The sequence below is a fragment of the Enterobacter sp. RHBSTW-00318 genome (assembly GCF_014101375.1).
Lineage (GTDB): Bacteria > Pseudomonadota > Gammaproteobacteria > Enterobacterales > Enterobacteriaceae > Enterobacter > Enterobacter ludwigii.
In genome coordinates, this window is the sequence record NZ_JABXQH010000001.1 from 4,357,648 (window position 1) to 4,472,193 (window position 114,546).

The following is a 114,546-nucleotide window of genomic DNA, read 5'->3' on the forward strand; positions in this document are numbered from 1 at the left end:
TCGAGGATCACGAATTTACGCGCCAGGGCGATCAGCCCGATCAGGATCACCGTCTTGACCTGGATGATGCTGTCGCGCCGCAAGGCCACCCTCACGATGGAATGCTTGAACTCCATGGCAATGAGCAGCGTCATGATCATGCCGAACACAGTCTGGAAGACCTTGTGATCGAGCGGATTGAATGCATCAATGATCAGCAGGCTGAAGACGATCGAGATCAGCTGCAGCAGCGAGACCACGATGATAACGGCAATGATTGCGGACAGCGCGAGCGCGATCACCTGTTCAAAGCGCTCGTAGAACGTCATCACTGCCCATTGGGCGCGAAATGTTTTGATCGGGTCTGCTTGCTTTTCCTTCATCGCCACTCCTCTCAATTCTGAAATACTTGTGCGCCCACAACTTGGTTGCACCCTCGTCTTTTTTGCCTGGTAGAGCGCGCTGTCCGCCTGCAGCATCACCTGCTCGACAGAGTGCAAACGGGGGTCAAGGAGAGCCACCCCCATGCTGGCGCTATAGCTGATCGACACCTCTCCACACACCACCGCTGTCGCCGCAGTGTCCTGACGAAATCGCTCCGCCCATACTTGGGCGCCTTCTATCGATACCGCTTCCAACAACACAGCGAATTCCTCCCCCCAATCCGGGCAGCCATGTCGGTTGCGCGAACATGTTCCCTCAACCGTGAAGCAAAGGGGTCGGTGATCACCATACGCAGCAACTGCTGCTCTATTTCCTTGCGAGAAGAGATGTCGAACAGAGTACCGACTATCAGTTGCCTGCCCGCGTCACCCAGCCATGGGCCTTGTTCCTCGAAAGTCGAGTTGCCAGAGGATCAGGTGAACAGATGGGCCGCGCCGTCACGCGAACGGATGGCCAGCGAGCGGGAGGGCAGTGCCGCCGCTGATGAGCAGTCCCCACGGCGTGGCCGACTGCTCATCACGCTTGTAGACGCCCGCGTGACCTGCGGCCACGACCGCCACCGCGATCGAGGCCAGGGAGGCTGCCCATGCCAGTGCCAGGCCGATGGGGTCGGACACGGCAGCCTCGCCCGCCATCAAGATGCGTCGCTCGCCTTCGCGGCATCCGGCTGCTCCGGCTCGGCCGGGGTCTGCGGTGGCTCTTTGCGTTCGAACACCACGCGTTCGGCCTTGTCGTCCCAGCGTGCGCTGGCGTGATCGCCCTTGCCGATACCGCCGCCGAGCATCTCGCGCGCCAGCGCAGTTTCCAGCTCGCTGCGGATCAGGCGCTTGAGTTCACGCGCACCGAACTCGGGCTTGTAGCCTTCTTCCGCGAAATGGTCGATCAGCGTCTGATCGAAAGTGAGCGTCACGCCCTGGCTGGCGGCGCTGCGCGCCACGCGATCGAGCTGCAGGCCGACGATGTGGCGGATCTCCTCCTTGCCCAGCGCATGGAAGACGATGATCTCGTCGATGCGGTTGAGGAACTCGGGCCGGAAATGGCCGCGCAGCACGTCCATGACTCCGGCCTTGGTCTTTTCGTACTCCTCGCCGGCCGCCCCGCGCGCCTTCAGCCGTCGCTGGATGATGTCCGAACCCAGGTTGGACGTGGCGATGATGATGGTGTTGGTGAAATCCACCACCCGGCCCTTGCCGTCGGTGAGGCGACCGTCGTCGAACACTTGCAGCAGGATGTTGTATACGTCAGGGTGTGCCTTCTCGATCTCGTCGAGCAGCAGCACGCTGTAGGGCTTGCGCCGCACCTTCTCGGTGAGCTGACCGCCTTCGTCGTAACCGACATAGCCCGGAGGCGCGCCCACCAATCGCGCCACGGTATGGCGTTCGCCATATTCCGACATGTCGATGCGCAACAGGGCGTGCTCATCGCCGTAGATCGATTCGGCCAATGCCTTGGCGAGCTCGGTCTTGCCCACCCCGGTCGGGCCCAGAAACAGGAAGGTAGCCACCGGTTTGCTGCCTTCACGCAGGCCGGCGCGGGACAGCCGCACGGCATCGGCCACGGCACGGACCGCCTCGTCTTGTCCCACCAGGCGCTCGTGCAGCCGTTGTTCCAAGTGCAGCAGCTTTTCGCGCTCTTCCACCGTCAACTCGTTGACCGGGATGCCGGTCAGGCGCGAGACGATCTGCGCCACGTGTTCCGCCTTGACCTCGGCACTGCCGGAGGCCCGCTCCCGCTCCCAGTCCTCGACGAGCTTCTTGAGCTCGGCCTCCTTGGCTTCGATGCGCTTCCCGAGCTCGGCGGCCTGGTCGTACTGCTTGCGCGCGGCCACGTAATCCTGTTCACGCCGCAGCTGGTGCAGTTCGGACTCCAGCTCCTGCACGGCCACCGGCCGGGCCGTGGCCGACAGCTTCACGCGCGCGGCCGCCTGGTCGAGCAGGTCGATCGCCTTGTCCGGCAGGAAGCGCGCCGTGATGTAGCGGTCGGACAACTCGGCCGCCGCGATGATCGCGTCCTCGGAGATGCTGACCTTGTGGTGCGCCTCGAAGGTGTCGCGCAGGCCGCGCAGAATCATGATGGCCTGGGCCACCGTCGGCTCGGGCACCGTCACCGGCTGGAAGCGCCGCTCCAGTGCAGCATCCTTCTCGATGTATTTCTGGTACTCGTTCAGCGTCGTGGCGCCGATCAGGTTGAGTTCACCGCGCGCCATCATCGGTTTGAACACGTTGGCCACGTCCAGCCCGCCTTCGCCACCGCCCTGGCCGGCACCGACGATGGTGTGCACCTCGTCGATGAACAAAATCAGCTCGCCCTGGTGCTCGGTCACCTCCTTCAGCACCTTCTGCACGCGCTCCTCGAACTCGCCGCGATATTTGGCGCCGGCCACCATGGCGTTGATGTTGAGTTCCACCAGGCGCTTGTCGCGCAAGGTCTCGGGCACTTCACCCGCCACCATGCGCTGCGCCAGCCCTTCGACGATGGCGGTCTTGCCCACACCCGGCTCGCCGATCAGCACCGGGTTGTTCTTCTTGCGCCGGGCCAGCACCTCGATGGTGGTTTCGATCTCCTGCGCGCGGCCGATCACCGGGTCGAGCTTGCCGTCGCGCGCCATCTTGGTCAGGTCGCGCGAGTACTTGTCGAGTTCTGGCGTGTTGGTCGGCGTCTCAGCGCGGCCATCCTCGGCGCCCTTGCCGACCACCTTGCTGACCTGTTGGCGCAGCGCCTGCGGCGTCAGGCCGTAGCGGCGCAGCAGGTTGGCGGCCAGCCCTTCGCCTTCCTCGGCCAGACCGATCAGGAAATGCTCTGGACCGACATAAGAATGGCCGAGTTCATTGGAGGCCACGAAGGCGCGGCTGAGCGCATCCTTCACGCGCGGCGACACGCCGATCTCGCCCTCGAAGGGCTTGTCCCCGCGCTTGGCCTCAGACTCGATCTGCCGCTTGAGGTCATCGACCTTGATCTTGAACTGACCCAGGATGGTCTTGACCACGTCGCTGTCGGCCAGCGCCAGCAGCAGATGTTCGGTATCCACCTCGGAGCGGCCAAATTCGGCAGCGTGTTTGGCGGCCTCCTGCAACAAGGCTTCCGACTGTTCGCTGATGCGGCTGGCCAGCCCACTGCCGCGACGGCGCGGCGCACCCGAACCTGCGGTGGCGGGCTCGCCAAACGAGGCATCGACCACGTCATCGGTATCGGCGGCAACTGGCGTCGCGTCTTCGCCGATGCGGAAGAAGTCACTGCCGAGGAAGTCCTCGAACAGGCCGCTGCGCGAGCCGAACAAGGCTTCCAGCGGCGAAATGGTGCGCTTTTGCTGGCGCACTAATTGCCGGTAATGGTCGTCGCACAACAGCATGGTGCTGTTACGACCGTTGAGATTGGCTTCCACCCGCACGGTGGCGGGTTGGCCGCAGACCTGGCATTGTTTTCTGGCCATGCTGATGCTCCTGAGAAGGTTGACAAGGTTGAGGAGACGAGGCATCGCGAGCCGCGACTCCTCGTCTCGTGCCGGGTTTTTCTTGTGACGAACGAGCCGGCGACGTCAGCCGTTGATCGGGATCGAGCGTCCCTGCTTCGGCGCGCTGACCTCGCGCTTGTCGATCGTGACCGTGAGCACCCCGTTCTTGAACGATGCCTTGATCGAATCCTGGTTGGCGTCGTCAGGCAGGTTCAAGGCACGCTGAAAGCTGCCGTAGGAGCGCTCCACACGGTGGAAGCCACCTTCCTTCTTCTCCTGTTCCTGGCGCTTCTCGCCACGCACCATCAGCACGTCGTTGTCGAGAGTTATCTGGATGTCCTTCTCCTCGACACCGGGCACTTCCAGGGTAATCTTGTACTGCTTGTCGGTTTCCTGGATGTCCAGGGCCGGCTTCAGCATGCCCGACCAATCGGATGGCCACTGCGGCATGTTCAACGCCGGAAAACCGAAGCCCCGGAATGCGTCATCGAACAGCCGGTCGATTTCCCGATGCAGTTGCAGGATCGGGCTGACTGGCCCGCTCGCCGCTGGCAGGTCATTGCGCTGCACCGGCAGGGAAGAGGCGGTCTGCTGCTCTTGCTGCTCGTTCTTGAACCAGTTCCAGGGAGCCAACTTCTTGAAATCGATGTCCATGTCATACCTCCAGAAAAATTGGAAAACGAGTTACTCAAGCCCTTTGCCTGCTGTGACGGGCAGTGCGCCCAGGCGACACGGGCTGCTCGGATGACTTCTGCTGTTCACGCTTGCGCATCACCTCCTTCTTTGCTGCGGCTCGGGTCTGATCATTGATCCACTGATCGATTTCACTTTGAGGAAACCGCCACGTCCCGCACACCTTGAAAGCCGGAATTTCCCCGTGCGCGGCGAGCCGATAAAGCGTCCGCTTGCCGACTTTCAAGTACGCAGCCAATTCATCGAGCGTGAAAATCACCTGTAGGTGCGCTTTCATCCCTGTAGGTGCGCTTTCATCTCACCCTCTCCAATCGCGTCGCTTTGCGGTTCCGGCCAAGGAAATCCTTGTAATACTTTGTAAGATATTACGCTTACCATGACAGCCTTCAAGAGTCAATGTACAGCGTTCTCCCGCCCCATTGATGCAGGTCAACTGCTCAGGCAAGGCGCAGCGGGGCGGTCTGATCAGGCAATGGACAGCGCCTGGCTCGTCAGCCTGCGTGTACCACAGGCGCCTCGATCAAACACCGATCCTCACGTTGTAGCCGAGTGCCCGCAGCCCCTTGCTCGTCTGCATGTTCCTTGACGGAAACTCGTCTGGGCGCGCCCAGACGACGATTTCCCCGAGGCTGCTCAGGCTAACGTGCGGAATTGCCCAGTCGTCGCTGCGGATCGCGTTCCAGAGTCGGGCCGAAACACTTCCGTTGCCCCAGACAACGTAGTTCAACAGTATCCGTCCGGCCAACACACCTTCCCGACACCGCCGCCGAAGGCCATGGCCCATCAAGCGGATTTTCCATGCGCCCTCAGCGCCGTACCTACAGCAAATCTTTCAAGGCTCAGGTCATTCAGGAGTGTTCTGAACCCGGTGCCTCCATCGCAAACATCGCCTTGGGCTACAGCCTCAATGCCAACCTCGATCACAAATGGATTCGGCTGCCTACCCAGAAAACCACGGCTATCCAGCCAGCGTTCATCCCGTTGCCTTCTCAAATGCTCGGCGTGGGTTCGCATACTCAAGCGCGCTGCTGCGATCATGAGTTTGATCCAGTCGGCCCGTAATAATGGGCACGATCCGTATGCCTATCTCAAGGATGTGCTGACACGGTTGCCGTCCCTGTAACAGCCTGAAGTTGACCTGGGTAATCAAATACCGGTGTAGTGATTAGGAAACAGGGCTCGGATAACATCATGGCGCAGGTCACCCTGATCTTGACCCTCCATCTCCGAACAGCTTTTGTATCTTAAGTTAACGATGTCCGCTGCCGGTATTCCCTCGGGGAGTGATATCCCAGCGCGCTGTGCGGGTGGCTTCCATTTCCATCAGATGTCCTTCCTGCTCCGCTACTGAAGGCGTGGTGCGTAACGGCAAAAGCACTGCCGGACATCAGCGCTATCTCTGCTCTCACTGCCGTAAAACATGGCAGCTCCAGTTCACTTACACCGCCTCTCAGCCCGGTACACACCAGAAAATCATTGATATGGCCATGAATGGCGTTGGATGCCGGGCAACCGCCCGCATTATGGGCGTTGGCCTCAACACGATTTTACGTCACTTAAAAAACTCAGACCGCAGTCGGTAACCTCACGCATACAACCGGGCAGTGACGTCATTGTTTGCGCGGAAATGGACGAACAGTGGGGTTATGTCGGCGCTAAATCACGCCAGCGCTGGTTGTTTTACGCGTATGACAGGATACGGAGGACGGTTGTGGCGCACGTATTCGGTGAACGCACGTTGTCCACGCTGGAGCGTCTTCCGGGCCTGCTGTCGGCCTTTGAGGTCGTGGTATGGATGACGGATGGCTGGCCGCTTTATGAATCACGCCTGAAGGGAAAGCTGCACGTTATCAGCAAGCGTTACACTCAGCGCATTGAGCGACATAACCTGAATCTGAGACAACATCTGGCAAGGCTGGGACGGAAGTCACTGTCGTTCTCAAAATCGGTGGAGCTGCATGACAAAGTCATTGGGCATTATCTGAACATAAAACACTATCAATAAGTTGGAGTCATTACCCTTTTTTCAACTTCTGATGGATGCGAGTGATTGAACTCATACATTAATGTTTTCCCACGAAGTCTTTTTTCAGGTAAGCCTTCGCACATATCGGTAAATAGCTTGCCTGCTTTTATTTTTTCTGTCATCGACATGTTCATTTTTAACATTCCGTCCTGATAAGTTGGTCGGATAAGGCGCTCGCGCCGTATCCGACATTAATTTCTTAAGCGACTTCATTCACCTGGCGACGCAGCAGAGAAAGTGGGCCGGGGCCGCTAAGCGTGAACACGGAAATTAAGGTGAAGCCCAGCGCCACCAGACCCAGCACCAGGTAAGCGCCCTGGAAACCGATGCTTTCATACATATTGCCCGCCAGAATAGACATAAAAATCATCGCCAGTTGCTTAAAGAAGCAGAAACAGACCAGATAAATCGTCGCTGAAAAACGCACTTCAAACTGGCTGGTAATATATTTAAAGCAGCCCACCAGCAGGAACGGTACTTCAAACATATGCAGCGTTTTCAGAATAACCACTTCCAGTGCTGAGGTAGCGAACGATGAGCCAATAATACGTACTGACATAATAGTGCCAGCCAGCAGCAGGGCGTTTTTCCCACCGATGCGATTAATGATCAGTGGCGCAAAAAACATAATCGAGGCGTTAAGTAATTCGCCCATTGTCGTTACGTAGCCAAATACCCGCGTACCCTGTTCACCGGTAGCAAAGAACGAAGTAAAGAAATTAGCAAACTGTTGGTCAAAAACATCGTAGGTGCAGGAAACGCCAATAACATACAGTGACAAAAACCACAGTTTTGGCTGTCTGAACAGTTCCAGCGCCAGCTTAAGGCTAAATGCCGAATGGTTGGCACCTACCGCATTGGCAACCGTGGCAGAAGAGGGCGCATCCGTTTTGGCGAAAAAGAGTAAAACGGCGAGGATGAATGCACAGCCAGAACCCAGCCAGAAAACAAACTGATTATTGATGGTGAACATGATGCCGACAATCGAGGCACACAGCGCCCAGCCAACACAGCCAAACATCCGCGCGCGACCATATTCGAAATTACTGCGACGGCTGACTTTCTCGATAAATGCCTCTACTGCTGGCGCACCGGCGTTAAAACAAAAGCCTAGATAAATACCACCAACAATCGATCCTACTAAAATGTTGTATTGTAACAGTGGCCCGAAGATAAAAATAAAGAACGGCGCAAACATCACTAACATGCCGGTAATAATCCACAGCAGGTATTTGCGCAGCCCGAGTTTGTCAGAAAGCAGACCAAACAGCGGTTGGAATAATAGCGAGAACAGAGAAATAGCGGCAAAAATAATACCCGTATCACTTTTGCTGATATGGTTGATGTCATGTAGCCAAATCGGGAAAAACGGGAAGTAGGCTCCCATGATAAAAAAGTAAAAGAAAAAGAATAAACCGAACATCCAAAAGTTTGTGTTTTTTAAATAGTACATAATGGATTTCCTTACGCGAAATACGGGCAGACATGGCCTGCCCGGTTATTATTATTTTTGACACCAGAGCAACTGGTAATGGTAGCTACCGGCGCTAAGGTGGAATTCCGCCGACACTGACGGGCTCCAGGAGTCGTCGCCACCAATCCCCATATGGAAACCGTCGATATTCAGCCATGTGCCTTCTTCCGCGTGCAGCAGATGGCGATGGCTGGTTTCCATCAGTTGCTGTTGACTGTAGCGGCTGATGTTGAACTGGAAGTCGCCGCGCCACTGGTGTGGGCCATAATTCAATTCGCGCGTCCCGCAGCGCAGACCGTTTTCGCTCGGGAAGACGTACGGGGTATACATGTCTGACAATGGCAGATCCCAGCGGTCAAAACAGGCCGCAGTAAGGCGGTCGGGATAGTTTTCTTGCGGCCCTAATCCGAGCCAGTTTACCCGCTCTGCTACCTGCGCCAGCTGGCAGGTCAGGCCAATCCGCGCCGGATGTGGCGTATTGCTCGCCACTTCAACATCAACGGTAATCGCCATTTGACCACTTCCATCAATCCGGTAGGTTTTCCGGCTGATAAATAAGGTTTTCCCCTGATGCTGCCACGCGTGGACCGTGGTAATCAGCACCGCGTCGGCAAGCGTATCTGCCGTGCACTGCAACAACGCTGCTTCGGCCTGGTAATGGCCCGCCGCCTTCCAGCGTTCGACCCAGGCGTTAGGGTCAATGCGGGTCGCTTCACTTACGCCAATGTCGTTATCCAGCGGTGCGCGGGTGAACTGATCGCGCAGCGGCGTCAGCAGTTGTTTTTTATCGCCAATCCACATCTGTGAAAGAAAGCCTGACTGGCGGTTAAATTGCCAACGCTTATTATCCAGCTCGATGCAAAAATCCGTTTCGCTGGTGGTCAGTTGCGGGATGGCGTGGGGCGCGGAGGGGAGTGTCACGCTGAGGTTTTCCGCCAGACGCCACTGCTGCCAGGCGCTGATGTGTCCGGCTGCTGACCATGTGGTCGCGTTCGGTTGCACTACGTGAACCGTTAGCCAGAGTTGTCCGGCGCTCTTCGGCTGCGGTAGTTCAGGCAGTTCAATCAACTGTTTACCTTGTGGAGCGACATCCAGAGGCACTTCACCGCTTGCCAGCGGCTTGCCATCCAGCGCCACCATCCAGTGCAGGAGCTCGTTATCGCTATGACGGAACAGGTATTCGCTGGTCACTTCGATGGTTCGCCCGGATAAACTGAACTGGAAAAACTGCTGCTGGTGTTTTGCTTCCGTCAGCGCCGGATGCGGCGTGCGGTCGGCAAAGACCAGACCGTTCATGCAGAACTGGCGATCATTCGGCTTATCGCCAAAATCACCGCCGTAAGCCGACCACGGATTGCCATTTTCATCATATTTAATCAGCGACTGATCCACCCAGTCCCAGACGAAGCCGCCCTGTAAACGGGGGTACTGACGAAACGCCTGCCAGTATTTAGCGAAGCCGCCAAGACTGTTACCCATCGCGTGGGCGTATTCGCAAAGGATCAGCGGGCGCGTCTCTCCAGGCAACGAAAGCCATTTTTTGATGGACCATTTCGGCACAGCCGGGAAGGGCTGGTCTTCATCCACGCGCGCGTACATCGGGCAAATAATATCGGTTGCGAAGGTGTCGGCTCCGCCGCCTTCATACTGTACCGGGCGGGAAGGATCGACAGATTTGATCCAGCGATAGAGTGCGTCGTGATTAGCGCCGTGGCCTGATTCATTCCCCAGCGACCAGATGATCGCACTCGGGTGATTACGATCGCGCTGCACCATTCGCGTTACGCGTTCGCTCATCGCGGGTAGCCAGCGCGGATCATCGGTCAGACGATTCATTGGCACCATGCCGTGGGTTTCAATGTTGGCTTCATCCACCACATACAGGCCGTAGTGGTCGCACAGCGTGTACCACAGCGGATGGTTCGGATAATGCGAACAGCGCACGGCGTTAAAGTTGTTCTGCTTCATCAGCAGGATATCCTGCACCATCGTCTGCTCATCCATGACCTGACCATGCAGAGGATGATGCTCGTGACGGTTAACGCCGCGAATCAGCAACGGCTTGCCGTTCAGCAGCAGCAGACCATTTTCAATCCGCACCTCGCGGAAACCGACATCGCAGGCTTCTGCTTCAATCAGCGTGCCGTCGGCGGTGTGCAGTTCAACCACCGCACGATAGAGATTCGGGATTTCGGCGCTCCACAGTTTCGGGTTTTCGACGTTCAGACGTAGGGTGACGTGATCGGCATAACCACCACGCTCATCGATAATTTCACCGCCGAAAGGCGCGGTGCCGCTGGCGACCTGCGTTTCACCCTGCCACAAAGAAACCGTCACCCGCAGCTCATCGCGCAGCTCGCCGTACATCTGAACGTCTGCCTCCAGTACAGCGCGGCTGAAATCATCATTAAAGTGAGTGGCTACATGGAAATCGCTGATTTGCGTGCTCGGTTTATGCAGCAACGAGACGTCACGGAAAATGCCGCTCATCCGCCACATATCCTGATCTTCCAGATAACTGCCGTCACTCCAGCGCAGCACCATCACCGCGAGGCGGTTTTCTCCGGCGTGTAAAAATGCGCTCAGGTCAAATTCAGACGGCAAACGACTGTCCTGTCCGTAACCGACCCAGCGCCCGTTGCACCACAAATGAAACGCCGAGTTAACACCATCAAAAATAATTCGCGTCTGGCCTTCCTGTAGCCAGCTTTCATCAACATTAAATGTGAGCGAGTAACAACCCGTCGGATTCTCCGTGGGAACATACGGCGGATTGACCGCAATGGGATAGGTCACGTTGGTGTAGATAGGCGCATCGTAACCGTGCATCTGCCAGTTTGAGGGGACGATGACAGTATCGGCGTCAGGAAGATCGCGCTCCAGCCAGCTTTCTGGTACCGCTTCTGGTGCCGGAAACCAGGCAAAGCGCCATTCACCATTCAGGCTGCGCGACTCTTGGGAAGGGCGATCGGTGCGAGCCTCTTCGCTATTACGCCAGCTGGCGAAAGGGGGATGTGCCGCAAGGCGATTAAGTTGGGTAACGCCAGGGTTTTCCCAGTCACGACGTTGTAATACGACGGCCAGTGAATCCGTAATCATTGTCATAGTTGTATCCTGCGTGAATTGTTATCCGCTCACATTTTCGCATAACATACGAGCCGGACACATAGAGTGTAAAGCCTGGGGTGCCTAATGAGTGAGCTGACTCACATTAATTGCGTTGCGCTCACTGCCCGCTTTCAAGTCGGGAAACTTGTCGTGCCAGCTGCATTAAGGAATCTGCCAACGTGCGGGGAGAGGTGGTTTGCGTATTGGGCGCCAGGGTGGTTTTTCTTTTCACCAGTGAGACGGGCAACAGCTGATTGCTCTTCACCGCCTGGCCCTGAGAGAGTTTCAGCAAGCGGTCCACGCTGGTTTGCCCCAGCAGGCGAAAATCCTGTTTGATGGTGGTTAACGGCGGGATATAACACGAGCTGTCTTCGGTATCGTCGTATCCCACTACCGAGATATCCGCACCAACGCGCAACCCGGACTCGGTAATGGCGCGCATTGCGCCCAGCGCCATCTGATCGTTGGCAACCAGCATCGCAGTGGGAACGATGCCCTCATTTAGCATTTGCATGGTTTGTTGAAAACCGGACATGGCACTCCAGTCGCCTTCCCGTTCCGCTATCGGATGAATTTGATTGCGAGTGAGATATTTATGCCAGCCCGCCAGACGCAGACGCGCCGAGACAGAACTTAATGGGCCCGCTAACAGCGCGATTTGCTGGTGACCCAATGCGACCAGATGCTCCACGCCCAGTCGCGTACCGTCTTCATGGGAGAAAATAATACTGTTGATGGGAGTCTGGTCAGAGACATCAAGAAATAACGCCGGAACATTAGCGCAGGCAGCTTCCACAGCAATGGCATCCTGGTCATCCAGCGGATAGTTAATGATCAGCCCACTGACGCGTTGCGCGAGAAGATTGTGCACCGCCGCTTTACAGGCTTCGACGCCGCTTCGTTCTACCATCGACACCACCACGCTGGCACCCAGTTGATCGGCGCGAGATTTAATCGCCGCGACAATTTGCGACGGCGCGTGCAGGGCCAGACTGGAGGTAGCAACGCCAATCAGCAACGACTGTTTCCCCGCCAGTTGTTGTGCCACGCGGTTGGGAATGTAGTTCAGCTGCGCCATCGCCGCTTCCACCTTTTCCCGCGTTTTCGCAGAGACGTGGCTGGCCTGGTTCACCACGCGGGAAACGGTCTGATAAGAGACACCGGCATACTCTGCGACATCGTATAGCGTTACTGGTTTCACATTTACCACCCTGAATTGACTCTCTTCGGGTGCTATCATGCCATACCACGAAATGTTTTGCGCCATTCGGAGGGGGCACGCCGAAGTGAGATTCAAAATGCCGACGTCAGTTCACAGGTGGGTAATGATACCAACGTGTTGATTTCGTATTTTCACTGACACCAGGATCATCCTGATGTTACAAGGATTGAATGACTACAGATTAAAATAGTCATCAACAGGTTGACAGCATTACCGGTAACCCGTTTCAGCTCTTTCTGGAGACGGCGGATCTCGGCCTGAGCATCTGACTGTTCTTTATTAGTGGAAGAATCCGGACCGTACTTCTTTATCCATGCATAAAGGCTGTGGGTGGTGATATCGAGACGTGTTGCAACGCTGGAAACAGAATAACCGCGATCAACAACCTGTTTGACTGCTTCAGTTTTAAACTCTTTGAATCGCCACGGATAATCTAGACACTTCCGAGCCGTTGATGGACTGACCCCACCCCAGTAGACGATCCTGCCCTATAGTTTGAGTATAGGGGGAGCATATGGGCACACCACGATTTACACCTGAATTTAAGGAAGAAGCCGTCCGACAGATAACGGAACGCGGTTATTCCGTTGCCGAAGTATCTGACCGTCTGGGCGTTTCTGCCCACAGCCTCTACAAGTGGCTACGGGCTATCAAACCGGATAACAGCGAGCAGCATGCCCGGGATTTACTGGAAGCCAAAAGCGAGATCCTGAAACTACGGGCGCAGCTAAAACGTACCGAAGAAGAACGGGACATCCTGAAAAAGGCCGTTGTAGATTCAATCTGTCAATGCAACACCCCTTTCAATTATCTCTTTCGGTGTTTTGAACTTCAGTGTCTTTCTCGGTCTGTTGTTTAGCTGAGCAGCAACCAGATCTAGTTCATGTTGAGTATATTGGGCAAGACATGTCTTTTTAGGAAAGTACTGCCGAATTAGCCCATTTGTGTTCTCATTTGTTCCCCGCTGCCAAGGACTCTGAGGATCGCAGAAGTAAACTTTAACGCCGGTGCTGACAGTAAATTCTAGATGTCTGGCCAGTTCCATTCCTCTGTCCCATGTCAGTGATTTTCTGAGTTCTGACGGTAAACTCAGGAATTTGTCGGTAAGAGCCTGATTTACTGAGACAGAATCTTTGCCCCTGAGTCTAAGGATGATCGTATAACGTGATTTTCGGTCTACAAGTGTGGCTATATGAGAGTTTTTTGTACCTGAGACTAAATCGCCCTCCCAATGCCCCAGAGAGCGTCTGTTATCGATATTTCGGGAACGTTCGTGAATTGGTGTTCCGTTCACTATGTTAATCGTACCTCTTTCGCCTTTGCGGGTATGACGCCTGCCATGGCGAAGGCTATGCGACCGTCGCAGATGCTGTATATTCAGGTGGTGTAGCGCTTCACGGCTACGAAAGTACAGCGTTTTATAAATTGTCTCAGGTGATATTCGCAGCGTTTTTTGACGTGGTTTTGTTCGCCTTAACCATCCTGATATTTGCTCTGGAGACCATTTCATCTCCAGCTTTTCCAGAACAAGCTTTCGCAATGGTAAATTTTGATCCAGTAAGCACGGTTTTGGCCTTTTCGCCATTCTGTTGGCTCGGTTATTAGCATCAACAGCTTTGTAATAGCGTCTGCCCCGATTACGCTGAACTTCACGTGAGATCGTCGAAGGACTGCGATTCAGCGCAGTAGCTATCGCACGAATGCTCATTTTGGCTGACAAACCAGCTCGTATCTCCTCGCGCTCAGACAGTGTCAGGTGAGCTACAGCCCGCTTACGCTCATGGGGTTTTATGCCGCCAGTATCCCTTAACATAGTGAAGATCGTTCCGGGTTTTGAACCCAGGATATTCGCTATTTCACTGAAGCCTGTTCCGTTCTTCCATAGTTCAAAAACAGAGGCTTTTTCCTCTGCTGTAAATGTTCGTCTCATTCAAAAAACCTCCGCAACCCCATGTTTTCACATAACTGTTGCGTTGACCAATTGAATCTACAGCGCGGTACTTTGCAAGGGAGCCCGACTGAAGTACCGCTTTATCAATGAGCACCGCACTGTATGGGGTGTGATGACAATGTGTCGGGTACTGGATGTCGCCCGGGCCGGGTTCTACGCGTGGCTGCATAACCCGGTCTCGGCACGTGATAAAGATAATCAGCGTCTGCTGACGCTTATCCGTGACTCCTATTCACTGAGCGGAGGCGTATACGGTTACCGGCGGGTTCATGGCGACCTGAACGAAATCGGGGAAACCTGCGGTAAAAACCGGGTGGGCCGTATTATGCAACTGAACCGGATTAAAGCCGTGCGCGGCTATAAAGCGCCGCGTCGTATCGCTGGCAGACCTTCAGTGGTTGCCCCTAATCGCGTGCAGCGGCAGTTTACTGTTGTCCGGGCCAATCAGGTCTGGGTCACCGACATTACTTATAGTGTGCCCGGAGTTCAGGGCGGGCATGGATGCTTAAATGAACCGCGAGTCTGTCTGGAATATTGAACCGGTAACTCACGATGAGAAACCCAACAATCCCACCGGGTGTGACGGTGGAGAACCTGAGCGGCAGTGACCTGCGGCATGCCCGCAGGGTGATGTAACCCGCTGACAACGGGGATTGAGGCGAGATCACTAAGCCGAGATGATCCTCAAGGTTAAGTACTGAAAGGCTGAAGAACATGAACCCGTTAATCCGCCTCTGTGGGTTGAAAACGTCACCACGGCCTACGTGATCTGACAGGCCGTGCAGGAGGAACTGGCAGTGATACGTAAGCACTGCCGGTCGAAGGTGTTTTGACATGTATGCGAAACACCGGGGCAGCAGCGTCTATCACGCTTGCGTTGCTGACTTCTGCCAACTTGCGGCAAGCAAGGATAAAGAGTGCGACGGGCAGCCTCCTCAGTATGCCTGAGTCCAGGCAGGTAAACCGGGGAAGGTCAGCGACGGATGTTAAGGGGGCATGGCTCCGATGACGCGCTGGCTGGCGGAGCTTCCGTAGTAGTCCGCGATGGGGAAAGCCCATTACATGGCGAAGGGAAGCAGTTTGAATGTGTTTGCGACGTGAATTAACTGACCTAACGAGGTGAAGACCTTTGATAATCAGCGAAATGCAACGCAAGCTTGCCACATGGGCAGCCACCGATCCGTCCCTACGGATTCAACGGCTGCTGCGTCTGATAACACAACCAGAATGGCTGGCTGAAGCGGCGCGGATCACGCTTTCATCAAAGGGGGCCCATACCCCCGGCGTTGATGGCGTGAACAAAACAATGCTACAGGCCAGACTGGCTGTTGAGCTGCAAATCCTCAGGGATGAATTACTCTCAGGCCACTACCAGCCCTTGCCCGCCAGACGGGTTTACATCCCTAAAAGCAACGGCAAACTGCGACCACTGGGTATCCCCGCGTTGCGGGATCGTATTGTTCAGCGGGCCATGCTGATGGCGATGGAGCCGATATGGGAGAGTGATTTTCATACGCTCTCATATGGCTTCCGGCCTGAGCGCAGTGTCCACCACGCGATCCGCACGGTGAAATTACAGCTCACAGACTGTGGTGAAACCCGGGGACGCTGGGTGATTGAAGGCGACCTGTCCAGTTACTTCGACACCGTACATCATCGACTGCTGATGAAGGCTGTACGCCGCAGGATCAGTGACGCACGTTTCATGACTCTGCTGTGGAAAACCATCAAGGCGGGACATATCGATGTCGGTCTCTTTCGGGCGGCCAGTGAAGGTGTACCACAGGGCGGTGTTATATCGCCGCTATTATCGAACATCATGCTGAATGAGTTCGATCAATACCTGCATGAGCGCTACCTGAGCGGGAAAGCCAGAAAAGATCGGTGGTACTGGAATAACAGTATCCAACGGGGCCGAAGTACGGCGGTCAGAGAAAACTGGCAGTGGAAACCCGCGGTGGCGTACTGCCGCTATGCCGATGATTTTGTCCTCATCGTCAAAGGCACCAAAGCACAGGCGGAAGCCATCAGGGAGGAGTGTCGGGGTGTGCTCGAAGGCAGTCTGAAACTCAGGCTGAACATGGATAAGACTAAAATCACCCATGTTAATGACGGCTTTATCTTTCTGGGGCACAGAATCATTCGCAAACGCAGTCGTTATGGCGAGATGCGAGTGGTCTCAACGATCCCGCAGGAGAAAGCCAGAAACTTCGCCGCATCGCTGACAGCACTGTTATCAGGCAACTACAGTGAAAGCAAAGTCGATATGGCTGAACAACTCAACCGAAAACTGAAAGGCTGGGCTATGTTCTATCAGTTCGTTGATTTTAAGGCCAAAGTCTTCAGTTATATCGACCGTGTCGTGTTCTGGAAGCTGGCTCACTGGCTGGCCCGCAAATACCGTACAGGTATCGCTTCCCTGATGAGGTGGTGGTGTAAATCACCGAAACCGGGTCAGAGCAAAACGTGGGTTTTATTTGGTAAAACCAATCACGGCAAGCTCAGCGGCGAAATACTGTACCGGTTGGTGGGGCAAGGCAAGAAGCTGTTCCGCTGGCGGCTACCCGAAGGTAATCCCTATCTGAGGACGGAGACCAGAAACACGTATACATCGCGCTTTACAGAAGTGGCAATGGCGTTCGCCAGCATTTAAATGGAGAGCCGGATGCGCTGAAAGGTGCACGTCCGGTTCGGGGAGGAGAGGCAGGGAAATAGTCCGACTACGCCCTGCCTCTTACTCTACTCCGCACCTGGCAGGGCTGGCTGTATCTGGCGGTGGTTATCGATCTCTTCGCCCGTAACGTGGTGGGCTGGTCGATGAAGCCCACTCTCTCACGCGAACTGGCGCTGGATGCACTGATGATGGCGGTCTGGCGACGTAAACCCGGCGGCGAGGTCATCGTGCACTCAGACCAGGGAAGCCAGTACGGCAGTGACGACTGGCAGCGCTTCTGCCGGGCTAATAACCTGGTCCCGAGCATGAGCCGGCGTGGCAACTGCTGGGATAATGCGGTGGCCGAATCGTTCTTCAGTTCACTGAAAAAAGAGCGCATCAGGAAGAGAATATACAAAACCCGGGATCTAGCCCGGGCGGATATCTTCGATTACATTGAAGTGTTCTACAACCGGGCCCGGCGCCACAGTCACCTCGGCGGCGTCAGTCCGGAGGCCTTCGAACAGGCCTCGTCGTGAGGACAGAATTTGTCTACGGGCGTGGGGTCAGTCCACTTCGGGATAACGCTTACCGCTCATGGGCACCTCTCTTTAAGCCATCTTAAATGACTCTGAGGTGTCTGTTAAACCCGTGGCGATTCATTTTAGGCATAAAAAAAAGACCTCAGTTGAGGTCTATTTACATACTGTTGGTGCGAAGGCCGAACTCGAATCGGCTCTTCATTAACTAACTCTGGCAACGTTTCCATCCAATCGCAATCCATCCAAATAGTCCCCATACCACTGCATCATCTCTTTCCTCCCTTCAAGATACTGCGCATGGTTATAGGTCCCGCGAATCGCGTTCTTGTCCACATGCGCGAGCTGGGTCTCAATCCAAGCAGTGTTGAATCCTTCCTCATGCAAGATTGTGCTCATGGTGTGACGAAAACCATGTCCGGTTGCTCTCTTATCGTAACCAATCCTTTTAATAACCATATTGATGCTGGCTTCGCTCATTGGTTTATTAACATCGTTTCGACCTGCAAAGATAAACTGGTAAGTACCGGTCAATTGCTTTAGTTGCCGAAGTGCTGCTAAGGATTGAGCAGAAAGGGGCACTATGTGGGGTCGCCTCATCTTCATTCTACTTTTCGGTATTTCCCAGATATGGTTTTCGAAGTCGATTTCACTCCATTCTGCCATACGTAATTCGACGGTTCGTAAGCCCGTAAGCATGAGTAGTCGGGTCGCCAGAAGCGTTACTAGACTGCCGGTGTATTGTGAAAGCTTTTGTAAAAACTCGGGTAGCTCAGCAGCAGTAAGAAAGGGATAATGTTGTTTCTCGTACCCCTGTAAAGCACTACCAAGATCAGCCGCAGGGTTGTACTCGGCTCGGCCAGTAACAATAGCGTAACGGAACACTTCGCTACAACGTTGGCGCACTTTACTGGCAAGCTCCGGCGCACCTCGCTTTTCCATACGCTGCAATACAGACAGAAGCTCCAGTGGCTTTATCTCATTAACCGGCTGCGATCCAACAAAGGGAAATACATTGTTTTTGAAGGCCCGGTTAACATAGTCAGCGTAGTTTTTTGACCAGCCAGAAACTTTTGCGTTGTACCACTCAACCGCTATCGCTTCAAAAGTATTCGTAACCGATAGTTTTTGGGCAAGTAGTTCGGCTTTTTTAACTTCACCGGGATCTTTATCATTTGCCAATGTTTTTCTCGCTTCATCGCGCTTAGTGCGGGCTTCCGCAAGTGAGATGTCAGGATAGGTTCCGAACGAGAGTTTTTTCTCTTTACCGGCAAATCGATACTTCATTCGCCAGTACTTTGAACCGTTAGTATTGACCATGAGATAGAGCCCTCCGCCATCAGCGAGTTTATAGGCTTTATCTCTGGGCTTTGCAGTCTCGACCTGACGAGCATTCAGTGGCATTTGGGGGCCTCATTTTCCGTTGAACAGGATAAGCCCCCACTTAGGCCCCCAAACGTTTATTGATTCACGTAGATATGGGTAGACTTCAGTTGACGTCGCATAGCCTGAGAAGAGGGGTTATGGCTGATTATAAAAGGTTTTTATTGAATTCGGTAGACATCAGGAGAGTTATATCTGGTGTCCCCTGCAGGAATCGAACCTGCAACTAGCCCTTAGGAGGGGCTCGTTATATCCATTTAACTAAGGGGACAAGGCGGCACGAGTATAGCCTCATTTACACTTTGCGTTAAGCTCATCGCCGCCTGACTGCTCAAAGAGTCACCATTCAGGTCGATTTTTTTGCAGATTTATCATCGTTTTCCCGCGCTTTCTGTTCGGCCTTGCGCTTATTAGACATGTCGTTACGGATTTGCGCATGGCTTAACAGTGCGAAGATAAACGTTCCGCCGCAGATATTGCCTGCCAGCGTCGGCAGGGCGAACGGCCAGAAAAAATCGCTCCAGTGAAGCGTACCATTAAAGACCAGATAGAGGATTTCAACGGTTCCAACCACGATGTGCGTGGTGTCAGCCAGCGCTATCAGCCAGGTCATTAATATGATCACGACAATTTTGGCACTGCCCGCGGAAGGAAACATCCACACCATGGTCGCGATTATCCAGCCGGAGATGATGGCATTCGAGAACATTTCGAACGGCGTGTTTTTCATTACGTCCATACCGATTTTCACGAAGGCATCCCGGGTGGGCTCATCGAATATCGGCATATATTCAAAAGCCCATGCCGCCACGCCTGTACCGATGATATTCCCCAGCAGCACCACGCTCCATAAACGCATCAGTAAACCGAAATTACCGAGGGTAGGGTTTTGCATCACCGGGAGAACGGCGGTAACGGTGTTTTCAGTAAACAGCTGCTGGCGCGCCATAATGACAATCACAAAGCCAAAGGTGTAGCCGAGATTTTCAAGTAAAAATCCACCGGGTACCCCTTCCAGTTGCACATGAAATATGCCCTTGGCGAGGAGTGAGGCACCCATCGACAAGCCTGCCGCGATGGCCGACCAAAACAGAGCCATGGCATCACGCTCCATCTCTTTTTCGCCATCCTGTCGGATATGTTCATGGATCGCCATCGCACGGGAAGGAAGGCGATCTTCATTGATTTCTATCTCCTCACCGCGCTCTTTTTCCTCGCTTTCAATTTCAATTTCCTCATTACTCTCGCCAATTTTTTCTTCGCCCACTTCTTTCATAGCCACTCCAACACGATGATCTTTCTATAAAGCGTAGCGGCTTTTAATGAGATGCCCGTGGGGATGCTCTTAAATTGGCGGCAATGGCAACAAAGGCGATACATCTCATTAAAAGACATTATAAAATTGCCAGCGAAACGAATTCTAAAAGCCAGGCTATGCTGAGATCAGAGTGACGGTGGTTACTGCCCGTAATTGTGCTCGTAGACATCGGTAAACGTGCTGTTACAATCACTTGCACGTTTACAGGCGGAGCAACCCATGCTCCGTTACGGATGGCAATCAACGATAGCCATACTGAACAGGGAGATATTTATGAAACTTCGGCTGTCGGCGCTTGCACTGGGCGCGACGATGCTTGTGGGCTGCGCCAGCTCTGGAGAGCAAACGGGACGCTCCGATCCTCTCGAAGGATTTAACCGCTCAATGTACAGCTTCAACTACAACGTGCTGGACCCGTATGTGGTTCGCCCGGTGGCAGTTGCATGGCGTGATTATGTTCCACAACCTGCGCGTAACGGGTTGAGTAACTTCACCAGTAACCTGGAAGAACCTGCGGTGATGGTGAACTACTTCCTGCAGGGCGATCCGTATCAGGGTATGGTGCACTTTACCCGCTTCTTCCTGAACTCATTGCTGGGGATGGGGGGCTTCATCGATGTTGCCGGTATGGCGAACCCGAAACTTCAGCGTGAGCAGCCGCACCGTTTCGGCAGTACGATGGGGCATTATGGCGTGGGTTATGGTCCGTATGTTCATCTGCCATTCTACGGCAGTTTCACCGTACGTGATGACGGCGGCGACATGGTGGATACGCTGTATCCGGTTCTGTCGTGGCTGACCTGGCCGCTGTCGGTAGGGAAATGGACGGTGGAAGGGATCGAGACGCGCGCGCAACTGCTTGATTCGGACGGTCTGCTGCGTCAGTCTTCTGACCCGTATATTATGGTCCGCGAAGCTTACTTCCAGAATCACGACTTTATTGCCAATGGCGGCAAGCTGAAGCCGGAAGAGAATCCGAACGCGAAAGCAATCGAGAACGAATTAAAAGATATCGACTCGGAATAAAGATATCGACCCGGAATAAAGAAAAAAGGTGAGCCATGCTCACCTTTTTTAATCCCTGCGCGATTAGAACGCGTAGTTGAAGTTCATGCCATACAGCCAGGCTTTACCTTCAGAAGAGAACTCATACGGCCCCTCCTTAAAGTTAACTTTTTGACCGTGCATGTAAGAGATGCCCGCATCGATAGAAGCATCTTTATTGAAGGCATAGGTTGCACCTGCGCTCAGCCAGAAGCGGTCCTGGTCCGGAATGGAGATGGAACGCTTGTCAGCCGGTACCGGACTATCATCGAAGGCAATACCGGTACGGAATGTCCAGTTGTCATCCATATAGTAGGTGGTACCCAGCGCGATACGGTAGGCATCGCGGAAGCTTTCATCTTTATAGAAGAGCGTGTCACCATTGCTGTTGGTCGCTTTCAGCTCCTGGAACTGACTCCAGCTGGTGTAGGTCAGGCTATAGTGAACCGCCCACTGCGGTGCCACTTTGTTATAACCCGACAGTTCCCACATTTCTGGCAAGTGCAGGCTCAGAGAACCGCCAGTGGTACGGCCGTCGGTGCCCATTGGCAGGCCGAAGCTACCCAGAATCTGGTTATAGGCTGAAGGCAGGCTGCTCTTATAATCGCCATCGAAGTCAATTTTCACTTCGGAACGGTAGGTTAAACCGTAGCGGTTATTTTTATCGATTTCATAAAGGATACCGGCGTTCCAGCCGAAGCCCCATTCGTCACCCTTGAGGTAAGCAATCTGGGTATCTGCCGGAATACCTGCAACCTGCTGTGCCAGACCCGGAATCGGCGGCAGAGCGCCTGAGCCAGCAACGACTTTACCCAGGTCACCCGCGTAGCGCTCGATCTTCGCTTTAGCATAAACCGCATCAAAGCCGACGCCGAAGCTCCAGTGGTTGTCCAGACGGTAAGCACCGCTCAGGTTCAGGTTCAGGGTTTCAAGGTCGGTTTTACCGCCATACGCCCCTGCGGCGTAGTTATTATTAAACTCGGTAGCCAGACCGTAGTTAGACGTCACGGAAGCGCCCCAGCCGAACTGGTCATTAATTGGCGCAACGAAGTGGAGGTTTGGCACCCAGGCTGTTGGCGCGATGTTGTCTGCCTTCAGGCTGGCGCCTGTTGGCGAGCGGCCCGAGATATCAACACCCGGATCAACAAAGATTGCACCAGCAGAGAAGGTCGGACGATCGAACATCATGATCAGTGCAGGGTTACGACTCGCGTTGCCCGCATCATCAGCAATTGCGCCTTCCCCGGAATACGCACGGCCAAGGCCAGAGGAAGAAAATTCGTTTAACTGAAAGCCCGCGGACCAGGCGGACGTAGAGACGATTGCCACTGCGACTGCCAGCGCAGTCTTTTTGAACAGGGTTTTCTGGCTCATGACCATAACCTCATTGAGTTATTTTTATTCAATAATTGTTACATACCGTAACAGGAGCGCGAAGTGTAGGGTCTGAGGTATGACATACAAATCAGACCAGTGGCGAGAGTATAGGTCTGACCAGCCAGAATGTTGCAAGTTTGTTTATTAATATTTTCAAACATGTTTCTTGAAACGAGATCTGGTTGGCAAAATTGTGACCATTGCGAATCGTCTGAAAGGGTGATTTTTGTTCTAGATCATTTTTTAGTGTGATATTGGTCACTTATCCGCTTTTGCGCCATTAACGGCTGGAGAGAGCCAGCCCCGGGGCGTAAAATAGCAGCATCGTGTTTATCTCGCGCCTTGCGCGAATACAGAGGAAATTGAGCTATGAGTAAATGCAGTGCTGATGAAACCCCGGTTTGCTGCTGTATGGATGTTGGTACCATCATGGACAACTCCGATTGCACCGCCTCTTACAGCCGTGTATTCAGCAACCGCGCCGAAGCGGAAGAAACCCTGGCCGCGCTGAGCAAACGTGCACGTGAGGTCGAATCCGATCCGTGCGAAATCAAATCCACCTTTACTGACGTGGACGGCGGTGTGAAGCTGGATATCGACTTTGTGTTCGCCTGCGAGGCGGAAACGCTGATTTTCCAGTTGGGTCTGCGCTAACCTCAACGGCGTAATGCCCTCATCCTGGCCCCTCTCTCACAGTAGAGGGTGCACACTAAAACGGTAACCTTCGGGTTACCGTTTTGCTTTTGTTTTCGCAGAGACATTTTCTTTTTCTTCTCTGTGCCTTAGCTCGCACTTTTTCGTTTCCCTGATTGGCTGAATGTAAAAAAATGGTTAAGACTGTTATCAGGTCAGACCACTTTATGTTTGAGTAAAAAATTTTACAGGGGAAGGTTATGAGTCAGGCGTTACCGCTTATTACCCGTCAGGGCGATCGCATTGCCATTGTCAGTGGATTACGTACGCCATTTGCACGTCAGGCGACAGCGTTTCATGGCATACCGGCTGTCGATCTGGGGAAAATGGTGGTGGGGGAGATGCTGGCTCGCAGCGAAATTCCGCCTGAGGTCATCGAGCAGCTGGTTTTTGGCCAGGTTGTGCAGATGCCTGAAGCACCCAATATTGCACGCGAAATCGTCCTCGGTACGGGGATGAACGTCCACACTGATGCCTACAGCGTCAGCCGGGCATGTGCTACCAGTTTCCAGGCGGTGGCTAACGTGGCTGAAAGCCTGATGGCAGGTACCATTCGCGCTGGGATCGCCGGCGGGGCGGACTCCTCTTCGGTTCTGCCGATTGGGGTCAGTAAAAAGCTGGCCCGGATCCTGGTTGACGCCAACAAAGCCCGTACCGTCGGTCAGAAACTCAAACTTTTCTCACGCTTACGCCTGCGTGACCTTATGCCTGTACCGCCCGCAGTGGCGGAGTATTCCACCGGTCTGAGAATGGGCGATACCGCCGAGCAGATGGCAAAAACTTACGGGATCACCCGTGAGCAGCAGGATGCGCTGGCTCATCGCTCACATCAGCTGGCGGCGAAAGCCTGGTCGGAAGGCAAACTGGCTGATGAAGTCATGACGGCGTACATCCCGCCATACCGTGAACCGCTCTCAGAAGATAACAATATTCGCGGCAGCTCGACGATGGCGGATTACGCCAGGCTCCGTCCGGCATTTGACCGCAAACACGGTACCGTCACGGCCGCCAACAGTACTCCGCTGACGGACGGTGCCGCCGCGGTGATCCTGATGACGGAATCCCGTGCCAAAGAGCTGGGCATAAAACCGCTGGGCTACCTGCGCAGCTACGCCTTCACGGCGATAGATGTGTGGCAGGACATGTTGTTAGGGCCGGCGTGGTCCACACCGCTGGCGCTGGAACGCGCGGGACTGACCCTCGCGGATTTAACCCTCATTGATATGCACGAAGCCTTTGCTGCACAAACCCTGGCAAACATACAACTGCTGGCGAGTGAATGTTTCGCGCGCGATGTTCTTGGCCGGGCGCATGCCACTGGCGAAGTGGATCAGAGCAAATTTAACGTCCTGGGTGGCTCCATCGCCTACGGTCATCCATTTGCGGCGACGGGGGCGAGGATGATCACTCAGACATTACATGAGTTACGCCGCCGGGGCGGTGGTTTTGGTCTCGTAACCGCCTGCGCAGCGGGTGGTCTGGGCGCGGCAATGGTTCTGGAGGCTGAATAATGGATATGCCATCTGCATTTAATCTGACGGTACGCCTCGATAACGTCGCCGTTATTACTATCGATGTTCCCAACGAGAAGATGAACACCCTGAAAGCCGAGTTCGGCGTTCAGGTGCGCGCGATGCTAAAGCAGATCCGCGAGAACAAAGCGATTCGCGGCCTGGTGTTTATCTCAGCGAAACCGGACAACTTTATTGCCGGAGCCGATATCAACATGATTGCCAGGGCGCAAAACGCTCAGGAAGCCGAAGAGCTGGCGCGTCAGGGGCAACAGGTCATGGCGGAGATCCATGCGCTGTCTATCCCGGTCATCGCGGCGATCCACGGTGCCTGTCTGGGCGGTGGGCTGGAGCTGGCGTTGGCCTGTCACAGCCGCATTTGTACCGACGATGCGAAAACCGTTTTGGGCCTGCCTGAAGTACAGTTAGGCCTCCTGCCAGGCTCCGGCGGGACGCAGCGTCTGCCGCGTCTGGTTGGGGTCAGCACTGCGCTGGAAATGATATTAACCGGCAAACAACTGCGTGCCCGTCAGGCGCTGAAAGCCGGCCTGGTCGACGAGGTGGTTCCTCACGCCATTTTGCTTGAGGCGGCGGTTGAACTGGCGCTCAAAGGACGGCAGGCAAAACGTCCTCTGCCGGTGCGTGAGCGCGTGCTGGCCGGGCCACTGGGCCGCACACTCCTGTTCAGCATGGCGGGCAAGAAAACCGAACAAAAAACCAAAGGTAACTACCCGGCGGCGAAACGTATCCTTGAGGTTATTGAAGTGGGCTTATCTCAGGGCAGCAGCAGCGGCTATGCCGCAGAAGCAAAAGCCTTTGGCGAGCTGGCGATGACGCCGCAGTCTCAGGCGCTGCGTAACATCTTTTTTGCCAGTACAGAGGTAAAAAAAGACCCCGGCAGCGAGGCGCAGCCTGCCCCGCTGCATGCCATTGGCGTACTGGGTGGCGGGCTGATGGGGGGCGGAATATCTTTTGTTACCGCCAGCAAAGGCAAATTGCCTGTACGTATCAAAGACATCAATGCGAAAGGAATCAATCACGCGCTGCAGTACAGCTGGCAGAACCTTGATCAAAAGGTTAAACGCCGCCATATCAAGGCCAATGAGCGTGATAAAACCCTGGCACTGATCTCCGGCACGACAGATTACAGCGGTTTTGCCCATCGCGATCTGGTGATTGAAGCGGTGTTTGAAGACCTGGCGCTTAAGCAGCAGATGGTGGCTGACGTTGAGCAACATTGCGCACCCCATACCATTTTTGCGTCGAACACCTCGTCATTGCCCATTGGCGATATTGCGGCCAGAGCCCAGCGTCCGGAGCAGGTGATTGGCCTGCACTATTTCAGTCCGGTTGAAAAAATGCCGCTGGCGGAGGTTATCCCGCACGCCAGCACCAGCCCACAAACCGTTGCTACCGTGGTTAAACTGGCCAAAATGCAGGGGAAAACACCGATAGTGGTGGCGGACAAAGCCGGCTTTTACGTTAACCGCATTCTGGCGCCTTATATAAATGAAGCGATGCGGCTTCTGACGGAAGGGGAGAAGATCGAACACGTCGACGAGGCGCTGGTGAAGTTTGGGTTCCCCGTTGGCCCAATCCAACTTTTGGATGAGGTGGGAATTGACACCGGCACTAAAATTATACCTGTGCTGGAAGATGCTTATGGAGATCGTTTTAGCCCGCCTGCAAACATTGTTTCTGCAATTTTGAAGGACGATCGCAAAGGCAGAAAAAATGAACGCGGTTTCTATCTTTACGGCGCGAAAGGGCGTAAAAGCAAGAAACAGGTCGACCCTTCGGTTTATGGGCTTATTCCGACAACCGGTCAGGGAAAACTGTCATCCGTTCAATGTGCTGAACGGTGTGTGATGATGATGCTTAATGAAGCGGCACGCTGCTTTGGTGAGCAGGTGATTAAAAGCGCGCGCGATGGTGACATCGGTGCGGTATTTGGCATTGGTTTCCCGCCGTTCCTCGGCGGCCCGTTCCGTTACATGGACACTCTCGGTGCGGGTGAAGTGGTTGCAATCCTGCAACGTCTGGCCTCGCAATACGGTCCGCGGTTTACACCGTGTGACGAATTATTGCAGATGGCGGAACGGGGCCAGACATTTTGGCCTTCAAGGGAAACTGTCCTCGTAAGTTGAGGTCAAAAAAGGGTAAATCCTGAAGTGTATGAACCTGTTTTGGCGATTTTGTAAACAGAGATTGACTATACTTACGCCATTGAGGTAAAAAACAGCGTTTCATTCACCGAATGGATCAGGCACAATGCCCGACCATCGGGTTTTCTACCTCGGAGCGGTAATCGCGGGTAGTCAACGCCGGTGATTCTGGTTAACAAAAGCGGTGCAATATGCAAGTTTTTATCATGCGTCACGGCGACGCGGCACTCGATGCCGCCAGTGACTCAGTACGTCCTTTGACCGTCTGTGGCTGCGACGAATCTCGTCTGATGGCGACCTGGCTTAAAGGTCAAAAAGTGGACATCGAACGCGTTCTGGTGAGTCCGTTCCTGCGTGCAGAACAGACGCTGGAAGTGGTGGGGGAGTGTATGAACCTGCCAGCCAGTGTGGATGTTCTCCCGGAACTCACTCCGTGCGGTGATGTCGGCCTTGTCAGCGCTTATCTTCAGGCGCTGTGCAATGAAGGTGTCGCTTCCGCGCTGGTCATTTCCCACCTGCCACTCGTTGGCTATCTGGTATCTGAGCTGTGCCCGGGCGAGACGCCGCCGATGTTCACGACTTCCGCCATTGCCAACGTCGCTCTCGACGAAACGGGCAAAGGGGTCTTCAACTGGCAAATGAGTCCGTGCAATCTGAAGATGGCAAAAGCTATCTGATGTGACGTGCGATATGGCGGGGAGCAGAACATGCCTCCCGCCGTCCTGTCAGGGTAATTCTGGCGGCTGCCACTCTTCTACTTCAATCAACACCAGTAATGCGGCATCTCCGCCGTACTCTTTGGGTGCCTGATGAAACGCCATCACGTGGGGATGCTGAGCCAGCCACAGCGGTGTTTGTTGCTTCAGGATATGTTTGCCGTGGCCGTGCATCACGCAGGCGCAGAAAACATGTTCGCGACGACAGGCGGCAATTAACGCCCCCAGCTCCTGCTTCGCCTGCATCTGCGTCAAACCGTGCAGATCAAGAAACAGTTCGGGCGAGTAATCCCCCCGGCGTAATTTTTTCAGCTCAAAGTGGCTGACATCTTCCCGTACGTACTTCACCGCGCCCTGCGTATTGAGCAGCGGCTGAAATTCATCTGAAAAATAGTGGCTATTATCCGCCTGCTCCTGGAGCAATCGCTTGACCGGGACTTCCGTGATTTTTTTGCGCATCGGACGGTGGACAATGATGTCCTGCTTGATTTGACGCGTCCCGGTCATCAGCTGACGGAAGAGCGCCTGATCCTCCTCGCTAAGGGATGTTTTCTTTTTCATGGGTCATTCTCATCTCGTATTTCCGACAGTGTACCCGACTAAACGCATTTTTTAACCTCAAGCGCGACGCGTCATTGCTGATTTATCGCCGTCTTCATGGCAAACTAGCCGCCGAAAATTATGCGAGCATGCCCTGGAGGAAAGAGTGGATAAAATTTTTGTCGATGAAGCAGTAAACGAGCTGCATACCATACAGGACATGTTGCGCTGGTCGGTTAGCCGCTTCAGCGCCGCAAATATCTGGTACGGGCACGGTACCGATAACCCGTGGGATGAGGCCGTTCAGCTGGTACTGCCGTCCCTCTACCTGCCGCTCGATATTCCGGAAGACATGCGTACCGCACGCCTGACCTCCAGCGAAAAGCACCGTATCGTGGAGCGTGTTATCCGCCGCGTTAACGAGCGCATTCCGGTTGCCTATCTGACCAACAAAGCCTGGTTCTGTGGTCACGAGTTCTATGTTGATGAACGCGTTCTGGTGCCGCGCTCGCCGATTGGCGAACTGATCAACAACCACTTTGAAGGCCTGATTAACCATCAGCCAGAGCATATTCTTGATATGTGTACCGGCAGCGGCTGTATCGCGATTGCCTGTGCGTACGCCTTCCCGGAAGCGGAAGTGGATGCCGTGGATATCTCCACCGATGCGCTGGCTGTGACCGAGCACAATATTGAAGAGCACGGTCTGATCCATCATGTTACGCCAATCCGCTCCGATCTGTTCCGCGATCTGCCAACGCTGCAGTACGATCTGATCGTCACCAACCCGCCGTATGTAGATGCGGAAGACATGTCCGATCTGCCAAACGAATATCGCCACGAGCCGGAGCTGGGTCTGGCGTCAGGCTCTGATGGCCTGAAGCTTACCCGTCGCATTCTGGCCTGCGCGCCGGATTATCTGACCGACGACGGTGTTCTGATTTGTGAAGTGGGCAACAGCATGGTACATCTGATAGAGCAGTACCCGGATGTGCCGTTCACCTGGCTTGAGTTCGATAACGGCGGTGACGGCGTCTTTATGCTGACCAAAGCGCAGCTGCTTGACGCGCGCGAATACTTCAGCATTTACAAAGATTAATCCAGCGGGCTTCGGCCCGTTTCACAACGCTCAAACACAAATAACGACATCGGAGCCGTGATGGCAGGAAACAGTATTGGACAATTATTCCGGGTGACCACCTTTGGTGAATCGCACGGGCTGGCACTGGGCTGTATCGTTGACGGCGTACCGCCAGGCATCGAACTGACCGAAGCCGATTTACAGCACGACCTCGACCGTCGTCGTCCGGGGACTTCTCGCTACACCACGCAGCGTCGCGAGCCGGACCAGGTCAAAATTCTTTCCGGCGTTTTCGAAGGCCGCACCACCGGCACCAGCATCGGGCTGCTGATTGAAAATACCGATCAGCGCTCGCAGGATTACGGCGCCATCAAAGATGTGTTCCGTCCTGGACATGCCGATTACACCTACGAACAAAAGTATGGCTTCCGTGATTATCGCGGCGGCGGACGTTCGTCTGCCCGTGAAACCGCGATGCGCGTTGCGGCAGGGGCTATCGCCAAAAAATACCTGCAGCAGAAATTTGGCATTGTGATCCGCGGCTGTCTGACCCAGATGGGCGATATTCCACTGGCTATCAAAGACTGGGATTTGGTCGAGCAAAATCCGTTCTTCTGTGCCGATGCAGATAAGCTGGAAGCGCTGGACGAACTGATGCGTGGCCTGAAAAAAGAGGGCGACTCCATTGGTGCCAAAGTCACCGTCGTGGCTGATGGCGTACCGCCAGGCTGGGGTGAACCGGTATTTGACCGTCTGGATGCGGACATCGCTCACGCGCTGATGAGCATCAATGCGGTGAAGGGTGTAGAAATTGGCGACGGTTTTGACGTCGTTGCGCTGCGGGGCAGCCAGAACCGCGACGAAATCACCAAAGACGGTTTCCAGAGCAACCACGCGGGCGGCATCCTCGGCGGTATCAGCAGCGGTCAGCAGATTATTGCCAATATTGCGCTGAAACCGACCTCCAGCATTACCGTGCCAGGCCACACGATTAACCGCTCTGGCGAAGAAGTTGAGATGATCACTAAAGGACGTCACGATCCCTGTGTGGGGATCCGTGCGGTGCCGATCGCAGAAGCGATGCTGGCGATCGTACTGATGGATCACTTCCTGCGCCAGCGTGCGCAGAATGCGGATGTGACGACCACCATTCCACGCTGGTAAACATGAAAAAAACCGTCATTGCTCTGCTGGCACTGCTTGCCAGTGGAGCCAGTCTGGCCGCGACGCCATGGCAGAAAATCACCCATCCTGTGGCGGGCAGCGCGCAGTCTATTGGCGCGTTCTCGAACGGCTGTATCGTTGGGGCACAGGAACTTCCGCTGCAGTCCGATACCTATCAGGTGATGCGTACCGACCAGCGTCGTTATTTTGGCCATCCGGACCTGGTGCTGTTTATCCAGCGTCTGGGAAACCAGGTGCATAACCTGGGGCTGGGCACGATGCTGATTGGCGATATGGGGATGCCTGCCGGCGGTCGGTTCAACGGCGGGCACGCCAGTCACCAGACCGGTCTCGATGTCGATATCTTCCTGCAACTGCCGAAAGCGCGCTGGAGTTCAGCCCAGTTGCTGAAACCGCAGGCGCTGGATCTGGTGGCGCGCGACGGTAAAAACGTCGTGCCATCGTTGTGGACGCAGGACGTCTTCAGCATGATTAAGCTGGCGGCGAAAGATAACGATGTCACGCGGATTTTCGTTAACCCGGCCATCAAGCAGCAGCTTTGCCTGGATGCCGGCACCGATCGCGACTGGCTGCGTAAAGTGCGCCCGTGGTTCCAGCATCGTGCACATATGCACGTTCGTCTGCGCTGCCCGGCAAACAGCCTGGAATGTGAAGATCAGCCGTTACCCCCGCCAGGCGATGGCTGTGGTGCGGAACTGCAGAGCTGGTTTGAGCCGGCAAAACCTGGAACCTCTAAGCCTGAGAAGAAGACACCGCCTCCGTTGCCGCCTTCCTGCCAGGCGCTACTGGATGAGCATGTACTTTAATGGATAATTTCGTCGAACTGTTTATGGTGTCGCCGCTTCTGCTGGTGGTGCTTTTCTTTGTGGCGATGCTGGCCGGGTTTATTGATGCTCTGGCGGGCGGCGGTGGTTTGTTAACCGTACCGGCGCTGCTGGCCGCGGGCATGAACCCGGCACAGGCGCTCGCCACTAACAAGCTTCAGGCGTGCGGCGGCTCGCTCTCCGCGTCGCTCTATTTTATTCGCCGTAAGGTCGTCAGTCTGGCTGACCAGAAGCTCAATATTCTGATGACCTTTATTGGCTCGACCTCGGGTGCACTGCTGGTTCAGCATGTACAGTCCGATATTTTGCGCCAGATCCTCCCCATTCTGGTTATCTGCATCGGTCTCTACTTTTTGTTGATGCCAAAGCTCGGGGAAGAAGACCGGCAGCGTCGTCTGCATGGCCTGCCGTTCGCTCTTATCGCGGGTGGCTGCGTCGGGTTTTACGATGGCTTCTTTGGCCCCGGAGCAGGCTCGTTCTATGCCCTTGCGTTCGTGACGCTGGCCGGCTTTAACCTCGCTAAATCCACCGCCCACGCCAAAGTGCTCAATGCGACGTCAAACGTCGGCGGCCTGCTGCTGTTTATCATTGGTGGCAAAGTTATCTGGGCAACCGGATTTGTGATGATGGCAGGGCAGTTTTTAGGCGCACGTGCGGGCTCGCGTCTGGTATTAAGCAAAGGACAGAAGCTCATTCGCCCGATGATTGTTGTCGTCTCAGCGGTCATGAGTGCCAAACTGCTTTATGACAGCCATGGACAAGAGATCCTCACGTGGCTGGGAATGAATTAATGAACACAACCCATAAATACGAACAGCTGATTGAGATTTTTGATGGCTGTTTTGCTGATGATTTTAATACCCGTCTGATTAAAGGCGACGACGAACCGATCTATCTTCCTGCTGATGCGGACGTGCCGTATAACCGTATCGTGTTCGCGCATGGCTTTTACGCCAGCGGGTTACACGAGATTTCGCACTGGTGTATAGCGGGGAAAGCGCGTCGTGAGCAGGTGGACTTCGGCTACTGGTATTGTCCGGACGGCCGTGACGCCACCACGCAGAGCCAGTTTGAAGATGTGGAGGTGAAACCGCAGGCGCTGGAATGGTTATTCTGTGTGGCGGCAGGTTTCCCGTTCAACGTCAGCTGTGACAACCTCGAAGGAGAGGTCGAGCCAGACCGTATTGTCTTCCAGCGCCGCGTTCATGCGCAGGTGATGGAGTATCTTGAGAAAGGCATCCCGGAACGTCCGGCACGTCTGATCGAGGCCTTACAGAATTATTACCACACGCCGGAGATCACGGCGGAATGCTTCCCTTGGCCGGAAGATCTTTAACAGAGGAAAGAAGATGATCGCAGAATTTGAATCACGCATTCTGGCGTTAATTGATGACATGGTGGAACACGCCAGTGATGATGAGCTGTTCGCCAGCGGTTATCTGCGTGGTCACCTGACGCTGGCTGTCGCTGAGCTGGAAGCAGGGGACGATCACTCTGCCGAGGCCATTCATGATGAAGTGAGCCGCAGCCTGGAGAAAGCGATCCAGGCAGGGGAACTCTCTCCGCGCGACCAGTCATTAGTGCTGGGTATGTGGGACACCCTGTTCCAGCAGGCAAAAGCCAGGTAGTCATTTTCCTCCCTCTCCCGGTGGGAGAGGGAGGACATCGGCCCGCACGTTACTTCACCCTTTTTCCTTTCAGTAACTTCCGTACCCACAAACGGTTGGGATTGAGTCCCGCAAGCGTAACGCTGTCCAGCGGAACGGGCTCATCACTCATCTGTGCCGCCAGCACTTCGGCCAGCAACGGCGCTGAGCATAATCCCCGTGAACCGAGCCCCCCAAGCATAAACAGCTGCGGATAAACTGGCGCACTCACCGCGGTATCACGGTTTTCAGCAAGATCCTGATAGGCCTCAAGCGTTGCTTCATAGTCAGGCACATTTCCCGCCATCGGCAGATGGTCCCGGGTGGCACAGCGTACGCCACAGCGCGCGTCACCGGCGCTGATATCAACCTCTTTTGCCCAGTCGGCCTGCGGGAAGCAGTTGATCAGGCGCTGGCGGTTTTGCTGCTGATCGTCTTCGCTGTAGCGCATGTCGGTCTCACCGCGATGGTAGCTGGCACCAATGCAGTGGTGGCCGTTGGACGGATTTTGTGGCGTCAGATAGCCGTCGTAGCAGAGTACCTGCTGCAGTTTTTCCAGCACTGGCGAGGTGGGGATATGGCTGACCTGGCCGCCGACAGGGTAAAGCGGCAGCTTTTCCGTCTGGTTGAACTGGCTGATAGGGTGACCGTTGGCCAGCACTACGCAGGTATGCTGCGCCTCTTCGCCCGTGGTGAAATGCAGGTTCCAGTGCTCCGTGTGGTGAAGTGAGGCGACCTGGCGGGAATAGTGCACCGTCAACCCGCGCGACTGCGCCAGCGCAATGGCTGCCGTCGTCAGATCTGCCGGACACAGCCAGCCACCGAGCGGATAGTGGATACCGTCGCAGCCCGTATCGACGCCCGCGGTTTCGGTTATCTGCTGCGCATTCACCGCCCGGGCAATTTCGAGCGGCAGACCCAGCGACAACATGTGCGCGATTTTTTGCTGGCTCTTCTCATCCCAGCCCAGTTGCGTAACGCCACACCAGTCGTGGTCAAACGCCACAGGCAGGGCATCATACAGGCGCCGGGCAAAGGTAAAGGCTACCGGGAAAAACTGGCTCAGCGCCGGATCGTGAGCGCTTAACAGTGGGTAGAGCGCCCCCTGGCGGTTGCCGGAAGCGCCCTTTGCCGGCGCGTCGTCGGCGCAGTAGAGCGTTACCTGCCAGCCACGGTGTAAAAGCGCGAGCGAAAGCAGGGCGCTGGCAATCCCGCCGCCGACAATTGCTACCTCTCGTGATGTGCTGGCGCTGCGTGAAAACCAGGGCGTCTGAGCGGGGATCTCCAGCGTCTGATCCATTCTTCCGACCAGCATGTCGCGCTTGCGACCAAAACCTTTGGTCTTTTGCATAGTAAAGCCGGCCTCCTGCAATCCGCGGCGGACAAAGCCTGCCGAGGTGAAGGTCGCGAGCGTTGCGCCAGGACGCGCCAGGCGTGCCATTGCGTTAAACAGATGCTGGCTCCACATGTCCGGATTCTTGGCGGGGGCAAAACCATCAAGGAACCATGCGTCCACTTTCTGATTCATTGAATCATCAAGCTTATCGGTCAGTTCATTGATGTCGCCGAGCCACAGATCCAGCGTGACGCGTCCGCCGTCCAGCAGCAGACGATGACAGCCGCCGAGGTGCGGCGGCCACTGCGCCTGAAGCTGCTCCGCCCATGGCGCAAGTTCCGGCCAGTGCTGATGGGCGAGACGAAGGTCATGCGCGGTGAGCGGAAATTTTTCAAAACTGATGAAATGTAATCTTTGCAGTGTAGCGTCAGGGTGAGCAGCGTGAAACTGATCGAACATCTGCCAGAGGGTGAGAAAATTCAGACCGGTACCAAACCCGCTCTCAGCGACCACGAACAGACTGCGCGGATGCGTGGGGAAACGGGCGTTTAACTGGTTTCCGTCGAGGAAAACATAGCGGGTTTCTTCCAGTCCGTTATCATTAGAAAAGTAGACGTCATCAAAATCTCGGGAAACAGGTGTACCCTCAGCGTTGAATTCGAGGTTGGCGGGTTGTATAGCGTTTTGTTTCACGTAAGTTACTCGTCTGACAGGCAGTGACACGATCTTAACGATGTGCGTCCATCGGTGCAAATTTCCGCAGAAAATGTCTGATCGGACTTGTTCGGCGTACAAGTGTACGCTATTGTGCGACTCGAAACTTAATATAGTGCGACTTACAGAGGTATTGAATGAAACGTGCAGTGATTACTGGCCTGGGCATCGTTTCCAGCATCGGTAATAACCAGCAGGAAGTCCTGGCATCTCTGCGTGAAGGACGCTCCGGGATCACTTTCTCTGAAGAGTTTAAAGATTCAGGTATGCGTAGCCACGTATGGGGTAACGTCAAACTGGACACCACCGGTTTGATTGACCGTAAAGTGGTTCGTTTCATGAACGATGCCTCTATTTATGCTTATCTCTCCATGCAGGAAGCGATTGCGGATGCGGGTCTGAGCGCGGAAGTTTACCAGAACAACCCACGCGTAGGTCTGATCGCCGGTTCCGGTGGCTCATCTAAAGCGCAGGTCTTTGGTGCCGACGCAATGCGTAGCCCACGTGGTCTGAAAGCGGTAGGTCCTTATGTTGTGACTAAAGCTATGGGTTCAGCGGTTTCCGCTTGCCTGGCGACCCCGTTCAAAATCCACGGCGTTAACTACTCCATCAGCTCTGCCTGTGCGACCTCCGCACACTGCATCGGTAATGCGGTTGAGCAGATCCAGCTGGGTAAACAGGATATCGTGTTTGCTGGCGGCGGCGAAGAACTGGGCTGGGAAATGGCCTGTGAATTCGACGCAATGGGGGCACTGTCCACCAAATATAACGAAACTCCGGATAAAGCATCCCGTACCTATGATGCGCACCGTGACGGTTTCGTTATCGCAGGCGGCGGCGGTATGGTTGTGGTTGAAGAGCTGGAGCACGCGCTGGCGCGTGGTGCGCACATCTACGCTGAGATCGTGGGCTACGGTGCAACGTCTGACGGCGCTGACATGGTGGCTCCATCCGGTGAAGGCGCAGTGCGCTGCATGAAGATGGCGATGCACGGCGTTGACACACCAATCGACTACCTGAACTCCCACGGTACCTCTACTCCGGTAGGCGACGTGAAAGAGCTGGGTGCGATCCGTGAAGTGTTCGGCGACAACAGCCCGGCTATCTCCGCGACCAAAGCCATGACCGGTCACTCTCTGGGTGCTGCTGGCGTTCAGGAAGCGATCTACTCTCTGCTGATGCTGGAAAATGGCTTTATCGCCCCAAGCATCAACATTGACGAAATGGACGAGCAGGCCGCAGGTCTGAACATCGTGACCCAGCCTAAAGAAGCGACACTGACTACCGTCATGTCCAACAGCTTCGGTTTCGGCGGTACTAACGCCACGCTGGTGATGCGTAAGTACAACGCATAAGTTCTGACTGATTCAAAAGGGGAGCCTGACGGCTCCCTTTTTTTATGCATTGACAAGCGGCTGATCTCGCAGGCAAACTTCCTACCTCAACATTATCCTCACGATAATGCGTAAGCGTTCAACGTCAACCAACGCACCTAAATCCTGGTTATCAGGAAGAGGGGGCGTGGTTTTTCCCCGCCTTACTCTTCATTTCGGAGTAAAGCATGACTGCAGTCACTCAAACAGAAACAACCTCTTCAGCGAACGTCTCGCTGTTTCGCATCGCGTTTGCGGTGTTCCTGACCTATATGACCGTCGGCCTGCCGCTGCCGGTGATCCCGCTGTTTGTTCATCAGGAGCTGGGCTATGGCAACACCATGGTCGGCGTCGCTGTGGGTATTCAGTTCCTGGCTACGGTATTAACCCGCGGTTATGCCGGACGTCTGGCGGATCAGCACGGGGCAAAACGCTCGGCGTTACAGGGCATGTTTGCCTGTGGTCTGGCGGGAGGTGCATGGCTGCTGGCCGCTCTCCTGCCGGTTGACGCTGCGTATAAATTTGCGCTGCTGATCGTGGGGCGTTTAATCCTGGGCTTTGGTGAAAGCCAGCTCCTGACCGGTACGCTGACATGGGGTATGGGACTGGTGGGGCCTGCACGCTCCGGCAAAGTCATGTCCTGGAATGGCATGGCCATTTATGGCGCGCTTGCCGCAGGCGCCCCGCTCGGGTTGCTTATCCACAGCCACTTTGGCTTTGCCGCGCTGGCAGCGACCACCCTGATGCTGCCGCTGCTGGCATGGGCATTCAACGGTCCGGTGCGTAAAGTCCCTGCCCATAAAGGGGAGCGCCCGTCTTTGTGGAGCGTGGTGGGTCAAATCTGGCAGCCGGGCCTTGGCCTGGCCCTGCAGGGCGTCGGTTTTGCGGTAATTGGTACGTTCGTCTCGCTCTACTTTGTGAGCCGCGGCTGGGCGATGGCAGGTTTTACGCTGACCGCCTTTGGTGGCGCATTTGTCTTAATGCGCGTGCTGTTCGGCTGGATGCCGGATCGTTTTGGTGGCGTGAAGGTTGCAGTGGCATCACTGGTGATTGAAACCCTGGGTCTGCTGTTACTGTGGAGTGCACCCGTTGCGTCCGTAGCGTTGTTAGGCGCGGCATTGACCGGCTGCGGATGTTCGCTTATTTTCCCGGCGCTGGGCGTGGAGGTGGTAAAACGTGTCGCCCCACAGGTGCGTGGCACGGCGCTTGGCGGCTATGCGGCGTTTCAGGATATCTCATACGGGGTAACTGGGCCGCTGGCAGGTCTGTTAGCGACATCGTTCGGGTATCCGTCTGTTTTCCTGGCGGGCGCGGTTGCAGCGGTTGTGGGCATTGTGGTGACGCTGGTGGCGTTTCGTCAGTCTTAGCGGTTAAGTGCCGGGGCGGCAAGCCTTCCCCGGTATGCTGTCGGCCCGGCAGGCGTAGCGCCACCGGGCGAAACCGTTATGCGACCAGCCAGAAAATCGCCAGTGCAATCATTAACGCAATAAACATCAACCCTGGACGGGCAGAGAGGGTTCTGAACGTTTCCATCACCGGCGCAAACAGCGGATTGTAGATTGGCTGAATGTTTCGTGCTTCCGGCACGCCCCCTTCGCGTTCGGCGCGGCGAACGAAAATCTGATTGAGCACATCCTGCACCTGCGCGGTGGTCAGTACCGTTTGCGGTGTGGCCTGCCAGGTTTGCTGGGCGTAATCACGAATGGCGTCAAATTCGTTCGGCTCCAGCGGCTGCTTAAGTGCCGCCTGAACCGTGTGCAGGGTTGGAGCGGTCTGGGTGCTGAGCGTCTGACGCGCCTGTAGCCAGGTCACCAGATGCGTAAACTGTTTCGCCGGGATCAGCTCGCCCGCTTTTACGCCGGAGAGTTCCAGCATTGATTGCCAGATAAGCTTCGTCGGTTCGCCGGTGGCGGCGGCCAGCTTGGTCACCATCTGCTTGAGCGTATTGTGCTCGGCAGGCAGCAGCGGACGCTCGGTCGCAGGGCGTTGCTGAGGCTGTGGAATTGACAGCTGATTGGTTTGCAGCAGCGTCAGTACGGTTTTGAGCTGTTCCGGGGTCAGCTGGCTCAGGGCGGTCTGACCAAACTGCTGGCGAATAAAATCACTCACCGCCTGGCGGTTATTTCCCTGGCCCAACAGCTCGGTCAGCTGCGAGACAATCTGGCGTGTGCTGTGATTCTGCTGTGCAGTATCAATCCGCTGGTTCAGGTTTTGCTCGGCAGCAGGGAAATGGCGCGACTGCAAAGGTGCGTCGTTCCTGACACCTAAATCGTGCTTTACCCCAGCCCAGACTTCCGCGTTTTGTTGCGACGTCAGCGCGATCAGGCGCGTGATCAGTCGCTCCAGCACGGTGCGCTGTTGTGTGGATAGCGGTTGTTCGCCTGCAACGTTTGGCGTAACAGGGCCTTCACCCGGAGGGCGCGGCGGCGTACCTGAAATGGGCTGCATCGTCAAAAAATCCTTAAAGTCAAAACTCAGCGTAAACCTGGCAGACGTATATGCCTGGCGGCCAGATTATGGCACACTTGATGGGTTTTCTTCCTCTCAAACAGGTACTCAGACGTGAAAATCCTCGTTGATGAAAATATGCCTTATGCCCGCGAGCTCTTTAGCCGCCTCGGCAACGTTAAGGCTGTCCCGGGTCGGCCGATCCCGGTAAACGAGCTGGATGATGCAGACGCGCTGATGGTGCGCTCGGTAACCAAAGTAAATGAGGCGTTGCTCTCCGGCAAAGCGGTGAAATTTGTCGGGACCGCAACGGCAGGGACGGATCATGTGGATGATAAATGGCTTAAGCAGGCGGGGATCGGTTTTTCAGCCGCGCCGGGCTGCAACGCCATTGCGGTCGTGGAATATGTTTTCTCCTCCCTGCTGATGCTGGCAGAGCGCGACGGTTTTGCGTTGCAGGACCGTACCGTCGGGATTGTTGGTGTGGGCAACGTGGGCGGGCGCCTGCATAAACGTCTTGAGGCGTTAGGCATTCGCACCCTGCTGTGCGATCCGCCGCGTAAAGACAACGGTGATGAAGGCGACTTCCGTTCGCTGGATGAACTGGTTGCACAGTGCGATGTGATCACTTTCCATACGCCGCTGTTTAAAGAGGGGCCTTATAAGTCGCTGCACCTTGCTGATGAAGCCCTGATCCGTCGTCTGAAGCCTGGCACTATTCTGATAAATGCCTGCCGGGGTCCGGTGGTCGATAACCTTGCGCTGCTGAAATGTCTGGAAGAGGGGCAAGCGCTTAGCGTGGTGCTGGACGTCTGGGAGCCGGAGCCTGAGCTTAACGTTGCGCTGCTTAACAAGGTGGACGTCGCAACGGCGCATATTGCCGGTTATACCCTTGAAGGAAAAGCCCGCGGCACGACGCAGGTCTTTGAGGCCTATAGCGCCTTTATCGGCCATCCACAGCAGGTGGCGCTGGATACCTTACTGCCTGCGCCTGAATTTGGCCGCATTACCCTGCACGGACCACTCGATCAGGCAACGCTGAAACGACTGGTCCATTTGGTGTATGATGTGCGCCGCGATGACGCGCTGCTGCGTAAAGTGGCGGGTATTCCGGGTGAGTTTGATAAGCTGCGCAAGAACTATGTTGAGCGCCGCGAGTGGTCTTCCCTGTATGTGATTTGCGATGACGCAACGGCTGCGACGCAGCTGCATAAACTGGGTTTTAACGCCGTTCATCACCCGGCACATTAATGTCTTCTTAATGCTCCCTGTTGGATACTCCGACAGGGACGCTTTTTTATTTCTGGAGTAAACCACCATGTCTGAAGGCTGGAACATTGCCATTTTAGGTGCCACGGGTGCCGTGGGTGAAGCCCTGCTCGAAACCCTTGCTGAGCGTCAGTTCCCGGTGGGTGATATCTATGCGCTGGCGCGTACAGATAGCGCGGGTGAACATCTGCGTTTTGGCGGTAAATCTGTCATGGTTCAGGATGCGGCCGGGTTCGACTGGACTCAGGCGCAGCTGGCGTTTTTTGCAGCCGGTGCTGAGGCTACGGCGTCTTACATTGAAGAGGCCACCAACTCGGGTTGTCTGGTGATTGATTTAAGCGGCTTGTTCGCGCTTGAGCCGGATGTGCCGCTGGTGGTGCCGGATGTGAACCCGTTTGTGCTGGCAGACTACCGTAACCGCAACGTTATCGCCGTACCGAACAGCCTGACCAGTCAGCTGCTTACCGCGCTGAAACCGCTGATCGACGAAGGCGGCCTGTCGCGTATCTTCGTCACCAGCCTGCTGTCTGCGTCTGCCAACGGCAAGCAAGCGGTTAACGCACTGGCCGGGCAGAGCGCGAAATTGCTGAGCGGCGTTCCGATTGATGAAGACGACTATTTTGGTCGCCAGCTGGCGTTTAACATGCTGCCACTGCTGCCAGATCGCGAAGGCAGCGTGCGCGAAGAGCGCCGTATTGTCGATGAAGTCCGCAAAATCCTGCAGGATGACGGCCTGATGATCTCTGCCAGCTGCGTGCAGTCTCCTGTCTTCTACGGCCACGCGCAGATGGTCGGTTTTGAAGCGCTGCGCCCGCTCGCCGCAGAAGAAGCGCGTGACGCGTTTGGTCGCGGTGAGGATATCGCCCTCTCCGAAGAGAGTGAGTTCCCGACGCAGGTTGGTGATGCGACCGGTAGCGCACATCTGTCTGTTGGCTGCGTGCGTAACGATTACGGAATGCCTGAGCAGATCCAGTTCTGGTCAGTTGCCGATAACGTTCGCTTTGGCGGCGCGCTGATGGCGGTGAAAATTGCGGAGAAACTCGTGCAGGAGTACCTGTACTGATGTCAGAAGTGGATCACAAGCCCGTTCATAAAATTGCCCTCGGTATTGAGTACGATGGCAGTAAGTATTATGGCTGGCAGCGTCAAAATGAGGTGCGCAGCGTCCAGGAAAAACTGGAAAAAGCGCTCTCTCAGGTGGCGAACGAACCGATAAGCGTTTTCTGTGCCGGGCGTACGGATGCCGGCGTTCACGGCACGGGGCAGGTGGTTCATTTTGAAACCACCGCTGTGCGAAAGGACGCTGCATGGACGCTGGGGGTGAATGCGAATTTACCTGGAGACATTGCGGTTCGTTGGGTTAAAGATGTTCCCGATGATTTTCATGCGCGTTTCAGCGCCACCGCGCGCCGTTACCGCTATGTCATCTACAATCAGCGTCTACGTCCGGCGGTGTTAAGCCAGGGCGTGACGCATTTTTATGAACCGCTTGATGCTGAACGTATGCATCGTGCGGCGCAGTGTCTGATTGGTGAAAATGACTTTACCTCGTTCCGTGCGGTGCAGTGCCAGTCCCGTACGCCGTGGCGTAATGTCATGCACATAAACGTCAGCCGTTATGGCGCGTATGTGGTGGTGGATATCAAAGCCAATGCCTTTGTACATCATATGGTGCGGAATATTGTGGGCAGCCTGATGGAAGTGGGTGCCGGACACCAGCCGGAGAGCTGGATTGCAGAACTGCTGGCAGCGAAGGACAGAACGCTTGCGGCAGCCACGGCGAAAGCGGAAGGGCTGTATCTGGTCTCGGTAGACTATCCGGATCGGTTTGACCTGCCGAAACCGCCAATGGGCCCGCTGTTTTTAGCGGACTAATCAAAGGTGCAATTAAGGCTTAGACAAAATGGACGTAATACGTTTTTTGATTGATTTCATCCTGCATATTGATGTTCACCTGGCGGAGCTGGTCGCGCAGTACGGCGTCTGGGTTTACGCTATTCTGTTCCTCATTCTGTTCTGTGAAACCGGTCTGGTTGTCACCCCGTTCCTGCCGGGGGATTCACTGCTGTTCGTGGCCGGCGCGTTATCCGCGTTACCGACTAACGATTTGAATGTGCATCTGATGGTTGTGTTGATGGTTATCGCCGCGATTATTGGTGATGCGGTGAACTACACGATTGGACGGGTGTTTGGTGAGCGGCTTTTCAGCAATCCGGACTCGAAAATTTTCCGTCGCAGCTATCTCGACAAAACCCATGCGTTCTATGAACGTCATGGCGGCAAAACCATTATCCTTGCCCGTTTTGTGCCTATTGTTCGTACATTTGCACCGTTTGTGGCGGGAATGGGGCATATGTCCTATCGTCACTTTGCGGCATATAACGTTGTTGGCGCGCTGCTGTGGGTGCTCCTGTTTACCTATGCCGGCTACCTGTTTGGCGATCTCCCGGTGGTCCAGGAAAACCTTAAGTTACTGATTGTAGCGATTATTGTGCTTTCGGTACTGCCTGGGGTTATTGAGATTATCCGTCACCGACGTGCGGCAGCAAAGCAAGCGAAGTAAATGCATACTGGCAGTTCGACCACTTTTTTATCCAAAGTTTCGGGCTGTTATGTTTTAATGTGCAACATTCATGGTCTGTTGGAGGCAAAAATGGCATTATTCGCCTCTTATAGCAAAACTGGCATACGACCAGGTTCAGGCAGAAAGGTTATCAATGAGCTGGATTGAACGAATTAAAAGCAACATAACCCCGACTCGTAAAGCGAGCATTCCTGAAGGGGTATGGACGAAGTGTGATAGCTGCGGCCAGGTTCTGTACCGCGCAGAGCTGGAACGCAATCTTGAGGTGTGTCCGAAGTGTGACCACCATATGCGTATGACGGCGCGTAATCGCCTGCATAGCCTGCTGGACGAAGGTTCTCTGGTAGAACTGGGTAGCGAGCTTGAGCCAAAAGACGTGCTGAAGTTCCGTGATTCCAAAAAATACAAAGACCGTCTGGCCTCTGCACAGAAAGAGACCGGCGAGAAAGACGCGCTGATCGTCATGAAAGGCACCCTGCACACGATGCCGGTGGTGGCTGCCGCGTTTGAGTTCTCCTTTATGGGTGGCTCAATGGGCTCTGTCGTGGGTGCGCGCTTCGTGCGTGCCGTTGAGCAGGCGCTGGAAGACAACTGCCCGCTGATCTGCTTCTCCGCCTCCGGTGGTGCACGTATGCAGGAAGCGCTGATGTCGCTGATGCAGATGGCGAAAACCTCTGCTGCGCTGGCGAAAATGCAGGAGCGCGGTTTGCCGTACATCTCCGTGCTGACCGACCCGACGATGGGTGGCGTTTCCGCAAGCTTTGCCATGCTGGGCGATCTGAACATCGCTGAGCCGAAAGCGCTGATCGGTTTTGCGGGTCCACGCGTCATCGAACAGACCGTACGTGAAAAACTGCCGCCGGGCTTCCAGCGCAGTGAGTTCCTCATCGAGAAAGGCGCTATCGACATGATCGTCCGCCGTCCGGAGATGCGCCTGAAACTGGCAAGCATCCTGGCGAAGCTGATGAATCTGCCAGCGCCGAACCCGGACGAGCCGCGCGAAGGCGTGGTGGTACCGGATCAGGAACCCGAGGCCTGATAACTGAAAAGGGCAGGGCCGGATGGCGCTGCCCTTTTGCTTTCTCAACTGTTAATGACCGGGCATCATGGAAAATAAAAGCATTCCCCAAGCCACGTCGCCCCTGGCCGCGTGGCTTTCTTATCTGGAAAACCTGCACAGTAAAACCATCGATATGGGGCTTGAGCGCGTAAGCCAGGTTGCCGCGCGTCTCGACGTACTGAAACCAGCGCCGTTTGTGTTCACCGTTGCCGGAACGAACGGTAAAGGCACGACGTGCCGCACGCTGGAATCTGTCCTGATGGCAGCAGGCTATAAGGTTGGCGTTTACAGCTCTCCACACCTCGTGCGGTATACCGAGCGGGTGCGTGTGCAAAATCGCGAGCTGCCGGAATCAGCGCATACCGCCTCTTTCGCGGAAATTGAAGCTGCGCGCGGTGAAATTTCATTAACCTATTTTGAATACGGCACCCTGTCGGCACTGTGGTTGTTTAAGCAGGCGCAGCTGGACGTGGTGATTCTGGAAGTCGGCCTCGGCGGGCGTCTTGATGCCACCAACATGGTGGATGCGGATGTGGCCGTCGTGACCAGCATTGCGCTGGATCATACCGACTGGCTGGGGCCGGATCGCGAAAGCATTGGTCGCGAGAAAGCCGGGATTTTCCGGGCGAATAAACCTGCCGTGGTCGGCGAGCCGGATATGCCGCACACCATTGCAGAGGTGGCGAATGAGACGGGTGCGCGTCTGCTGCGCCGTGGCGTAGAGTGGCAGTATGAGGTTCAGGCACACGGCTGGCGCTTTAGCGATGCGCAGGGCGCACTGGACAACCTGCCATTGCCGCAGGTGCCGCAGCCTAACGCGGCAACCGCGCTGGCGGCACTGCGCGCAAGCGGTCTGGCGGTGAGCGAGCAGGCGATTCGCGAGGGCATTGAGCGGGCGATCCTGCCCGGGCGTTTCCAGATTGTCAGCGAGTCACCGCGCCTGATCCTCGATGTGGCGCACAACCCGCATGCCGCGGCGTATCTCGCGGGACGTCTCAAATCGTTACCAAAAACCGGGCGCGTGCTGGCGGTTATCGGTATGCTTCATGATAAAGATATTGGCGGTACGCTGGCCTGCATGGAGAGTGTGGTCGATAGCTGGTATTGTGCTCCTCTGGAGGGGCCACGCGGGGCGACCGCTGAGCAGTTGATGGAACATCTCGGCAAAGGCGCAATCTATAATAGCGTGGCTCAGGCCTGGCATGCCGCGATGGCGGATGCTAAACCAGAAGATACCGTGCTGGTGTGTGGTTCGTTCCACACGGTGGCACATGTCATGGAAGTGATGGACGCGGGGAGAACCGGTGGCGAGTAAGTTTCAGAACCGTTTAGCAGGAACAATAGTGCTGGTGGCGCTGGGAGTCATTATTCTCCCGGGCCTTCTCGACGGGCAGAAAAAGCACTATCAGGATGAGTTTGCAGCCATTCCACTGGTACCGAAACCGGGCGATCGCGACGAGCCGGATATGCTGCCTGCGGCGACACAGGCCCTTCCTGCTCAGCCGCCAGAAGGCGCAGCGGAAGAGGTTCGCGCGGGCGATGCGGCTGCGCCGTCTCTTGATCCGTCTCGTCTGGCGGCGAGCAACACCAACGATATCGATCCTGTACCGGTTCCGGTCGTGCAGCCTAAACCGGCTGAGAAACCGAAGCCGGTCGAAAAAACGCAGCCGAAACCGCAGCGGGATAAAACGAGCGAACAGCTTGCCGCAGCGACAGAGACACCGCCTCCGGCGAAACCGGCTCAGCAGGAAGCCGCACCGACGGGCAAAGCCTACGTCGTGCAGCTGGGTGCGCTGAAAAATGCCGATAAGGTCAATGAGGTGGTGGGTAAACTGCGCAGTGCGGGATATCGTGTTTACACTTCACCTTCCACGCCGGTACAGGGTAAAATTACCCGTATTCTCGTGGGGCCAGAAGCGTCCAAAGATAAGCTTAAAGGATCGCTGGGTGAGCTGAAGCAGATCTCCGGCCTGAGCGGTGTGGTGATGAGCTACAGCGCGAACTAACCCCTCCCTCACCCTTATCCTTTCTATGAAGAGAAGGTGGGGGGGAAGAGTGACGGCAGACGTCCACAGAGACGTAAAAAGCCACGGCGTTGAACATTTTTTCAGCGCCTTTTTTATTTACGCGTGGGAAGGAAATCCCTACGCAAACGTTTTCTTTTTCTGTTAGAATTCGCCCCGAACTGGATGACAGGGCGTTAAATCGTGGGACACATATGGTCTGGATTGATTACGCCATCATTGCGGTGATTGGTTTTTCCTGTCTGGTTAGCCTGATCCGTGGCTTTGTTCGTGAAGCGTTATCGCTGGTAACCTGGGGTTGTGCTTTCTTTGTTGCCAGTCATTACTACACTTACCTGTCTGTCTGGTTCACGGGCTTTGAAGATGAACTGGTCCGAAATGGAATCGCTATCGCGGTGCTGTTTATCGCGACGCTGATTGTCGGCGCTATCGTAAATTACGTGATAGGTCAGCTGGTCGAGAAAACCGGTCTGTCAGGAACAGACAGGGTACTCGGGATCTGTTTCGGCGCACTACGAGGCGTGCTGATTGTGGCCGCGATCCTGTTCTTCCTGGATACCTTTACCGGGTTCTCCAAAAGTGAAGACTGGCAAAAATCGCAGCTCATTCCAGAGTTCAGTTTCATCATCAGATGGTTCTTTGACTATCTGCAAAGCTCGTCGAGTTTCTTGCCCAGAGCGTAATGCGCTCTGAGATGTGGCTTAACGAGGAAAAGACGAATGTGCGGTATTGTCGGTATCGCCGGTTTCATGCCGGTAAACCAGTCGATTTATGACGCGTTAACGGTGCTTCAGCACCGTGGGCAGGATGCTGCGGGTATCATCACCATTGATGCAAACAACTGCTTCCGTTTACGTAAGGCGAATGGTCTGGTAAATGATGTGTTTGAAGCCCGCCATATGCAGCGTCTGCAAGGTAATATGGGGATCGGTCACGTTCGTTATCCTACTGCTGGCAGTTCCAGCGCCTCTGAGGCTCAGCCTTTCTACGTCAACTCACCGTATGGCATCACGCTTGCCCACAATGGCAACCTGACCAACGCGCACGAGCTGCGTAAGAAGTTGTTCGAAGAGAAACGTCGCCACATTAACACCACCTCTGATTCTGAAATTCTGCTCAATATCTTTGCCAGCGAGCTGGATAACTTCCGTCACTACCCGCTGGAAGCAGACAACATTTTTGCCGCCGTTGCCGCGACTAACCGCCAGATCCGTGGTGCGTATGCCTGCGTGGCGATGATTATCGGCCACGGGATGGTTGCCTTTCGCGATCCAAACGGCATCCGCCCGCTGGTGCTCGGTAAGCGCGATCTCGGTGATGGTCGTACCGAATACATGGTTGCCTCTGAAAGCGTGGCGCTGGATACCCTGGGCTTCGAGTTCCTGCGTGATGTTGCGCCTGGCGAAGCGGTCTATATCACTGAGAAGGGCCAGCTGTTCACCCGCCAGTGTGCTGACAACCCGGTGAGCAATCCGTGCCTGTTTGAATATGTTTACTTCGCCCGTCCGGACTCGTTTATCGACAAGATTTCCGTTTACAGCGCGCGCGTGAACATGGGGACAAAACTTGGCGAGAAGATTGCCCGCGAATGGGACGATCTGGATATCGACGTCGTTATTCCTATTCCGGAAACGTCCTGCGATATCGCTCTGGAAATCGCCCGCATTCTGGACAAGCCATACCGTCAGGGGTTTGTGAAAAACCGCTACGTTGGTCGTACCTTTATCATGCCGGGTCAGCAGCTGCGCCGTAAGTCCGTACGTCGTAAACTGAACGCAAACCGCGCTGAGTTCCGCGACAAAAACGTCCTGCTGGTGGATGACTCCATCGTTCGCGGCACCACCTCAGAACAGATTATTGAGATGGCGCGCGAAGCGGGTGCGAAGAAAGTGTATCTGGCCTCAGCCGCACCGGAAATTCGTTTCCCGAACGTGTACGGCATCGATATGCCAACCGCCAATGAGCTGATCGCTCACGGTCGTGAAGTGGACGAAATTCGTCAGATCATCGGTGCCGACGGCCTGATTTTCCAGGATCTGAACGATCTTATCGACGCAGTACGCGCTGAGAACCCGGATATTCAGCAGTTCGAATGCTCCGTGTTTAATGGCGTCTACGTGACGAAAGACGTTGACCAGCAGTACCTCGACTACCTTGATTCGCTGCGCAACGACGATGCGAAGGCCGTCCAGTTGCAAAACGATCTCGAAAGTTTAGAGATGCACAACGAAGGTTGATGTCTGTGTAAGTGAGGGCATTTGCCCTCACTTGCAACTCCCCGCAAAATCCTGCACAGTCTGCCCTGAAATCAGTTAGGGCGAAAATCATGAAACGACTCATTGTTGGGCTCAGTGGTGCCAGTGGCGCGATTTACGGCGTACGTCTGTTACAGGTGCTGCGCGACGTGGCAGAAGTGGAAACGCATCTGGTCATGAGCCAGGCGGCACGTCAGACCCTCTCTCTTGAAACCGACCTCTCACTGCGTGATGTCCAGGCACTGGCGGATGTGGTTCACGATGCCCGCGATATCGCCGCCAGCATCTCCTCTGGCTCGTTTAAAACGGCCGGCATGGTTATCCTGCCTTGTTCCATTAAAACGCTCTCCGGCATTGTAAACAGCTATACCGACACGCTGGTGACCCGCGCCGCGGACGTGGTGCTGAAGGAGCGTCGTCCTCTGGTTCTCTGCGTGCGGGAAACGCCGCTGCACGTGGGACATCTGCGTTTAATGACTCAGGCTGCTGAACTCGGCGCGGTGATCATGCCACCGGTACCGGCGTTCTATCACCGGCCCGTTTCACTGGATGATGTGATTAATCAGACGGTTAACCGCGTTCTCGATCAGTTTGATATCGACCTGCCTGAAGACCTCTTCACCCGCTGGCAGGGTGCCTGAATCTGTGCACTCACAGCGTGCATGAAAAGATAACGTGCCCTGTTTCAGGGCAATTATGCAACGGCGATCATATCCTCGACATTTAATTCGCTTTTTCCCTTTTTCTCTTTCCGGTTCGTTCGGCAGACCTGCTATCTTTCACCATTAAGGCAATATCGCAACGTTTTATTAACATATTTAACGTCGAACTTTTCACCAGACGGCAATGTGGCATAAGACCTGCAAGAGAAGCCTGCAACACAACACACAACACAATACATAATAAAATCACGGTACTTGAGGGTAAATGTATGAAGAAGACGGTTCTGGCTCTGTCTTTGCTGGTGGGGTTAAGTGCGGCAGCAGGTAGCTACGCAGCGCTTCCACAGACAGTTCGTATCGGTACAGACGCAACCTACGCGCCATTCTCTTCCAAGGATGCGAAAGGCGATTTCGTTGGGTTTGATATCGATCTGGGAAATGAAATGTGCAAACGCATTGCGGTGAAATGCACATGGGTGGGCAGCGACTTTGATGCGTTAATCCCGTCGCTGAAAGCCAAGAAAATCGACGCCATTATCTCTTCTCTCTCTATCACCGAAAAACGTCAGCAGGAGATTGCCTTCTCTGACAAGCTTTACGCTGCAGATTCACGTCTGATTGCCGCTAAAGGCTCCCCGATTCAACCCACCATCGACTCACTGAAAGGCAAGCATGTCGGCGTGCTTCAGGGCTCAACGCAGGAAGGGTTTGCCAATGCGAACTGGCGTGAGAAGGGCGTCGACGTAGTGGCGTACCAGAACCAGGATCTGATCTACTCTGACCTGGCGGCAGGCCGTCTGGATGCGGCATTCCAGGATGAAGTCGCTGCGAGCGAAGGCTTCCTGAAACAGCCAGCGGGCAAAGAGTACGCTTTTGCTGGCCCGTCCGTGAAAGACAAAAAGTACTTTGGTGACGGTACGGGTATCGGCCTGCGTAAGGACGATACCGAGCTGAAAGCCGCCTTCGACAAAGCGTTTGCTGAGCTGCGTAAAGACGGTACCTACGACAAACTGGCGAAGAAATACTTCGACTTCAACGTCTACGGTGACTAATACCTGACGACAATGCACTGCTGAGGTGCATTGTCGGGCGGGATGATCCAATATGGTGCAATTAATGCACTGTATTGGATCGCTGTGTGCATACTTACGCATTTATAATGCAAAAAATCCCGGATCAAAGGCATTATTCTTTGCCTGACGGAGGGGATTGATGGCACATTAGCACCACCCCGTCGTCGTAAAAATCCCGTATGTAGACAGTTTGTTGAGGACAGATATGAAAAAACTAGTATTGTCACTTTCTCTGGTGCTGGCCTTTTCCAGCGCCACCGCGGCATTCGCAGCAATTCCGCAGAAAATTCGAATCGGTACCGATCCTACCTATGCACCGTTCGAATCGAAGAATTCTAAAGGTGAATTGGTTGGTTTTGACATCGATCTGGCCAACGAACTGTGCAAACGCATCAAAGCGCAGTGTACCTACGTTGAGAACCCACTGGATGCGCTGATCCCGTCGCTGAAAGCGAAAAAAATCGACGTGATTATGTCCTCGCTCTCCATCACTGAAAAACGCCAGCAGGAGATTGCTTTCACGGACAAACTCTACGCGGCAGATTCACGTCTGGTCGTCGCCAAATCTTCCGACATTCAGCCCACTCTCGAGTCGCTGAAAGGCAAACGCGTGGGTGTGCTGCAGGGGACTACTCAGGAAACCTACGGTAACGAACACTGGGCGCCGAAAGGGATTGAAATCGTCTCTTATCAGGGCCAGGAAAATATCTACGCTGACCTGACGGCAGGTCGCATTGACGCGGCGTTCCAGGATGAAGTCGCGGCGAGCGAAGGCTTCCTGAAGCAGCCGGTCGGCAAAGACTATAAGTTTGGCGGTCCATCCATCAAGGATGTGAAGTTGTTTGGTGTAGGCACCGGTATGGGCCTGCGCAAGGAAGACAACGAACTGCGTGAAGCGCTGAACAAAGCGTTTGCCGAAATGCGCGCTGACGGCACGTACGAGAAAATTGCGAAAAAATACTTCGATTTCAATGTTTACGGCGGCTAATCGCCCCGTCAAATAACGTGCAGCCCCTCCCACTGTGGGAGGGGAAAAGACACGGTTCCACCACTCACGATACGACAGGGCTCGCGGTATGCTGTACGGATTTTCTGGCGTTATTTTACAGGGCGCGCTTGTCACCCTTGAGCTGGCTCTCAGCTCCGTGGTGCTGGCGGTGCTGATAGGTCTGGCGGGCGCAGGGGCGAAGCTTTCGGCTAACAAGCCGCTGGCGCTGATTTTTGAAGGCTATACGACGCTGATTCGCGGTGTTCCCGATCTGGTGCTGATGCTTCTGATCTTTTACGGTCTGCAGATTGCGCTTAACAGCGTGACGGACGCAATGGGTATGGGACAAATCGATATCGACCCGATGGTGGCCGGTATTATTACGCTCGGTTTTATCTACGGGGCCTACTTCACCGAAACCTTCCGCGGCGCGTATATGGCTGTGCCGAAAGGCCACATTGAAGCGGCAACCGCATTCGGTTTCACCTCCTCACAGACGTTTCGTCGAATCATGTTCCCGGCCATGATGCGCTATGCGCTTCCAGGTATCGGTAACAACTGGCAGGTTATTCTTAAGGCAACCGCGCTGGTCTCTCTGCTTGGCCTGGAAGATGTGGTGAAAGCGACCCAGCTTGCCGGCAAAAGCACCTGGGAACCGTTCTACTTTGCGGTGGTATGTGGCGTAATCTATCTGGTCTTTACGACCGCCTCCAATGGTGTGCTGCTTCTGCTCGAACGTCGCTACTCCGTGGGTGTGAAGAGGGCTGATCTGTGATTGAGATTATTCAGGAATACTGGAAATCGCTGCTGTGGACAGATGGCTATCGCTTCACCGGCGTCGCCATTACGCTCTGGCTTCTGATCTCCTCCGTGGTGATGGGCGGCATTCTGGCGGTATTTCTTGCCATTGGTCGTGTGTCGAACAATAAATTTATCCAGTTCCCAATCTGGTTGTTTACCTATGTGTTTCGCGGTACGCCGCTATACGTGCAGCTGCTGGTGTTCTATTCGGGGATGTACACGCTTGAGATCGTAAAAGGCACTGAAATGCTCAATGCGTTCTTCCGCAGCGGTCTGAACTGTACGGTGCTGGCATTGACGCTCAATACCTGCGCCTATACCACCGAGATTTTCGCAGGGGCGATTCGCTCTGTCCCGTACGGTGAAATTGAAGCGGCGCGTGCGTACGGCTTCTCCTCCGTGAAGCTTTACCGTTGCATCATTCTGCCGTCGGCGCTGCGTATTGCGTTACCGGCGTACAGTAACGAAGTGATTCTGATGCTGCACTCCACGGCGCTGGCCTTTACCGCCACGGTGCCGGACTTACTGAAGATTGCCCGGGATATTAACTCGGCAACCTATCAGCCGTTTACCGCATTCGGTATTGCGGCAGTGCTTTATTTGATAATTTCATACGTCCTGATTAGCCTGTTCCGTAAGGCAGAAAAACGCTGGTTGCAGCATATAAAACCTTCTTCGACGCACTGAGAATGATGATGGCTGAGAACAAATTAAACGTTATTGATCTGCACAAACGCTACGGCGAACATGAAGTGCTGAAAGGGGTGTCGCTGCAGGCAAACGCGGGCGATGTCATCAGTATTATCGGCTCATCCGGCTCCGGTAAAAGTACTTTCCTGCGCTGCATTAACTTCCTCGAAAAACCGAGCGAAGGCTCAATTGTGGTGAGCGGGCAGAACATCAATCTGGTGCGTGACAAAGACGGCCAGCTGAAGGTGGCGGATAAAAATCAGCTACGTCTGTTGCGTACGCGCCTGACGATGGTTTTCCAGCACTTTAATCTCTGGAGCCATATGACGGTGCTGGAGAACGTAATGGAAGCGCCAATCCAGGTGCTGGGTCTCAGCAAACAGGACGCCCGCGACCGTGCGGTGAAATACCTGGCGAAAGTGGGTATTGATGAGCGCCAGCAGATGAAGTATCCGGTACATCTGTCCGGCGGGCAGCAGCAGCGTGTATCCATTGCCCGCGCGCTGGCGATGGAGCCGGAAGTCTTGCTGTTCGACGAACCGACTTCCGCGCTGGACCCGGAACTCGTTGGCGAAGTGCTGCGCATCATGCAGAAGCTCGCCGAAGAGGGCAAAACGATGGTGGTGGTGACGCACGAGATGGGCTTTGCCCGGAACGTTTCTAACCACGTCATCTTCCTGCATCAGGGTAAAATCGAAGAGCAGGGGCATCCCGATGAGGTGTTAGCGAACCCGCAAAGCCCGCGTCTGCAGCAGTTCCTGAAGGGGTCTTTGAAGTAGGTTTAGCCTTTCCCCTCTCCCTGTGGGAGAGGGCCGGAGTGTGGGCATCAAACCGCACCACACTCCAGTCGATACACCCAGTCGTCATACCGCACACCGTTAATCTCATACGCTTTTTCCAGCACCTGCGTGCGCACAAAACCCGCTTTCTCCAGTACCCGGACTGACCCGCCGTTGTCTGCCAGCACATATGCGTTAATCGCCTTTACGCCCGTATGGTTAAATGCGTAGTCACACACCGCGCGCAGTGCCTCACTGGCGATGCCCTGGCCCTGCGCGGCAGGCACGACCGTATAGCCGATATCCGCCTCTTCACGATTTTCAGCGCTGATTTGCAGGCCGATATCGCCCAGCGGGGTCTCTTCATCGCGTAAGCGGATAACGAACACATGCGCTGCCGTCAGACGTGCGGCAAACAGGCGTCGGGTCTCTTTTTCCGGGGCGATAGCGGCCATATACTGCATGATGGCGCGATCCTCGCGCAGGGCACGGAAAAAAGGCCAGTCAGTGGGTTCGAAGGGGGTGAGATGGAGCCGGGGAGTGGTAATGGTTGCCATAGATATGCCATTTCGTCGGAACATGGCATATCACTGTAACATTATCTCACCACATCCCCCAGCGCCTCTTCTAAGTCATACCAGCGGAACGCAAACCCGGCCGCTTCCAGCCGTTTTGGCAGGGCCCGTTGCCCGCCTAATACCAGCACGGACGCTTCACCCATCATCAGGCGGATCACCGTAGCAGGCACGCGCAAAATCGCCGGGCGATGCAGGGCATGTCCGAGAGCATGGGCAAACTGTTCGTTACGCACCGGGTAGGGCGCAACCATATTAAACGGCCCGCGCAGATCGTTATCCAGCAGCCAGAGAATACCGTTGACCATATCGTCGATATGGATCCATGCCAGATACTGACGGCCATTGCCGATTGGCCCGCCAAGACCGAGCCTGAAAGGGGGGAGCATCTTCGCCAGAATGCCGCCTTTCGGGGCAAGGACTACACCGGTGCGTAGCAGGCAGACGCGGGTATGATCGCTTTGCGCAGCACAGGCGATACGCTCCCACTGGGCGCAAAGTTTATGGGTGAACTCGTTGTGGGGCGGCTCTTCTTCCGTTACCACCACCTCGCCGAGATCGCCGTAATACCCTACGGCAGAACCCGAAATGAGAACCGACGGCGGGGTATGACTGTTGCGGATAAGCTCAACCAGCTTCTCGGTAAGGGTCCACCGGCTGCTGCACAGGAGCTGTTTTTGCTCTTCCGTCCAGCGCTTATCGGCGATCGGTTCGCCTGCCAGGTTGATGACGGCGTCAAATCCGTCCAGATTCTGCTGCTCGGCGAGATTTCTCCAGATGTCGATACCTGCGCCCAGCACCTGGCGCGCTTTCTCTGGACTGCGCGTCACCACGGTAATGTCGTGATGCAACGCCTGCAGACGCGCAATGAGATGGCGGCCAATCAGGCCGGTACCGCCGGTCAGCAAAATCTTCATACAACCTCCAGGGTTACGCCTGGCGTTGCCAGCTTAACGTCATCGAGACGGAATCGGCGTAACGCAGGGCGTGAAGTTTATCGATCTCTACTTCAGCATAAGTGACCCAGTGATGATCGCGTGCGATGTCGAGCACATCCTGAGTTAATTTTTCCAGTAAAGAGAAGCGGTTGTTTTCCACGTACTGGATGATTTTTTTGGTTATCGTGCGGTAGTTCAGCGCATCATTAATATCTTCGCTGGCCCGCGCTTTATCAGCCGGGTAGTGGATAACCACATTAATCACGATATCCTGACGGTTGGCGATCTCTTCCTCTTTGATACCGATGAAGGTGCGTAGGCGTAAATTTTTTATACGAATAATAGCGTCATGCTGTGACATTGCAGGTCTTCTCCGTGTCAGAATTTCCTTCACATAATACATGAGAGCCTCTCCGGCACACACCAGCCACCGGCTTAAATTTGCTGGATTTTTTGCATGGCGCGTTCGGTGGCCGGACGCGTGCGGATTCGTTCAAACCAGTTGTTCACCGCCGGGTAAGACGCCAGGTCAATGCGGTGCTTTTCATGGGTATTCACCCAGGGCCAGCAGGCAATGTCGGCGATGCTGTAATGATCCCCGCCGAGCCACGGTGCTTTCTCCAGCCGACGGTTCAGAACGCCGTATAACCGCTGGGTTTCCACCTGATAGCGTTCGATAGCATAAGGAATCGGCTGCGGCGCGTAGGCAGTAAAATGGTGGTTTTGTCCGAGCATCGGCCCCAGACCGCTCGTCTGCCAGAAAAGCCACTGCAGCGTGTGGTGACGCTCGCGCAGCTCTCCGCTCAGCAATTTGCCAGTCTTCTCTGCCAGATAGAGCAATATTTCTCCGGATTCAAACAGGCTCAACGGCTTGCCCCCATCGGCAGGATGGTTATCAATAATGGCCGGGATTTTATTGTTTGGCGATATAGCCAGAAAGAGAGGACTGAACTGATCGCCTTTGCTGATATCCACGCGAATGATCCTGTAATCCAGTTCGGCTTCCTCAAGAAAGAGGGTGATCTTATGGCCGTTCGGGGTGGGGGCATAATAAAGGTCGATCATTCTCAACTCCTGTCAGTGAAAATAGTGACGCCATGAAAAATGAGTATAGGTGGTTGTTGTAAATCGTGAGTTTTCATCAAGTGACAGCGAGGCAAAGAGATTATATGTTGAATGAAAACCGATCAGCCGATGAGGATGTTATGAACCAGCCCGTAATCACGTTATGGTCCGATGCAGATTTCTTTTCTCCCTATGTTCTGAGCGCGTATGTGGCGCTGGCCGAAAAAGGACTGTCATTTACGCTAAAGACGGTGGATCTGGACGGCGGTGAACATCTGAAACCACAGTGGCAGGGCTACGCCCTGACCCGTCGCGTGCCGGTGCTGGACATTGATGGCTTCGCGCTGAGTGAATCGTCGGCGATCGATGAGTATCTGGAAGATCGGTTCGCACCACCTGAGTGGGAGCGCATCTACCCACACGATCTGCAAAAACGTGCCCGCGCACGTCAGATCCAGGCGTGGCTGCGCAGCGATCTGGTGCCGATTCGCGTGGAACGCTCCACGGATGTGGTGTTTGCCGGGGTGAAAAAACCGGCGCTGAGTAAAGACGGTGCGGACAGTGCCCAAAAACTGATCGATACCGCGTCTTCTCTGCTGGCTCATGGTAATCCGAATTTATTCGGCGAGTGGTGTATTGCCGATACCGATCTGGCGCTGATGCTGAACCGTCTGATCCTCAATGGAGATGAGGTGCCTCAGCGGCTGGTGGATTATGCCGCGTTTCAGTGGCAACGCGCCTCAGTGCAGCGCTATGTGGCACTCTCCGCTAAGCGAGCGGGCTGATATAGCCTGACGCTTCAGGTATGATAGGGCAGTCTGATTTCCAGGGAGTGACTGATGAAACTGATGTTTGCGTCTGATATCCATGGTTCGCTGCCCGCGACCGAGCGTGTTCTTTCTCTGTTTGCTCAAAGCGGGGCGCAATGGCTGGTGATTCTGGGGGATGTGTTAAATCATGGTCCACGCAATGCGCTGCCGGAAGGCTATGCACCGGCGCAGGTAGCGGAAAAACTCAACCAGTATGCTTCGCGCATTATCGCCGTTCGCGGTAACTGCGACAGTGAAGTGGACCAGATGCTGCTGGATTTTCCCATCACTGCCCCCTGGCAACAGGTGCTGATGGAAAATAGCCGTCTGTTCCTGACCCATGGTCATCTTTTTAGCCCGGAAAATCTCCCGGCACTGGCGGCTGGCGATGTCCTGGTTTACGGTCATACTCATATTCCGGTGGCAGAAAAACGCGGCGAGATGTATCACTTTAACCCCGGTTCGGTCAGCATACCGAAAGGTGGAAATCCAGCAAGCTATGGCATGCTCGATGAGAATACGTTAAGCGTAATCGCACTTAATGATCAGCAAGTTATTGCGCAAATAGCGATTAATCCGTAAGTTACACCTCAACTGCAAACGCGCCGAAAGAGCGCTTAGACGAGAAGGTTTCCCGATGGTGGAGCAGAGTCATTTGGCAAGTACAGAGTGGGTTGACATTGTCAACGAAGAGAATGAAGTGATCGCGCAGGCCAGCCGCGAACAAATGCGCGCGGAGCGTCTGCGTCACCGTGCGACATACATCGTTGTGCATGACGGGATGGGCAAAATTCTGGTCCAGCGCCGCACGGACACCAAAGATTTTCTCCCTGGTATGCTGGATGCAACTGCAGGCGGCGTTGTTCAGGCGGATGAAGTTCTGCTGGACTCCGCGCGTCGTGAAGCGGAAGAAGAGTTAGGGATTGCCGGCGTGCCGTTTGCCGAGCATGGTCAGTTCTATTTCGAGGACGAGCATTGCCGCGTCTGGGGCGGGCTGTTTAGCTGCGTTTCCCATGGCCCGTTCGCCCTGCAGGAAGAAGAAGTGAGCGAAGTGAACTGGATGACGCCGGAAGAAATTACCGCGCGTTGCGACGAGTTCACCCCGGATTCGTTAAAAGCGCTGGCGCTGTGGATGACCCGCAACGCTAAAAACGAATCCACGAAAGCGGAAAAAGAGGAAGAGGCGGAGTAAGCCTCAACAGCTCTCCCGCAAACACAGGCTGGACGCGATGGGTTTATGGTCGCGCCAGTCTCCATCATTCAGACGTTCCAGTAACGCGCGTCCCGCTTCAATCCCAATCTTACGATGTGGCACTGCCATGGTCGTCAGCGGTGGCTGACAGACCCGGCTGACGTCGCTATCGCCAAAACCCACCACGGCCAGATCGTCCGGTACTTTTATACGCCGACGCTGGCATTCATAAAGTGCCCCGCAGGCCAGTTCATCCGACACGCACACCAGTGCATCCAGCTCTGGCCACGCCAGCAGGAACTCCGGCAGTTGCGCCGCACCCGTGGAAAAACTCGGTGGCATGGCGGCGTTAATCACCCGGTTTGGTGACATATGGTGGCGAAGCATCGCTTTGTACCAGCCCTGTAAATGCTGCTGGAAAATCCACTGCTCCTGGTTAGCGCACAGCAGGCCAATATTCTGGTAGCCGCGCTTAATAACCATCTCCGTCAGTTCGTACATCGCCGCGACGTTATCAATCCCGATATTCATATCAATAGGATCGGCGCGCATGGCCCCCATCTCCATGACCGGAATGGACGCGTTTTTCAGCCAGTGGCGGACAGTATCGGAGTGTTCAACACTGAGCAAAATCGCAGCGGCAATGTTCGACGCCAGCAGCGTCTCCAGCAATTTTTCTTCCTGCTCGAGTCGATGCTGTGATTCGGCCAGCATGATCTGGTAGCCGGCAGGCTGCAGCACCTGCTGAAGCCCGGCGAACATCTCCGAGCAACCGGATTCGGAGAGATTAGGAACGACCATCGCAATCGTCCATGACGATGCCGAGGCCAGCGCGCTCGCAGCGAGATTAGGCATGTAGCCCAATTCCTGTACAGCGGCTTCTATTTTTTCTCGCAGTTTATCGGAAACCTGTTCAGGCGTGCGGAGTGCACGGGACACGGTCATCGTGCCCACCCCGGCAAGCTGTGCGACATCGGCGAGTGTCACTTTACCGGTACTGCGCCGTTTTCGGGTTAGAGACATACACCTTCCTGCTGACCAGACGCGTTTTTATTATCATCCTTCGTTTCACGTGAAACGCAGTATACGCCTTAAATCCCTTTTTTTGCTGTGAATTCACACCATGATTACAATTTGATAGCGCTATCACACTTCTGAATGTTAGCGATTGGTAGCGCTATCTTTGTGATCCCGATCGCAGTCAATAAGGGATGTGTTGAATAAAGTTTGCTCATCTTTTGCATTGTGGCGGGACGGAGAAATGCTGAAAAAGTGGATATATGATACAACCATCACGCTGCAGGAGAGCGTGGAAAGCTGGCCTCAGGCGCTGGAAATATGTGCGAAACCGTTGCTGGATCTGCAGGTGATTGGCCCGGAATACGTGACGGCCATCATTGAGCAGCATCATGCACTAGGACCTTATTATGTGCTGGCACCAGGGCTGGCCATGCCTCATGCGCGGCCGGAAGAGGGGGCTAAAGGATTAGGCCTCTCATTATTAAAACTGAAAAAGGGAGTCTCTTTTGGTGCCGGTGAGTTCGATCCCGTGGATGTTATTATTATGCTCGCGGCGCCGGAGAAACACAGTCACATCGACATGATCTCTGCCCTCGCTGAATTATTTTCCAGCGACGACGATATGGCTGAATTGCATCAGGCGAATACCCTGGAGGACATTAAAACGATTATTGACCGCTTCTGATTTAATTCTCTCATCCGATTTATCACAACATTACGTTTAGCGTGATGGGGCGTGCTCTACTCAAAAAAAAGGGGACAACAATGAAAATTATGGCTATTTGCGGTTCAGGCCTGGGCAGTAGTTTTATGGTCGAAATGAATATTAAAAAGGTGCTCAAGAAGCTGGCCATTGACGCCGACGTTGAACACTCCGATCTCTCCTCGGCAACGCCGGGTGCCGCCGATCTTTTCGTGATGGCGAAGGACATTGCCGCCAGTGCCAGCGTGCCGGAAAGCCAGCTGGTGGTGATCAACAACATCATTGATATCAACGAACTCGAAGCGCAGCTCCGCGCCTGGTTCGACAGACAATAATCCTGATAAGGCGAGGTGGATATGTTTATCCTTGAAACGCTGAATTTCGTTGTTGATATATTAAAAGTCCCGTCGGTTCTGGTGGGCTTAATAGCCTTAATTGGCCTGGTCGCTCAAAAGAAATCTTTTTCTGATGTGGTGAAAGGGACCATTAAAACCATACTCGGTTTTATTGTGCTTGGCGGCGGGGCTACGGTGCTGGTTGGGTCATTAAATCCGTTAGGCGGAATGTTTGAACACGCCTTTAATATTCAGGGCATTATTCCCAATAACGAGGCAATTGTTTCTATTGCGCTAGAGAAATACGGTGCCTCTACCGCGCTGATTATGGCATTCGGTATGGTGGCAAATATCATTGTCGCCCGCTTTACGCGTCTGAAGTATATCTTCCTGACCGGGCATCACACCTTCTACATGGCATGCATGATTGGGGTCATCCTCACCGTGGCGGGCTTTGAGGGCGTTGGTCTGGTCTTTACCGGGTCGCTGATCCTCGGTCTGGTAATGGCCTTCTTCCCGGCGCTGGCGCAGCGTTACATGAAGCGCATTACCGGCAACGATGACATCGCTTTTGGTCACTTCGGTACCCTGGGCTATGTTCTCTCCGGCTGGATTGGCAGCAAGTTCGGCAAAGGCTCTCGCTCGACTGAAGAGATGAACCTGCCGAAGAACCTGAGCTTCCTGCGCGACAGCTCTATCTCCATCTCGCTGACCATGATGATCATCTACCTGATCATGGCGGTGAGCGCCGGGCGTGACTACGTTGAGGCGACCTTTAGCGGCGGTCAGAACTACCTGGTCTATGCCATCATCATGGCCATCACGTTCGCCGCGGGGGTGTTCATCATCCTGCAGGGTGTGCGCCTGATTCTGGCGGAAATCGTCCCGGCCTTTACCGGCTTTTCTGAAAAACTGGTGCCGAATGCACGTCCGGCTCTGGACTGCCCGGTTGTCTATCCGTATGCGCCAAATGCGGTGCTGATTGGCTTCCTGTTCAGCTTCCTTGGCGGGCTGGTGGGTCTGTTTATCTGTGGGCAGTTCAGCTGGGTGCTGATTCTGCCTGGTGTGGTGCCGCACTTCTTCACCGGCGCTACCGCGGGCGTGTTTGGTAACGCCACCGGGGGACGTCGTGGAGCGATGATTGGTGCGTTTGCCAACGGCCTGCTGATCACCTTCCTGCCGGTTCTGCTGCTGCCGGTGCTGGGGGCAATTGGATTTGCCAATACCACGTTCTCGGACGCTGACTTTGGCGCTGTCGGGATCGTGCTGGGTAACCTGGCGCGCTTCCTGTCGCCGCTTGCCATCACCGGCCTTGTTGTGGCGTTGTTCGCACTGCTGGTGGCGTACAACGTGTTCGCTAAAAACAAATCTGCGGGCGATAACGCGCAGGAAAACACCGGAGCCAAATCATGAATGAGAATGAGATAACCCATCTGGCGCGTCAGATCCGCCTTGAAACGCTGAAAATGCTGACCCAGCTGGGCTTTGGTCACTACGGCGGCAGTATGTCGGTTGTTGAAACCCTGGCCGTGTTGTACGGCGCAGTGATGAAAATTGACCCGGCCGACCCGGACTGGCCAGAGCGTGACTACTTTGTCTTGTCAAAAGGACATGCTGGTCCCGCGCTGTACAGCACCCTGGCGATCAAAGGCTACTTCCCGATGGAAGAACTGAGCACGCTGAACCAGAACGGTACGCGTCTGCCGAGCCATCCGGACCGGCTAAAAACGCGCGGGGTGGATGCCACCACCGGCTCGCTGGGGCAGGGGATTTCCATCGCCGGTGGAATGGCGCTGTCGCATAAGCTGGCGGGACGCCCCAACCGGGTTTTCTGTATCGTCGGCGACGGCGAGCTGAACGAAGGGCAGTGCTGGGAAGCGTTCCAGTTTATTGCACACCATCGCCTGAATAACCTGACGGTATTCGTTGACTGGAACAAACAGCAGCTTGATGGCGAACTCGACGACATTATCTGTGCGTTCGATCTGGAAGGAAAATTCCGTGCCTTCGGGTTTGACGTGGTGACGGTGAAAGGAGATGACATTCCGGCACTGCTGGAGGTGACATCGCTGGTTCCTGCGGCGGATGCTCGCCCGCTGGTGGTGATCCTCGACAGTATCAAAGGGCAGGGCGTGCCGTATCTGGAGCAACTGAGTAACTCGCACCATCTGCGATTAACCGCCGAGAGCAAGGCGGCCCTCAACGAGACGATTCGCCAACTGGAGGCTTCACATGATTAAGGTTGCACCTGCAGGTCAGAAAGACGCCGTTGAGATGCGTAAAGTCTACGCGGGGTTTGTGGCACAGCAGATTGAAGCCGGGAGCGACATTATCGCCCTCGAGGCGGATCTGATGAGCTCAATGGCGATGGATGGCGTGGCACGTGATTATCCGCAGCATGTGATTAACTGCGGCATCATGGAAGCGAACGTGATGGGGACGGCGGCGGGGCTGTCGCTGACCGGACGCAAGCCGTTCGTGCATACCTTTACCGCCTTCGCCAGCCGTCGCTGTTTCGACCAGCTGTTTATGTCCCTGGACTACCAGCGTAACAATGTGAAGGTCATTGCTTCAGATGCCGGCGTGACGGCCTGTCATAACGGCGGCACGCATATGTCGTTTGAAGATATGGGCATCGTGCGGGGGCTGGCCCATTCGGTGGTGCTGGAAGTGACGGATGCGGTGATGTTTGAAGATGTACTGCGCCAGCTTATTGACCTCGAAGGTTTCTACTGGGTGCGTACCATCCGTAAGCAGGCCCCGAGCGTGTATGCGCCGGGTTCGACATTTACGCTTGGCAAGGGCAACGTACTGCGCGAAGGCAGTGACATCACCCTGATTGCCAACGGCATTATGGTGGCGGAAGCGCTTGAAGCGGCGCGTCAGCTCGAACAGGAGGGCGTCAGCGCCGCGGTGATCGACATGTTTACCCTTAAGCCGATTGACCGGATGCTGGTGAAAAACTACGCCGAGAAAACCGGACGTATCGTGACCTGCGAAAACCACAGCATTCATAACGGGCTGGGATCGGCAGTGGCGGAAGTGCTGGTGGAAACCTGTCCGGTGCCGATGCGTCGGGTGGGCGTGAAGGAGCGTTACGGCCAGGTGGGGACACAGGACTTCCTGCAGAAGGAGTATGGCCTGACGGCACACGACATTGTGTCGGCGGCGAGGGAGTTGTTGTAAATAAAAAAGGCGACCCTCGGGTCGCCTTTTTAGTCAGTAACGTATTACTGCTGTTGTGAAGACTGGATCGCGGTCAGAGCGATGGTGTAGACGATATCGTCAACCAGCGCGCCACGGGACAGGTCGTTCACAGGTTTGCGCATACCCTGCAGCATTGGCCCGATGGAGATCAGGTCTGCAGAACGCTGTACCGCTTTGTAGGTGGTGTTACCGGTGTTCAGATCCGGGAAGATGAACACGGTAGCGCGACCCGCAACCGGTGAGTTCGGTGCTTTGGATTTCGCAACGTCAGCCATAACCGCAGCATCATACTGCAGTGGACCGTCGATCATCAGGTCAGGACGTTTTTCCTGCGCCAGACGTGTCGCTTCACGGACTTTCTCTACATCGCTACCTGCACCAGAAGTACCGGTGGAGTAGGAGAGCATTGCCACGCGAGGTTCAATACCGAAGGCAATCGCGGAATCGGCAGACTGAATAGCGATCTCAGCCAGCTGCTCTGCAGTTGGATCCGGGTTGATCGCACAGTCACCGTAAACGTAAACCTGTTCAGGCAGCAGCATGAAGAACACGGAAGACACCAGAGAACTGCCTGGCGCCGTTTTGATCAGCTGCAGCGGTGGACGAATGGTGTTCGCCGTGGTGTGAACCGCACCGGAAACCAGACCGTCAACTTCGTCCTGCTCCAGCATCAGCGTGCCCAGCACAACGTTGTCTTCAAGCTGCTCACGCGCAACGGCTTCGGTCATGCCCTTGCTCTTACGCAGCTCAACCAGACGTGCAACGTAGCTTTCGCGAACCACTTCCGGGTCGACGATTTCAATACCTGCACCCAGCTCAACGCCCTGAGAGGCAGCAACGCGGTTAATTTCATCCGGGTTACCCAGCAGCACACAGGTCGCGATGCCGCGCTCTGCACAGATGGCAGCCGCTTTAACGGTACGTGGTTCGTCGCCTTCTGGCAGAACAACACGTTTGCCCGCTTTACGCGCCAGCTCGGTCAACTGGTAACGGAAGGCCGGAGGAGACAGACGACGGCTGCGCTCGGAGGTCGCCGTCAGGGATTCAATCCAGTCTGCGTTGATGTAGCCCGCAACGTATTCCTGCACTTTCTCGATACGCTCATGGTCATCAACCGGCACTTCCAGGTTGAAGCTCTGCAGGCTCAGAGAGGTCTGCCAGGTGTTGGTGTTCACCATAAAGACTGGCAGGCCAGTGGCGAACGCACGCTCGCACAGCTTGCTTACGCGTGGATCCATCTCGTAAGCACCGGTCAGCAGAATGGCGCCGATTTCCACACCGTTCATCGCGGCCAGGCACGCAGCAACCAGCACGTCAGGACGGTCAGCGGAGGTCACGAGCAGGGAGCCTGCGCGGAAGTGTTCCAGCATGTGCGGAATGCTACGCGCACAGAAGGTCACAGACTTCACGCGGCGGGTGTTGATGTCGCCTTCGTTAATCACGGTAGCGTTCAGGTGACGCGCCATGTCGATTGCACGGGTAGCAATCAGGTCGAAGCTCCATGGCACCACGCCCAGTACTGGCAGCGGGCTGGAATCCTGCAGAGTTGCCGGATCAACTTTAACCACTTTCGCTTTAGAAGAGTCATCGAAGATTTCGGACAGGTCAGGACGGGTACGACCTTGTTCATCAACCGGTGCGTTCAGTTTGTTAACGATAACGCCAGTGATGTTGGTATTTTTCGCGCCGCCGAAGCTGCTGCGGGTCAGTTCGATACGCTCTTTCAGCTGTTCCTGGTTATCGGTACCCTGGGACATGACGAACACGATTTCCGCATTCAGCGTTTTCGCGATTTCGAAGTTCAGAGACTGAGCGAACTGGTGTTTGCGGGTCGGGACCAGGCCTTCAACCAGCACCACTTCCGCGTCTTGCGTGTTAGCGTGGTAGTTGGCGATGATCTCTTCCATCAGCACGTCTTTCTGGTTGCTGGACAGCAGAGATTCAACGTGGCTCATCTTCAGCGGTTCAGCCGCTGGCAGATTGGAGTTCTTACGCACGATGGTGGTGGTCTGGTCTGGCGCATCGCCACCGGCACGAGGCTGGGCGATAGGCTTAAAGACGCTCAGACGAACGCCTTTGCGTTCCATAGCACGGATAACGCCAAGGCTGACGCTGGTCAGACCGACGCTGGTTCCGGTAGGGATCAGCATAATAGTACGGGACACGGTTTATCCTCTTTCGTTACCGCCGACAGGGGGCGGGCTACAAAACAGCACCGCCAGCATTGCTGGCGGTGTGGAATCAGGCAGTCAGGCGGTGCGCGTCTTGCGCGATGACCAGCTCTTCGTTAGTTGGGATAACGATAGCCGGACGGGTGCCTTCTTTGTTGATGAAGCCAGACTTGCCGAAGCGGGCAGCCAGGTTACGCTCGTGGTCAACTTCGAAGCCCAGAACGCCCAGTTTACCCAGGGACAGTTCACGAACCATTGCCGCGTTCTCACCGATACCACCGGTGAAGATAACCGCGTCCAGACGACCGTCCATCAGCGCAGTGTAAGAGCCGATGTACTTCGCCAGACGGTGGCAGTAAACGTCCATTGCACGTTTAGCGTCTGCTTTTTCTGCGTAGTTGTCTTCAACATAACGGCAGTCGCTGGTGACTTCGGTCAGACCCAGCAGGCCAGACTCTTTGGTCAGCATTTTGTTGATCTGATCAACGCTCATGCCCAGGGTGTCGTGCAGGTGGAAGATGATAGCCGGGTCGATGTCACCGGAGCGGGTACCCATCACCAGACCTTCCAGCGGGGTCAGACCCATGGATGTATCAACACATTTACCGTTGCGGATAGCAGAAACAGAACCACCGTTGCCCAGGTGGCAGGTGATGATGTTAACTTCTTCAACCGGCTTGTTCAGCACTTTAGCGGCTTCCTGAGTCACATAGAAGTGGCTGGTGCCGTGCGCGCCGTAGCGACGAACGCCGTGCTCTTTGTAGAGGCTGTACGGCAGGGCATAGAGGTAAGATTCTTCCGGCATGGTCTGGTGGAACGCAGTGTCGAACACAGCCACGTTTTTGTCTTTCAGCTGCGGGAAGGATTTCAGCGCTTCAGCGATACCGATCAGGTGAGCTGGGTTGTGCAGCGGTGCGAAAGAGGCAGAGTCTTTAATGCCCTGGATAACCGTTTCGTCGATAACGACGGAACTGGTGTATTTTTCGCCGCCGTGGACGATACGGTGACCAATCGCAGTCAGCTGAGCAGACAGTTCTGGTTTTTGTGCCAGAATAGTGTTAACGATAAAGTTCAGCGCTTCACTGTGAGCGGCGCCTGCACCTAAAGCCGCTTCCTGTTTGCTGCCGTCCATCTTCCACTTGATACGTGCTTCAGGCAGATGGAAACATTCGGCCAAACCAGAGAGGTATTCGTCACCGTTGAGCGCATCGATGATGGCGAATTTCAGTGAGGAGCTACCGCAGTTCAGAACCAGTACTAACTTACTCGACATGGAAGTACCTATTATTGATACGTGGCTAAAAAAACGTCAGGGAGTCTAAAAGCGTAACGCATAATGACTCAGACATTTATGATTAACATCATGCCAAACGAACATTGTGGCATGATGGAAGAAATACATATGATTTTATGCCATTTTGAACATTTTTCAGCCAATGGCATAATATGCGATAATTTGACGAGTTAATGGTTCTCGTCTAAGGGCCAATCAGGCTGGCACAGAATACCCGATACGGGGTGCTGATGACAAAATATTTTGAACGTTGTCATAGCCTGTTGTGGTTTTGCACGAAAATTTTAATTTTTATATGTGAAGTTGAGGTACAGCCATGTCGACACCAGAGAACCCGTCCGTGAATTTTTTCAGTCTGTTTCGTCGGGGACAGCATTACGCAAAGACGTGGCCAATGGAAAAGCGCCTTGCGCCCATGTTTATTGAGAACCGCACGATCCGCGCCACGCGCTATGCGATTCGCTTTATGCCACCTGTCGCCATCTTTACGCTCTGCTGGCAAATCGCGCTGGGCGGGCAGCTTGGCCCGGCCGTTGCGACGGCACTTTTCGCGTTAAGTCTGCCGATGCAGGGTCTGTGGTGGTTAGGTAAACGTTCTATCACGCCACTCCCGCCTTCTATTTTACACTGGTTTTATGAAGTTCGCGGGAAACTGGAGGAAGCCGGGCAGGCGCTTGCCCCGGTCGAAGGCAAGCCCGATTACCAGGCGCTGGCCGACACGCTCAAGCGCGCTTTTAAGCAACTCGACAAAACATTCCTCGATGACTTGTGATTGATCATCGAAACGACGAATAAAAGAAGGCACAGTAACTCACCGTTACCGTGTCTTTTTTTTACAGTGCAATGCGCTACAGGAGTCGAAAGATGGAAATGACCCATGCTCAACGTCTGATTTTGTCCAACCAGTACAAAATGATGACTATGCTTGATCCCGATAACGCTGAGCGCTACAGCCGCCTGCAGACAATCGTCGAACGTGGCTTTGGTTTGCAGATGCGTGAACTGGACCGCGAGTTTGGTGAGATGAAAGAAGAAACCTGCCGCACCGTGATCGACATTATGGAGATGTATCACGCCCTGCATGTTTCCTGGACCAATCTCAAAGATCAGCAGTCCATTGATGAACGTCGCGTCACCTTCCTGGGCTTTGATGCCGCAACGGAAGCGCGTTATCTGAGCTATGTGCGTTTTATGGTCAACACGGAAGGGCGCTATACCCATTTTGACGCGGGCACGCACGGCTTCAATGCGCAGACCCCAATGTGGGAAAAATATCAGCGCATGCTGAGCGTCTGGCACGCCTGCCCGCGCCAGTACCATTTAAGTAACAATGAGATTCAACAAATTATTAATGCCTGACGGAGGTGCTTGTGCAGTGTAGAGGTTTTCTGTTTGATTTGGACGGTACGCTGGTGGATTCGCTGCCGGTTGTGGAGCGTTCATGGTGCCATTGGGCGGACAGACATGGCATTGACCATCAGGAAGTACTGAATTTTATCCATGGCAAACAGGCCATAACCTCATTGCGGCACTTCTTAGCAGGACGTTCTGAGGAAGAGATTCAGGCGGAGTTCAGCTATCTTGAGCACATTGAAGCCACCGACACGGATGGCATCACAGCGCTGCCGGGGGCGCGTGAACTGCTTGAACATCTGAACGAAGCCCAAATCCCGTGGGCGATCGTCACCTCCGGCTCGGTGCCCGTTGCCCATGCCCGCCACAAGGCCGCAGGGTTACCGACGCCCGAAGTGTTTATCACGGCAGAGCGCGTGAAGCGCGGCAAGCCTGAACCGGATGCCTTTTTGCTCGGTGCCGAACTGCTTGGCCTGGCACCAGCCGATTGTGTGGTGGTGGAGGATGCGGCAGCAGGCGTCCTGGCGGGGTTGAACGCCGGAAGCCACGTCATCGCCGTTAATGTTCCGGCGGGTTCACCCCGCCTGAACGAGGCGGATCTGGTGCTTAACACGCTGACGGCGATTAACGTTGCGAAGGCACCGGACGGAGTTGTAACCGTCTCGCTTAAAATGTAATCCCATGATATAGCCCCACATTGTTGGGGCTTTTTTATGGCAAAATTTTGTCTCCTCCACTGACAAGGATATGTTGTGAACGGTGAACTGATTTGGGTCCTGAGCCTGCTTTTAATCGCCATCCTTCTCTTTGCCTCAGGCAAGGTGCGCATGGATGCCATCGCCTTGTTTGTCATCGTTGCCTTTGTGCTGAGCGGTACGCTCACGCTGCCGGAGGCTTTCTCCGGATTTAGTGATCCCAACGTTATCCTGATTGCCGCCCTGTTTATTATTGGCGACGGGCTGGTGCGCACCGGCGTGGCGACCATTATGGGGTCGTGGCTGGTCAAGGTGGCCGGCAACAGCGAAACCAAAATGTTGATCTACCTGATGCTGACGGTTGCCGGGCTGGGGGCGTTTATGAGCTCCACGGGCGTCGTCGCCATCTTTATCCCGGTGGTGCTGAGCGTCTCCATGCGGATGCAAACCTCGCCGTCGCGCCTGATGATGCCTCTGAGCTTTGCCGGTCTTATCAGCGGGATGATGACGCTGGTAGCGACCCCACCGAACCTGGTCGTCAACAGTGAGCTAATCCGCGAAGGGTTTGAAGGCTTTAGCTTTTTCAGTGTGACCCCACTTGGACTGGTGATTCTGGTGCTGGGTGTAGTCTACATGCTGTTAACCCGTTTTGCGCTGAAGGGGGAAAAACAGGATAAAAGCAAAGACGGCTGGAAACGACGGACCTTCCGCGATCTGATCAAAGAGTATCGTCTGACCGGGCGAGCGCGCCGTCTGGCTATCCGCCCCGGCTCGCCCCTCATTGGCCAGCGTCTTGACGACCTGAAGCTGCGCGAGCGCTATGGCGCGAACGTGATCGGCGTAGAGCGCTGGCGTCGTTTTCGGCGGGTGATTGTTAACGTCAACGGGGTGTCGGAATTCCGTGCACGCGACGTTTTGCTGATTGATATGTCCACCGCCGATGTCGATTTGCGCGAGTTTTGCAGTGAACAGTTGCTGGAACCCATGGTGCTACGTGGGGAGTATTTCTCAGACCAGGCGCTGGATGTCGGCATGGCCGAAGTGTCGCTGATCCCGGAATCAGAATTACTGGGTAAAACCGTGCGCGAAATCGGCTTCAGGACCCGCTATGGGCTAAACGTGGTGGGCTTAAAGCGTGATGGCGTGGCGATGGAAGGGGCGGTAGTGGATGAGCCTATCCTGCTCGGTGATATCTTCCTGGTCGTCGGCAACTGGAAACTGATCGGTCAGCTCGGGCAGAAAGGCCGCGACTTTGTGGTACTTAATATGCCGGTTGAAGAGAGCGATGCTTCTCCGGCGCACAGCCAGGCACCGCATGCGATTTTTTGCCTGGTGTTGATGGTCGCACTGATGCTGACTGACGAAATTCCAAACCCCATTGCGGCCATTATCGCCTGTCTTCTGATGGGGAAATTCCGCTGTATTGATGCCGAAAGCGCCTACAAAGCCATTCACTGGCCGAGCATCATTCTGATTGTCGGGATGATGCCCTTTGCCCTGGCGTTACAAAAAACCGGTGGGGTGGATTTGATCGTCAAGGGACTCATGGACGCAGGCGGTGGATACGGGCCTTACATGATGCTGGTCTGCCTGTTTATCATGTGCGCCACGATAGGCCTGTTTATCTCCAATACGGCCACGGCAGTCCTGATGGCACCCATTGCACTGGCGATGGCGAAATCAATGGGGGTTTCGCCGTACCCGTTTGCCATGATCGTCGCTATGGCGGCATCTGCAGCGTTTATGACTCCGGTCTCGTCACCGGTCAATACGCTGGTGCTTGGCCCGGGAAATTACAAATTCAGTGATTTTGTGAAGATAGGCGTGCCCTTCACCGTGCTGGTGATGGTGGTGTGCGTGATACTGATTCCCGTGCTGTTCCCGTTTTAAACCCTGATGCCGGGTGGCGATGTCGCGACCCGGCATACCGTCAGAGAGGGGAGTCCTGACTGATCTCGTCCAGCGACAAATGGAAGCTCGGCACAAACACCTGCATGAAATAATCCATCTCTTCGCTGCGGCGTGATTCCAGCGTTTTTTCCAGACGCGTTTTCGCCAGCAGAAATTCGTTATTCCCCGCGGACAGCTCTTCCAGACATTTCAGGTAAGCGCATAGCGCATCCGCCTGCTTAACCAGCAATTTTTCCTCTTCCGTGTACTGATGCTCATCAATCAGCGGCTCAAAAATATCGCGCAGCTCGTCCGGCACCATGTCGATCAGTTTCTGCTGAGCAATCTTCTCAATGGCCTTATATTCCTGGGCTATCTGCGAGTTGAAATATTTCACGGGTGTCGGTAAATCCCCGGTCAGCACTTCCGAGGCATCGTGATACATCGCCAGCAGGGCAATACGTTCAGCGTTAACCTGCCCGTTGAATTTCCGGTTTTTAATGGCAGCCAGAGCGTGAGCGACCATCGCAACCTGCAGACTGTGCTCCGACACATTCTCGGTGCGGACATTGCGCATCAGCGGCCAGCGGTTGATCAGTTTAAGGCGGGAGAGGTGGGCAAAGAAATGACTCTGACTCATAGGTTACCTTTTGTCTTCACTGCGACAGACTTCATTGTGCGGGGAGGGGAGGCAAGATGCAAATCAGGCTACCGAAGTAGCCTGATTTTAAGATTACTGGTGGTAACCTGAGAGGAAACGTCCAAAGCGGCTGATGGCCATCTCGAGGTCATCTTCACGCGGCAGGGTAACGATACGCACGTGATCCGGCCACGGCCAGTTAAAGGCGGTACCCTGCACCAGCAGCACTTTTTCCTGCAGCAGGAAATCGAGCACCATCTTCTGGTCGTCATGAATATTAAAGCGTTTCGCGTCGATTTTCGGGAACATGTAGAGCGCGCCGTTCGGCTTCACGCAGGAGACGCCTGGAATATCGTTGATAAGCTCCCACGCGCGGTTACGCTGCTCATATAAACGCCCGCCCGGCACGATAAACTCGCTGATGCTCTGATAGCCGCCGAGTGCGGTCTGGATAGCATGCTGCGCCGGCACGTTGGCACATAAACGCATAGAGGCGAGCATTTCCAGCCCTTCAATATAGCCTTTCGCATGTTTTTTCGGGCCGTTTAAGACCATCCAGCCCTGACGGAAACCGGCCACACGGTAGGTTTTAGACAGGCCGTTAAAAGTCACGGTCAGCAGGTCCGGAGCCAGTGCGGCGATAGAGTGGTGCTGCGCCGCGTCATACAGGATCTTGTCGTAAATTTCGTCGGCAAAGATGATCAGGTTGTGCTGGCGGGCGATCTCCACGATCTCCATCAGCAGCTCTTTTGAGTAGACCGCGCCCGTTGGGTTGTTCGGGTTAATAATGACGATGCCGCGCGTGCGTGGGGTAATTTTCGCACGAATATCATCGAGATCCGGGAACCAGTCAGAGGACTCATCGCAAAGATAGTGCACGGCTTTACCGCTGGACAGGGATACGGCCGCCGTCCACAGCGGATAATCCGGCGCGGGAACCAGCATTTCGTCGCCGCTGTTCAGCAGCGCCTGCATGGCCTGCACGATCAGCTCAGAGACGCCGTTGCCGATATAGATATCTTCAACGGTAACATCACGCATATCGCGCGCCTGGTAGTGCTGCATGATGGCTTTTCGTGCGGAGTAAAGTCCTTTTGAATCGCAATAGCCTTGCGCAGTGGGCAGGTTGCGGATCACATCAACCAGAATCTCATCCGGCGCTTCAAAACCAAATGGCGCAGGGTTACCAATGTTGAGTTTCAGAACCTTATTGCCTTCTTCTTCAAGGCGTTTAGCCTCTTTCAGAACCGGGCCACGGATGTCGTAACAGACGTTATCTAGCTTGCTGGATTTTTCGATAGGGGACATGAACCTTTAACCTTTTCGCGATTGTTGCCACTCCCTGCCGTGGAAGTCAGCACGGAATAATGTACTCCCCCCTCGCTTCGTTTTGAAGGGCGGGCAGGAGAAGATTTTGTGGAGTGAATGAAAATAGAGTGAATCTTTTTCGCTATCAGCGAACAATTTAACTGACGTAAAGTAAGGTTAATGGTGTGAAAGTAGGTTTATTGTGCTGTTAAATAATATAAGTGTTGTATATTGTGCTGATAAAAATAAATAATATCCGCAACCTGCGTGGCAGTTACGCTGAGTGACCTTTCGTAAAACCTGAATGCTTCGTTACGTGGCGTTGTAATAGTGTGCATTGGCTAAAAGTTACTCATGTGAAATTAATGTTAAGTGTTATTAATGAATGGCCTTAATCTAAATTAAAATTTATTTATTATTAACCGACAAAATGCAACTTTAGTTAATTTTAATAAAATTAGTTGAGAAGCTTAACAACCCTCATAAATCCGCAATATTGCAATAAGACTTATAAATAAAGTGGATTTGGGTTAAGATGTCTTTCAGGAAAGCTGGGCACAGATACATATGTTTTGTATTTGTGGAACAGGTTTTCTGAATTAATTGATTGTTATTGTTAGAGTTATCTCTGGCCGGAATGGGTTAAACATCTCCTGCTACGTTGACAGCACTGCGAGAAAGATGGCAGAAAGGGTGTATCACCCTTAATGGAATTTACATAAACCTGCAAACATCTAAATATCCTGAACGTTTAAGAGAATAAAAATAACGTCATGAAACGTGCTTTCTGACTGTTGATATTAAAACAGCACAATAACTATCTGTCAGGCAGTCTGCCGGGCCGGGATGCGAGGGAAAACCTTCAGAGGGAATTGCTTAACTGTTACACACACAGCTTCAACCCGGGCAGCTCCGCACGAGCAACCTGAAAGTGAAAAGATATGATAAATGCAAATCGTCCGATAATGAATCTCGACCTCGATCTGCTGAGAACGTTTGTTGCGGTCGCCGATCTCAACACTTTTGCAGCTGCTGCTGCCGCCGTTTGCCGAACCCAGTCCGCCGTTAGCCAGCAAATGCAACGGCTGGAACAACTGGTTGGTAAAGAGCTCTTTGCCCGTCACGGGCGTAATAAGCTCTTAACGGAACACGGTATTCAGCTTCTGGGTTATGCCAGGAAAATACTTCGCTTTAATGACGAAGCATGTATGTCATTAATGTATAGCAACCTGCAAGGGGTGCTAACGTTAGGTGCGTCTGATGAGTCAGCAGACACAATATTGCCATTTCTTCTCAATCGAATTAGTTCGGTTTATCCGAAGCTTGCGCTGGACGTTAGCGTAAAACGAAATGCTTTTATGATTGAGATGTTAAATGAGAATAAGGTCGATCTGGTGGTGACCACGCACCGTCCAGGGCAATTTAATTGCCTGACGTTGCGCACGTCTCCGACCCATTGGTATTGCGCTGCTGAATATGTGCTGCAAAAAGGTGAGCCAATTCCATTGGTATTACTGGATGATCCGAGTCCGTTCCGCGATATGGTGCTGGCGGCGCTCAATGAGGCCAATATTCCATGGCGTCTGGCTTATGTGGCTTCCACATTGCCAGCGGTACGTGCTGCCGTGAAAGCGGGGCTTGGGGTAACGGCCCGTCCGGTAGAAATGATGAGCCCGGATCTGCGCGTACTGGGTAAATCAGATGGTCTTCCTGCTTTGCCTGATACGGAGTATCTGCTCTGCCACAATACGTCCAGCAATAACGAACTGGCGAAAGTCGTGTTCGAGGCGATGGAAAACTACCATAATCCATGGCAGTTCGAACATGTTACCTCCGAAGGGGGGGATGATTCCCTGATCGTTGAAGGGGACTTTGAGTGATCGACAGCTCAAAATTCTGGTAACAATTTGTAAATGTAAAAAAAAGCCACTCACGCGATTTTCGCCTGCAGTGGCTTTTTTTTGGTAGTAATACCCGCGATCACCGCGTGGATTTTTAGGATAGTGTCTATTTATCAGTGAGATAAATGCTTTTGTTCAAATGTTGTGCGTTTCCCGTTCAGTCTCCCTCCAGTTCGCCCCGATGTTAATAAAACAGGAAATATGTTGCTGGTTTTTTGGGTGAATTAACAAAAGCGTGTCTCAGATCAAGAAAATACTCCTCTTTGGGGGGAGGAATCGTTGGCAAATCCTGTCAAAATAGGAGGGTTATTTTTTTTACTTCCAAAACGGACACGATTCAACAACATGCATTTGACGTAAACTCAGGTACCCACCAGGGTTAAAGGGCACCAAATGTTAATGAGAATCGCTCGATGTAATTTAATGTGAAGAAACCTTTGTTAAAGTTGACAAAAGGTTATAGAAAGGAGTAAAAAACCCCATCATTTTGCTGTCTACGTCTCATTTCTGACAGTTAGTGTAAGGTTTTTCGTTCCTCCCCATGAATCGATGTGATGCCCATCTGCCAGCAAGAGCAGTGTCGTAGGTATCACTTTTGATGAGTAAGCAATGAGTATGTCAACATCCACAGAAGTCATCGCTCATCACTGGGCATTCGCAATCTTTCTTATTGTAGCCATTGGCCTGTGCTGCCTGATGTTAGTCGGCGGCTGGTTCCTGGGCGGTCGCGCCCGTGCAAGGCACAAGAACACACCTTTCGAATCAGGTATTGATTCAGTAGGTTCCGCTCGCTTACGCCTGTCTGCCAAGTTCTATCTGGTAGCCATGTTCTTCGTCATCTTTGACGTGGAAGCGCTTTACCTTTTCGCATGGTCAACTTCCATCCGCGAAAGTGGTTGGGTGGGCTTTGTCGAGGCCGCAATTTTCATTTTAGTGTTACTGGCCGGTCTGGTTTATCTGGTGCGTATTGGCGCGCTTGACTGGACGCCTGCGCGTTCACGTCGTGAACACATCAACCCGGAAAACAGTATCTCTAATCGTCAGCAGTAACAGCGAGGCAATAAGATGGATTATACGCTCACCCGCATAGATCCTAACGGTGAGAATGACCGTTACCCCCTGCAAAAACAGGAGATCGTAACCGACCCCCTGGAGCAAGAAGTCAATAAAAGCGTGTACATGGGCAAACTCGAGCATGCCATGCACGATATGGTCAACTGGGGTCGTAAGAACTCCATCTGGCCTTACAACTTTGGCCTTTCTTGCTGCTACGTTGAAATGGTGACGTCATTCACTGCGGTGCATGACGTTGCGCGTTTTGGGGCAGAGGTACTGCGTGCTTCCCCACGTCAGGCTGACCTGATGGTGGTGGCAGGTACATGCTTTACCAAGATGGCACCTGTTATTCAGCGTCTGTATGACCAGATGCTGGAGCCAAAATGGGTTATTTCCATGGGCGCATGTGCAAACTCTGGCGGTATGTACGACATTTATTCCGTCGTACAGGGCGTAGATAAGTTTATTCCAGTGGATGTTTACATCCCGGGTTGTCCGCCGCGTCCGGAAGCTTACATGCAGGCGCTGATGCTGCTGCAGGAGTCTATCGGTAAAGAACGTCGTCCGCTCTCCTGGGTGGTTGGCGATCAGGGTGTTTACCGCGCCAACATGCAGTCTGAGCGCGAGCGTAAACGCGGCGAACGTATTGCAGTAACCAATCTGCGTACGCCTGACGAAATTTAATTTGCGCCTGTGGGCATGGAGTAAACCTTCGCATATCACTACTCAAATAGCGCGAAGCCACGCCCTACAGTCACCACGGACCATTTGCAATGGTGAACAATATGACCGACTTAACCGCGCAAGAAGCCGCCTGGCAAACACGGGATCATCTGGATGACCCTGTCATTGGCGAACTGCGCAACCGTTTTGGGCCGGATGCCTTTACTGTTCAGGCGACCCGCACCGGGGTACCCGTTGTTTGGGTGAAGCGTGAGCAATTACTGGAAGTGGTCGATTTCCTCAAGAAATTGCCAAAACCTTACGTCATGCTGTTTGACTTACACGGCATGGATGAACGTCTGCGTACGCACCGCCAGGGTCTCCCTGCTGCGGATTTTTCCGTTTTCTACCACCTGATCTCAATAGACCGTAATACGGATATCATGCTCAAGGTGGCATTGTCTGAAAACGACATGCATCTGCCGACGATCACTAAACTTTTCCCGAACGCTAACTGGTATGAGCGTGAAACCTGGGAAATGTTCGGGATGACCTTCGACGGCCACCCGCATCTGACGCGCATCATGATGCCGCAGACGTGGACCGGCCACCCGCTGCGTAAAGACTACCCGGCACGTGCGACTGAATTCGACCCGTTTGAGCTGACGAAAGCCAAGCAGGATCTGGAGATGGAAGCGCTGACCTTCAAGCCGGAAGACTGGGGCATGAAACGCGGGACGGAAAACGAGGACTTCATGTTCCTCAACCTCGGTCCAAACCACCCCTCTGCGCACGGTGCTTTCCGTATTATTCTTCAGCTTGATGGCGAAGAGATTGTCGACTGCGTACCGGACATCGGTTACCACCACCGTGGTGCTGAGAAGATGGGCGAGCGTCAGTCCTGGCACAGCTACATTCCGTATACCGACCGTATCGAGTACCTCGGCGGTTGCGTAAACGAAATGCCATACGTGCTGGCCGTTGAGAAACTGGCAGGGATCACCGTACCGGATCGCGTTAACGTCATCCGCGTGATGCTCTCCGAACTGTTCCGTATCAACAGCCACCTGCTGTATATCTCCACGTTCATTCAGGACGTTGGCGCGATGACACCGGTCTTCTTTGCCTTTACCGATCGTCAGAAAATCTACGATCTGGTAGAAGCCATCACCGGTTTCCGTATGCACCCGGCCTGGTTCCGTATCGGCGGTGTGGCACACGATCTGCCGCGCGGCTGGGAGCGTCTGCTGCGTGAATTCCTCGACTGGATGCCAAAACGTCTGGCTTCTTACGAGAAAGCCGCACTGCGTAATACCATCCTGAAAGGCCGTTCCCAGGGCGTTGCAGCCTACGGTGCGAAAGAAGCGCTGGAGTGGGGTACGACAGGTGCGGGTCTGCGCGCAACCGGTATTGATTTCGACGTGCGTAAAGCCCGTCCTTACTCTGGCTATGAGAACTTCGACTTCGAAGTCCCGGTTGGCGGCGGTGTTTCCGACTGCTACACCCGCGTGATGCTGAAAGTTGAAGAGTTGCGCCAGAGTCTGCGCATCCTTGAGCAGTGCCTCAACAACATGCCGGAAGGCCCGTTCAAGGCGGATCACCCGCTGACGACGCCGCCGCCGAAAGAGCGCACGCTGCAACATATCGAAACCCTGATCACCCACTTCCTGCAGGTTTCCTGGGGTCCGGTCATGCCGGCGCAAGAATCCTTCCAGATGATTGAAGCGACCAAGGGTATTAACAGTTACTACCTGACCAGTGACGGCAGCACCATGAGCTACCGTACCCGCGTGCGTACACCAAGCTTTGCGCACCTGCAGCAGATCCCGTCCGCCATCCGCGGCAGTCTGGTCTCCGACCTGATTGTGTATCTGGGTAGTATCGATTTTGTTATGTCAGATGTGGACCGCTAATTATGCACGAGAATCAACAACCACAAACCGAGGCTTTTGAGCTGAGTGAAGCAGAACGTGCCGCTATTGAGCACGAGATGCACCACTACGAAGACCCGCGTGCGGCGTCCATTGAAGCGCTGAAAATCGTACAGAAACAGCGTGGTTGGGTGCCGGATGGGGCGATCTGTGAGATCGCAAAAGTGCTGGGCATTCCGGCAAGTGACGTAGAAGGCGTAGCCACGTTCTACAGCCAGATCTTCCGTCAGCCGGTGGGTCGCCATGTGATCCGCTACTGTGACAGCGTGGTTTGTCACATTACCGGTTATCAGGGCATTCAGGCAGCGATTGAGAAAAAGCTCAATATCAAGCCAGGCCAGACCACGTTCGATGGCCGCTTTACGCTGCTGCCAACCTGCTGCCTGGGGAACTGCGACAAGGGGCCGACCATGATGATTGATGAGGATACTCACAGTTATCTGACGCCGGAAGCCATTCCTGACCTGCTGGAGCAGTACAAATGAAAACTGTAATTCGTACTGCTGAAACTCATCCACTGACCTGGCGTCTGCGTGATGACAAACAGCCGGTATGGCTCGACGAATACCAGAGCAAAAACGGCTATGCCGGTGCGCGTAAAGCCCTGGGCGGCATGGCGCCGGACGACATCGTCAGTGCGGTTAAAGACGCTGGCCTGAAAGGGCGCGGCGGCGCAGGCTTTTCCACCGGTCTGAAGTGGAGCCTGATGCCAAAAGACGAATCCATGAACATCCGTTACCTGCTGTGTAACGCTGATGAAATGGAGCCGGGCACCTATAAAGACCGCCTGCTGATGGAACAGCTGCCGCACCTGCTGGTGGAAGGCATGCTGATCTCCGCGTTCGCGCTGAAAGCGTACCGGGGTTACATCTTCCTGCGCGGTGAATACATCGAAGCGGCTGAAAACCTGCGTCGCGCGATTGCCGAAGCCACTGAAGCGGGCCTGCTGGGTAAAAACATCCTTGGCACCGGTTTTGACTTCGAGCTGTTCGTGCACACCGGGGCAGGGCGTTATATCTGTGGTGAAGAGACCGCACTGATTAACTCCCTGGAAGGCCGCCGTGCGAACCCACGTTCCAAGCCACCGTTCCCGGCAAGCTCTGGCGTCTGGGGTAAACCGACCTGTGTAAACAACGTCGAAACCCTGTGTAACGTCCCGGCAATCCTCGCCAATGGCGTGGAGTGGTATCAGGGCATCTCGAACAGTAAAGATGCCGGTACCAAGCTGATGGGCTTCTCCGGTCGCGTGAAGAACCCTGGCGTCTGGGAACTGCCGTTTGGCACCACCGCACGTGAAATTCTTGAAGACTACGCTGGCGGCATGCGTGATGGCCTGAAATTCAAAGCCTGGCAGCCAGGCGGTGCAGGGACCGACTTCCTGACCGAGGCCCATCTTGATCTGCCGATGGAATTCGAAAGCATTGGTAAAGCAGGCAGCCGTCTGGGTACGGCGCTGGCAATGGCCGTCGACCATGAGATCGGCATGGTATCGCTGGTGCGTAACCTCGAAGAGTTCTTTGCCCGCGAGTCCTGCGGCTGGTGTACACCGTGCCGTGATGGTCTGCCGTGGAGCGTGAAGATCCTGCGTGCTATCGAACGTGGCGAAGGCCAGCCTGGCGATATCGAGACACTTGAGCAACTGTGTCGATTCCTGGGCCCCGGGAAAACCTTCTGTGCCCACGCACCAGGCGCCGTTGAGCCACTGCAGAGCGCGATTAAATATTTCCGCGACGAATTCGAAGCAGGCATCAAGCAGCCGTTCAGCAATACCCATGCCATCAATGGGATTCAGCCGAACCTGCTGAAAGCGCGCTGGTAAAACAGAATTTTGATTAACGCTCAGTTACGACTGAGCCAACTGGAAGCATGCTAATGGCTACGATTCATGTAGACGGCAAAGAGTATGAGGTCAACGGGGCGGACAACCTGCTGGAAGCTTGTCTGTCGCTCGGCCTTGATATTCCGTATTTTTGCTGGCATCCGGCGCTGGGCAGCGTCGGTGCTTGCCGCCAGTGTGCGGTGAAGCAATATCAAAACGCGGAAGACACGCGTGGTCGCCTGGTGATGTCCTGTATGACGCCAGCCACCGAAGGCACTTTTATTTCGATTGATGACGAAGAAGCCAAACAGTTCCGTGAAAGCGTTGTGGAATGGTTGATGACCAACCACCCGCACGATTGCCCGGTCTGTGAAGAAGGCGGTAACTGCCACCTTCAGGATATGACCGTAATGACCGGTCACAGCTTCCGTCGCTATCGCTTTACCAAACGTACCCACCGCAACCAGGATTTGGGGCCGTTCATCTCTCACGAAATGAACCGCTGCATCGCCTGCTACCGCTGCGTGCGTTACTACAAAGATTACGCAGACGGACAAGATCTGGGCGTGTATGGCGCGCATGACAACGTCTACTTCGGTCGTCCGGAAGACGGTACGCTGGAAAGCGAATTCTCCGGTAACCTGGTCGAGATTTGTCCAACCGGCGTCTTCACCGATAAAACCCACTCCGAGCGTTACAACCGTAAGTGGGACATGCAGTTTGCACCAAGCATCTGCCAGCAGTGTTCGCTGGGCTGTAACACCAGCCCGGGTGAGCGCTATGGCGAACTGCGTCGTATTGAAAACCGTTATAACGGTACCGTTAACCATTACTTCCTGTGCGACCGCGGTCGTTTCGGCTACGGCTACGTGAACCTGAAAGACCGTCCACGTCAGCCCGTTCAACGCCGTGGTGATGACTTCATCACCCTGAACGCTGAACAGGCGATGCAGGGCGCGGCAGATATTCTGCGCCAGTCGAAGAAAGTGATCGGTATCGGCTCCCCGCGCGCCAGCATCGAAAGTAACTTCGCGCTGCGTGAGCTGGTTGGGGCGGAAAACTTCTACACCGGTATCGCTCAGGGCGAGCAGGAACGTCTGCAGCTGGTACTGAAAGTGCTGCGTGAAGGCGGTATTCATACCCCAGCGCTGCGTGAAATTGAATCTTATGATGCGGTTCTGGTGCTGGGTGAAGATTTGACGCAGACCGGCGCTCGCGCTGCCCTGGCGGTTCGTCAGGCGGTCAAAGGTAAAGCTCGTGAAATGGCGGCAGCTCAGAAAGTGGCTGACTGGCAGATTGCGGCAATCCTCAACATCGGTCAGCGTGCTAAGCATCCTCTGTTTGTGACCAACGTCGACAGCACGCGTCTGGACGATATCGCGGCGTGGACCTACTGCGCGCCGGTTGAAGATCAGGCCCGTCTTGGCTTTGCGATTGCTCATGCGCTGGACAGCAATTCTCCGGCCGTTGAAGGTCTCGATCGCGACCTGCAGAACAAGGTTGATGTGATTGTTCAGGCCCTGGCGGGTGCGAAGAAACCCCTGATTGTTTCCGGGACTAACGCCGGTAGCGCGGAGATCATTCAGGCTGCCGCGAACGTGGCTAAAGCGCTGAAAGGCCGTGGTGCAGACGTTGGCGTGACCATGATTGCCCGTGCGGTGAACAGCATCGGTCTGGGAATGATTGGCGGTGGCTCTCTGGAAGCTGCGTTAAGCGAACTGGAATCCGGTGCTGCTGACGCCGTTGTGGTGCTGGAAAACGACCTGCATCGCCATGCTTCTGCCGCACGCGTTGACGCAGCGCTCTCCAAAGCGCCGCTGGTGATGGTTATTGACCATCAGCGCACCGCGATCATGGACAAAGCGCACCTGGTGCTCTCTGCGGCAAGCTTCGCGGAAAGCGACGGCACGGTTATCAACAACGAAGGCCGCGCACAGCGTTTCTTCCAGGTGTATGACCCGGCGTACTACGACAGCAACACCATAATGCTGGAAAGCTGGCGCTGGCTGCACTCTCTGCACAGCACCGTTCAGAGCCGTGAAGTGGACTGGACGCAGCTCGACCATGTTATCGACGCGGTCGTGGAAAAACTGCCTCAGCTGGCTGGCATCAAAGATGCGGCTCCTGACGCAAGCTTCCGTATTCGTGGCCAGAAACTGGCGCGTGAACCGCACCGTTACAGCGGTCGTACCGCGATGCGAGCCAACATCAGCGTTCACGAACCTCGTCAGCCGCAGGATAAAGACACGATGTTTGCCTTCTCAATGGAAGGGAACAACCAGCCGTCTGCACCGCGCTCTCAGGTTCCGTTCGCATGGGCACCAGGCTGGAACTCCCCGCAGGCATGGAACAAATTCCAGGCTGAAGTGGGCGGCTCTCTGCGCCACGGTGACCCGGGCGTGCGTCTGATTGAAGCTTCCGACACCGGTCTGGACTTCTTCACCACCGTGCCGGCGAGCTTCCAGGCGCAGGAAGGGAACTGGCGTATTGCGCCGTACTACCATCTGTTCGGCAGTGACGAATTGTCCCAGCGTTCTCCGGTATTCCAGAGCCGCATGCCGCAGCCGTACATCAAGCTTAACCCGGCAGATGCCGCGAAGCTTGGCGTTAACGCGGGTGCGAACATCGCCTTTAGCTATGATGGCCAGACAATCAGCTTGCCGCTGATTATCTCTGAAAGTCTGACAGCAGGGCAGGTGGGTCTGCCGATGGGTATGCCTGGCATCGCGCCGGTACTGGCGGGTGCGCGTCTTGATAATCTGCAGGAGGCAAAAGCATGAGTTGGTTAACGCCGGATCTTATCGACATCCTGCTGAGCATTCTGAAAGCGATAGTTATCCTGCTGGTGGTCGTCACCTGTGGCGCGTTCATGAGCTTTGGTGAACGTCGTCTGCTCGGTCTGTTCCAGAACCGTTACGGACCGAACCGCGTGGGCTGGGGTGGTTCACTCCAGCTGGTAGCGGACATGATCAAGATGTTCTTTAAAGAGGACTGGATCCCGCGCTTCTCGGACCGCGTGATCTTTACTCTGGCACCGATGATCGCCTTTACCTCGCTGCTGCTGGCGTTCGCGATTGTTCCTGTCAGCCCGACCTGGGTGGTGGCTGACCTGAACATCGGCATTCTGTTCTTCCTGATGATGGCAGGCCTCGCCGTGTATGCGGTGCTGTTCGCGGGCTGGTCCAGTAACAACAAATACTCCCTGCTGGGTGCGATGCGTGCTTCTGCGCAGACGCTGAGCTACGAAGTATTCCTGGGGCTTTCCCTGATGGGTGTGGTGGCGCAAGCCGGTTCATTCAACATGACCGACATCGTCAACAACCAGGCTGACATCTGGAACGTTATCCCGCAGTTTTTTGGTTTTATTACCTTTGCTATCGCGGGCGTGGCGGTGTGTCACCGTCACCCGTTTGACCAGCCAGAAGCCGAACAGGAACTGGCCGACGGTTACCACATCGAATATTCCGGTATGAAATTCGGTCTGTTCTTCGTGGGCGAGTACATCGGTATTGTCACCATTTCCGCGTTGATGGTAACGCTGTTCTTTGGTGGCTGGCATGGCCCGTTCTTACCGCCGTTCATCTGGTTCGCGCTGAAAACCGCGTTCTTCATGATGATGTTCATTTTGATTCGCGCAGCGTTACCGCGTCCGCGTTATGACCAGGTAATGTCCTTCGGCTGGAAAGTGTGCCTGCCGCTGACGCTCATCAACTTGCTGGTAACGGCGGCTGTCATTCTCTGGCAGCAGCCATAAGGGGCTATAGACCATGACCTTAAAAGAATTATTGGTAGGTTTCGGCACTCAGGTACGCAGTATCTGGATGATCGGCCTGCACGCGTTTGCCAAACGCGAAACCCGGATGTACCCGGAAGAGCCGGTATATCTGCCGCCGCGCTACCGTGGCCGTATCGTGCTGACGCGCGATCCGGACGGTTCAGAGCGCTGCGTTGCCTGTAACCTGTGTGCGGTAGCGTGTCCGGTGGGCTGTATCTCTCTGCAGAAAGCAGAGACGGTAGATGGCCGCTGGTATCCTGAGTTCTTCCGCATCAACTTCTCACGCTGCATTTTCTGCGGTCTGTGTGAAGAAGCGTGCCCAACCACGGCGATTCAGCTGACCCCGGACTTCGAACTGGGTGAGTATAAGCGTCAGGACCTGGTGTACGAGAAAGAGGATCTGCTGATTTCCGGTCCGGGCAAATACCCGGAATATAACTTCTACCGGATGGCGGGTATGGCAATCGACGGCAAAGATAAGGGCGAAGCAGAGAACGAAGCTAAGCCTATCGACGTCAAGAGCCTGTTACCGTAAGGAGAGGGCAATGGAATTCGCTTTTTATATCTGTGGCCTTATCGCCATCCTGGCTACGCTGCGAGTGATTACGCACACCAATCCGGTGCATGCGCTACTGTACTTAATTATCTCGCTGCTGGCTATTTCCGGGGTGTTCTTTGCGCTGGGCGCGCATTTTGCTGGTGCGCTGGAGATCATCGTCTACGCCGGGGCCATCATGGTGCTGTTCGTCTTCGTGGTGATGATGCTGAACCTGGGCGGCTCTGAAATTGAGCAGGAACGTCAGTGGTTAAAACCGCAGGTCTGGATTGGCCCGGCGATCCTGTCGGCCATCATGCTGGTGGTCATTGTTTACGCCATTCTGGGCGTGAATGATCAGGGCATCGACGGCACGCCAATCGGCGCTAAAGAGGTGGGTATTACGCTGTTTGGCCCATACGTCCTGGCGGTTGAACTGGCCTCTATGCTGCTGCTGGCGGGCCTGGTTGTCGCCTTCCACGTTGGCCGCGAAGAGCGTGCTGGTGAGTTGCTGAGCAACCGCACTGACGACCGCGCGAAAAGAAAAACGGAGGAACGCGCATGATCCCCTTAACACATGGACTGATCCTCGCTGCGATTTTATTCGTTCTGGGCTTAACCGGTCTGGTTATCCGCCGCAATCTGCTGTTTATGCTGATCGGTCTGGAAATCATGATTAACGCCTCCGCGCTGGCCTTCGTGGTCGCCGGAAGCTACTGGGGCCAGACCGATGGTCAGGTGATGTACATTCTCGCCATCAGCCTCGCGGCTGCCGAAGCGAGTATTGGCCTGGCGCTGTTACTGCAGCTCCATCGTCGCCGCCAGAACCTGAACATCGATTCAGTAAGTGAGTTGCGTGGATGAACATGCTTGCCTTAACCATTATTTTTCCGCTGATTGGCTTCGTGCTGCTGGCGTTTTCTCGTGGCCGCTGGTCTGAGAATCTGTCCGCCACCGTCGGCATGGGCTCTGTGGGTCTGGCTGCGCTGGTGACAGCGTATGCGGGTATCGACTTCTTTAACAACGGGCGTCAGGCCTTCAGCGTACCGCTGTGGACCTGGATGTCGGTCGGTGATTTCAACATCGGTTTCAACCTGGTGCTGGATGGTCTCTCTCTGACCATGCTCTCCGTGGTGACCGGCGTGGGCTTCCTGATCCACATGTTTGCCTCCTGGTATATGCGCGGTGAAGAGGGTTACTCCCGCTTCTTCGCCTACACCAACCTGTTTATCGCGAGCATGGTTGTTCTGGTGCTGGCCGATAACCTGCTGTTGATGTATCTCGGCTGGGAAGGCGTGGGTCTCTGCTCTTATCTGCTGATCGGCTTCTACTATACCGATCCGAAGAATGGCGCAGCGGCCATGAAAGCGTTTGTCGTGACCCGTGTGGGTGACGTCTTCCTCGCCTTCGCGCTGTTCATTCTCTACAACGAACTGGGCACGCTGAATTTCCGCGAAATGGTGGAACTGGCGCCAGCGCACTTCGCTGCCGGCAATGACATGCTGTGGTGGGCAACGCTGATGCTGCTGGGTGGTGCCGTGGGTAAATCCGCGCAGCTGCCGTTGCAGACATGGCTGGCCGACGCGATGGCAGGTCCAACGCCTGTCTCCGCGCTGATCCACGCCGCAACCATGGTTACCGCTGGGGTCTACCTCATTGCGCGTACGCATGGTCTGTTCCTGATGACGCCGGAAATTCTGCATCTGGTGGGTATCGTTGGTGCGGTAACGCTGGTGCTGGCAGGCTTTGCCGCGCTGGTGCAAACCGACATCAAACGCGTTCTCGCGTACTCCACCATGAGCCAGATTGGTTATATGTTCCTGGCACTGGGTGTTCAGGCATGGGACGCAGCCATTTTCCACCTGATGACGCACGCGTTCTTTAAAGCGCTGCTGTTCCTCTCATCCGGTTCCGTGATTCTGGCCTGCCACCACGAGCAGAACATCTTCAAGATGGGCGGACTGCGTAAGTCCATTCCGCTGGTTTATGTCTGCTTCCTGGTGGGCGGCGCGGCGCTGGCGGCACTGCCGCTGATTACCGCGGGCTTCTTCAGTAAGGACGAAATCCTTGCCGGTGCCATGGCGAATGGTCATATCAATCTGATGGTTGCGGGTCTGGTCGGTGCGTTCATGACCTCCCTGTATACCTTCCGTATGATTTTCATCGTATTCCACGGTAAAGAACAAATTCACGCTCACGCAGGGAAGGGGATTACTCATCACCTGCCGCTGATTGTGCTGCTGGTACTCTCCACCTTCGTTGGCGCACTGATTGTGCCACCGCTGCAGGGCGTACTGCCGGACACCACCGAGCTTGAGCACGGTCGCGTTCTGACGCTTGAAATTACCTCGGGTGTGGTCGCTATCGCGGGCATCCTTATCGCAGCATGGCTGTGGCTGGGCAAACGCACGCTGGTGACTGCCGTTGCCAACAGTGCGCCAGGCCGCCTGCTGGGGACCTGGTGGTACAACGCGTGGGGCTTCGACTGGCTGTACGACATGATCTTCGTCAAGCCGTTCCTGGGCATTGCGTGGCTGCTGAAACGCGATCCGCTGAACTCCCTGATGAATATCCCGGCGATCCTTTCCCGCTTTGCAGGTAAAGGCCTGCTGTTCAGCGAGAACGGTTACCTGCGCTGGTATGTGGCGTCCATGAGCATCGGTGCGGTTGTCGTGCTGGCGCTGCTGATGGTGTTGCGTTGATCGTTAAGTGAATTTTATTCGAATTCGTTGAAAATCAGGCCCCTGCTGGGGGCCTTAAAAAGGAATGTAAATCGCCATGTTACTACCCTGGCTAATATTAATTCCCTTCATCGGCGGCTTCCTGTGCTGGCAGACTGAACGCTTTGGCGTGAAGATGCCGCGCTGGATCGCGCTGATCACCATGGGATTGACGCTCGCGCTTGGTCTGCAACTGTGGTTGCAGGGTGGCTACTCTCTGACGCAGTCTGCGGGGATTCCGCAGTGGCAGTCTGAATTTATTCTGCCGTGGATCCCGCGTTTTGGGATAACCATTCACCTGGCTATCGACGGTCTGTCGCTGCTGATGGTGGTGCTGACGGGTCTGCTCGGCGTTCTGGCGGTACTGTGCTCCTGGCGAGAAATTGAAAAATACCAGGGCTTCTTCCACCTGAACCTGATGTGGATCCTGGGCGGCGTGATCGGCGTGTTCCTTGCCATCGACATGTTCCTGTTCTTCTTCTTCTGGGAGATGATGCTGGTGCCGATGTACTTCCTGATCGCGCTGTGGGGCCATAAGGCGTCCGACGGTAAAACGCGTATCACGGCGGCAACCAAGTTCTTCATCTATACCCAGGCGAGCGGTCTGGTGATGTTGATTGCGATTCTGGCGCTGGTGTTTGTTCACCACACGGCGACCGGTATCTGGACCTTCAACTATGAAGACCTGCTGAAGACCCCGATGTCTCACGGTGTGGAATACCTGCTGATGCTGGGCTTCTTCATTGCCTTCGCGGTGAAAATGCCGGTGGTTCCCCTGCACGGCTGGCTGCCAGACGCGCACTCACAGGCGCCAACGGCGGGTTCCGTTGACCTGGCGGGGATCTTGCTGAAAACCGCGGCCTACGGTCTGCTGCGTTTCGCTCTGCCGCTGTTCCCGAATGCGTCCGCTGAGTTCGCGCCAATTGCGATGTGGCTTGGTGTGATCGGTATCTTCTACGGTGCCTGGATGGCCTTCACGCAGTACGACATTAAACGTCTGATTGCGTACACCTCCGTTTCTCACATGGGCTTTGTACTGATTGCCATCTACACCGGCAGCCAGCTGGCTTACCAGGGTGCGGTTATCCAGATGATTGCGCACGGTCTGTCCGCAGCCGGTCTCTTCATCCTGTGTGGTCAGCTGTACGAACGTCTTCACACCCGTGACATGCGTATGATGGGCGGTCTGTGGAGCAAAATTAAATGGCTGCCAGCGCTCTCTATGTTCTTCGCGGTGGCCACGCTGGGTATGCCAGGCACCGGTAACTTCGTCGGCGAATTTATGATTCTGTTCGGCAGCTTCAAAGTGGTGCCGGTCATTACCGTGATCTCCACCTTTGGTCTGGTGTTCGCTTCCGTTTACTCGCTGGCGATGCTGCACCGCGCTTACTTCGGTAAAGCGAAGAGCGAAATTGCTGCAAAAGAACTGCCGGGGATGTCGCTGCGTGAGCTGTTCATCATCCTGCTGCTGGTCGTACTGCTGGTGCTGTTGGGCTTCTTCCCGCAGCCAATTCTGGATACCTCGCACTCCGCGATGGGGAATATCCAGCAGTGGTTTGTTAATTCTGCTTCTACTACAAGGCCGTAATTCGCCATGACAATAACTCCACAACAACTGATCGCGCTGCTACCGCTGCTGATCGTCGGATTGACGGTGGTGGTTGTGATGCTCTCCATTGCGTGGCGACGCAATCACTTCCTGAATGCCACGCTGTCGGTCATCGGTCTGAACGCCGCATTAGTCTCTCTCTGGTTTGTTGGCCAGGGCGGGGCGATGGACGTCACTCCACTGATGCGCGTTGACGGCTATGCCATGCTGTACTCGGGTCTGGTTCTGCTGGCGAGCCTGGCAACCTGTACGTTTGCGTACCCATGGCTGGAAGGCTACAACGACAACAAAGAAGAGTTTTACCTGCTGGTACTGATTGCCGCGCTGGGCGGTATTCTGCTGGCGAATGCGAACCATCTGGCTGCGCTGTTCCTCGGTATTGAGCTTATCTCTCTGCCGCTGTTCGGTCTGATTGGTTACGCCTTCCGTCAGAAACGTTCTCTGGAAGCGAGCATCAAGTACACCATTCTGTCTGCTGCCGCGTCGTCTTTCCTGCTGTTTGGTATCGCGCTGCTGTACGCACAGTCCGGAAACCTCTCTTTCATGGCGCTCGGCAAGAGCCTCGGCGACGGTATGCTGCACGAACCGCTGCTGCTGGCGGGTCTGGGCATGATGATTGTTGGCCTTGGCTTTAAGCTCTCTCTGGTTCCGTTCCACCTGTGGACGCCAGACGTCTACCAGGGCGCGCCTGCTCCTGTCTCAACCTTCCTGGCGACGGCGAGCAAAATCGCTATCTTCGGGGTGGTGATGCGTCTGTTCCTGTACGCGCCGGTGGGTGACAGCGAAGCGGTTCGCGTGGTGCTGGGTATCATCGCGTTTGCTTCCATCATCTTCGGTAACCTGATGGCGCTGAGCCAGACCAACATTAAACGTCTGCTGGGCTACTCATCTATCTCCCACCTGGGCTACCTGATGGTGGCACTGATTGCGCTGCAGAGCGGTGAGATGTCGATGGAGACCGTCGGTGTTTACCTGGCCGGTTACCTGTTCAGCAGCCTCGGCGCGTTCGGCGTGGTGAGCCTGATGTCCAGCCCGTACCGTGGTCCGGATGCAGATTCCCTGTTCTCCTACCGTGGTCTGTTCTGGCACCGTCCGATTCTGTCCGCCGTTATGACCGTAATGATGCTCTCTCTGGCGGGTATTCCGATGACGCTGGGCTTTATCGGTAAGTTCTACGTGCTGGCAGTGGGTGTGCAGGCACACCTGTGGTGGCTGACGGCGGGCGTGGTTATCGGCTCTGCAATCGGTCTCTACTACTACCTGCGTGTGGCCGTGAGTCTGTATCTGAGTGCACCTCAGCAGCTGAACCGTGATGCGCCGCGTAACTGGCAATACAGCGCCGGTGGTATCGTGGTACTGATCTCCGCGCTGCTGGTACTGATCTTCGGTATCTATCCACAGCCGCTGATCACCATCGTGCAGCACGCGATGCCGCTGATGTAATCACGTTGCTGTTTGACCGCAGTGAATAAAAAAACCCGCCTCGGCGGGTTTTTTGTTGGCTTGCGGCCTTGCCCTGTCGGGAAGGCGTGAGCCTGCTGAAAGTTAAGCCAGCTGTTTACGGCTAATCAGCGGACCGTCAATCTTCTTCATTGACCGATCCAGAACTTCTTCAATGACTGACGACAGTTCATTGAGTTCAAACTTTGCCACGTAACCGTCGGCTTTCACCTTACGAATATGATCTTCGTTAGCATTGCCGGAGAGGGAAGAGTGGATCACCACCGGAATATCTTTCAACAGCGGGTCGGTTTTGATTTTACGCGTCAGGGTAAAGCCGTCCATCTCCGGCATTTCCAGGTCGGTCAGCACCAGTGCGATCTTATCGGTAATCGGAACACCTTCAGCCTGAGCCTGTGCCGCCAGCACGCTAATTTTCTCCCACGCGTCTTTGCCGGTGATATGCAGCTGCGCCGGGATCTCCATCGCCTGCAGACCTTTTTCCAGCATCGAGCGTGCCACTTTAGAGTCTTCGGCGACAATCGCGACGGCACCGGGCTTGATGTGGAATTTCGTGGTCTTCAGATCCGTGGCATGCAGGTCGTGGTTGGCCGGGGTGATGTCATACAGGATCTGCTCAACGTCGAGCACCATCGCCAGCTCATTGGTATCGGTCTTCTCATCCAGACAAGCGATACTGGTGATGTACCGCCCGCTGACGGCAGTTTCCGCCGCGTGCACCTGCTTCCAGTCAAGGCGCATGATGTTCTCAACGGATTCTACCGCAAAAGCCTGCACGCTGCGGGCATATTCCGTGATCAGCAGGATGTTCAGCCCGGTGGTTGGCTTACAGCCCGCCACGGCAGCCAGGTCGATTACCGGGATAACCTGATCGCGAATATTCACCATGCCCATCAGCGGTGATTTCATCCCGGCGGGTTTCGTGAACTCTGGCATCGGCACAATTTCACGCAGCTTAAAGACGTTAATGCCAAACAGCTCGGATTTATTTGCGTTCAGAGAGGTGCCAAGACGGAACAGCAACAGTTCAAAACGGTTCGACAGGGTGAGATTCGCCCTGTCATCAATATCTTTCTGGAAATTATCCATTCTACCCTCGAGAGAAATGCTGACCTTTTAATCGTTATCGGCACTCTGAGAGAAAAATGAAGGACTAAACGCTGACCTTAGCGAAATCTTCGGCCAGCTCACATTCCTGGAACCGTTCACGGCACTCTGCCAGCAGGCGTTCACAGCCCCGGGCGTCGTAGCGCGAGCTGACATGGGTGACGATCAGTTTCCCGACGCCCGCGTCATGCGCAAGCTGCGCCGCCTGGTGCGTAGAGCTATGGCCCCGGCTGTTGGCTTTCTCTTCCATCGCCGCCTCGAGGGTGGCTTCATGCACCATGAGATCCACACCCTGCGCCAGCAGCAACGCCGCCGGGCACGGGGCCGTGTCGCCAAAAATCGCCAGTTTTTTCCCGGGCTGCGGGGCGGCGAGGTAATCCTGCCCGTTGATGACGCGCCCGTCTTCCAGCGTCACGGTTTCGCCCTGCTTCAGACGCTGGAACAGCGGCCCAGGTTTAATCCCGTCGGCCAGTAACGCCGACGCATTGAGCGCGCCGGGTTTATCCTGCTCCTCAATGCGATAACCATAGCACTCCACCGGATGGCTCAGGGGTTGGGCTGTCACCCGATAAACCCCGTCATCCAGCACCAGACCAGTGGTTATCTCCACCACCTCCAGGGGATAATCTGTCCATGAGCCGCTCAGGCGCAGCGTGGTGTCGACAAATTCCCGAATACCCGCAGGCCCGTAAATCGTCAGCGGGTTGGCATTGCCCGCCATTGAGCGGCTGCACAGCAGGCCAGGCAGGCCAAACAGATGGTCGCCATGCAGATGGGTAATGAAAATGTTATCCAGTTTTCCGGGATGATACGGGGTATGTAACAGCTGATGCTGCGTCCCTTCACCGCAGTCAAAAAGCCATAATCCACCCTGCGTCGGGTGCTGCAAATCCAGCAGAATCGCGGTCACATTTCGTGATCGGGTTGGCACTCCAGCGGACGTACCGAGAAAAATCAGTTCCATAACGTAATCAGCCCTTTGCCGAACGGGGAGGGGTTTAGTATAACGTGATGAACCCAGGAAGGAGACCGACATGATCCAGTGGCAAGATTTACACCATAGTGAGCTCACGGTAACGTCACTTTACGCGCTGCTTAAACTGCGTTGCGAAGTGTTTGTTGTTGAACAAACCTGCCCGTATCAGGATATCGATGGCGATGATCTTATTGGCGAGAATCGCCATATTCTTGGCTGGCGGGACAACGCGCTGGTGGCGTATGCGAGGATTCTGAAAAGCGAAGACGATTTTGAGCCTGTCGTGATTGGTCGCGTGATTATCAGCGGCAACGCGCGTGGTGAAAAACTGGGCTATCAGCTGATGGAAAAAACGCTGGAAGCGTGCCAAAAACAGTGGCCGGACAAGGCGTTATATCTGGGCGCGCAGGCGCACCTGCAACCGTTTTACGGGCATTTTGGGTTTACGCCCGTGACGGAGGTGTACGATGAGGACGGGATTCCACACATCGGCATGGCGCGGGAAGCGAAACAGGCGTAATGGCGAGTCGTTGGCTATAGTTAGCGGACTGGTGTACTAACATGGAGAAAAATATGTCATTTCAATCCTGGGATACCCGTATCGATGACGACCTGGCCTTGCTGAGCGAAACGCTGGAAGAGGTGTTACGTTCGTCGGGCGACCCTGCCGATCAGAAATATATTGAGTTGAAAGCCCGTGCCGAAAAAGCACTGGATGATGTTAAAAATCGCGTCAGCCATGCTTCGGACAATTACTACTACCGCGCGAAAAAGGCGGTATACCGTGCCGATGATTACGTCCATGAAAAACCATGGCAAGGCATCGGGGTAGGGGCAGCTGTCGGACTGGTGCTGGGGCTGCTTTTAGCCCGCCGTTAACGTTCCTTATACGGTTAACCACTCCCTATACGTGGGTACTGCTATTTATGGTCAGTACCCCGTATAATATGCGGCTTTAACAGGGAGAGGTTCGCGTGAATTCGATTTCCACCGCGCTGGAGCATCTGCGTAGCCAGCTTACGCAAGCGTTACCCACTGCACCCGGTTTACATCACTTCGACGTCTCTTTCCCGTTAAACGACGCCTTCGATCCCCTGGCCTGGCTAGGTGTTCAGCATTGCTATCCTCAGTTTTACTGGCAACAGCGTAACGGTGATGAAGAACTTGCTGCGCTTGGTGCCGTCGCGCATTTCTCCTCTCTGGCATGTGCCTCACAGTTTTTGCAGGCGCATGATGCGGTCCGCGACACGCGTATCTGCGGCCTGAATGCGTTTAATCCCGAGCAGGGCAGTCTGTTTTTACCGCGTCTGCTGTGGCGACGTACCGCCGGACATGCCACGTTACGCCTGCAGCTGTGGAGCGACAGTTCACTTCACGATGATGCCCGCGCCGCGCTGGATTTTCTCCAGCAGCTCGGTGAGGCGAGACCCATTCGTCCGTTGTCCGTTGAGGTTGTGCAGGAAAAGCATCATCCGGAACAACCCGAATGGCTGCGCCTTATCCGCAAGGCAACCCAGACCATCGCACGCGGTGATTTTGAAAAGGTGGTGCTCGCCCGGGCAACCGACCTGCAGTTTAAGCACTCTGTTAATCCTGTCGCACTGATGGCTGCCAGCCGCGCCCTGAACCTGAACTGCTACCATTTCTGCATGGTGTTCGATGCCAGCAACGCGTTTCTCGGCTCGACCCCCGAGCGCCTGTGGCGTAGACGCGGCAAGCTGCTGCGCACGGAAGCGCTGGCAGGCACCGTCGCCAGCCATACCGATGATAAACAGGCCGAACGGCTGGGCGACTGGCTGATGAACGACGACAAAAATCAGCGTGAAAATATGCTGGTGGTGGAAGATATTTGCCAGCGGCTCCAGCACCATACCCAGACGCTGGAGGTGCTGCCCGCCCAGGTTGTTCGGCTGCGTAAAGTACAGCATCTGCGTCGCTGTATCTGGACCGAGCTCAAACACGCTGACGATGCACAATGCCTGCATGTTCTGCAGCCCACGGCGGCCGTCGCCGGTCTGCCGCGTCAGGCGGCGCGCGACTTTATCCACCACAACGAGCCGTTCGACCGCGAGTGGTACGCCGGTTCTGCCGGGTATTTATCCCCTGAACAAAGCGAGTTCTGCGTGGCGTTGCGTTCTGCCCGTGTTTACGAAGACGCCCTGCGGCTGTACGCCGGGGCGGGAATTGTCAGCGGCTCTGACCCGGAGCAGGAGTGGCAGGAGATAGAAAACAAAGCGGCCGGACTGCGCTCTCTGCTCCTAAGGGATTAAGACTGATTCGCGCAATCCCGATTCATATCAAAATTCCAATTTTTTCTATTATTTATACTGTGTCGCATTCTTGATACCGGACAATCTCATGTCAGTAAGTTCTTTTAACCGACGCTGGGCGGCGGTGATCCTTGAAGCCCTGACTCGCCATGGCGTCAGGCACGTGTGTATTGCACCGGGTTCTCGTTCAACCCCGCTGACGCTGGCGGCCGCTGAAAACCGGGCATTTATTCACCACACTCATTTTGATGAACGCGGGCTTGGCCATCTGGCGCTGGGGCTGGCGAAAGTCAGCAACGAGCCTGTGGCGGTGATTGTGACCTCCGGTACCGCGGTGGCAAACCTCTATCCGGCGTTGATCGAAGCCGGATTAACCGGGGAGAAACTGATCCTGCTGACCGCGGATCGTCCCCCCGAGCTTATCGACTGTGGTGCCAACCAGGCCATTCGTCAGCCGGGCATCTTTGCCTCGCACCCTTCACAGGCAATCGCGCTACCGCGTCCTACTCAGGATATTCCGGCAAGTTGGCTGGTCTCGACAATCGATCATGCCATCGGGACACTGCGCAGCGGGGCGCTGCATATTAACTGTCCGTTTGCCGAACCGCTGTATGGCGAAATGGATGACACCGGTCTTGAATGGCAGCGCACCCTGGGGGAATGGTGGCAAAGTGAAAAGCCGTGGCTGCGTGCACAACCGCATCCTGAAAGCGCCAGACAACGTGACTGGTTCTTCTGGCGGCAGAAGCGTGGCGTGGTGGTTGCCGGGCGCATGAGCGCCGCGCAAGGCAAGCTGGTTGCGGAATGGGCGCAAACCCTTGGCTGGCCGCTGATTGGCGACGTGCTTTCCCAGGCCGGTCAGCCGCTGCCGTGTGCCGATCTCTGGCTGGGGAATGCGAAGGCGGTCACCGAGCTTTCGCAGGCGCAGATTATTGTCCAGCTCGGCTCAAGCCTGACCGGTAAACGGTTACTGCAGTGGCAGGCTACCTGTGATCCAGAAGAGTACTGGCTGGTGGACTCGCTGGAAGGGCGGCTCGACCCGGCGCACCATCGTGGTCGTCGTCTGGTCAGTGAGATTGACGCCTGGCTTGCACTCCATCCGGCTGAAAAACGCAAGCCCTGGGCCGTTGCGATCCCGGCGCTTTCGGAACAGGCCTGGGCGTTAACCCAGGCGAGCTGCGAAGCATTCAGTGAGGCCGGGCTGGCACACCGTATTCGTCAGTATCTGCCCGAGCAGGGGCAGCTGTTTGTCGGCAACAGTCTGGTGGTTCGCCTGATAGATGCCTTTTCAAAGCTGCCAGCCGGTTACCCGGTCTACAGTAACCGGGGGGCCAGCGGCATTGACGGGTTGATCTCCACGGCGGCGGGCGTACAGCGTGCCAGCGCGAAGTCTACGCTGGCGATCGTTGGCGATCTCTCCGCACTGTACGACCTCAATGCCCTGGCGCTGCTGCGTCAGGTTTCGGCACCGTTTGTGCTGATTGTGGTTAACAACAACGGTGGACAGATTTTCTCCCTGCTGCCCACCCCGCAGAGCGAACGTGAGCGTTTCTATCTGATGCCGCAGAACGTGCAGTTTGAACACGCCGCGGCAATGTTCAGCCTGAAATACCATCGCCCGGAAAGCTGGGAAGCGCTTGATGCGGCCCTGAGCAGTGCCTGGCGACAGCCCGGTGCAACGCTGATCGAGCTGGTGGTGAACGATGCTGACGGCGCGCAGAAACTGCAAAACCTGCTGGCCCAGGTAAGCCACCTGTGATCCTTACGGGCGTGCAGCAGGCTGGAAAGCCAGGTTATCCCTGGCTGGTCTTTTTGCACGGTTTTTCCGGGGATTGCCGCGAGTGGCAGACGGTCGGGGCGGCGCTGGGCGATTACCCGCGGCTGTATCTCGACCTGCCGGGGCACGGTGGTTCCGGCAATACTGGCGTGACCGGGTTCGAGGAGATGAGCGATTTGCTGACCCGAACCCTGCTTAGTTACAACATACTGAATTTCTGGCTGGTGGGGTACTCCCTCGGCGGCCGCATTGCGATGTTCCATGCCTGCCAGCAGCCAGAGGGGCTGAAGGGCATTATTGTGGAAGGCAGCCATCCCGGGCTACAGGATGCCGGTGAGCGGAGTGCGCGGCTGGCATCCGATCGCCGCTGGGCGCGGCGCTTTCGCACCGAATCGCTCGACGTGGTTTTCACCGACTGGTACCGACAACCTGTATTTGCTTCCCTGACGGACGTTCAGCGGCAGGCGCTTATTCGCCTGCGTAGCCAGAACAATGGCGCGACTCTGGCGATGATGCTCGAGGCCACCTCGCTGGCCGTGCAGCCTGATTTACGTCCGGCACTGAGCGCCTGCAACGTCGCTTTTGATTATTTATATGGTGAACGTGATGAGAAGTTCAAAGCCCTTGCGGCTGAACTGCATGCCGTACGCCATGCGATCCCCCATGCCGGACACAACGCCCACCGGGAAAAACCCGCTGCGGTTGCTGCGAGTCTGGCTCAGATACTGCGTCTTCGAATAAAGGACTCTCTATGATCTATCCTGATGAACACATGCTCTATGCGCCGGTTGAATGGCAAGACTGCTCCGAAGGTTACTCCGACATTCGTTACCACAAATCCGCAGACGGCATTGCCAAAATCACCATCAACCGCCCGCAGGTGCGTAACGCGTTCCGTCCGCTGACCGTCAAAGAGATGATTCAGGCGCTGGCAGACGCGCGCTATGACGACAACATCGGTGTTATCGTCCTGACCGGCGAAGGTGAAAAAGCGTTCTGTGCCGGTGGCGATCAGAAAGTGCGCGGCGATTACGGCGGATACCAGGATGACTCTGGCGTTCACCACCTGAACGTGCTCGATTTCCAGCGCCAGATCCGCACCTGTCCAAAGCCGGTAGTGGCGATGGTGGCAGGCTACTCCATCGGCGGCGGCCATGTGCTTCACATGATGTGTGACCTGACCATTGCCGCAGAGAACGCCATCTTTGGCCAGACGGGCCCGAAAGTGGGTTCGTTCGATGGTGGCTGGGGGGCTTCCTACATGGCTCGCATTGTCGGTCAGAAAAAAGCCCGTGAAATCTGGTTCCTGTGCCGTCAGTACACTGCTCAGGAAGCGCTGGATATGGGCCTGGTGAACACCGTGGTGCCAATTGCCGATCTCGAGAAAGAGACCGTGCGCTGGTGTCGTGAAATGCTGCAAAACAGCCCAATGGCGCTGCGCTGCCTGAAAGCGGCCCTGAATGCCGACTGTGACGGTCAGGCAGGTCTGCAGGAGCTGGCAGGTAACGCCACCATGCTGTTCTACATGACCGAAGAAGGGCAGGAAGGTCGCAACGCCTTTAACGAAAAACGCCAGCCTGACTTCAGCAAATATAAACGGAATCCGTAATGCGTCGCGCGCAGGTTTACCGCTGGCAGATACCGATGGACGCGGGCGTGGTGCTGCGTGAACGGCGGTTAAAAACCCGTGATGGCATGCTGGTGCATCTGCAGCAGGGCGAGCAGGAAGGCTGGGGCGAGATTTCGCCGCTGCCGGGCTTTAGCCTTGAATCGCTGGAGGACGCGCAGACGGTATTGCTGGCGTGGGCCAGTGAGTGGCGTGAGGGCGCGAACCCGGCGTTGCCGGAGGTGCCTTCCGCGGCTTTTGGTATTAGCTGCGCGCTGGCAGAGCTGGACGGTAGCTTGCCTGCAGAGGCTAATTACCGCGCGGCACCGCTCTGTACGGGCGATCCGGATGAACTGTTTGCGCTGCTCGCCGCCATGCCGGGCGAGAAAGTGGCGAAAATCAAAGTCGGTCTCTATGAAGCGGTGCGCGATGGGATGGTCGCTAACCTCTTACTGGAAGCATTGCCCGACCTGCATCTGCGTCTGGATGCTAACCGCGCCTGGACGCCGCTGAAGGCGCAGCAGTTCGCGAAGTACGTAAACCCGGCGTACCGCAGTCGTATCGCGTTTCTGGAAGAGCCGTGTAAAACTCGCGACGATTCCCGGGCGTTTGCCCGTGAAACCGGCATCGCCATCGCGTGGGATGAAAGCCTGCGTGAAGACGGCTTTGCGTTTGTCGCCGAACCGGGTGTCCGCGCGGTGGTCATTAAACCGACGTTGACCGGCAGCCTTGCTAAGGTACGTGAGCAGGTCGCGGCGGCCCATGCCGCCGGGCTGACGGCGGTCATCAGCTCTTCGATTGAGTCCAGCCTGGGGCTGACGCAACTGGCGCGCGTTGCCGCCTGGTTAACGCCAGACACTGTCCCCGGTCTCGATACGCTGAACCTGATGCAAAATCAGCTTATCCGTCCGTGGCCAGACAGCACGCTGCCGCTCCTTGACGTTGAGGGGCTGGAGCCGTTGCTATGAGTTTTACCGACTGGCCGTGGCGACACTGGTGCGCGCAGTATGCTGATAAACCGGCCCTGAGGCTGAACGATGAGACGCTCAGCTGGCAACAGCTGTGTGCGCGCATCGACAGACTGGCCGCAGGCTTTCAGCAGCAGGGTGTGCAGGAGGGCGACGGCGTACTGCTGCTGGCGCATAATCACCCGCAAACCCTGATGGCGTGGCTGGCATTGCTTCAGTGCGGGGCACGTATTCTTCCCGTTAACCCGCAGCTGCCGCATCCGCTGCTGGACGTGTTGCTCCCGCAGATGACGCTGCGCTTTGCCCTGGTGCTGGACGGCGTCTACGACGGGCTGGTGGCACTCAGCATGCGCGAGGCACCGGGTGGGTGTCGCGTGGCGTGGCAACCGTCGCGGCTGGCTTCCATGACGCTGACATCCGGTTCAACCGGTTTACCCAAGGCGGCGGTCCATACCTGTGCCGCCCATCTTGCCAGTGCACGCGGCGTGCTTTCGCTGATGCCCTACGGCGATGAAGACGACTGGCTGCTCTCCCTGCCGCTGTTTCATGTCTCCGGGCAGGGGATTTTGTGGCGCTGGTTGCAGGCTGGCGCGCGCTTAACCGTCCGCGAGAAGCAGCCGCTGGCGCAGGCCCTGCAGGGCTGTACGCATGCCTCACTGGTACCGACGCAGCTCTGGCGTCTGCTTAATGCACACCAGCCTGTCGCGCTAAAAGCCGTACTGCTTGGCGGGGCCGCGATCCCTGTTGACCTGACTCAGCAGGCGAGCCAGCGGGGGATCCGCACTTTCTGTGGCTACGGTCTGACGGAGTTTGCCTCAACGGTTTGTGCCAAAGAGGCGGACGGTGAACCGGACGTCGGCGCTGCGTTGCCGGGCAGAGAGGTGCGGGTGGTTGATGGTGAAGTGTGGATCAAAGCGCAAAGTATGGCCGCAGGTTACTGGCGGGACGGTGCATTGATTCCGCTGACCAATGCACAGGGCTGGTTTGCCACCCGCGATCGCGGGGAATGGCATGACGGGCGCCTGACGATCCTTGGCCGAATGGACAACCTCTTTTTCAGCGGGGGCGAAGGGATCCAGCCGGAAAGCCTTGAGCGGGTTATTGTCCGCCATCCGCAGATAAACCAGGCGTTTATCGTCCCACTCGATGACGCCGAGTTCGGTCAGCGTCCGGTGGCGGTGGTGGAGTGTGAACCGGGAACCGATATCACCGGCTTCCCGGCGTGGGTACAGGGTAAACTGGCGCGCTTTGAGCAGCCAGTGCACTGGCTGATGCTGCCGGCAGAGCTTAAAAATGGCGGGATTAAGATCTCCCGCCAGGCATTAAAACAGTGGGTCGCCCGTCTGTTGAAAGGATAATCAACCGATATCCGGTGCCGGTTTGCGCTGGCGGCGACGCAGCAGACGCAATACCGGCGGAACCACAATCACCAGAATGGCCATCGCTAACAGCACCTTCGTCACGCTGCTGTCCCACAGAATAGACATATTGCCGTTGCTGATGGACAAGGCGCGGCGCAGGTTCTGCTCCAGCATCTCTCCCAGCACAAAGCCTAAAATCAGCGGCGACATCGGGAAGTGCATCTTACGCAGGATGTAGCCCAGTACGCCAAGCAGCACCATCAGCACCAGATCGAAAGTGGTGCTGTGTACCGCATACACTCCCACCGCGGAGACGGCCGCAATAGCCGGCACCAGGAACCACAGGGGAATTGTCAGCATCCGGGTGAACAGACCAATCAGCGGAATGTTCATGACCAGCAGCATCACGTTGGCGATCAGCAGCGCTGCAATCAGCCCCCAGACAATATCCGGCTGCTCGGTAAACATGGCCGGTCCAGGCGTAATGTTATAGAGCGTCAGCGCGCCCATCATCACCGCCGTGGTGCCTGAGCCCGGCACGCCAAGGGTCAGCATCGGGATAAACGAACCGCAGGCCGAGGCGTTATTCGCAGCCTCTGGGGCCGCTACCCCGCGAATGTCGCCCTTGCCGAAGCTGTCACTGTTGCCGCTGAGCTTTTTCTCGGTCATGTAAGTGATGGCGCTGGCGATGGTGGCCCCGGCCCCCGGCAGAATACCGACGAAGAAGCCAATCACCGACGAACGCAGCGTCGCGCCGATACACTGTGCGCCCTCTTTGGCACTGAAAAGCATGCGGCCCGTTTTACGCACCAGCGTCTGTCCGCTGCTGGTATGTTCCAGCATCAATAAAATTTCAGAGACCGAGAACAGGCCAATCACGACCACGATAAACTGCACACCGTCGGAAAGGTGCACGCTGTCAAAGGTAAAGCGATAAACCCCGGTGTTGGCATCCACGCCGACGGTGGCTAACCCTAAACCAATCAACGCGGACAAAAACGATTTCAGCGGATTCTGCGCCATCATGCTGCCGAGACAGGCGATGGCAAAGACCATCAGCGCAAAATACTCTGCCGGACCAAACGCCAGCGACCACTGGGCCAGCGCAGGGGCAAAAAGAATGATACCGCCGATGGCAATCAGCGAACCACAAAACGAACTGACCGCGGAGATGGACAGCGCCACGCCACCGCGACCCTGCCGTGCCATCGGGTAGCCATCCAGCGCGGTCATAATGGCCGCCGCATCGCCAGGCACGTTCAGCAGGATGGATGAAATACGCCCGCCATATTCACAGCCGATATACACCGTCGCCAGCAGGATCAGCGCCGATTCCGCAGGCAGATGCAGGGCAAACGCCAGCGGGAGTAAAATGGCGACGCCGTTAATCGGCCCAAGGCCGGGCAGCAGACCCACAATGGTCCCGACAAAGCAGCCGATCAGGGCTATCACCAGGTTTTCGGGGGTCATCGCCACGGCGAACCCCTGCGAGAGATAAATCCAGGTATCCATAGCGTGCTCCGTTAATTAAACCATGCGCCGAGCGGTAAGGTCACATCCAGCAGGCGGTCAAAGGCAAACCACAGCAAGATCCCCATTACCGCGCCGGAAATCCCCGCCGCCGGGAGGGTGGCGTTAAACAGCATGCCGATCACCATCGTCAGGATGGCGGTTGCCACCGGAAAGCCGAGCCACTCAAAACCCCAGGCGTACATCAGCAGAACGATGACCATCACCAGCAGACGCTGCAGAATACGGCGCGGTGGCCACTCTACGGTATCCGGATGACGGAGCAGCAGGGCCACCGAGCAGAGCAGCATCAGTCCAACAATGCCCATCGGGAAGGGGCGCGGCCCCACCGGTTCATAGCTGTATTCGCTGTGGATCTGCCAGGCGACGAACATCCCACCGACGCAGAGCAGCAGCCAAATCCCGGCAAAAATACGATCGCTCATACCGCCTCCGGTTATTTGGCAAGGCCAAAGGCTTTCGCCTGTTCGCGATAGTCATTGACCTGTTTTTTGACGTACTCATCCAGCGGTTTGCCGCTCAGGTTGAACTCAAACAGCCCGCGCAGATCGCGCTGCTTTTTAAACGCTTCGGTCTGCTGGAGTTTATTGAAGGTTTCGACCCACCACTGATATTCGGCATCGGTCACTTTTGGCCCGACGAAGAAACCGCGGATAATCGGCCAGACCAGGTCATAACCCTGTTCTTTTGCGGTAGGGACGTTCGCCAGTTGGCCCGGCAGGCGGTTCTCAGAGAAGACCGCCAGCACGCGGATTTTATCGCCGTTCAGGTAGGGCACCATTTCACTGAGATCGCCGGATACCGCCTGAACGTGATTTCCCATCAGCGCCGTCACCGGTTCGCCGCCCCCTTCAAACGCCACGTAGCGCATCTTGTGAGGATCAACCTTCGCCTGCTGTGCCAGCAGGGCGGCTTTCATCCAGTCCTGGCTGCCGATGGAGGCACCGGCGCCAATCACCACGCTGTTCGGATCTTTTTCCATGGCGGTCAGCAGGTCTTTCAGGGATTTCCACGGTGAATCCGCGCGCACGGCAATCATGCCGTAGTCGGTACCGACGGTTGCCAGCCAGCGCACGTCATCCACGCCGTAGCGGCCAAACTTCCCCTGAGACAAGTTCAACAGCGAGCCACCGGAGAAAGCCACCACCGTGCCGGCTTCCGCAGGGCGTTGCGCGACAATCGCGTTGTACGCAACGGCACCCACGCCGCCGGGCATATAGGTCACACGCATGGGTTTTGCGATAGCGCCGGTCTCCAGCATGCTGACCTGAATGAGTTTGCAGGTGAGATCGAAACCGCCGCCGGGTTTCGCCGGCGCGATGCACTCGGTGCGGGACGGGGCATCCTGCGCCTGAACGACAGAGGCACTTATCATCAATACGCTTGCAGCAAGCGTCGAAAGTAGTTGTTTTTTCATCGTTTATCCTCACGCCGGAGTTCCGGGAGTACGGGTACGGGGCTTTTTTCTGATTATGTGAACCACCTTGTAGCGGTTCCGTTGCGTGATTGTTAAAACAATAACCTTTCATTTCCCTTTCAATGCGACACCAACTTTACAGGATGTGATATGCGTCTCTTACTCGCGGAAGATAATCGTGAGCTGGCTCACTGGCTGGAGAAAGCGCTGGTGCAGGAGGGCTTTGCCGTGGACTGCGTTTCTGACGGGCGCGCCGCCGACCATCTGCTGCAGGGAGAAAGCTATGCGGTTGCCATTCTGGACATCGGAATGCCTGGCTTTGACGGTCTGGAGGTCGTGCATCGTCTGCGTAAACGCGGTCAGACGCTGCCCGTCCTGTTTCTCACCGCGCGCAGCAACGTGGCGGACCGGGTGAAAGGGCTCAACGCCGGGGCGGATGACTATCTGCCGAAACCGTTTGAGCTGGAGGAGCTTGACGCGCGGCTGCGCGCCCTGTTGCGCAGAAGCGAAGGGCGAACGCAGGAGCGTCAGCGCCTTGGGGAGCTGGAATATGACGACGAAGGCTTTTTCCTGCTGCGCGACGAGCCTCTGTCGCTCACGCCACGTGAACTGTCGCTACTGAAGGTGTTGATGCATCGCCGGACCCGCCCCGTATCCCGGCAGCAGCTGTTCGATCAGGTGTTTAGCCTGAATGACGACGTTAGCCCGGAGAGTATCGATCTCTATATTCATCGTCTGCGCAAAAAGCTCAGCGGTAGCGGCGTGAGGGTCACCACCCTTCGCGGACTGGGTTATGTGCTGGAGTGCGGCGATGAGGTGGGTTAAGCCGCAGTCGCTTTACCTGCAGCTGCTGCTGTTTCTTGGGCTTCCGTTGCTGTTGCTGTGGGGGTTGTCGGCATTTAACAGCTATGTCAGCGCATTGCAGGCAGCCACGCAGGCTTACGACCGCACGCTGTTATCCTCTGCCCGAACAATATCGGAGCGGCTGGAGGTTCACGACGGCAGGCTGGGCGTGAATGTACCCTGGGTGGTGCTCGACAGCTTTGAACTCAATATGAACGACCGGCTCTATTATAAAGTGGTTGATCCCGACGGGCGGGTGATCTCCGGCTATGACGATCTGCCCCGGATGCCTCCGGCAACATCCCGCACCACGGTCTATCCGGCGCTGGCCTGGTTTTATCACACCGAATACCGCGGGCAGGCGATCCGTGTCGCGCGTCTGCTGCAGCCCGTCAATGAAGGGAATATCGTCGGCATGGCGGAGATTTATGTTGCGGAGACGCTCCAGTCCCGCCGCTATCTCGCCAGTCAGTTGCTCTTTTCATCATGGGTCTCTCAGGGATTGCTGGTGCTGCTGACCCTGGTGCTGACCGCGTGGTTGTTGCGTCGCGTACTGCGCCCAATGCGCCAGCTCTCTTCGCTGATGGTGCGCCGTGATCCAGGCCTGCTCGCGCCGCTGCCGGAGTTGTTGCCCTGGTCTGAGACCCGGCTGCTGATTGTGGCATTCAACCGCTATATCGACAGGCTGCGCGGCGTGCTGTCGCGTCAGGAACGCTTCAACGCGGATGCCTCGCATCAGCTCAAAACTCCGCTGGCGGTGCTGAAAACCCAGGTCTCCGTTGCCCTGACGCGTCAGGATCCCGCCCTGTGGCAGGAGAGCCTGCGGGCAATGAATGCGACCCTGGATGACACCATTGTACTGACCGAACGGCTGCTGCAGCTTTCCGCGGTGAAGCGTAAGGAGCAGGGGGAGGGCCAGTTTGCGCGGGTGGATTTGGTTCAGGTGGTGCAAAACTGCTGCTTCTCCCGGCTGGCGCAGGCGCGCAGTAAAGCGATTGACCTGGGCTATGACGGTCGGCAGCAGCCGATCATGATCGAAGGCGATGACGTGCTGCTGGGGGAGTTGTGCGCCAACCTGCTGGAGAATGCGATCAAATATACCCCTGCAGAAGGGACAGTGACCGTGTTCCTGCGAACAGATCAGGGCGCCGTTGAGCTGAGCGTGGAGGACAGTGGTCCGGGCATTGAAGAGGACCAGATCCAGCAGGCGATGCTGCCTTTCCACCGGCTGGATAACGTCGGAGATGCCGCCGGGTCAGGGATCGGGCTGGCGCTGGCCGCTGATATTGCCCGTCTGCACCGAAGCCCTTTGCAGCTGACGCGCAGCGAAACGCTGGGTGGCCTGAGCGTTAAAATGCGTTTTCTGCTGCTCACGTAAAAAAAAACATCGGGTATCAAATCGTTACAAACTACTCGCCTGCCGCACGCAGAGTGCTTGATCCCCGGGCGACTCAGGTTAAAATCTCGCGGTTTTGGGACTTCTCTATAAAATTGTGCGGGATCACGACAATGAAAAAAGTGGCATTAGTGGGCTTAGGCCTGATGGTTGTTTCTTCGGCGGCGAACGCCATCAGCTTCAACGGCTCGGCGGGTCAGGATTATACTCACCTCGGTTTTGGCCTTGGGACCGAGACCTCCGGTCTGGCGATGACCGGCGGCTGGACGCATAACGATGACGATGGCGATGCGGCAAGCCTCGGCCTGGGTCTGAACATTCCGCTTGGCCCGTTCCTGGCTACCGTGGGCGGTAAGGGGATTTACACTAACCCGAACGACGGTGATGAAGGTTACGCGGCGGCGGTAGGCGGCGGCCTGCAGTGGAAAATTGGCGATAGCTTCGGCCTGTTTGGCGAGTATTACTACTCACCGGATTCGCTCTCCAGCGGTATCGACAGCTATGAAGAAGCCAACGCGGGCGCGCGCTGGACCATCATGCGTCCGATTACGATTGAAGCAGGCTATCGCTATCTGAACCTGGCGGGTAAAGACGGCAACCGCGACAACGCACTGGCTGACGGCCCGTACGTGGGGGTCAGCGCAGGGTTCTAATCACGCCGGCGCGGCATTCTGTCGCGCCAGTTTCTCTCTTCTCCCGACATCCATTTGCGCTATAGTGTTTTGACCATATAAGCGGGAGAACACAATGATTAACGTGGAGATGTTATCCACCGGCGACGAAGTGCTGCATGGACAAATTATTGATACCAATGCTGCCTGGCTTGCCGATCTTTTCTTTGAGCAAGGATTACCGTTAACGCGTCGCAATACGGTGGGCGACAATCTTGAGTCACTGGTGAATGTGCTGCGCGAGCGTAGCGAACACGCCGACGTGTTGATTGTGAACGGCGGGCTCGGTCCCACCAGCGACGATCTCAGCGCCCTGGCCGCCGCGACCGCAAAAGGTGAAGGGCTGGTGCTGCATGAAGAGTGGCTGGCACAGATGGAGCGTTTCTTCTCCGAACGTGGCCGTGTTATGGCTCCCAGCAACCGCAAGCAGGCGGAAATTCCCGCCAGCGCCGAACTGGTCGATAACCCCGTGGGTACCGCGTGTGGGTTTGCCATTACGCTCAACCGCTGCCTGATGTTCTTCACGCCGGGCGTACCGTCAGAATTTAAAGTGATGGTTGAGCAGCAGATCCTGCCGCGCCTTCGCGAACGTTTTACCCTGCCTGAGCCTCCGCTCTGCCTGCGTCTGACCACGTTTGGCCGCTCCGAAAGCGATCTGGCCCAGAGTCTTGATCATCTCTCCCTGCCACCCGGTGTCTCAATGGGCTACCGCTCCTCCATGCCCATCATTGAACTCAAGCTGACAGGACCGGCCTCAGAGAAGGCGGCGATGCTGGCGCTCTGGCCGGAGGTGCAGCGCGTGGCAGGTGAAAGCCTGATCTTTGAAGGCACCGAGGGGCTGCCGGCGCAGATTGCGTCGCATCTGCAGTCTCGGCAACTGAGCGTGACCTTAAGCGAACAGTTCACCGGCGGCCTGCTGGCGCTGCAGCTGTCGCGCGCCAGTGCGCCGCTGTTGGCCAGTGAAGTGGTGCCGTTCCAGCAGGAAACGCTGGCGCAGACCGCGCGCTGGGCTTCGGAAAGAAGGGTGAAACATTTTGCTGGCCTGGCGCTGTTTGTGGGGGGGCTGGATGAGGAACATCTCAACTTTGCGCTGGCGACGCCGGAAGGCACGTATGCTTTGCGGGTTAAAATGAGCATTACTCGCCACAGTCTGGTGGTACGTCAGGAGGTCTGCGCCATGATGGCGCTGAACATGCTGCGCCGCTGGCTGAAGGGTAAAGAGGTGGCCAGCGAGCACGGCTGGATTAATGTTGTCGAATCGCTGTTTGTTGAGTGATGCCTTTGCCGGGGCATTTTGCCCCGGCACGGTTTAGCCCAGCGCCTTCGCCAGCAGAGTGATCGGATGCTCGCAGCGCTTGCTGGTAGACATCTCTATCTGCCACTTGCAGGTTTCGCAGTCGGTGACCACGATATCTGCGCCGCTCTCTTCAATCTGGCGAAACAGCGGGGCGCCGATCGCCTGTGACGTTTCGTAGTTTTCTCGCTTAAAGCCGTAAGTGCCCGCGATGCCGCAGCAGCGCGAGTCCAGCACCGTCAGCTCCAGCCCCGGAATGAGCCGCAACAGCTCAAGCGTATAGAGCGACCAGCCCATTTTCTCCATATGACACGGTGTGTGATACACCACTTTCAGCGGTAGTTCCCGCAGCGGCAGCGTTTGCCCGCTGTCCAGTTTGCGCCACAGGAAACGTGTCGCCAGCTCAATGTGCTCGCGCAGACCGGTGTTATCCACGTCCAGCAGGTGCGGATACTCATCACGCAGGGTGAAGGTACAGGTGGACGAGGTGGCCAGCACCGGAATCCCTTTATCAACGATGGCCTCGCGCAGGGACGTGACGTTGCTTTTGGCTTGTCTGCGCGCCTTATCGGTAAAACCGTTGGCAATCAACGGCACACCGCAGCACTTCTCTTTATTCAGGAGCTGCACGCCGGTCCCCATCGCGTTGAGTACCTTCAGCAGATCTTTTCCCAGTTGCGGGTGGTTGTAGTTGACATAGCAGCCGTGGAAGAACGCGACCTGATCGGTGTACTGCGCCTGTTCCGCTGCCACGGATGTATACCAGCGCCGGAAGGTACCGTGAGAGTATTTTGGCAGGCTGCGGTGGTGGTCTATCTTCAGCGTCGCATCCAGCAGTTTTCGCACCGGCTTGAGAGACGTTGCAGCATTCACCAGCGGGGCAAAAGGCGTGGAGACACTGCCCATCAGGTCGGTGTGACTCAGGATCGCATCGCGCAGGGACGGCTTTTGCGTGCTGTAACGCGCGCGGGCTCGCTGGATGATATCGCCGATCTTCACGTCCGACGGACAGGCCACTTCGCAACGTTTACAGTTGATGCAGTATTTCAGCGCCTCATCGTACAGCGCACCGTCTTTAAGACGCAGGCGCTCGCCGTCAGGTCCGGCCTGTTTCGGGCCCGGGTAGCGCGGATTCACACCGCTGACCGGGCAGACGGTGGTACAAACTGTGCATTTGATGCAGCTTTCAAACCGGGTATCGTTCATTGCTCAGCCTCCATGCGCTGGCCAATTTGCTCTGCCACATACAGCGCCGTGATGGCGCAGACCCCGCCGCCGCAACCCTGAGCGATGGGATCGTATCCCCCCAGAAGAGAGCCAATGGCATAGAGATTACTGACCGGCTGACCAGAAAGTTGCGGGTGCAGTTGCTTATCGACAATCACGCCGAACTGCTGCCAGGGTTGTGGGGTGAAGAAATCACTCTGATACCAGTCCGCGCGGGAGGGCGTTTGCCGGACATCCAGCCCCATAATTGCCTCCTGGATGCCGTCCCGACGGCTCAGCAGCCCGTTGCTGAAGAAACTGCCGCTTGCCAGCACCGTATAACGCGCGCGAAGCGGAATATCAGCGTGATTACGCGTCCAGACTTCGCTCACCGAGCCATCCGTCAGGGTGATTTTTTTCACCTCGTCACCCGCCATCCACACGCCACCCTGAGCGATAAACCGACGCTGAAGCTGGGTATGCAGGCGAATGCCGGGGACAGAAGGGGGAAGCGTCGGCAGCAGGCCAAGCGAGCAGGGCAGGCGATCCGAGAGCCAGCGCCAGAGCCGGTTGTCGCTTAAGCCAAAGCAGGCGGGCATAAACAGCGTGTCGCAACCTTCGGCAAGCGGCCGGAGCGCGGCATACAGCAGCGGCCATTTATCGTCGTTATCGAGAAAACGGGCAATATTCACCGCGCGAAACTCGCTCGGGTTGTCGCGCAGGACGTCAAGCTCAGGAAGCTCTATCTCAGCCGTGTGTGCGTTCACGCCCTGGCGACAGAGCGATGCCGCAGCGAGGTGGGGCTGGAAATCAAGAAAACCGCTAATACCCACGACCAGGACCCGTCCTGCGTTGAAGGGGGCAACAGGCACCTCTTCCGGGCTGAGCCAGGCAGAGCGCAGGGTGCCGAGCGGGGTAACCCGATGATGATTTTTCCGGGCGTTACCCTGCAGCCGTGCGCCACACTCGGCCAGAAGGGTTTCGGCTTCATGGGCGAGGCGGTCGACGGTGTCTCTGCCCGTCAGGTTATAGGGATGCTCTGGCGGCAGGGCATCGCGATACGCCTCATCCAGCAGATCCAGCGAACCCGACGAGAAGTGCAGTGCGCTCTGGCCCCGGGTGATGATGGCGCAGCGCAGCCCCTGCTTCGTTAGCCTGATACCACAGAGCAGACCCGCCAGCCCACCACCGACAATCACGGTATCAAATTTCATCCTGTTGCTCCTTCTCAAGACCGCACAGCCCCTGGTAGACCCAGCGGGTAAACTCGCTTTCACGCAGGGCATCACCCCAGGCGACAGGCTGAATGCCTTTCCAGCGTTCGTTCAGGAAATCACTGAGTTGTGCCAGCGACTGGGTGGCAGTGGTGGTATGAAAACGTTGTAACAACCCGGCGGCACGGCAGGCGCACAGCTCACCCTGGCAGGTGCCCATGCCCACGCGGGTGCGCCGACGTAAATCAAGCAGGCTGTTGACGGTCAGATTCTCCACGGCGTATTGCACTTCACCCGCCGTGACGGCTTCGCATTCACACACCAGGCTACGGCTCAGCCGTCCTTCCCCCAGCCAGACCGGCGTGCGGTCTCCGTGGCGGTAGATGGCGGAACCGCGCAGGGGGGCGGAAAGGGAGATGATTTTTTGCAGCGTTTTCTCGGTGGACTGACGCGAGCCGGGCAGAGGTTGCTCTGCGGTCACACACCGTTCGCTATTACCCAGCTTGCGGCAGACGGCATCGGTTGCCCACTCGGCCATCAGGCGGTAGGTCATCAGCTTGCCGCCGGTGATGGTGATAAACCCGTCCAGGCCATCGCGCGCGGCGTGGTCGAGCAGCACGATGCCACGGCTGACGTTGCGCCCGCTCGGGTCGTTATCGCTCGCCACCAGAGGGCGCACGCCGGCATAGGCGCGAAGAATTCGGGTCTGCGTCATCACGGGAGCCAGCTTTTCCCCTTCGCGCAGCAGGATATCCACCTCGTCGGCGGTCACGCGGTTGTAATCTATCTCGCTATAGTCCACGTGGGTTGAGGTGGTGCCGATAAGCGAAATGGTATCGCCCGGCACCAGGATGTCGGCATCAGAAGGTTTGCGGCAGCGGTTGATCACGTGGTTGTTAATGCGGTGGTCGAGGATCAGCAGCGAGCCTTTTGCCGGGAACATGCGCACAGACAGCTCGGCGTACTCCGCGATGCGTTGCCCCCAGATCCCCGCCGCGTTGACCACCACGGCGGCGTACAGTTCGCCATGCTCCTTATACTGCGTATCAAAAACACGTACGCCGCAGACGCGGTTCCCTTCCCGGATAAGCCCGGTCACTTCCTGCCCGGTCAGAACCTGTGCGCCGTGTTCACGAGCGTCCAGCATGTTCGCGGCGGTCAGGCGGAAAGGGTCAACCGTACCGTCCGGGACCTTCACCGCACCGATAAGGGCCGGGTTGACAGACGGTTCCAGACGACGCGCGAGTTCGGGGTCGATGACGTCAGCCTCAATCCCTGCAGCGCGGCAGGCGGTCACAAAGGTTGGCTGAAATGAGAGATCGTCTTCGGGAAGCGTAATGAACAGACCGTTGGTCGGTTCAATGCAGTGGCGGGCAATGCGTCTGAGGATCTGGTTTTCAGCAATGCATTCCCGCGCAGATTCGGGGTCGGTCACCGCGTAACGGGCACCACTGTGTAGCAGACCATGATTGCGCCCGGTTGCGCCCGTCGCAATGTCATGGCGCTCCAGAAGCGTGACGCTCAGCCCACGCAGGGCGCAGTCGCGTGCGATGCCGGCGCCGGTCGCGCCACCGCCAATGATAATCACATCGCTGTAGCGAGGATCGTGAATTGTCATTGTTATCCCTCTGTGTTCGTTTTTTACCATTTAGCCACATCAAAACTGTGGTTTGTTTGATTTCGAACATAAACGAACGAAATTCGAAAGTGAAACGTGATTCCATGCGCTTTTCTGCGCACATTGTCATATTTCTGTAACAATTTGTGCGTTGATTCACAGTAACAATCACCGTGATTTCTTAACATCGCCGCCTCTCTGGAGTGTGGGGCAGTTAAACCCCTGTAAATTCAATACCTGGCCACGGAGGCTGTCATGCTCAGTATCTTCAAACCTGCGCCGCATCGGGCGCGTCTGCCAGAGGCAGAAATTGATCCGCTATACCGTCGTCTGCGTTGGCAAATCTTCCTGGGGATCTTCTTCGGGTACGCGGCGTACTACCTGGTACGTAAAAACTTTGCGCTCGCCATGCCGTATCTGGTGGAGCAGGGCTTTTCTCGTGGCGATCTGGGGTTCGCGTTGTCGGGGATCTCTATCGCCTACGGTTTTTCCAAATTCATCATGGGTTCAGTGTCCGATCGCTCGAATCCACGCGTGTTCCTGCCTGCGGGTCTGATCCTGGCGGCAGCGGTGATGCTGTTCATGGGCTTTGTGCCATGGGCAACCTCCAGCATCGCCGTGATGTTCGTGCTGCTGTTCCTCTGTGGCTGGTTCCAGGGAATGGGGTGGCCGCCGTGCGGGCGCACCATGGTGCACTGGTGGTCGCAGAAAGAGCGTGGCGGCATCGTGTCGGTGTGGAACTGCGCGCATAACGTCGGTGGCGGTATTCCACCTCTGCTGTTCCTGCTGGGGATGGCGTGGTTTAACGACTGGAAAGCCGCGCTTTATATGCCTGCCTTTGGTGCCATTCTGGTGGCGGTTATCGCTTTCGCCCTGATGCGTGACACGCCGCAGTCCTGTGGCCTGCCGCCGATTGAAGAGTACAAAAACGACTATCCGGATGATTACAGCGAGCAGCATGAAGAAGAGCTGACGGCCAAATAGATCTTCATGAAGTACGTCCTGCCCAACAAACTGCTGTGGTATATCGCGGTGGCCAACGTCTTCGTGTACCTGCTGCGTTACGGCATCCTCGACTGGTCACCTACCTATCTGAAAGAGGTGAAGCATTTCGCGCTGGATAAATCCTCCTGGGCTTACTTCCTCTATGAGTACGCCGGGATCCCGGGGACGCTGATTTGCGGCTGGATGTCGGACAAAGTGTTCCGGGGTAACCGTGGTGCGACGGGCGTCTTCTTTATGACGCTGGTGACCATTGCCACCGTGGTTTACTGGCTCAACCCGCCGGGTAACCCGTCAATCGATATGGCCTGTATGATCGTCATCGGCTTCCTGATTTACGGCCCGGTGATGCTGATTGGTCTGCATGCCCTGGAGCTGGCGCCGAAGAAAGCGGCAGGTACGGCGGCCGGCTTTACCGGTCTGTTCGGTTACCTTGGCGGTTCGGTCGCGGCGAGCGCCATTGTGGGCTACACCGTTGACTTCTTCGGCTGGGACGGCGGCTTTATGGTGATGATTGGCGGTAGCGTGCTGGCGGTGCTGCTGTTGATTGTGGTGATGATTGGTGAAAAACGTCATCACGCCGAAATGCAGGCGCGTCGTCAATAAGGAGAAGGCTGATGAAATTAACTTACGTAGCAACGGGCCTGCTGCTGGCGGGCCTGATGACAGGCTCAGCGCTGGCTAACGAGAAAATGGTTATCGCCCATCGCGGCGCAAGCGGCTATCTGCCAGAGCACACGCTCCCGGCAAAAGCGATGGCCTATGCGCAGGGGGCAGATTATCTCGAGCAGGATCTGGTGATGACCCGTGACGACCAGCTGGTCGTCCTTCATGACCACTATCTTGACCGCGTGACGGACGTGGCTGAGCGTTTCCCGGCCCGCGCCCGCAAAGATGGTCGCTACTACGCCATTGACTTTACGCTGGATGAGATTCGTTCGCTGAAGTTTACCGAGGGTTTCGAGGTTGAAAACGGCAAGAAGGTGCAGGTCTATCCGGGACGTTTCCCGATGGGTAAATCTGATTTTCGCATTCATACCTTCGAAGAAGAGATTGAGTTTGTTCAGGGACTGAACCACTCAACCGGGAAAAACATCGGCATCTACCCGGAGATAAAAGCGCCGTGGTTCCACCATCAGGAAGGGAAGGACATTGCCGCGAAGACGCTGGACGTGCTGAAAAAGTACGGCTACACCAGCAAGCGCGACAAAGTCTATCTGCAGTGTTTTGACGCCGCTGAGCTGAAGCGCATCAAAACCGAGCTGGCGCCAAAGAGAGGGATGGATCTCAATCTGGTACAGCTGATTGCCTACACCGACTGGAATGAAACTCAGGAGAAACAGCCCGACGGCACGTGGGTGAATTACAACTACGACTGGATGTTTAAGCCGGGCGCAATGAAACAGATCGCGCAGTACGCCGACGGTATCGGACCGGATTACCATATGCTGGTGGCGGAAGGCTCAACGCCAGGCCACGTCAAGCTGACGGCAATGGTGAAAGAGGCGCACGCCAGTCATATGCAGGTTCATCCGTATACGGTGCGTGCGGACCAGCTACCGGCTTATGCGACGGACGTAAACCAGCTGTACGACGTGCTGTATAACCAGGCCGGGGTGGACGGGCTGTTCACCGATTTCCCCGATAAAGCCGTGCAGTTTTTGAAGTAAAAGAAAAAGGGCCGTAAGGCCCTTTTTTATGTCGCCCGGAGGGGCGGTTTACATCTCAATCTCTATATCGCCTTTTGCCCGGCAGCAGCAGGGCAAAATTTCACCTTCGTTGATGAAGGCCAGCGGTTCGGTCAGCCAGTCCACTTGTCCGGCGACTAAACGGCAGCGACATGATCCGCAATAGCCTGAGCGGCATTGATACTCCACTTCAACCTGATGCGCCTCAAGCGCAATCAACAGGGAAGGGTGTTCTTCCCGGCACAGCACTTCGGTACCGGAAAGGCTAAGCGTTACGCGGCTCATCAGAGCTGGAAGTCGCTCAGGTCGTCGGTATTAACTTCAGAGTCAATCTGCCCGACCAGATAAGAACTGACTTCCACTTCCTGTGGCGCAACCTGCACGTTATCGGATACCAGCCAGGTGTTGATCCACGGAATTGGGTTAGAGCGGGTCTTGAACGGCAGCTCAAGCCCGACCGCCTGCATACGGATGTTGGTGATGTACTCAACATACTGGCACAGGATATCTTTGTTCAGGCCAATCATGGAGCCGTCGCGGAACAGGTAGTCTGCCCACTCTTTCTCCTGCTGAGCGGCCAGCACGAACAGGTCATAGCACTCCTGTTTGCACTCTTCGGCAATCTCAGCCATCTCCGGATCGTCTGTACCGCTGCGCAGCAGGTTCAGCATATGCTGGGTGCCGGTCAGGTGCAGGGCCTCGTCACGGGCGATCAGACGGATGATTTTGGCATTACCTTCCATCAGCTTGCGTTCCGCAAACGCGAAGGAGCAGGCGAAGCTCACGTAGAAGCGGATGGCTTCCAGTGCGTTAACGCTCATCAGGCACAGGTAAAGCTGTTTCTTCAGCGCGCGCAGG

Annotated in this window: 105 protein-coding genes, 1 tRNA gene and 8 pseudogenes (2 of these 114 cut by a window edge); 75 read left to right on the plus strand and 39 right to left on the minus strand. The window is 55.6% G+C overall.

The window, feature by feature from the left end:
- The 7 genes and pseudogenes from HV157_RS21455 to HV157_RS21480 all read right to left on the minus strand — a co-directional run.
- A protein-coding gene (locus HV157_RS21455) for a phosphate-starvation-inducible PsiE family protein (protein ID WP_004152114.1) crosses the window boundary here: on the minus strand, positions 1–362 show its 5' portion. The gene continues 127 nt to the left of window position 1, outside the view; only the first 362 of its 489 coding nucleotides appear in the window; the start codon lies at positions 360–362; the stop codon falls past the left edge of the window.
- 114 nt (positions 363–476) lie between these two features.
- Positions 477–623 (minus strand): annotated as a pseudogene (locus HV157_RS26325) (diguanylate cyclase); the annotation flags it as partial.
- A 237-nt stretch (positions 624–860) separates the two neighbouring features.
- Entirely contained in the window at positions 861–1,058 is a 198-nt protein-coding gene (locus HV157_RS21460) for a hypothetical protein (protein ID WP_004152115.1), read from the minus strand.
- Positions 1,058–3,853: a heat shock survival AAA family ATPase ClpK gene (gene clpK / locus HV157_RS21465; RefSeq protein WP_052259227.1), complete on the minus strand. Its 2,796-nt coding sequence runs from the start codon at positions 3,851–3,853 to the stop codon at positions 1,058–1,060. Before clpK ends, HV157_RS21460 begins: the two co-directional genes overlap by 1 nt.
- Before the next feature lie 105 nt (positions 3,854–3,958).
- Positions 3,959–4,528, minus strand: coding sequence for a small heat shock protein sHSP20 (hsp20, locus tag HV157_RS21470; protein ID WP_000350436.1), 570 nt, complete (start codon positions 4,526–4,528; stop codon positions 3,959–3,961).
- A 34-nt stretch (positions 4,529–4,562) separates the two neighbouring features.
- Positions 4,563–4,844, minus strand: coding sequence for a helix-turn-helix domain-containing protein (locus HV157_RS21475; protein WP_180246084.1), 282 nt, complete (start codon positions 4,842–4,844; stop codon positions 4,563–4,565).
- Positions 4,845–5,087: 243 nt separating this feature from the next.
- Positions 5,088–5,351 (minus strand): hypothetical protein, encoded by a 264-nt coding sequence (locus HV157_RS21480; RefSeq protein WP_015386469.1) that lies wholly within the window; start codon positions 5,349–5,351, stop codon positions 5,088–5,090.
- Positions 5,352–5,365: 14 nt separating this feature from the next.
- Between HV157_RS21480 and HV157_RS21485 the strand changes: the two genes are divergently transcribed.
- The 3 genes and pseudogenes from HV157_RS21485 (at position 5,366) to HV157_RS21495 (ending at position 6,572) form a co-directional block, all read left to right on the plus strand.
- A complete protein-coding gene (locus HV157_RS21485; protein WP_004118209.1) occupies positions 5,366–5,629 on the plus strand; it encodes a transposase in 264 nt (87 codons plus the stop codon).
- A pseudogene (locus tag HV157_RS21490) lies at positions 5,574–5,690 on the plus strand (transposase domain-containing protein); the annotation flags it as partial. The gene HV157_RS21485 and the pseudogene HV157_RS21490, both read left to right, overlap by 56 nt.
- 184 nt (positions 5,691–5,874) lie before the next feature.
- Positions 5,875–6,572 (plus strand): IS1 family transposase gene (locus tag HV157_RS21495; RefSeq protein ID WP_232104776.1). Its coding sequence is split into 2 segments (ribosomal slippage): positions 5,875–6,124 and positions 6,124–6,572, totalling 699 coding nucleotides; the frame shifts between segments, so codons are not numbered across the junction.
- Positions 6,573–6,586: 14 nt separating this feature from the next.
- On the opposite strand, the pseudogene HV157_RS21500 reads toward HV157_RS21495, so the two are convergent.
- From HV157_RS21500 to HV157_RS21520, 5 genes and pseudogenes are all read right to left on the minus strand, one after another.
- Positions 6,587–6,727: pseudogene (locus HV157_RS21500) on the minus strand (maltose acetyltransferase domain-containing protein); the annotation flags it as partial.
- 65 nt (positions 6,728–6,792) lie between these two features.
- On the minus strand, positions 6,793–8,046 hold the full coding sequence (gene lacY / locus HV157_RS21505; RefSeq protein WP_003846917.1) for a lactose permease: 1,254 nt from the start codon (positions 8,044–8,046) through the stop codon (positions 6,793–6,795).
- Positions 8,047–8,097: 51 nt separating this feature from the next.
- Positions 8,098–11,172 (minus strand): beta-galactosidase, encoded by a 3,075-nt coding sequence (gene lacZ / locus HV157_RS21510; protein ID WP_039388377.1) that lies wholly within the window; start codon positions 11,170–11,172, stop codon positions 8,098–8,100.
- A gap of 121 nt (positions 11,173–11,293) precedes the next feature.
- The gene (lacI, locus tag HV157_RS21515) at positions 11,294–12,376 is read right to left on the minus strand and encodes a DNA-binding transcriptional repressor LacI (protein ID WP_007851507.1); all 1,083 of its coding nucleotides are present in this window, start codon (positions 12,374–12,376) and stop codon (positions 11,294–11,296) included.
- A 236-nt stretch (positions 12,377–12,612) separates the two neighbouring features.
- Positions 12,613–12,813: pseudogene (locus HV157_RS21520) on the minus strand (transposase); the annotation flags it as partial.
- A gap of 98 nt (positions 12,814–12,911) precedes the next feature.
- Here HV157_RS21520 and HV157_RS21525 point away from each other — a divergent pair.
- A pseudogene (locus HV157_RS21525) lies at positions 12,912–13,163 on the plus strand (transposase); the annotation flags it as partial.
- 12 nt (positions 13,164–13,175) lie between these two features.
- Here HV157_RS21525 and HV157_RS21530 read toward each other — a convergent pair.
- Positions 13,176–14,327, minus strand: coding sequence for an IS30-like element IS30 family transposase (locus HV157_RS21530; RefSeq protein ID WP_001254932.1), 1,152 nt, complete (start codon positions 14,325–14,327; stop codon positions 13,176–13,178).
- A 64-nt stretch (positions 14,328–14,391) separates the two neighbouring features.
- On the opposite strand from HV157_RS21530, the pseudogene HV157_RS21535 reads away from it, so the two are divergent.
- The 3 genes and pseudogenes from HV157_RS21535 to HV157_RS21545 form a co-directional block, all read left to right on the plus strand.
- A pseudogene (locus HV157_RS21535) lies at positions 14,392–14,820 on the plus strand (IS3 family transposase); the annotation flags it as partial.
- A gap of 672 nt (positions 14,821–15,492) precedes the next feature.
- The gene (gene ltrA, locus HV157_RS21540) at positions 15,493–17,001 is read left to right on the plus strand and encodes a group II intron reverse transcriptase/maturase (RefSeq protein ID WP_001189111.1); all 1,509 of its coding nucleotides are present in this window, start codon (positions 15,493–15,495) and stop codon (positions 16,999–17,001) included.
- 80 nt (positions 17,002–17,081) lie between these two features.
- Positions 17,082–17,540, plus strand: a pseudogene (locus tag HV157_RS21545) (IS3 family transposase); the annotation flags it as partial.
- A gap of 204 nt (positions 17,541–17,744) precedes the next feature.
- Here the strand turns inward: HV157_RS21545 and HV157_RS21550 are convergent.
- The 3 genes from HV157_RS21550 to HV157_RS21560 all read right to left on the minus strand — a co-directional run bounded on the left by HV157_RS21550 (position 17,745) and on the right by HV157_RS21560 (position 20,199).
- Positions 17,745–18,944: an integrase arm-type DNA-binding domain-containing protein gene (locus HV157_RS21550; RefSeq protein ID WP_007851503.1), complete on the minus strand. Its 1,200-nt coding sequence runs from the start codon at positions 18,942–18,944 to the stop codon at positions 17,745–17,747.
- A 175-nt stretch (positions 18,945–19,119) separates the two neighbouring features.
- A tRNA-Arg gene (locus tag HV157_RS21555) sits at positions 19,120–19,194 on the minus strand.
- 75 nt (positions 19,195–19,269) lie between these two features.
- Positions 19,270–20,199, minus strand: coding sequence for a formate/nitrite transporter family protein (locus HV157_RS21560; protein ID WP_020883107.1), 930 nt, complete (start codon positions 20,197–20,199; stop codon positions 19,270–19,272).
- Positions 20,200–20,514: 315 nt separating this feature from the next.
- On the opposite strand from HV157_RS21560, the gene mlaA reads away from it, so the two are divergent.
- Positions 20,515–21,267, plus strand: a complete 753-nt coding sequence (gene mlaA, locus HV157_RS21565; RefSeq protein WP_020883108.1) for a phospholipid-binding lipoprotein MlaA — start codon at positions 20,515–20,517, stop codon at positions 21,265–21,267.
- 63 nt (positions 21,268–21,330) lie between these two features.
- Here mlaA and fadL read toward each other — a convergent pair whose 3' ends face one another.
- A complete protein-coding gene (gene fadL, locus HV157_RS21570) occupies positions 21,331–22,659 on the minus strand; it encodes a long-chain fatty acid transporter FadL (RefSeq protein ID WP_020883109.1) in 1,329 nt (442 codons plus the stop codon).
- A gap of 372 nt (positions 22,660–23,031) precedes the next feature.
- On the opposite strand from fadL, the gene HV157_RS21575 reads away from it, so the two are divergent.
- From HV157_RS21575 to sixA, 4 genes are all read left to right on the plus strand, one after another.
- Positions 23,032–23,316: a YfcZ/YiiS family protein gene (locus HV157_RS21575; protein WP_014171053.1), complete on the plus strand. Its 285-nt coding sequence runs from the start codon at positions 23,032–23,034 to the stop codon at positions 23,314–23,316.
- Between the two features lie 239 nt (positions 23,317–23,555).
- The gene (gene fadI, locus HV157_RS21580) at positions 23,556–24,866 is read left to right on the plus strand and encodes an acetyl-CoA C-acyltransferase FadI (protein ID WP_182268924.1); all 1,311 of its coding nucleotides are present in this window, start codon (positions 23,556–23,558) and stop codon (positions 24,864–24,866) included.
- Positions 24,866–27,013 carry a fatty acid oxidation complex subunit alpha FadJ gene (gene fadJ, locus HV157_RS21585; protein WP_182268925.1) on the plus strand — a complete coding sequence of 716 codons (2,148 nt, stop codon included), beginning with the start codon at positions 24,866–24,868 and terminating at the stop codon, positions 27,011–27,013. The genes fadI and fadJ overlap by 1 nt, the downstream gene beginning before the upstream one ends.
- A gap of 209 nt (positions 27,014–27,222) precedes the next feature.
- A complete protein-coding gene (gene sixA, locus HV157_RS21590; RefSeq protein WP_014171048.1) occupies positions 27,223–27,708 on the plus strand; it encodes a phosphohistidine phosphatase SixA in 486 nt (161 codons plus the stop codon).
- A gap of 48 nt (positions 27,709–27,756) precedes the next feature.
- Here sixA and smrB read toward each other — a convergent pair whose 3' ends face one another.
- Positions 27,757–28,308: an endonuclease SmrB gene (gene smrB / locus HV157_RS21595; protein ID WP_014171047.1), complete on the minus strand. Its 552-nt coding sequence runs from the start codon at positions 28,306–28,308 to the stop codon at positions 27,757–27,759.
- 145 nt (positions 28,309–28,453) lie between these two features.
- On the opposite strand from smrB, the gene prmB reads away from it, so the two are divergent.
- The 6 genes from prmB to HV157_RS21625 are packed head-to-tail and all read left to right on the plus strand — an operon-like array spanning position 28,454 to position 33,005.
- Positions 28,454–29,386 (plus strand): 50S ribosomal protein L3 N(5)-glutamine methyltransferase, encoded by a 933-nt coding sequence (gene prmB, locus HV157_RS21600; protein WP_014171046.1) that lies wholly within the window; start codon positions 28,454–28,456, stop codon positions 29,384–29,386.
- A gap of 60 nt (positions 29,387–29,446) precedes the next feature.
- Positions 29,447–30,532, plus strand: coding sequence for a chorismate synthase (aroC, locus tag HV157_RS21605; RefSeq protein ID WP_025203566.1), 1,086 nt, complete (start codon positions 29,447–29,449; stop codon positions 30,530–30,532).
- Between the two features lie 2 nt (positions 30,533–30,534).
- Positions 30,535–31,359, plus strand: coding sequence for a penicillin-insensitive murein endopeptidase (gene mepA / locus HV157_RS21610; RefSeq protein WP_014171044.1), 825 nt, complete (start codon positions 30,535–30,537; stop codon positions 31,357–31,359).
- Complete coding sequence (locus HV157_RS21615) at positions 31,359–32,168, plus strand: sulfite exporter TauE/SafE family protein (protein ID WP_182268926.1); 810 nt, start codon at positions 31,359–31,361, stop codon at positions 32,166–32,168. The genes mepA and HV157_RS21615 overlap by 1 nt, the downstream gene beginning before the upstream one ends.
- Positions 32,168–32,713, plus strand: a complete 546-nt coding sequence (locus tag HV157_RS21620; RefSeq protein ID WP_151711854.1) for an elongation factor P hydroxylase — start codon at positions 32,168–32,170, stop codon at positions 32,711–32,713. The genes HV157_RS21615 and HV157_RS21620 overlap by 1 nt, the downstream gene beginning before the upstream one ends.
- A gap of 13 nt (positions 32,714–32,726) precedes the next feature.
- Complete coding sequence (locus HV157_RS21625; protein ID WP_020883115.1) at positions 32,727–33,005, plus strand: YfcL family protein; 279 nt, start codon at positions 32,727–32,729, stop codon at positions 33,003–33,005.
- A gap of 49 nt (positions 33,006–33,054) precedes the next feature.
- Here the strand turns inward: HV157_RS21625 and mnmC are convergent, their stop codons facing one another.
- Positions 33,055–35,052, minus strand: a complete 1,998-nt coding sequence (gene mnmC / locus HV157_RS21630; RefSeq protein ID WP_182268927.1) for a bifunctional tRNA (5-methylaminomethyl-2-thiouridine)(34)-methyltransferase MnmD/FAD-dependent 5-carboxymethylaminomethyl-2-thiouridine(34) oxidoreductase MnmC — start codon at positions 35,050–35,052, stop codon at positions 33,055–33,057.
- A 158-nt stretch (positions 35,053–35,210) separates the two neighbouring features.
- Between mnmC and fabB the strand changes: the two genes are divergently transcribed.
- Both fabB and HV157_RS21640 read left to right on the plus strand, forming a co-directional pair.
- The gene (gene fabB / locus HV157_RS21635) at positions 35,211–36,428 is read left to right on the plus strand and encodes a beta-ketoacyl-ACP synthase I (RefSeq protein WP_014171039.1); all 1,218 of its coding nucleotides are present in this window, start codon (positions 35,211–35,213) and stop codon (positions 36,426–36,428) included.
- 206 nt (positions 36,429–36,634) lie between these two features.
- Positions 36,635–37,813, plus strand: a complete 1,179-nt coding sequence (locus HV157_RS21640) for an MFS transporter (RefSeq protein WP_020883117.1) — start codon at positions 36,635–36,637, stop codon at positions 37,811–37,813.
- A 76-nt stretch (positions 37,814–37,889) separates the two neighbouring features.
- On the opposite strand, the gene flk is transcribed toward HV157_RS21640, so the two are convergent.
- Positions 37,890–38,894 carry a flagella biosynthesis regulator Flk gene (gene flk / locus HV157_RS21645; RefSeq protein WP_020883118.1) on the minus strand — a complete coding sequence of 335 codons (1,005 nt, stop codon included), beginning with the start codon at positions 38,892–38,894 and terminating at the stop codon, positions 37,890–37,892.
- Between the two features lie 114 nt (positions 38,895–39,008).
- On the opposite strand from flk, the gene pdxB reads away from it, so the two are divergent.
- The 15 genes from pdxB to hisP all read left to right on the plus strand — a co-directional run bounded on the left by pdxB (position 39,009) and on the right by hisP (position 53,079).
- Entirely contained in the window at positions 39,009–40,145 is a 1,137-nt protein-coding gene (gene pdxB, locus HV157_RS21650) for a 4-phosphoerythronate dehydrogenase PdxB (RefSeq protein WP_020883119.1), read from the plus strand.
- A 67-nt stretch (positions 40,146–40,212) separates the two neighbouring features.
- A complete protein-coding gene (locus HV157_RS21655; protein WP_014171035.1) occupies positions 40,213–41,226 on the plus strand; it encodes an aspartate-semialdehyde dehydrogenase in 1,014 nt (337 codons plus the stop codon).
- A complete protein-coding gene (gene truA, locus HV157_RS21660) occupies positions 41,226–42,038 on the plus strand; it encodes a tRNA pseudouridine(38-40) synthase TruA (protein ID WP_025203571.1) in 813 nt (270 codons plus the stop codon). Before HV157_RS21655 ends, truA begins: the two co-directional genes overlap by 1 nt.
- Positions 42,039–42,066: 28 nt before the next feature.
- Positions 42,067–42,726, plus strand: coding sequence for a DedA family protein (locus tag HV157_RS21665; protein WP_020883122.1), 660 nt, complete (start codon positions 42,067–42,069; stop codon positions 42,724–42,726).
- A gap of 154 nt (positions 42,727–42,880) precedes the next feature.
- On the plus strand, positions 42,881–43,786 hold the full coding sequence (gene accD / locus HV157_RS21670; RefSeq protein WP_020883123.1) for an acetyl-CoA carboxylase, carboxyltransferase subunit beta: 906 nt from the start codon (positions 42,881–42,883) through the stop codon (positions 43,784–43,786).
- 67 nt (positions 43,787–43,853) lie between these two features.
- Positions 43,854–45,122, plus strand: a complete 1,269-nt coding sequence (folC, locus tag HV157_RS21675) for a bifunctional tetrahydrofolate synthase/dihydrofolate synthase (protein WP_182268928.1) — start codon at positions 43,854–43,856, stop codon at positions 45,120–45,122.
- Positions 45,112–45,813 carry a cell division protein DedD gene (gene dedD, locus HV157_RS21680; protein ID WP_014171030.1) on the plus strand — a complete coding sequence of 234 codons (702 nt, stop codon included), beginning with the start codon at positions 45,112–45,114 and terminating at the stop codon, positions 45,811–45,813. The genes folC and dedD overlap by 11 nt, the downstream gene beginning before the upstream one ends.
- A gap of 212 nt (positions 45,814–46,025) precedes the next feature.
- A complete protein-coding gene (cvpA, locus tag HV157_RS21685; protein ID WP_000262116.1) occupies positions 46,026–46,514 on the plus strand; it encodes a colicin V production protein in 489 nt (162 codons plus the stop codon).
- 36 nt (positions 46,515–46,550) lie between these two features.
- On the plus strand, positions 46,551–48,068 hold the full coding sequence (purF, locus tag HV157_RS21690; RefSeq protein ID WP_014171028.1) for an amidophosphoribosyltransferase: 1,518 nt from the start codon (positions 46,551–46,553) through the stop codon (positions 48,066–48,068).
- A gap of 89 nt (positions 48,069–48,157) precedes the next feature.
- Positions 48,158–48,727, plus strand: a complete 570-nt coding sequence (locus HV157_RS21695; RefSeq protein ID WP_025203573.1) for a UbiX family flavin prenyltransferase — start codon at positions 48,158–48,160, stop codon at positions 48,725–48,727.
- A gap of 290 nt (positions 48,728–49,017) precedes the next feature.
- Entirely contained in the window at positions 49,018–49,800 is a 783-nt protein-coding gene (argT, locus tag HV157_RS21700; protein ID WP_014171026.1) for a lysine/arginine/ornithine ABC transporter substrate-binding protein ArgT, read from the plus strand.
- A 226-nt stretch (positions 49,801–50,026) separates the two neighbouring features.
- On the plus strand, positions 50,027–50,809 hold the full coding sequence (gene hisJ / locus HV157_RS21705; RefSeq protein ID WP_020883126.1) for a histidine ABC transporter substrate-binding protein HisJ: 783 nt from the start codon (positions 50,027–50,029) through the stop codon (positions 50,807–50,809).
- Between the two features lie 88 nt (positions 50,810–50,897).
- Entirely contained in the window at positions 50,898–51,584 is a 687-nt protein-coding gene (locus tag HV157_RS21710) for a histidine ABC transporter permease HisQ (protein ID WP_020883127.1), read from the plus strand.
- Positions 51,581–52,297, plus strand: a complete 717-nt coding sequence (locus HV157_RS21715) for an ABC transporter permease (protein WP_008502590.1) — start codon at positions 51,581–51,583, stop codon at positions 52,295–52,297. Before HV157_RS21710 ends, HV157_RS21715 begins: the two co-directional genes overlap by 4 nt.
- 8 nt (positions 52,298–52,305) lie before the next feature.
- On the plus strand, positions 52,306–53,079 hold the full coding sequence (hisP, locus tag HV157_RS21720) for a histidine ABC transporter ATP-binding protein HisP (protein ID WP_020883129.1): 774 nt from the start codon (positions 52,306–52,308) through the stop codon (positions 53,077–53,079).
- A gap of 47 nt (positions 53,080–53,126) precedes the next feature.
- Here hisP and HV157_RS21725 read toward each other — a convergent pair whose 3' ends face one another.
- The 4 genes from HV157_RS21725 to yfcG form a co-directional block, all read right to left on the minus strand.
- Positions 53,127–53,636 carry a GNAT family N-acetyltransferase gene (locus HV157_RS21725; RefSeq protein ID WP_182378536.1) on the minus strand — a complete coding sequence of 170 codons (510 nt, stop codon included), beginning with the start codon at positions 53,634–53,636 and terminating at the stop codon, positions 53,127–53,129.
- Positions 53,637–53,677: 41 nt separating this feature from the next.
- Complete coding sequence (locus HV157_RS21730; protein WP_014171021.1) at positions 53,678–54,571, minus strand: TIGR01777 family oxidoreductase; 894 nt, start codon at positions 54,569–54,571, stop codon at positions 53,678–53,680.
- Between the two features lie 13 nt (positions 54,572–54,584).
- Positions 54,585–54,953 carry a dihydroneopterin triphosphate 2'-epimerase gene (gene folX, locus HV157_RS21735; protein WP_032680550.1) on the minus strand — a complete coding sequence of 123 codons (369 nt, stop codon included), beginning with the start codon at positions 54,951–54,953 and terminating at the stop codon, positions 54,585–54,587.
- A gap of 74 nt (positions 54,954–55,027) precedes the next feature.
- On the minus strand, positions 55,028–55,657 hold the full coding sequence (gene yfcG / locus HV157_RS21740) for a GSH-dependent disulfide bond oxidoreductase (protein WP_020883132.1): 630 nt from the start codon (positions 55,655–55,657) through the stop codon (positions 55,028–55,030).
- Between the two features lie 140 nt (positions 55,658–55,797).
- Here yfcG and yfcF point away from each other — a divergent pair, with 140 nt between their 5' ends.
- From yfcF to yfcD, 3 genes are read left to right on the plus strand one after another with little or no spacing between them, the layout of a single operon-like run.
- Positions 55,798–56,442: a glutathione transferase gene (gene yfcF / locus HV157_RS21745; RefSeq protein ID WP_182268929.1), complete on the plus strand. Its 645-nt coding sequence runs from the start codon at positions 55,798–55,800 to the stop codon at positions 56,440–56,442.
- A gap of 54 nt (positions 56,443–56,496) precedes the next feature.
- The gene (yfcE, locus tag HV157_RS21750) at positions 56,497–57,048 is read left to right on the plus strand and encodes a phosphodiesterase (protein WP_014171017.1); all 552 of its coding nucleotides are present in this window, start codon (positions 56,497–56,499) and stop codon (positions 57,046–57,048) included.
- A gap of 55 nt (positions 57,049–57,103) precedes the next feature.
- Positions 57,104–57,658, plus strand: a complete 555-nt coding sequence (gene yfcD, locus HV157_RS21755) for an NUDIX hydrolase YfcD (RefSeq protein WP_014171016.1) — start codon at positions 57,104–57,106, stop codon at positions 57,656–57,658.
- Between the two features lie 3 nt (positions 57,659–57,661).
- On the opposite strand, the gene HV157_RS21760 is transcribed toward yfcD, so the two are convergent.
- Complete coding sequence (locus tag HV157_RS21760; RefSeq protein WP_014171015.1) at positions 57,662–58,681, minus strand: LacI family DNA-binding transcriptional regulator; 1,020 nt, start codon at positions 58,679–58,681, stop codon at positions 57,662–57,664.
- Between the two features lie 238 nt (positions 58,682–58,919).
- Here HV157_RS21760 and HV157_RS21765 point away from each other — a divergent pair, with 238 nt between their 5' ends.
- The 5 genes from HV157_RS21765 to HV157_RS21785 all read left to right on the plus strand — a co-directional run bounded on the left by HV157_RS21765 (position 58,920) and on the right by HV157_RS21785 (position 62,902).
- Positions 58,920–59,363, plus strand: a complete 444-nt coding sequence (locus HV157_RS21765; RefSeq protein ID WP_182268930.1) for a PTS sugar transporter subunit IIA — start codon at positions 58,920–58,922, stop codon at positions 59,361–59,363.
- Between the two features lie 80 nt (positions 59,364–59,443).
- Complete coding sequence (locus HV157_RS21770; RefSeq protein WP_014171013.1) at positions 59,444–59,716, plus strand: PTS sugar transporter subunit IIB; 273 nt, start codon at positions 59,444–59,446, stop codon at positions 59,714–59,716.
- A 21-nt stretch (positions 59,717–59,737) separates the two neighbouring features.
- Positions 59,738–61,129: a PTS ascorbate transporter subunit IIC gene (locus tag HV157_RS21775; protein ID WP_020883137.1), complete on the plus strand. Its 1,392-nt coding sequence runs from the start codon at positions 59,738–59,740 to the stop codon at positions 61,127–61,129.
- Entirely contained in the window at positions 61,126–61,956 is an 831-nt protein-coding gene (locus HV157_RS21780; protein WP_014171011.1) for a transketolase, read from the plus strand. Before HV157_RS21775 ends, HV157_RS21780 begins: the two co-directional genes overlap by 4 nt.
- Entirely contained in the window at positions 61,949–62,902 is a 954-nt protein-coding gene (locus HV157_RS21785; RefSeq protein WP_025203581.1) for a transketolase family protein, read from the plus strand. Before HV157_RS21780 ends, HV157_RS21785 begins: the two co-directional genes overlap by 8 nt.
- A gap of 44 nt (positions 62,903–62,946) precedes the next feature.
- Here HV157_RS21785 and pta read toward each other — a convergent pair whose 3' ends face one another.
- Both pta and ackA read right to left on the minus strand, forming a co-directional pair.
- On the minus strand, positions 62,947–65,088 hold the full coding sequence (pta, locus tag HV157_RS21790; protein ID WP_014171009.1) for a phosphate acetyltransferase: 2,142 nt from the start codon (positions 65,086–65,088) through the stop codon (positions 62,947–62,949).
- Between the two features lie 76 nt (positions 65,089–65,164).
- Entirely contained in the window at positions 65,165–66,367 is a 1,203-nt protein-coding gene (gene ackA / locus HV157_RS21795) for an acetate kinase (protein WP_040018038.1), read from the minus strand.
- 337 nt (positions 66,368–66,704) lie between these two features.
- On the opposite strand from ackA, the gene yfbV reads away from it, so the two are divergent.
- From yfbV to HV157_RS21815, 4 genes are all read left to right on the plus strand, one after another.
- Complete coding sequence (gene yfbV, locus HV157_RS21800) at positions 66,705–67,160, plus strand: terminus macrodomain insulation protein YfbV (RefSeq protein WP_008502875.1); 456 nt, start codon at positions 66,705–66,707, stop codon at positions 67,158–67,160.
- 92 nt (positions 67,161–67,252) lie between these two features.
- A complete protein-coding gene (locus HV157_RS21805) occupies positions 67,253–67,747 on the plus strand; it encodes a YfbU family protein (RefSeq protein ID WP_020883140.1) in 495 nt (164 codons plus the stop codon).
- Between the two features lie 11 nt (positions 67,748–67,758).
- Entirely contained in the window at positions 67,759–68,418 is a 660-nt protein-coding gene (locus HV157_RS21810; protein WP_047356572.1) for a sugar phosphatase, read from the plus strand.
- Positions 68,419–68,493: 75 nt separating this feature from the next.
- Positions 68,494–70,326 (plus strand): SLC13 family permease, encoded by a 1,833-nt coding sequence (locus tag HV157_RS21815; protein ID WP_014171004.1) that lies wholly within the window; start codon positions 68,494–68,496, stop codon positions 70,324–70,326.
- Positions 70,327–70,366: 40 nt separating this feature from the next.
- Here the strand turns inward: HV157_RS21815 and yfbR are convergent, their stop codons facing one another.
- Entirely contained in the window at positions 70,367–70,966 is a 600-nt protein-coding gene (yfbR, locus tag HV157_RS21820) for a 5'-deoxynucleotidase (RefSeq protein WP_014171003.1), read from the minus strand.
- Positions 70,967–71,059: 93 nt separating this feature from the next.
- Complete coding sequence (alaA, locus tag HV157_RS21825) at positions 71,060–72,274, minus strand: alanine transaminase AlaA (RefSeq protein ID WP_014171002.1); 1,215 nt, start codon at positions 72,272–72,274, stop codon at positions 71,060–71,062.
- A gap of 941 nt (positions 72,275–73,215) precedes the next feature.
- Here alaA and lrhA point away from each other — a divergent pair.
- The 14 genes from lrhA to nuoN all read left to right on the plus strand — a co-directional run bounded on the left by lrhA (position 73,216) and on the right by nuoN (position 89,726).
- Positions 73,216–74,154, plus strand: a complete 939-nt coding sequence (lrhA, locus tag HV157_RS21830; RefSeq protein ID WP_025203584.1) for a transcriptional regulator LrhA — start codon at positions 73,216–73,218, stop codon at positions 74,152–74,154.
- Positions 74,155–74,784: 630 nt separating this feature from the next.
- Complete coding sequence (nuoA, locus tag HV157_RS21835; protein WP_014171000.1) at positions 74,785–75,225, plus strand: NADH-quinone oxidoreductase subunit NuoA; 441 nt, start codon at positions 74,785–74,787, stop codon at positions 75,223–75,225.
- Between the two features lie 15 nt (positions 75,226–75,240).
- Complete coding sequence (gene nuoB / locus HV157_RS21840; RefSeq protein WP_003861482.1) at positions 75,241–75,915, plus strand: NADH-quinone oxidoreductase subunit NuoB; 675 nt, start codon at positions 75,241–75,243, stop codon at positions 75,913–75,915.
- A gap of 89 nt (positions 75,916–76,004) precedes the next feature.
- The gene (nuoC, locus tag HV157_RS21845; RefSeq protein ID WP_014170999.1) at positions 76,005–77,807 is read left to right on the plus strand and encodes an NADH-quinone oxidoreductase subunit C/D; all 1,803 of its coding nucleotides are present in this window, start codon (positions 76,005–76,007) and stop codon (positions 77,805–77,807) included.
- Between the two features lie 2 nt (positions 77,808–77,809).
- Complete coding sequence (gene nuoE, locus HV157_RS21850; RefSeq protein WP_182268931.1) at positions 77,810–78,310, plus strand: NADH-quinone oxidoreductase subunit NuoE; 501 nt, start codon at positions 77,810–77,812, stop codon at positions 78,308–78,310.
- Positions 78,307–79,644: an NADH-quinone oxidoreductase subunit NuoF gene (gene nuoF / locus HV157_RS21855; RefSeq protein WP_014170996.1), complete on the plus strand. Its 1,338-nt coding sequence runs from the start codon at positions 78,307–78,309 to the stop codon at positions 79,642–79,644. Before nuoE ends, nuoF begins: the two co-directional genes overlap by 4 nt.
- Positions 79,645–79,697: 53 nt before the next feature.
- Positions 79,698–82,424 carry an NADH-quinone oxidoreductase subunit NuoG gene (gene nuoG / locus HV157_RS21860; RefSeq protein ID WP_020883144.1) on the plus strand — a complete coding sequence of 909 codons (2,727 nt, stop codon included), beginning with the start codon at positions 79,698–79,700 and terminating at the stop codon, positions 82,422–82,424.
- Positions 82,421–83,398, plus strand: coding sequence for an NADH-quinone oxidoreductase subunit NuoH (gene nuoH / locus HV157_RS21865; RefSeq protein ID WP_014170994.1), 978 nt, complete (start codon positions 82,421–82,423; stop codon positions 83,396–83,398). Before nuoG ends, nuoH begins: the two co-directional genes overlap by 4 nt.
- A 13-nt stretch (positions 83,399–83,411) precedes the next feature.
- On the plus strand, positions 83,412–83,954 hold the full coding sequence (gene nuoI / locus HV157_RS21870) for an NADH-quinone oxidoreductase subunit NuoI (RefSeq protein ID WP_003861491.1): 543 nt from the start codon (positions 83,412–83,414) through the stop codon (positions 83,952–83,954).
- A gap of 10 nt (positions 83,955–83,964) precedes the next feature.
- The gene (gene nuoJ / locus HV157_RS21875; RefSeq protein ID WP_014170993.1) at positions 83,965–84,519 is read left to right on the plus strand and encodes an NADH-quinone oxidoreductase subunit J; all 555 of its coding nucleotides are present in this window, start codon (positions 83,965–83,967) and stop codon (positions 84,517–84,519) included.
- Entirely contained in the window at positions 84,516–84,818 is a 303-nt protein-coding gene (nuoK, locus tag HV157_RS21880) for an NADH-quinone oxidoreductase subunit NuoK (protein ID WP_003861496.1), read from the plus strand. The genes nuoJ and nuoK overlap by 4 nt, the downstream gene beginning before the upstream one ends.
- Positions 84,815–86,656, plus strand: a complete 1,842-nt coding sequence (gene nuoL / locus HV157_RS21885; protein WP_014170992.1) for an NADH-quinone oxidoreductase subunit L — start codon at positions 84,815–84,817, stop codon at positions 86,654–86,656. Before nuoK ends, nuoL begins: the two co-directional genes overlap by 4 nt.
- Before the next feature lie 76 nt (positions 86,657–86,732).
- Entirely contained in the window at positions 86,733–88,262 is a 1,530-nt protein-coding gene (gene nuoM, locus HV157_RS21890; protein ID WP_014170991.1) for an NADH-quinone oxidoreductase subunit M, read from the plus strand.
- 6 nt (positions 88,263–88,268) lie between these two features.
- Positions 88,269–89,726 carry an NADH-quinone oxidoreductase subunit NuoN gene (gene nuoN, locus HV157_RS21895; RefSeq protein ID WP_014170990.1) on the plus strand — a complete coding sequence of 486 codons (1,458 nt, stop codon included), beginning with the start codon at positions 88,269–88,271 and terminating at the stop codon, positions 89,724–89,726.
- 102 nt (positions 89,727–89,828) lie between these two features.
- Here the strand turns inward: nuoN and HV157_RS21900 are convergent, their stop codons facing one another.
- Together HV157_RS21900 and rnz are read right to left on the minus strand one after the other, a co-directional pair.
- A complete protein-coding gene (locus HV157_RS21900; protein ID WP_014170989.1) occupies positions 89,829–90,833 on the minus strand; it encodes a chemotaxis protein in 1,005 nt (334 codons plus the stop codon).
- A gap of 64 nt (positions 90,834–90,897) precedes the next feature.
- Complete coding sequence (gene rnz / locus HV157_RS21905) at positions 90,898–91,815, minus strand: ribonuclease Z (protein ID WP_149376353.1); 918 nt, start codon at positions 91,813–91,815, stop codon at positions 90,898–90,900.
- A gap of 70 nt (positions 91,816–91,885) precedes the next feature.
- Here rnz and HV157_RS21910 point away from each other — a divergent pair, with 70 nt between their 5' ends.
- The 8 genes from HV157_RS21910 to menE all read left to right on the plus strand — a co-directional run bounded on the left by HV157_RS21910 (position 91,886) and on the right by menE (position 99,806).
- On the plus strand, positions 91,886–92,347 hold the full coding sequence (locus tag HV157_RS21910) for a GNAT family N-acetyltransferase (protein WP_113656091.1): 462 nt from the start codon (positions 91,886–91,888) through the stop codon (positions 92,345–92,347).
- A gap of 53 nt (positions 92,348–92,400) precedes the next feature.
- Complete coding sequence (gene elaB / locus HV157_RS21915) at positions 92,401–92,706, plus strand: stress response protein ElaB (RefSeq protein WP_020883147.1); 306 nt, start codon at positions 92,401–92,403, stop codon at positions 92,704–92,706.
- A 95-nt stretch (positions 92,707–92,801) separates the two neighbouring features.
- Positions 92,802–94,097 (plus strand): isochorismate synthase MenF, encoded by a 1,296-nt coding sequence (gene menF, locus HV157_RS21920; RefSeq protein ID WP_182268932.1) that lies wholly within the window; start codon positions 92,802–92,804, stop codon positions 94,095–94,097.
- Between the two features lie 88 nt (positions 94,098–94,185).
- Entirely contained in the window at positions 94,186–95,856 is a 1,671-nt protein-coding gene (menD, locus tag HV157_RS21925; RefSeq protein ID WP_182268933.1) for a 2-succinyl-5-enolpyruvyl-6-hydroxy-3-cyclohexene-1-carboxylic-acid synthase, read from the plus strand.
- Positions 95,853–96,629, plus strand: coding sequence for a 2-succinyl-6-hydroxy-2,4-cyclohexadiene-1-carboxylate synthase (gene menH / locus HV157_RS21930; RefSeq protein ID WP_182378538.1), 777 nt, complete (start codon positions 95,853–95,855; stop codon positions 96,627–96,629). The genes menD and menH overlap by 4 nt, the downstream gene beginning before the upstream one ends.
- Positions 96,626–97,483 carry a 1,4-dihydroxy-2-naphthoyl-CoA synthase gene (gene menB / locus HV157_RS21935; protein ID WP_014170982.1) on the plus strand — a complete coding sequence of 286 codons (858 nt, stop codon included), beginning with the start codon at positions 96,626–96,628 and terminating at the stop codon, positions 97,481–97,483. The genes menH and menB overlap by 4 nt, the downstream gene beginning before the upstream one ends.
- A complete protein-coding gene (gene menC / locus HV157_RS21940; RefSeq protein ID WP_182268935.1) occupies positions 97,483–98,448 on the plus strand; it encodes an o-succinylbenzoate synthase in 966 nt (321 codons plus the stop codon). The genes menB and menC overlap by 1 nt, the downstream gene beginning before the upstream one ends.
- Positions 98,445–99,806 carry an o-succinylbenzoate--CoA ligase gene (gene menE, locus HV157_RS21945; RefSeq protein WP_182268936.1) on the plus strand — a complete coding sequence of 454 codons (1,362 nt, stop codon included), beginning with the start codon at positions 98,445–98,447 and terminating at the stop codon, positions 99,804–99,806. The genes menC and menE overlap by 4 nt, the downstream gene beginning before the upstream one ends.
- Here menE and HV157_RS21950 read toward each other — a convergent pair whose 3' ends face one another.
- From HV157_RS21950 to HV157_RS21960, 3 genes are read right to left on the minus strand one after another with little or no spacing between them, the layout of a single operon-like run.
- A complete protein-coding gene (locus HV157_RS21950) occupies positions 99,807–101,321 on the minus strand; it encodes a tripartite tricarboxylate transporter permease (protein WP_014170979.1) in 1,515 nt (504 codons plus the stop codon).
- A gap of 11 nt (positions 101,322–101,332) precedes the next feature.
- The gene (locus HV157_RS21955) at positions 101,333–101,764 is read right to left on the minus strand and encodes a tripartite tricarboxylate transporter TctB family protein (protein WP_020883153.1); all 432 of its coding nucleotides are present in this window, start codon (positions 101,762–101,764) and stop codon (positions 101,333–101,335) included.
- Positions 101,765–101,775: 11 nt separating this feature from the next.
- Positions 101,776–102,756, minus strand: a complete 981-nt coding sequence (locus HV157_RS21960) for a tripartite tricarboxylate transporter substrate binding protein (protein ID WP_014170977.1) — start codon at positions 102,754–102,756, stop codon at positions 101,776–101,778.
- A 150-nt stretch (positions 102,757–102,906) separates the two neighbouring features.
- Here HV157_RS21960 and tctD point away from each other — a divergent pair, with 150 nt between their 5' ends.
- From tctD to HV157_RS21980, 4 genes are all read left to right on the plus strand, one after another.
- Complete coding sequence (gene tctD, locus HV157_RS21965) at positions 102,907–103,581, plus strand: transcriptional regulator TctD (protein WP_014170976.1); 675 nt, start codon at positions 102,907–102,909, stop codon at positions 103,579–103,581.
- Positions 103,568–104,977, plus strand: a complete 1,410-nt coding sequence (locus HV157_RS21970) for a sensor histidine kinase (protein ID WP_182268937.1) — start codon at positions 103,568–103,570, stop codon at positions 104,975–104,977. The genes tctD and HV157_RS21970 overlap by 14 nt, the downstream gene beginning before the upstream one ends.
- Before the next feature lie 131 nt (positions 104,978–105,108).
- Entirely contained in the window at positions 105,109–105,648 is a 540-nt protein-coding gene (locus HV157_RS21975) for a YfaZ family outer membrane protein (RefSeq protein ID WP_020883156.1), read from the plus strand.
- Between the two features lie 94 nt (positions 105,649–105,742).
- Entirely contained in the window at positions 105,743–106,942 is a 1,200-nt protein-coding gene (locus HV157_RS21980; RefSeq protein WP_106503362.1) for a nicotinamide mononucleotide deamidase-related protein YfaY, read from the plus strand.
- 33 nt (positions 106,943–106,975) lie between these two features.
- Here HV157_RS21980 and glpC read toward each other — a convergent pair whose 3' ends face one another.
- The 3 genes from glpC to glpA are packed head-to-tail and all read right to left on the minus strand — an operon-like array spanning position 106,976 to position 110,998.
- Positions 106,976–108,166: an anaerobic glycerol-3-phosphate dehydrogenase subunit GlpC gene (gene glpC / locus HV157_RS21985; RefSeq protein WP_014170972.1), complete on the minus strand. Its 1,191-nt coding sequence runs from the start codon at positions 108,164–108,166 to the stop codon at positions 106,976–106,978.
- A complete protein-coding gene (glpB, locus tag HV157_RS21990) occupies positions 108,163–109,380 on the minus strand; it encodes a glycerol-3-phosphate dehydrogenase subunit GlpB (protein WP_182268938.1) in 1,218 nt (405 codons plus the stop codon). Before glpB ends, glpC begins: the two co-directional genes overlap by 4 nt.
- Complete coding sequence (gene glpA, locus HV157_RS21995) at positions 109,370–110,998, minus strand: anaerobic glycerol-3-phosphate dehydrogenase subunit A (protein WP_153852593.1); 1,629 nt, start codon at positions 110,996–110,998, stop codon at positions 109,370–109,372. The genes glpB and glpA overlap by 11 nt, the downstream gene beginning before the upstream one ends.
- A 255-nt stretch (positions 110,999–111,253) precedes the next feature.
- Between glpA and glpT the strand changes: the two are divergent.
- Positions 111,254–112,606: pseudogene (gene glpT, locus HV157_RS22000) on the plus strand (glycerol-3-phosphate transporter).
- A gap of 11 nt (positions 112,607–112,617) precedes the next feature.
- Entirely contained in the window at positions 112,618–113,670 is a 1,053-nt protein-coding gene (gene glpQ, locus HV157_RS22005) for a glycerophosphodiester phosphodiesterase (protein ID WP_032678598.1), read from the plus strand.
- Positions 113,671–113,718: 48 nt separating this feature from the next.
- Here the strand turns inward: glpQ and yfaE are convergent, their stop codons facing one another.
- Together yfaE and nrdB are read right to left on the minus strand one after the other, a co-directional pair.
- Positions 113,719–113,973, minus strand: a complete 255-nt coding sequence (yfaE, locus tag HV157_RS22010; RefSeq protein WP_014170967.1) for a class I ribonucleotide reductase maintenance protein YfaE — start codon at positions 113,971–113,973, stop codon at positions 113,719–113,721.
- A protein-coding gene (nrdB, locus tag HV157_RS22015; protein WP_014170966.1) for a class Ia ribonucleoside-diphosphate reductase subunit beta crosses the window boundary here: on the minus strand, positions 113,973–114,546 show its 3' portion. It continues 557 nt past the right edge of the window; the window shows 574 of its 1,131 coding nt (coding positions 558–1,131); its start codon lies beyond the right edge, outside the window; it ends in the stop codon at positions 113,973–113,975. Before nrdB ends, yfaE begins: the two co-directional genes overlap by 1 nt.

Bases quoted from the DNA above. Each gene is read 5' to 3' on its own strand.
- HV157_RS21460 (WP_004152115.1), bottom strand. From the start codon at position 1,058: ATGGCGGGCGAGGCTGCCGTGTCCGACCCCATCGGCCTGGCACTGGCA.
- clpK (WP_052259227.1), bottom strand. From the start codon at position 3,853: ATGGCCAGAAAACAATGCCAGGTCTGCGGCCAACCCGCCACCGTGCGG.
- hsp20 (WP_000350436.1), bottom strand. From the start codon at position 4,528: ATGGACATCGATTTCAAGAAGTTGGCTCCCTGGAACTGGTTCAAGAAC.
- HV157_RS21475 (WP_180246084.1), bottom strand. From the start codon at position 4,844: ATGAAAGCGCACCTACAGGTGATTTTCACGCTCGATGAATTGGCTGCG.
- HV157_RS21480 (WP_015386469.1), bottom strand. From the start codon at position 5,351: ATGGGCCATGGCCTTCGGCGGCGGTGTCGGGAAGGTGTGTTGGCCGGA.
- HV157_RS21485 (WP_004118209.1), top strand. From the start codon at position 5,366: ATGCGCCCTCAGCGCCGTACCTACAGCAAATCTTTCAAGGCTCAGGTC.
- lacY (WP_003846917.1), bottom strand. From the start codon at position 8,046: ATGTACTATTTAAAAAACACAAACTTTTGGATGTTCGGTTTATTCTTT.
- lacZ (WP_039388377.1), bottom strand. From the start codon at position 11,172: ATGACAATGATTACGGATTCACTGGCCGTCGTATTACAACGTCGTGAC.
- HV157_RS21530 (WP_001254932.1), bottom strand. From the start codon at position 14,327: ATGAGACGAACATTTACAGCAGAGGAAAAAGCCTCTGTTTTTGAACTA.
- ltrA (WP_001189111.1), top strand. From the start codon at position 15,493: ATGCAACGCAAGCTTGCCACATGGGCAGCCACCGATCCGTCCCTACGG.
- HV157_RS21550 (WP_007851503.1), bottom strand. From the start codon at position 18,944: ATGCCACTGAATGCTCGTCAGGTCGAGACTGCAAAGCCCAGAGATAAA.
- HV157_RS21560 (WP_020883107.1), bottom strand. From the start codon at position 20,199: ATGAAAGAAGTGGGCGAAGAAAAAATTGGCGAGAGTAATGAGGAAATT.
- mlaA (WP_020883108.1), top strand. From the start codon at position 20,515: ATGAAACTTCGGCTGTCGGCGCTTGCACTGGGCGCGACGATGCTTGTG.
- fadL (WP_020883109.1), bottom strand. From the start codon at position 22,659: ATGAGCCAGAAAACCCTGTTCAAAAAGACTGCGCTGGCAGTCGCAGTG.
- HV157_RS21575 (WP_014171053.1), top strand. From the start codon at position 23,032: ATGAGTAAATGCAGTGCTGATGAAACCCCGGTTTGCTGCTGTATGGAT.
- fadI (WP_182268924.1), top strand. From the start codon at position 23,556: ATGAGTCAGGCGTTACCGCTTATTACCCGTCAGGGCGATCGCATTGCC.
- fadJ (WP_182268925.1), top strand. From the start codon at position 24,866: ATGGATATGCCATCTGCATTTAATCTGACGGTACGCCTCGATAACGTC.
- sixA (WP_014171048.1), top strand. From the start codon at position 27,223: ATGCAAGTTTTTATCATGCGTCACGGCGACGCGGCACTCGATGCCGCC.
- smrB (WP_014171047.1), bottom strand. From the start codon at position 28,308: ATGAAAAAGAAAACATCCCTTAGCGAGGAGGATCAGGCGCTCTTCCGT.
- aroC (WP_025203566.1), top strand. From the start codon at position 29,447: ATGGCAGGAAACAGTATTGGACAATTATTCCGGGTGACCACCTTTGGT.
- mepA (WP_014171044.1), top strand. From the start codon at position 30,535: ATGAAAAAAACCGTCATTGCTCTGCTGGCACTGCTTGCCAGTGGAGCC.
- HV157_RS21615 (WP_182268926.1), top strand. From the start codon at position 31,359: ATGGATAATTTCGTCGAACTGTTTATGGTGTCGCCGCTTCTGCTGGTG.
- HV157_RS21620 (WP_151711854.1), top strand. From the start codon at position 32,168: ATGAACACAACCCATAAATACGAACAGCTGATTGAGATTTTTGATGGC.
- HV157_RS21625 (WP_020883115.1), top strand. From the start codon at position 32,727: ATGATCGCAGAATTTGAATCACGCATTCTGGCGTTAATTGATGACATG.
- fabB (WP_014171039.1), top strand. From the start codon at position 35,211: ATGAAACGTGCAGTGATTACTGGCCTGGGCATCGTTTCCAGCATCGGT.
- HV157_RS21640 (WP_020883117.1), top strand. From the start codon at position 36,635: ATGACTGCAGTCACTCAAACAGAAACAACCTCTTCAGCGAACGTCTCG.
- flk (WP_020883118.1), bottom strand. From the start codon at position 38,894: ATGCAGCCCATTTCAGGTACGCCGCCGCGCCCTCCGGGTGAAGGCCCT.
- HV157_RS21655 (WP_014171035.1), top strand. From the start codon at position 40,213: ATGTCTGAAGGCTGGAACATTGCCATTTTAGGTGCCACGGGTGCCGTG.
- truA (WP_025203571.1), top strand. From the start codon at position 41,226: ATGTCAGAAGTGGATCACAAGCCCGTTCATAAAATTGCCCTCGGTATT.
- HV157_RS21665 (WP_020883122.1), top strand. From the start codon at position 42,067: ATGGACGTAATACGTTTTTTGATTGATTTCATCCTGCATATTGATGTT.
- accD (WP_020883123.1), top strand. From the start codon at position 42,881: ATGAGCTGGATTGAACGAATTAAAAGCAACATAACCCCGACTCGTAAA.
- folC (WP_182268928.1), top strand. From the start codon at position 43,854: ATGGAAAATAAAAGCATTCCCCAAGCCACGTCGCCCCTGGCCGCGTGG.
- cvpA (WP_000262116.1), top strand. From the start codon at position 46,026: ATGGTCTGGATTGATTACGCCATCATTGCGGTGATTGGTTTTTCCTGT.
- purF (WP_014171028.1), top strand. From the start codon at position 46,551: ATGTGCGGTATTGTCGGTATCGCCGGTTTCATGCCGGTAAACCAGTCG.
- HV157_RS21695 (WP_025203573.1), top strand. From the start codon at position 48,158: ATGAAACGACTCATTGTTGGGCTCAGTGGTGCCAGTGGCGCGATTTAC.
- argT (WP_014171026.1), top strand. From the start codon at position 49,018: ATGAAGAAGACGGTTCTGGCTCTGTCTTTGCTGGTGGGGTTAAGTGCG.
- hisJ (WP_020883126.1), top strand. From the start codon at position 50,027: ATGAAAAAACTAGTATTGTCACTTTCTCTGGTGCTGGCCTTTTCCAGC.
- HV157_RS21710 (WP_020883127.1), top strand. From the start codon at position 50,898: ATGCTGTACGGATTTTCTGGCGTTATTTTACAGGGCGCGCTTGTCACC.
- hisP (WP_020883129.1), top strand. From the start codon at position 52,306: ATGGCTGAGAACAAATTAAACGTTATTGATCTGCACAAACGCTACGGC.
- HV157_RS21725 (WP_182378536.1), bottom strand. From the start codon at position 53,636: ATGGCAACCATTACCACTCCCCGGCTCCATCTCACCCCCTTCGAACCC.
- HV157_RS21730 (WP_014171021.1), bottom strand. From the start codon at position 54,571: ATGAAGATTTTGCTGACCGGCGGTACCGGCCTGATTGGCCGCCATCTC.
- folX (WP_032680550.1), bottom strand. From the start codon at position 54,953: ATGTCACAGCATGACGCTATTATTCGTATAAAAAATTTACGCCTACGC.
- yfcG (WP_020883132.1), bottom strand. From the start codon at position 55,657: ATGATCGACCTTTATTATGCCCCCACCCCGAACGGCCATAAGATCACC.
- yfcF (WP_182268929.1), top strand. From the start codon at position 55,798: ATGAACCAGCCCGTAATCACGTTATGGTCCGATGCAGATTTCTTTTCT.
- yfcE (WP_014171017.1), top strand. From the start codon at position 56,497: ATGAAACTGATGTTTGCGTCTGATATCCATGGTTCGCTGCCCGCGACC.
- yfcD (WP_014171016.1), top strand. From the start codon at position 57,104: ATGGTGGAGCAGAGTCATTTGGCAAGTACAGAGTGGGTTGACATTGTC.
- HV157_RS21760 (WP_014171015.1), bottom strand. From the start codon at position 58,681: ATGTCTCTAACCCGAAAACGGCGCAGTACCGGTAAAGTGACACTCGCC.
- HV157_RS21765 (WP_182268930.1), top strand. From the start codon at position 58,920: ATGCTGAAAAAGTGGATATATGATACAACCATCACGCTGCAGGAGAGC.
- HV157_RS21770 (WP_014171013.1), top strand. From the start codon at position 59,444: ATGAAAATTATGGCTATTTGCGGTTCAGGCCTGGGCAGTAGTTTTATG.
- HV157_RS21775 (WP_020883137.1), top strand. From the start codon at position 59,738: ATGTTTATCCTTGAAACGCTGAATTTCGTTGTTGATATATTAAAAGTC.
- HV157_RS21780 (WP_014171011.1), top strand. From the start codon at position 61,126: ATGAATGAGAATGAGATAACCCATCTGGCGCGTCAGATCCGCCTTGAA.
- HV157_RS21785 (WP_025203581.1), top strand. From the start codon at position 61,949: ATGATTAAGGTTGCACCTGCAGGTCAGAAAGACGCCGTTGAGATGCGT.
- ackA (WP_040018038.1), bottom strand. From the start codon at position 66,367: ATGTCGAGTAAGTTAGTACTGGTTCTGAACTGCGGTAGCTCCTCACTG.
- yfbV (WP_008502875.1), top strand. From the start codon at position 66,705: ATGTCGACACCAGAGAACCCGTCCGTGAATTTTTTCAGTCTGTTTCGT.
- HV157_RS21805 (WP_020883140.1), top strand. From the start codon at position 67,253: ATGGAAATGACCCATGCTCAACGTCTGATTTTGTCCAACCAGTACAAA.
- yfbR (WP_014171003.1), bottom strand. From the start codon at position 70,966: ATGAGTCAGAGTCATTTCTTTGCCCACCTCTCCCGCCTTAAACTGATC.
- alaA (WP_014171002.1), bottom strand. From the start codon at position 72,274: ATGTCCCCTATCGAAAAATCCAGCAAGCTAGATAACGTCTGTTACGAC.
- lrhA (WP_025203584.1), top strand. From the start codon at position 73,216: ATGATAAATGCAAATCGTCCGATAATGAATCTCGACCTCGATCTGCTG.
- nuoA (WP_014171000.1), top strand. From the start codon at position 74,785: ATGAGTATGTCAACATCCACAGAAGTCATCGCTCATCACTGGGCATTC.
- nuoB (WP_003861482.1), top strand. From the start codon at position 75,241: ATGGATTATACGCTCACCCGCATAGATCCTAACGGTGAGAATGACCGT.
- nuoC (WP_014170999.1), top strand. From the start codon at position 76,005: ATGGTGAACAATATGACCGACTTAACCGCGCAAGAAGCCGCCTGGCAA.
- nuoE (WP_182268931.1), top strand. From the start codon at position 77,810: ATGCACGAGAATCAACAACCACAAACCGAGGCTTTTGAGCTGAGTGAA.
- nuoF (WP_014170996.1), top strand. From the start codon at position 78,307: ATGAAAACTGTAATTCGTACTGCTGAAACTCATCCACTGACCTGGCGT.
- nuoG (WP_020883144.1), top strand. From the start codon at position 79,698: ATGGCTACGATTCATGTAGACGGCAAAGAGTATGAGGTCAACGGGGCG.
- nuoH (WP_014170994.1), top strand. From the start codon at position 82,421: ATGAGTTGGTTAACGCCGGATCTTATCGACATCCTGCTGAGCATTCTG.
- nuoI (WP_003861491.1), top strand. From the start codon at position 83,412: ATGACCTTAAAAGAATTATTGGTAGGTTTCGGCACTCAGGTACGCAGT.
- nuoJ (WP_014170993.1), top strand. From the start codon at position 83,965: ATGGAATTCGCTTTTTATATCTGTGGCCTTATCGCCATCCTGGCTACG.
- nuoK (WP_003861496.1), top strand. From the start codon at position 84,516: ATGATCCCCTTAACACATGGACTGATCCTCGCTGCGATTTTATTCGTT.
- nuoL (WP_014170992.1), top strand. From the start codon at position 84,815: ATGAACATGCTTGCCTTAACCATTATTTTTCCGCTGATTGGCTTCGTG.
- nuoM (WP_014170991.1), top strand. From the start codon at position 86,733: ATGTTACTACCCTGGCTAATATTAATTCCCTTCATCGGCGGCTTCCTG.
- nuoN (WP_014170990.1), top strand. From the start codon at position 88,269: ATGACAATAACTCCACAACAACTGATCGCGCTGCTACCGCTGCTGATC.
- HV157_RS21900 (WP_014170989.1), bottom strand. From the start codon at position 90,833: ATGGATAATTTCCAGAAAGATATTGATGACAGGGCGAATCTCACCCTG.
- rnz (WP_149376353.1), bottom strand. From the start codon at position 91,815: ATGGAACTGATTTTTCTCGGTACGTCCGCTGGAGTGCCAACCCGATCA.
- HV157_RS21910 (WP_113656091.1), top strand. From the start codon at position 91,886: ATGATCCAGTGGCAAGATTTACACCATAGTGAGCTCACGGTAACGTCA.
- elaB (WP_020883147.1), top strand. From the start codon at position 92,401: ATGTCATTTCAATCCTGGGATACCCGTATCGATGACGACCTGGCCTTG.
- menD (WP_182268933.1), top strand. From the start codon at position 94,186: ATGTCAGTAAGTTCTTTTAACCGACGCTGGGCGGCGGTGATCCTTGAA.
- menB (WP_014170982.1), top strand. From the start codon at position 96,626: ATGATCTATCCTGATGAACACATGCTCTATGCGCCGGTTGAATGGCAA.
- menC (WP_182268935.1), top strand. From the start codon at position 97,483: ATGCGTCGCGCGCAGGTTTACCGCTGGCAGATACCGATGGACGCGGGC.
- menE (WP_182268936.1), top strand. From the start codon at position 98,445: ATGAGTTTTACCGACTGGCCGTGGCGACACTGGTGCGCGCAGTATGCT.
- HV157_RS21950 (WP_014170979.1), bottom strand. From the start codon at position 101,321: ATGGATACCTGGATTTATCTCTCGCAGGGGTTCGCCGTGGCGATGACC.
- HV157_RS21955 (WP_020883153.1), bottom strand. From the start codon at position 101,764: ATGAGCGATCGTATTTTTGCCGGGATTTGGCTGCTGCTCTGCGTCGGT.
- HV157_RS21960 (WP_014170977.1), bottom strand. From the start codon at position 102,756: ATGAAAAAACAACTACTTTCGACGCTTGCTGCAAGCGTATTGATGATA.
- tctD (WP_014170976.1), top strand. From the start codon at position 102,907: ATGCGTCTCTTACTCGCGGAAGATAATCGTGAGCTGGCTCACTGGCTG.
- HV157_RS21970 (WP_182268937.1), top strand. From the start codon at position 103,568: ATGAGGTGGGTTAAGCCGCAGTCGCTTTACCTGCAGCTGCTGCTGTTT.
- HV157_RS21975 (WP_020883156.1), top strand. From the start codon at position 105,109: ATGAAAAAAGTGGCATTAGTGGGCTTAGGCCTGATGGTTGTTTCTTCG.
- HV157_RS21980 (WP_106503362.1), top strand. From the start codon at position 105,743: ATGATTAACGTGGAGATGTTATCCACCGGCGACGAAGTGCTGCATGGA.
- glpC (WP_014170972.1), bottom strand. From the start codon at position 108,166: ATGAACGATACCCGGTTTGAAAGCTGCATCAAATGCACAGTTTGTACC.
- glpB (WP_182268938.1), bottom strand. From the start codon at position 109,380: ATGAAATTTGATACCGTGATTGTCGGTGGTGGGCTGGCGGGTCTGCTC.
- glpA (WP_153852593.1), bottom strand. From the start codon at position 110,998: ATGACAATTCACGATCCTCGCTACAGCGATGTGATTATCATTGGCGGT.
- glpQ (WP_032678598.1), top strand. From the start codon at position 112,618: ATGAAATTAACTTACGTAGCAACGGGCCTGCTGCTGGCGGGCCTGATG.
- yfaE (WP_014170967.1), bottom strand. From the start codon at position 113,973: ATGAGCCGCGTAACGCTTAGCCTTTCCGGTACCGAAGTGCTGTGCCGG.